This window comes from Citrobacter sp. L55, assembly GCF_002850715.1.
Taxonomy (GTDB): Bacteria; Pseudomonadota; Gammaproteobacteria; order Enterobacterales; family Enterobacteriaceae; genus Citrobacter; species Citrobacter braakii.
In genome coordinates, this window is the sequence record NZ_KZ559405.1 from 173,015 (window position 1) to 288,357 (window position 115,343).

At 52.8% G+C, this 115,343-nt stretch carries 108 protein-coding genes, 1 other RNA gene, 6 pseudogenes and 1 other annotated feature (2 of these 116 running past the window's edge); of the genes and pseudogenes, 57 read left to right on the forward strand and 58 right to left on the reverse strand.

Going from position 1 to position 115,343, the window contains the following annotated elements:
* The 3 genes in view from dxs to xseB are tightly spaced (at most 24 nt apart) and all read right to left on the reverse strand, a layout consistent with a single transcriptional unit that may run on beyond the window.
* Nucleotides 1–217 carry the start of a 1-deoxy-D-xylulose-5-phosphate synthase gene (dxs, locus tag B9P82_RS15915; protein WP_019076160.1) on the reverse strand. It extends 1,646 nt beyond the left edge of the window, so the window shows 217 of its 1,863 coding nt (coding positions 1–217); its start codon is at nt 215–217; the stop codon falls past the left edge of the window.
* A gap of 24 nt (nt 218–241) precedes the next feature.
* Complete coding sequence (gene ispA, locus B9P82_RS15920) at nt 242–1,141, reverse strand: (2E,6E)-farnesyl diphosphate synthase (RefSeq protein WP_016152039.1); 900 nt, start codon at nt 1,139–1,141, stop codon at nt 242–244.
* The gene (gene xseB / locus B9P82_RS15925; protein WP_016152040.1) at nt 1,142–1,384 is read right to left on the reverse strand and encodes an exodeoxyribonuclease VII small subunit; all 243 of its coding nucleotides are present in this window, start codon (nt 1,382–1,384) and stop codon (nt 1,142–1,144) included.
* 208 nt (nt 1,385–1,592) lie between these two features.
* Between xseB and thiI the strand changes: the two genes are divergently transcribed.
* Entirely contained in the window at nt 1,593–3,041 is a 1,449-nt protein-coding gene (thiI, locus tag B9P82_RS15930; protein WP_005125147.1) for a tRNA uracil 4-sulfurtransferase ThiI, read from the forward strand.
* Nucleotides 3,042–3,140: 99 nt separating this feature from the next.
* On the opposite strand, the gene B9P82_RS15935 is transcribed toward thiI, so the two are convergent.
* The 3 genes from B9P82_RS15935 to panE are packed head-to-tail and all read right to left on the reverse strand — an operon-like array spanning nt 3,141 to nt 5,716.
* Complete coding sequence (locus tag B9P82_RS15935; RefSeq protein WP_101700616.1) at nt 3,141–4,220, reverse strand: hypothetical protein; 1,080 nt, start codon at nt 4,218–4,220, stop codon at nt 3,141–3,143.
* A 31-nt stretch (nt 4,221–4,251) separates the two neighbouring features.
* Nucleotides 4,252–4,842, reverse strand: a complete 591-nt coding sequence (yajL, locus tag B9P82_RS15940) for a protein deglycase YajL (protein ID WP_016152043.1) — start codon at nt 4,840–4,842, stop codon at nt 4,252–4,254.
* Complete coding sequence (gene panE, locus B9P82_RS15945) at nt 4,805–5,716, reverse strand: 2-dehydropantoate 2-reductase (RefSeq protein WP_016155860.1); 912 nt, start codon at nt 5,714–5,716, stop codon at nt 4,805–4,807. The genes yajL and panE overlap by 38 nt, the downstream gene beginning before the upstream one ends.
* Nucleotides 5,717–5,890: 174 nt before the next feature.
* Here panE and B9P82_RS15950 point away from each other — a divergent pair, with 174 nt between their 5' ends.
* Complete coding sequence (locus B9P82_RS15950; protein WP_003831002.1) at nt 5,891–6,382, forward strand: YajQ family cyclic di-GMP-binding protein; 492 nt, start codon at nt 5,891–5,893, stop codon at nt 6,380–6,382.
* A gap of 94 nt (nt 6,383–6,476) precedes the next feature.
* Here B9P82_RS15950 and B9P82_RS15955 read toward each other — a convergent pair whose 3' ends face one another.
* Nucleotides 6,477–7,841, reverse strand: coding sequence for an MFS transporter (locus B9P82_RS15955; protein ID WP_016152045.1), 1,365 nt, complete (start codon nt 7,839–7,841; stop codon nt 6,477–6,479).
* A gap of 182 nt (nt 7,842–8,023) precedes the next feature.
* On the opposite strand from B9P82_RS15955, the gene B9P82_RS15960 reads away from it, so the two are divergent.
* Genes B9P82_RS15960 through B9P82_RS15970 form a run of 3 tightly spaced genes read left to right on the forward strand, consistent with a single transcriptional unit; the run spans nt 8,024 to nt 9,308 of the window.
* Complete coding sequence (locus B9P82_RS15960) at nt 8,024–8,506, forward strand: Hcp family type VI secretion system effector (protein ID WP_046276105.1); 483 nt, start codon at nt 8,024–8,026, stop codon at nt 8,504–8,506.
* Nucleotides 8,507–8,517: 11 nt separating this feature from the next.
* On the forward strand, nt 8,518–8,985 hold the full coding sequence (locus B9P82_RS15965) for an STM2901 family protein (protein WP_016152047.1): 468 nt from the start codon (nt 8,518–8,520) through the stop codon (nt 8,983–8,985).
* Complete coding sequence (locus B9P82_RS15970; RefSeq protein WP_016152048.1) at nt 8,985–9,308, forward strand: DUF1493 family protein; 324 nt, start codon at nt 8,985–8,987, stop codon at nt 9,306–9,308. Before B9P82_RS15965 ends, B9P82_RS15970 begins: the two co-directional genes overlap by 1 nt.
* 59 nt (nt 9,309–9,367) lie before the next feature.
* On the opposite strand, the gene cyoE is transcribed toward B9P82_RS15970, so the two are convergent.
* The 7 genes from cyoE to B9P82_RS16005 form a co-directional block, all read right to left on the reverse strand.
* Entirely contained in the window at nt 9,368–10,258 is an 891-nt protein-coding gene (gene cyoE / locus B9P82_RS15975) for a heme o synthase (RefSeq protein WP_003831005.1), read from the reverse strand.
* Nucleotides 10,259–10,269: 11 nt separating this feature from the next.
* Complete coding sequence (locus B9P82_RS15980; protein WP_003831006.1) at nt 10,270–10,599, reverse strand: cytochrome o ubiquinol oxidase subunit IV; 330 nt, start codon at nt 10,597–10,599, stop codon at nt 10,270–10,272.
* The gene (locus B9P82_RS15985) at nt 10,599–11,213 is read right to left on the reverse strand and encodes a cytochrome o ubiquinol oxidase subunit III (protein WP_003831007.1); all 615 of its coding nucleotides are present in this window, start codon (nt 11,211–11,213) and stop codon (nt 10,599–10,601) included. Before B9P82_RS15985 ends, B9P82_RS15980 begins: the two co-directional genes overlap by 1 nt.
* Complete coding sequence (gene cyoB, locus B9P82_RS15990; protein ID WP_003831008.1) at nt 11,203–13,194, reverse strand: cytochrome o ubiquinol oxidase subunit I; 1,992 nt, start codon at nt 13,192–13,194, stop codon at nt 11,203–11,205. Before cyoB ends, B9P82_RS15985 begins: the two co-directional genes overlap by 11 nt.
* 19 nt (nt 13,195–13,213) lie before the next feature.
* Nucleotides 13,214–14,161 carry a cytochrome o ubiquinol oxidase subunit II gene (gene cyoA, locus B9P82_RS15995; RefSeq protein WP_003847580.1) on the reverse strand — a complete coding sequence of 316 codons (948 nt, stop codon included), beginning with the start codon at nt 14,159–14,161 and terminating at the stop codon, nt 13,214–13,216.
* A 459-nt stretch (nt 14,162–14,620) separates the two neighbouring features.
* The gene (gene ampG, locus B9P82_RS16000; protein ID WP_047416883.1) at nt 14,621–16,096 is read right to left on the reverse strand and encodes a muropeptide MFS transporter AmpG; all 1,476 of its coding nucleotides are present in this window, start codon (nt 16,094–16,096) and stop codon (nt 14,621–14,623) included.
* A gap of 44 nt (nt 16,097–16,140) precedes the next feature.
* Nucleotides 16,141–16,719, reverse strand: coding sequence for a lipoprotein (locus B9P82_RS16005; RefSeq protein ID WP_016152050.1), 579 nt, complete (start codon nt 16,717–16,719; stop codon nt 16,141–16,143).
* 306 nt (nt 16,720–17,025) lie between these two features.
* Here B9P82_RS16005 and bolA point away from each other — a divergent pair, with 306 nt between their 5' ends.
* From bolA to fadM, 9 genes and pseudogenes are all read left to right on the forward strand, one after another.
* On the forward strand, nt 17,026–17,343 hold the full coding sequence (gene bolA / locus B9P82_RS16010; protein WP_016152051.1) for a transcriptional regulator BolA: 318 nt from the start codon (nt 17,026–17,028) through the stop codon (nt 17,341–17,343).
* Nucleotides 17,344–17,687: 344 nt separating this feature from the next.
* Nucleotides 17,688–18,986, forward strand: coding sequence for a trigger factor (gene tig, locus B9P82_RS16015; protein WP_003021622.1), 1,299 nt, complete (start codon nt 17,688–17,690; stop codon nt 18,984–18,986).
* Between the two features lie 247 nt (nt 18,987–19,233).
* Nucleotides 19,234–19,857 (forward strand): ATP-dependent Clp endopeptidase proteolytic subunit ClpP, encoded by a 624-nt coding sequence (gene clpP / locus B9P82_RS16020; RefSeq protein ID WP_003021624.1) that lies wholly within the window; start codon nt 19,234–19,236, stop codon nt 19,855–19,857.
* 126 nt (nt 19,858–19,983) lie between these two features.
* The gene (gene clpX, locus B9P82_RS16025) at nt 19,984–21,258 is read left to right on the forward strand and encodes an ATP-dependent protease ATP-binding subunit ClpX (protein WP_003831013.1); all 1,275 of its coding nucleotides are present in this window, start codon (nt 19,984–19,986) and stop codon (nt 21,256–21,258) included.
* 184 nt (nt 21,259–21,442) lie between these two features.
* Nucleotides 21,443–23,796: pseudogene (gene lon / locus B9P82_RS16030) on the forward strand (endopeptidase La).
* Nucleotides 23,797–23,986: 190 nt separating this feature from the next.
* Nucleotides 23,987–24,277 (forward strand): nucleoid-associated protein HU-beta, encoded by a 291-nt coding sequence (gene hupB / locus B9P82_RS16035; protein WP_219352570.1) that lies wholly within the window; start codon nt 23,987–23,989, stop codon nt 24,275–24,277.
* Nucleotides 24,278–24,544: 267 nt separating this feature from the next.
* Nucleotides 24,545–26,419 (forward strand): peptidylprolyl isomerase, encoded by a 1,875-nt coding sequence (gene ppiD, locus B9P82_RS16040; protein ID WP_016152053.1) that lies wholly within the window; start codon nt 24,545–24,547, stop codon nt 26,417–26,419.
* A 146-nt stretch (nt 26,420–26,565) separates the two neighbouring features.
* On the forward strand, nt 26,566–26,940 hold the full coding sequence (locus tag B9P82_RS16045; protein WP_016152054.1) for a helix-hairpin-helix domain-containing protein: 375 nt from the start codon (nt 26,566–26,568) through the stop codon (nt 26,938–26,940).
* 105 nt (nt 26,941–27,045) lie between these two features.
* The gene (fadM, locus tag B9P82_RS16050; RefSeq protein ID WP_016152055.1) at nt 27,046–27,444 is read left to right on the forward strand and encodes a long-chain acyl-CoA thioesterase FadM; all 399 of its coding nucleotides are present in this window, start codon (nt 27,046–27,048) and stop codon (nt 27,442–27,444) included.
* Between the two features lie 107 nt (nt 27,445–27,551).
* On the opposite strand, the gene queC is transcribed toward fadM, so the two are convergent.
* Together queC and B9P82_RS16060 are read right to left on the reverse strand one after the other, a co-directional pair.
* On the reverse strand, nt 27,552–28,247 hold the full coding sequence (queC, locus tag B9P82_RS16055; protein WP_046276088.1) for a 7-cyano-7-deazaguanine synthase QueC: 696 nt from the start codon (nt 28,245–28,247) through the stop codon (nt 27,552–27,554).
* A 64-nt stretch (nt 28,248–28,311) separates the two neighbouring features.
* Nucleotides 28,312–30,012, reverse strand: a complete 1,701-nt coding sequence (locus B9P82_RS16060; RefSeq protein ID WP_047416878.1) for an SgrR family transcriptional regulator — start codon at nt 30,010–30,012, stop codon at nt 28,312–28,314.
* 217 nt (nt 30,013–30,229) lie between these two features.
* On the opposite strand from B9P82_RS16060, the gene cof reads away from it, so the two are divergent.
* Nucleotides 30,230–31,048, forward strand: coding sequence for an HMP-PP phosphatase (gene cof / locus B9P82_RS16065; RefSeq protein WP_094760925.1), 819 nt, complete (start codon nt 30,230–30,232; stop codon nt 31,046–31,048).
* A 50-nt stretch (nt 31,049–31,098) separates the two neighbouring features.
* Here cof and B9P82_RS16070 read toward each other — a convergent pair whose 3' ends face one another.
* Nucleotides 31,099–32,154 carry a PLP-dependent cysteine synthase family protein gene (locus B9P82_RS16070; RefSeq protein WP_094168793.1) on the reverse strand — a complete coding sequence of 352 codons (1,056 nt, stop codon included), beginning with the start codon at nt 32,152–32,154 and terminating at the stop codon, nt 31,099–31,101.
* Nucleotides 32,155–32,270: 116 nt separating this feature from the next.
* On the opposite strand from B9P82_RS16070, the gene decR reads away from it, so the two are divergent.
* The 5 genes from decR (at nt 32,271) to amtB (ending at nt 38,230) form a co-directional block, all read left to right on the forward strand.
* Nucleotides 32,271–32,729: a DNA-binding transcriptional regulator DecR gene (gene decR / locus B9P82_RS16075; protein WP_016152059.1), complete on the forward strand. Its 459-nt coding sequence runs from the start codon at nt 32,271–32,273 to the stop codon at nt 32,727–32,729.
* Between the two features lie 44 nt (nt 32,730–32,773).
* Complete coding sequence (locus tag B9P82_RS16080; protein ID WP_053388982.1) at nt 32,774–34,546, forward strand: SmdA family multidrug ABC transporter permease/ATP-binding protein; 1,773 nt, start codon at nt 32,774–32,776, stop codon at nt 34,544–34,546.
* Nucleotides 34,539–36,317, forward strand: coding sequence for a SmdB family multidrug efflux ABC transporter permease/ATP-binding protein (locus B9P82_RS16085; protein WP_016152061.1), 1,779 nt, complete (start codon nt 34,539–34,541; stop codon nt 36,315–36,317). Before B9P82_RS16080 ends, B9P82_RS16085 begins: the two co-directional genes overlap by 8 nt.
* A gap of 256 nt (nt 36,318–36,573) precedes the next feature.
* Nucleotides 36,574–36,912 carry a P-II family nitrogen regulator gene (gene glnK, locus B9P82_RS16095; RefSeq protein ID WP_003021657.1) on the forward strand — a complete coding sequence of 113 codons (339 nt, stop codon included), beginning with the start codon at nt 36,574–36,576 and terminating at the stop codon, nt 36,910–36,912.
* 31 nt (nt 36,913–36,943) lie between these two features.
* Entirely contained in the window at nt 36,944–38,230 is a 1,287-nt protein-coding gene (gene amtB, locus B9P82_RS16100) for an ammonium transporter AmtB (protein WP_008783954.1), read from the forward strand.
* Between the two features lie 49 nt (nt 38,231–38,279).
* Here amtB and tesB read toward each other — a convergent pair whose 3' ends face one another.
* Entirely contained in the window at nt 38,280–39,140 is an 861-nt protein-coding gene (tesB, locus tag B9P82_RS16105) for an acyl-CoA thioesterase II (RefSeq protein ID WP_016152062.1), read from the reverse strand.
* A 212-nt stretch (nt 39,141–39,352) separates the two neighbouring features.
* On the opposite strand from tesB, the gene B9P82_RS16110 reads away from it, so the two are divergent.
* Entirely contained in the window at nt 39,353–39,922 is a 570-nt protein-coding gene (locus B9P82_RS16110; RefSeq protein WP_101700618.1) for a YbaY family lipoprotein, read from the forward strand.
* 31 nt (nt 39,923–39,953) lie between these two features.
* Here B9P82_RS16110 and B9P82_RS16115 read toward each other — a convergent pair.
* Nucleotides 39,954–40,343, reverse strand: a pseudogene (locus B9P82_RS16115) (MGMT family protein).
* A gap of 84 nt (nt 40,344–40,427) precedes the next feature.
* Here B9P82_RS16115 and ffs point away from each other — a divergent pair.
* The 3 genes and pseudogenes from ffs to B9P82_RS16130 all read left to right on the forward strand — a co-directional run.
* Nucleotides 40,428–40,524, forward strand: an RNA gene (gene ffs / locus B9P82_RS16120) — signal recognition particle sRNA small type.
* Between the two features lie 109 nt (nt 40,525–40,633).
* Nucleotides 40,634–41,209, forward strand: a complete 576-nt coding sequence (locus B9P82_RS16125; RefSeq protein ID WP_230852520.1) for a hypothetical protein — start codon at nt 40,634–40,636, stop codon at nt 41,207–41,209.
* A pseudogene (locus tag B9P82_RS16130) lies at nt 41,175–41,579 on the forward strand (transposase); the annotation flags it as partial. The gene B9P82_RS16125 and the pseudogene B9P82_RS16130, both read left to right, overlap by 35 nt.
* 222 nt (nt 41,580–41,801) lie before the next feature.
* On the opposite strand, the pseudogene B9P82_RS16135 reads toward B9P82_RS16130, so the two are convergent.
* Nucleotides 41,802–41,918, reverse strand: a pseudogene (locus B9P82_RS16135) (transposase); the annotation flags it as partial.
* A 242-nt stretch (nt 41,919–42,160) separates the two neighbouring features.
* On the opposite strand from B9P82_RS16135, the gene B9P82_RS16140 reads away from it, so the two are divergent.
* The 4 genes from B9P82_RS16140 (at nt 42,161) to B9P82_RS16155 (ending at nt 45,250) form a co-directional block, all read left to right on the forward strand.
* Nucleotides 42,161–43,879 carry an S-type pyocin domain-containing protein gene (locus B9P82_RS16140; protein ID WP_246842136.1) on the forward strand — a complete coding sequence of 573 codons (1,719 nt, stop codon included), beginning with the start codon at nt 42,161–42,163 and terminating at the stop codon, nt 43,877–43,879.
* Nucleotides 43,879–44,346 (forward strand): DUF6392 family protein, encoded by a 468-nt coding sequence (locus B9P82_RS16145; RefSeq protein ID WP_101700620.1) that lies wholly within the window; start codon nt 43,879–43,881, stop codon nt 44,344–44,346. Before B9P82_RS16140 ends, B9P82_RS16145 begins: the two co-directional genes overlap by 1 nt.
* Before the next feature lie 437 nt (nt 44,347–44,783).
* Nucleotides 44,784–45,035 (forward strand): hypothetical protein, encoded by a 252-nt coding sequence (locus tag B9P82_RS16150; protein ID WP_016152065.1) that lies wholly within the window; start codon nt 44,784–44,786, stop codon nt 45,033–45,035.
* Nucleotides 45,032–45,250, forward strand: coding sequence for a hypothetical protein (locus B9P82_RS16155; RefSeq protein WP_016152066.1), 219 nt, complete (start codon nt 45,032–45,034; stop codon nt 45,248–45,250). Before B9P82_RS16150 ends, B9P82_RS16155 begins: the two co-directional genes overlap by 4 nt.
* Before the next feature lie 59 nt (nt 45,251–45,309).
* On the opposite strand, the gene B9P82_RS16160 is transcribed toward B9P82_RS16155, so the two are convergent.
* Complete coding sequence (locus B9P82_RS16160) at nt 45,310–46,737, reverse strand: MocR-like transcription factor YczR (protein WP_101700621.1); 1,428 nt, start codon at nt 46,735–46,737, stop codon at nt 45,310–45,312.
* Between the two features lie 87 nt (nt 46,738–46,824).
* Between B9P82_RS16160 and B9P82_RS16165 the strand changes: the two genes are divergently transcribed.
* Nucleotides 46,825–47,454, forward strand: coding sequence for a membrane protein YczE (locus B9P82_RS16165; protein WP_016155872.1), 630 nt, complete (start codon nt 46,825–46,827; stop codon nt 47,452–47,454).
* Nucleotides 47,455–47,518: 64 nt separating this feature from the next.
* On the forward strand, nt 47,519–47,872 hold the full coding sequence (locus B9P82_RS16170; RefSeq protein ID WP_003831033.1) for a DUF1428 domain-containing protein: 354 nt from the start codon (nt 47,519–47,521) through the stop codon (nt 47,870–47,872).
* A 51-nt stretch (nt 47,873–47,923) separates the two neighbouring features.
* Here B9P82_RS16170 and B9P82_RS16175 read toward each other — a convergent pair whose 3' ends face one another.
* Nucleotides 47,924–49,477, reverse strand: a complete 1,554-nt coding sequence (locus tag B9P82_RS16175; protein ID WP_047416867.1) for an EAL domain-containing protein — start codon at nt 49,475–49,477, stop codon at nt 47,924–47,926.
* 188 nt (nt 49,478–49,665) lie between these two features.
* On the opposite strand from B9P82_RS16175, the gene B9P82_RS16180 reads away from it, so the two are divergent.
* Together B9P82_RS16180 and ykgO are read left to right on the forward strand one after the other, a co-directional pair.
* On the forward strand, nt 49,666–49,926 hold the full coding sequence (locus B9P82_RS16180) for a type B 50S ribosomal protein L31 (protein WP_016152070.1): 261 nt from the start codon (nt 49,666–49,668) through the stop codon (nt 49,924–49,926).
* Nucleotide 49,927: 1 nt separating this feature from the next.
* The gene (gene ykgO, locus B9P82_RS16185; RefSeq protein WP_005125190.1) at nt 49,928–50,068 is read left to right on the forward strand and encodes a type B 50S ribosomal protein L36; all 141 of its coding nucleotides are present in this window, start codon (nt 49,928–49,930) and stop codon (nt 50,066–50,068) included.
* A 78-nt stretch (nt 50,069–50,146) separates the two neighbouring features.
* Here ykgO and B9P82_RS16190 read toward each other — a convergent pair whose 3' ends face one another.
* From B9P82_RS16190 to acrA, 6 genes and pseudogenes are all read right to left on the reverse strand, one after another.
* Nucleotides 50,147–50,617 carry a YlaC family protein gene (locus B9P82_RS16190; RefSeq protein ID WP_047416865.1) on the reverse strand — a complete coding sequence of 157 codons (471 nt, stop codon included), beginning with the start codon at nt 50,615–50,617 and terminating at the stop codon, nt 50,147–50,149.
* Nucleotides 50,618–50,733: 116 nt separating this feature from the next.
* Nucleotides 50,734–51,285 carry a maltose O-acetyltransferase gene (gene maa, locus B9P82_RS16195; protein ID WP_101700622.1) on the reverse strand — a complete coding sequence of 184 codons (552 nt, stop codon included), beginning with the start codon at nt 51,283–51,285 and terminating at the stop codon, nt 50,734–50,736.
* 180 nt (nt 51,286–51,465) lie between these two features.
* Complete coding sequence (locus tag B9P82_RS16200; protein WP_002892050.1) at nt 51,466–51,684, reverse strand: HHA domain-containing protein; 219 nt, start codon at nt 51,682–51,684, stop codon at nt 51,466–51,468.
* Between the two features lie 27 nt (nt 51,685–51,711).
* Nucleotides 51,712–52,086, reverse strand: coding sequence for an Hha toxicity modulator TomB (tomB, locus tag B9P82_RS16205; RefSeq protein ID WP_003021733.1), 375 nt, complete (start codon nt 52,084–52,086; stop codon nt 51,712–51,714).
* Nucleotides 52,087–52,573: 487 nt separating this feature from the next.
* Nucleotides 52,574–55,723 (reverse strand): efflux RND transporter permease AcrB, encoded by a 3,150-nt coding sequence (gene acrB, locus B9P82_RS16210; RefSeq protein WP_016152073.1) that lies wholly within the window; start codon nt 55,721–55,723, stop codon nt 52,574–52,576.
* Nucleotides 55,724–55,745: 22 nt separating this feature from the next.
* Nucleotides 55,746–56,938, reverse strand: a pseudogene (gene acrA, locus B9P82_RS16215) (multidrug efflux RND transporter periplasmic adaptor subunit AcrA).
* 141 nt (nt 56,939–57,079) lie between these two features.
* Between acrA and acrR the strand changes: the two are divergent.
* Together acrR and mscK are read left to right on the forward strand one after the other, a co-directional pair.
* Nucleotides 57,080–57,730: a multidrug efflux transporter transcriptional repressor AcrR gene (gene acrR / locus B9P82_RS16220; protein WP_016152075.1), complete on the forward strand. Its 651-nt coding sequence runs from the start codon at nt 57,080–57,082 to the stop codon at nt 57,728–57,730.
* A gap of 127 nt (nt 57,731–57,857) precedes the next feature.
* Nucleotides 57,858–61,223 carry a mechanosensitive channel MscK gene (gene mscK, locus B9P82_RS16225; protein ID WP_016152076.1) on the forward strand — a complete coding sequence of 1,122 codons (3,366 nt, stop codon included), beginning with the start codon at nt 57,858–57,860 and terminating at the stop codon, nt 61,221–61,223.
* Nucleotides 61,224–61,297: 74 nt separating this feature from the next.
* Here mscK and rsmS read toward each other — a convergent pair whose 3' ends face one another.
* Both rsmS and priC read right to left on the reverse strand, forming a co-directional pair.
* A complete protein-coding gene (gene rsmS / locus B9P82_RS16230) occupies nt 61,298–61,459 on the reverse strand; it encodes a pleiotropic regulatory protein RsmS (protein WP_019076177.1) in 162 nt (53 codons plus the stop codon).
* A gap of 14 nt (nt 61,460–61,473) precedes the next feature.
* Nucleotides 61,474–62,001, reverse strand: coding sequence for a primosomal replication protein N'' (priC, locus tag B9P82_RS16235; RefSeq protein WP_029139438.1), 528 nt, complete (start codon nt 61,999–62,001; stop codon nt 61,474–61,476).
* Between the two features lie 69 nt (nt 62,002–62,070).
* On the opposite strand from priC, the gene B9P82_RS16240 reads away from it, so the two are divergent.
* From B9P82_RS16240 to hemH, 8 genes are all read left to right on the forward strand, one after another.
* Nucleotides 62,071–62,448 carry a DUF454 family protein gene (locus B9P82_RS16240; protein WP_101700639.1) on the forward strand — a complete coding sequence of 126 codons (378 nt, stop codon included), beginning with the start codon at nt 62,071–62,073 and terminating at the stop codon, nt 62,446–62,448.
* Nucleotides 62,449–62,641: 193 nt separating this feature from the next.
* The gene (gene apt, locus B9P82_RS16250; protein WP_006685676.1) at nt 62,642–63,193 is read left to right on the forward strand and encodes an adenine phosphoribosyltransferase; all 552 of its coding nucleotides are present in this window, start codon (nt 62,642–62,644) and stop codon (nt 63,191–63,193) included.
* 118 nt (nt 63,194–63,311) lie between these two features.
* Nucleotides 63,312–65,240 (forward strand): DNA polymerase III subunit gamma/tau, encoded by a 1,929-nt coding sequence (gene dnaX, locus B9P82_RS16255; RefSeq protein ID WP_019076181.1) that lies wholly within the window; start codon nt 63,312–63,314, stop codon nt 65,238–65,240.
* Nucleotides 64,573–64,637, forward strand: a sequence feature (DnaX frameshifting element). Its footprint overlaps the gene before it by 65 nt.
* Before the next feature lie 58 nt (nt 65,241–65,298).
* Nucleotides 65,299–65,628 (forward strand): YbaB/EbfC family nucleoid-associated protein, encoded by a 330-nt coding sequence (locus B9P82_RS16260; protein ID WP_003021764.1) that lies wholly within the window; start codon nt 65,299–65,301, stop codon nt 65,626–65,628.
* The gene (gene recR, locus B9P82_RS16265) at nt 65,628–66,233 is read left to right on the forward strand and encodes a recombination mediator RecR (protein WP_016152082.1); all 606 of its coding nucleotides are present in this window, start codon (nt 65,628–65,630) and stop codon (nt 66,231–66,233) included. Before B9P82_RS16260 ends, recR begins: the two co-directional genes overlap by 1 nt.
* Before the next feature lie 110 nt (nt 66,234–66,343).
* A complete protein-coding gene (htpG, locus tag B9P82_RS16270) occupies nt 66,344–68,218 on the forward strand; it encodes a molecular chaperone HtpG (RefSeq protein WP_016152083.1) in 1,875 nt (624 codons plus the stop codon).
* Nucleotides 68,219–68,450: 232 nt separating this feature from the next.
* Nucleotides 68,451–69,095: an adenylate kinase gene (adk, locus tag B9P82_RS16280; protein ID WP_003021773.1), complete on the forward strand. Its 645-nt coding sequence runs from the start codon at nt 68,451–68,453 to the stop codon at nt 69,093–69,095.
* 180 nt (nt 69,096–69,275) lie between these two features.
* Nucleotides 69,276–70,238, forward strand: coding sequence for a ferrochelatase (gene hemH, locus B9P82_RS16285; protein WP_016152084.1), 963 nt, complete (start codon nt 69,276–69,278; stop codon nt 70,236–70,238).
* Here hemH and aes read toward each other — a convergent pair.
* Nucleotides 70,235–71,194 (reverse strand): acetyl esterase, encoded by a 960-nt coding sequence (gene aes, locus B9P82_RS16290; RefSeq protein ID WP_101700623.1) that lies wholly within the window; start codon nt 71,192–71,194, stop codon nt 70,235–70,237. The genes hemH and aes overlap by 4 nt on opposite strands.
* A 152-nt stretch (nt 71,195–71,346) precedes the next feature.
* Here aes and gsk point away from each other — a divergent pair, with 152 nt between their 5' ends.
* The gene (gsk, locus tag B9P82_RS16295) at nt 71,347–72,651 is read left to right on the forward strand and encodes an inosine/guanosine kinase (protein WP_016152086.1); all 1,305 of its coding nucleotides are present in this window, start codon (nt 71,347–71,349) and stop codon (nt 72,649–72,651) included.
* 45 nt (nt 72,652–72,696) lie between these two features.
* On the opposite strand, the gene ybaL is transcribed toward gsk, so the two are convergent.
* Together ybaL and fsr are read right to left on the reverse strand one after the other, a co-directional pair.
* Complete coding sequence (gene ybaL / locus B9P82_RS16300; protein ID WP_016152087.1) at nt 72,697–74,376, reverse strand: YbaL family putative K(+) efflux transporter; 1,680 nt, start codon at nt 74,374–74,376, stop codon at nt 72,697–72,699.
* A 224-nt stretch (nt 74,377–74,600) separates the two neighbouring features.
* Nucleotides 74,601–75,821, reverse strand: coding sequence for a fosmidomycin MFS transporter (fsr, locus tag B9P82_RS16305; protein WP_016155879.1), 1,221 nt, complete (start codon nt 75,819–75,821; stop codon nt 74,601–74,603).
* Nucleotides 75,822–76,118: 297 nt separating this feature from the next.
* Between fsr and ushA the strand changes: the two genes are divergently transcribed.
* Nucleotides 76,119–77,771: a bifunctional UDP-sugar hydrolase/5'-nucleotidase UshA gene (gene ushA / locus B9P82_RS16310; protein WP_101700624.1), complete on the forward strand. Its 1,653-nt coding sequence runs from the start codon at nt 76,119–76,121 to the stop codon at nt 77,769–77,771.
* Between the two features lie 181 nt (nt 77,772–77,952).
* On the opposite strand, the gene ybaK is transcribed toward ushA, so the two are convergent.
* From ybaK to B9P82_RS16360, 10 genes and pseudogenes are all read right to left on the reverse strand, one after another.
* Nucleotides 77,953–78,432 (reverse strand): Cys-tRNA(Pro)/Cys-tRNA(Cys) deacylase YbaK, encoded by a 480-nt coding sequence (gene ybaK / locus B9P82_RS16315; protein WP_016152092.1) that lies wholly within the window; start codon nt 78,430–78,432, stop codon nt 77,953–77,955.
* A gap of 200 nt (nt 78,433–78,632) precedes the next feature.
* Nucleotides 78,633–79,427, reverse strand: coding sequence for a TraB/GumN family protein (locus B9P82_RS16320; RefSeq protein ID WP_047358021.1), 795 nt, complete (start codon nt 79,425–79,427; stop codon nt 78,633–78,635).
* Between the two features lie 202 nt (nt 79,428–79,629).
* Entirely contained in the window at nt 79,630–82,131 is a 2,502-nt protein-coding gene (gene copA / locus B9P82_RS16325; RefSeq protein ID WP_016155883.1) for a copper-exporting P-type ATPase CopA, read from the reverse strand.
* A gap of 146 nt (nt 82,132–82,277) precedes the next feature.
* Entirely contained in the window at nt 82,278–83,048 is a 771-nt protein-coding gene (locus tag B9P82_RS16330) for a heme ABC transporter ATP-binding protein (protein ID WP_101700625.1), read from the reverse strand.
* Nucleotides 83,045–84,037, reverse strand: a complete 993-nt coding sequence (locus B9P82_RS16335; protein ID WP_094760950.1) for a FecCD family ABC transporter permease — start codon at nt 84,035–84,037, stop codon at nt 83,045–83,047. Before B9P82_RS16335 ends, B9P82_RS16330 begins: the two co-directional genes overlap by 4 nt.
* 51 nt (nt 84,038–84,088) lie before the next feature.
* Entirely contained in the window at nt 84,089–84,712 is a 624-nt protein-coding gene (gene chuY, locus B9P82_RS16340; protein ID WP_101700626.1) for an anaerobilin reductase, read from the reverse strand.
* Nucleotides 84,712–85,206, reverse strand: a complete 495-nt coding sequence (hutX, locus tag B9P82_RS16345) for a heme utilization cystosolic carrier protein HutX (RefSeq protein ID WP_016155886.1) — start codon at nt 85,204–85,206, stop codon at nt 84,712–84,714. The genes chuY and hutX overlap by 1 nt, the downstream gene beginning before the upstream one ends.
* A gap of 3 nt (nt 85,207–85,209) precedes the next feature.
* On the reverse strand, nt 85,210–86,556 hold the full coding sequence (gene hutW, locus B9P82_RS16350; protein ID WP_019076190.1) for a heme anaerobic degradation radical SAM methyltransferase ChuW/HutW: 1,347 nt from the start codon (nt 86,554–86,556) through the stop codon (nt 85,210–85,212).
* A gap of 18 nt (nt 86,557–86,574) precedes the next feature.
* Nucleotides 86,575–87,399 (reverse strand): heme/hemin ABC transporter substrate-binding protein, encoded by an 825-nt coding sequence (locus tag B9P82_RS16355; RefSeq protein ID WP_101700627.1) that lies wholly within the window; start codon nt 87,397–87,399, stop codon nt 86,575–86,577.
* Nucleotides 87,400–87,401: 2 nt separating this feature from the next.
* Nucleotides 87,402–89,545: pseudogene (locus tag B9P82_RS16360) on the reverse strand (TonB-dependent receptor plug domain-containing protein).
* A gap of 290 nt (nt 89,546–89,835) precedes the next feature.
* Here B9P82_RS16360 and cueR point away from each other — a divergent pair.
* Nucleotides 89,836–90,246, forward strand: coding sequence for a Cu(I)-responsive transcriptional regulator (cueR, locus tag B9P82_RS16365; RefSeq protein WP_029139441.1), 411 nt, complete (start codon nt 89,836–89,838; stop codon nt 90,244–90,246).
* On the opposite strand, the gene B9P82_RS16370 is transcribed toward cueR, so the two are convergent.
* The 4 genes from B9P82_RS16370 to B9P82_RS16385 are packed head-to-tail and all read right to left on the reverse strand — an operon-like array spanning nt 90,243 to nt 94,465.
* Nucleotides 90,243–90,959 carry a DUF3142 domain-containing protein gene (locus tag B9P82_RS16370; protein ID WP_016155890.1) on the reverse strand — a complete coding sequence of 239 codons (717 nt, stop codon included), beginning with the start codon at nt 90,957–90,959 and terminating at the stop codon, nt 90,243–90,245. The genes cueR and B9P82_RS16370 overlap by 4 nt on opposite strands.
* Complete coding sequence (locus tag B9P82_RS16375; protein ID WP_053389380.1) at nt 90,929–93,073, reverse strand: PA5441 family protein; 2,145 nt, start codon at nt 93,071–93,073, stop codon at nt 90,929–90,931. The genes B9P82_RS16370 and B9P82_RS16375 overlap by 31 nt, the downstream gene beginning before the upstream one ends.
* Nucleotides 93,074–93,092: 19 nt before the next feature.
* A complete protein-coding gene (locus B9P82_RS16380) occupies nt 93,093–93,551 on the reverse strand; it encodes an NfeD family protein (RefSeq protein ID WP_016152105.1) in 459 nt (152 codons plus the stop codon).
* Complete coding sequence (locus B9P82_RS16385; RefSeq protein WP_003021835.1) at nt 93,548–94,465, reverse strand: SPFH domain-containing protein; 918 nt, start codon at nt 94,463–94,465, stop codon at nt 93,548–93,550. Before B9P82_RS16385 ends, B9P82_RS16380 begins: the two co-directional genes overlap by 4 nt.
* Nucleotides 94,466–94,599: 134 nt before the next feature.
* Between B9P82_RS16385 and fetA the strand changes: the two genes are divergently transcribed.
* Nucleotides 94,600–95,277 (forward strand): iron efflux ABC transporter ATP-binding subunit FetA, encoded by a 678-nt coding sequence (fetA, locus tag B9P82_RS16390; RefSeq protein WP_019076194.1) that lies wholly within the window; start codon nt 94,600–94,602, stop codon nt 95,275–95,277.
* Nucleotides 95,264–96,043, forward strand: coding sequence for an iron efflux ABC transporter permease subunit FetB (gene fetB / locus B9P82_RS16395; protein ID WP_047358028.1), 780 nt, complete (start codon nt 95,264–95,266; stop codon nt 96,041–96,043). The genes fetA and fetB overlap by 14 nt, the downstream gene beginning before the upstream one ends.
* Before the next feature lie 78 nt (nt 96,044–96,121).
* Here the strand turns inward: fetB and B9P82_RS16400 are convergent, their stop codons facing one another.
* Genes B9P82_RS16400 through tesA form a run of 3 tightly spaced genes read right to left on the reverse strand, consistent with a single transcriptional unit; the run spans nt 96,122 to nt 98,460 of the window.
* Nucleotides 96,122–96,976 (reverse strand): co-chaperone YbbN, encoded by an 855-nt coding sequence (locus tag B9P82_RS16400; protein WP_016152110.1) that lies wholly within the window; start codon nt 96,974–96,976, stop codon nt 96,122–96,124.
* 58 nt (nt 96,977–97,034) lie between these two features.
* On the reverse strand, nt 97,035–97,805 hold the full coding sequence (locus B9P82_RS16405; protein ID WP_094760906.1) for an SDR family oxidoreductase: 771 nt from the start codon (nt 97,803–97,805) through the stop codon (nt 97,035–97,037).
* 28 nt (nt 97,806–97,833) lie between these two features.
* Entirely contained in the window at nt 97,834–98,460 is a 627-nt protein-coding gene (gene tesA / locus B9P82_RS16410) for a multifunctional acyl-CoA thioesterase I/protease I/lysophospholipase L1 (RefSeq protein ID WP_101700628.1), read from the reverse strand.
* Here tesA and ybbA point away from each other — a divergent pair.
* From ybbA to B9P82_RS16440, 6 genes are all read left to right on the forward strand, one after another.
* A complete protein-coding gene (ybbA, locus tag B9P82_RS16415; RefSeq protein ID WP_016152113.1) occupies nt 98,428–99,114 on the forward strand; it encodes a putative ABC transporter ATP-binding protein YbbA in 687 nt (228 codons plus the stop codon). The genes tesA and ybbA overlap by 33 nt on opposite strands.
* Nucleotides 99,111–101,525 carry a putative ABC transporter permease subunit YbbP gene (gene ybbP / locus B9P82_RS16420; protein WP_101700629.1) on the forward strand — a complete coding sequence of 805 codons (2,415 nt, stop codon included), beginning with the start codon at nt 99,111–99,113 and terminating at the stop codon, nt 101,523–101,525. Before ybbA ends, ybbP begins: the two co-directional genes overlap by 4 nt.
* A 187-nt stretch (nt 101,526–101,712) precedes the next feature.
* Complete coding sequence (locus tag B9P82_RS16425; protein ID WP_016152115.1) at nt 101,713–102,846, forward strand: porin; 1,134 nt, start codon at nt 101,713–101,715, stop codon at nt 102,844–102,846.
* Between the two features lie 245 nt (nt 102,847–103,091).
* The gene (locus B9P82_RS16430; RefSeq protein ID WP_016152116.1) at nt 103,092–103,922 is read left to right on the forward strand and encodes a MetQ/NlpA family ABC transporter substrate-binding protein; all 831 of its coding nucleotides are present in this window, start codon (nt 103,092–103,094) and stop codon (nt 103,920–103,922) included.
* A gap of 62 nt (nt 103,923–103,984) precedes the next feature.
* Nucleotides 103,985–105,001, forward strand: coding sequence for a virulence-associated ABC transporter ATP-binding protein SfbB (gene sfbB, locus B9P82_RS16435; RefSeq protein WP_046276103.1), 1,017 nt, complete (start codon nt 103,985–103,987; stop codon nt 104,999–105,001).
* Nucleotides 104,994–105,653, forward strand: coding sequence for a methionine ABC transporter permease (locus B9P82_RS16440; protein WP_003831085.1), 660 nt, complete (start codon nt 104,994–104,996; stop codon nt 105,651–105,653). The genes sfbB and B9P82_RS16440 overlap by 8 nt, the downstream gene beginning before the upstream one ends.
* Here the strand turns inward: B9P82_RS16440 and mnmH are convergent, their stop codons facing one another.
* The 5 genes from mnmH to ppiB all read right to left on the reverse strand — a co-directional run bounded on the left by mnmH (nt 105,654) and on the right by ppiB (nt 109,803).
* Nucleotides 105,654–106,739: a tRNA 2-selenouridine(34) synthase MnmH gene (gene mnmH / locus B9P82_RS16445; RefSeq protein ID WP_016152118.1), complete on the reverse strand. Its 1,086-nt coding sequence runs from the start codon at nt 106,737–106,739 to the stop codon at nt 105,654–105,656.
* A gap of 97 nt (nt 106,740–106,836) precedes the next feature.
* Entirely contained in the window at nt 106,837–107,904 is a 1,068-nt protein-coding gene (gene purK, locus B9P82_RS16450) for a 5-(carboxyamino)imidazole ribonucleotide synthase (protein ID WP_101700630.1), read from the reverse strand.
* Nucleotides 107,901–108,410: a 5-(carboxyamino)imidazole ribonucleotide mutase gene (purE, locus tag B9P82_RS16455; protein WP_016152120.1), complete on the reverse strand. Its 510-nt coding sequence runs from the start codon at nt 108,408–108,410 to the stop codon at nt 107,901–107,903. The genes purK and purE overlap by 4 nt, the downstream gene beginning before the upstream one ends.
* 173 nt (nt 108,411–108,583) lie before the next feature.
* The gene (gene lpxH / locus B9P82_RS16465) at nt 108,584–109,306 is read right to left on the reverse strand and encodes a UDP-2,3-diacylglucosamine diphosphatase (RefSeq protein ID WP_101700631.1); all 723 of its coding nucleotides are present in this window, start codon (nt 109,304–109,306) and stop codon (nt 108,584–108,586) included.
* Between the two features lie 2 nt (nt 109,307–109,308).
* Nucleotides 109,309–109,803, reverse strand: a complete 495-nt coding sequence (gene ppiB / locus B9P82_RS16470) for a peptidylprolyl isomerase B (RefSeq protein WP_003021875.1) — start codon at nt 109,801–109,803, stop codon at nt 109,309–109,311.
* A 173-nt stretch (nt 109,804–109,976) separates the two neighbouring features.
* On the opposite strand from ppiB, the gene cysS reads away from it, so the two are divergent.
* On the forward strand, nt 109,977–111,362 hold the full coding sequence (gene cysS / locus B9P82_RS16475) for a cysteine--tRNA ligase (RefSeq protein WP_006685638.1): 1,386 nt from the start codon (nt 109,977–109,979) through the stop codon (nt 111,360–111,362).
* A 90-nt stretch (nt 111,363–111,452) separates the two neighbouring features.
* Here cysS and B9P82_RS16480 read toward each other — a convergent pair whose 3' ends face one another.
* The 3 genes from B9P82_RS16480 to folD form a co-directional block, all read right to left on the reverse strand.
* Complete coding sequence (locus B9P82_RS16480; RefSeq protein ID WP_019076201.1) at nt 111,453–111,977, reverse strand: metal-dependent hydrolase; 525 nt, start codon at nt 111,975–111,977, stop codon at nt 111,453–111,455.
* 123 nt (nt 111,978–112,100) lie between these two features.
* Entirely contained in the window at nt 112,101–112,313 is a 213-nt protein-coding gene (gene ybcJ / locus B9P82_RS16485; RefSeq protein WP_016152124.1) for a ribosome-associated protein YbcJ, read from the reverse strand.
* A 1-nt stretch (nt 112,314) separates the two neighbouring features.
* The gene (gene folD / locus B9P82_RS16490; protein ID WP_003021887.1) at nt 112,315–113,181 is read right to left on the reverse strand and encodes a bifunctional methylenetetrahydrofolate dehydrogenase/methenyltetrahydrofolate cyclohydrolase FolD; all 867 of its coding nucleotides are present in this window, start codon (nt 113,179–113,181) and stop codon (nt 112,315–112,317) included.
* Nucleotides 113,182–113,756: 575 nt separating this feature from the next.
* On the opposite strand from folD, the gene fimA reads away from it, so the two are divergent.
* From fimA to fimC, 3 genes are all read left to right on the forward strand, one after another.
* Nucleotides 113,757–114,311 carry a type 1 fimbrial major subunit FimA gene (gene fimA / locus B9P82_RS16495; protein WP_019076202.1) on the forward strand — a complete coding sequence of 185 codons (555 nt, stop codon included), beginning with the start codon at nt 113,757–113,759 and terminating at the stop codon, nt 114,309–114,311.
* Nucleotides 114,312–114,388: 77 nt separating this feature from the next.
* Complete coding sequence (gene fimI, locus B9P82_RS16500) at nt 114,389–114,922, forward strand: type 1 fimbrial protein subunit FimI (RefSeq protein ID WP_019076203.1); 534 nt, start codon at nt 114,389–114,391, stop codon at nt 114,920–114,922.
* A gap of 41 nt (nt 114,923–114,963) precedes the next feature.
* Nucleotides 114,964–115,343: the 5' portion of a type 1 fimbria chaperone FimC gene (gene fimC / locus B9P82_RS16505; protein ID WP_016152127.1), read on the forward strand. The gene runs 313 nt beyond the window's last position; only the first 380 of its 693 coding nucleotides appear in the window; it begins with the start codon at nt 114,964–114,966; its stop codon lies beyond the right edge, outside the window.

The following is a 115,343-nucleotide window of genomic DNA, read 5'->3' on the forward strand; positions in this document are numbered from 1 at the left end:
GGTCAAACGGGGTGTTGTAGACGTAGTGCAGCGCTACGGTGAGTTCCACCGTGCCCAGACCAGAGGCGAAGTGCCCGCTGGAACGGCTTACGCTGTCGAGCAAATAGCGGCGCAGTTCGTCGCAAAGCTTTGGCAGGCTCTCTTTTGGCAGCAGGCGTAACTCCTGAGTGGAGTCGACCAGCGCCAGGGTCGGGTATTTGGCTATATCAAAACTCATCGCAAGCTCATGGGATATGTTGGTTTATTTATCACGCTGGATTATGTAGTCCGCTAGCGCTTCCAGTGCCGAGGTATCGAGTGACTGTGCGGCCAGCAAACTTAGCGACTGGCGGGCATCCTCAATTAAATCCCGGGCTTTATTCTGGGCTTGCTCAAGACCCAGAAGTGCAGGATAGGTACTTTTGCCAAGCTGCTGGTCAGCACCCTGACGTTTACCCAATGTTGCAGTATCGCCTACCACATCCAGGATGTCATCCTGAACCTGGAAGGCCAGACCGATGCTTTCTGCGTACTTGTCGAGTATTGCCAGGCATTCTCGCCCTTTATCGCCTGCGCTTAACGCACCCAGACGCACGGCGGCGCGAATCAATGCCCCGGTTTTATGGCGGTGAATACGCTCCAGCGCATCCAATTCTACCTGATGGCCTTCAGCGTCCAGATCCAACGCCTGACCGCCGCACATACCGGCGATACCGCTGGCCTGGGCCAGTTCAGAGATCATCGCGATGCGGTCACGATCAGAAACTTCCGGCATCGGGGCGTCGCTGATAATGGAGAACGCCAGCGTCTGTAGCGCATCTCCGGCCAGGATCGCATTCGCCTCGCCAAATTTTACGTGGCAGGTCGGCAGACCGCGGCGCAGGTCATCGTCGTCCATCGCGGGTAAGTCATCGTGCATCAGCGAATAGGCATGGATACACTCGACGGCGGCAGCGGGAGCATCAAGCGTACTCAGGCTGACGCCAAACATCTGACCGGTCGCATACACCAGAAACGGGCGCAGACGTTTACCGCCTAATAATGCGCCATATTGCATGGTTTCGACCACGGGAGTGTTCTGAAAGGGCAATGGCGCGATAAAACGGCTCAGTGCCTGGTTGGCCTGCTCAACGCAAGCCTGTAGCTGCTGCGTAAAATCCATTTACTCATTATCCGGTGTGAAAGGCGTAAGGGCGGCGTCTTCAGTATCTGACAGCAGGATTTGTACGCGCTGTTCAGCCTGCTGCAACTTGACCTGTCCCTGACGTGCTAACTGTACGCCACGTTCAAATTCGTTCAGCGCTTCTTCCAGCGGCAGGTCGCCGCTTTCCAGACGGGTAACAATCTGTTCCAGGTCGCTCAGCGCTGTTTCAAAACTGGCTGGCGCTTCATTTTTCTTCGGCATAATGAATGTCTGACTCTCTGTATTGGCAGCACAAGGCTATGGTAACGGACTCGCACTGATAAGCAAATAACGCACAATGGTAAGGCGATGTGCACAGGATGACCATGATGGTGGTATACTTGCGCGCCTGGATGCAGCCGCAGGGTATGGGCTGCTGTATTTTTTTCCATTACAAGTCATTCAGACTTGCCAAAGAACCATTGCCGCCATGAAGTTTATCATTAAATTGTTCCCAGAAATCACCATCAAAAGCCAATCTGTGCGTTTGCGCTTTATAAAAATTCTGACAGGGAACATTCGTAACGTTTTAAAGCACTATGATGAAGACCTTGCCGTTGTCCGCCACTGGGATCACGTTGAGGTTCGCGCTAAAGATGAAAGCCAGCGCCTGGATATTCGCGACGCGCTGACCCGTATTCCGGGGATCCACCATATTCTCGAAGTTGAAGACGTGCCGTTTACCGATATGCACGATATTTTCGAGAAAGCGCTGGTGCAGTATCGCGATCAACTGGAAGGCAAAACCTTCTGCGTACGCGTTAAGCGTCGCGGTAAGCATGAGTTTAGCTCTATTGAGGTGGAACGCTATGTTGGCGGTGGACTGAACCAGCATATTGAATCCGCGCGCGTGAAGCTGACGAAGCCGGACGTGACGGTTAATCTTGAAATCGAAAACGACCGTCTGCTGCTGGTTAAAGGCCGCTATGAAGGTATTGGCGGTTTCCCGATCGGGACGCAGGAAGATGTACTGTCGCTGATTTCCGGTGGTTTCGACTCCGGCGTGTCCAGCTATATGCTGATGCGTCGCGGCTGCCGCGTGCACTACTGCTTCTTTAATCTCGGCGGCGCAGCGCATGAAATCGGCGTTCGTCAGGTGGCGCATTATCTGTGGAACCGCTTTGGTAGCTCGCATCGCGTGCGTTTTGTCGCGATCAACTTTGAGCCGGTGGTTGGCGAGATCCTGGAGAAAGTCGACGACGGTCAGATGGGCGTGGTCCTTAAACGTATGATGGTTCGTGCAGCGTCGAAAGTCGCTGAGCGCTACGGCGTACAGGCGCTGGTAACCGGTGAAGCGCTGGGCCAGGTGTCCAGCCAGACGCTGACCAACCTGCGCCTGATCGATAACGTTTCTGACACCCTGATCCTGCGCCCGCTTATCTCCCATGATAAGGAGCACATCATTAATCTGGCGCGTGAAATTGGTACTGAGGACTTTGCCCGTACCATGCCGGAATACTGCGGTGTGATTTCAAAAAGCCCGACGGTGAAAGCGATTAAAGCGAAGATTGAGGCCGAAGAAGAAAACTTCGATTTCTCTATCCTCGATAAAGTGGTTGAAGAAGCGAACAATATCGATATTCGTGATATCGCCCAGCAGACGCAGCAGACCGTGGTGGAAGTGGAAACCGTGAGCGGCTTCGGCCCGAACGATGTGATTCTGGATATCCGCTCTGTGGATGAACAGGATGACAAACCGCTGAAGGTTGACGGTGTGGACGTCGTTTCTCTGCCGTTCTACAAACTGAGCACCAAATTCGGCGATCTGGACCAGAGTAAAACCTGGCTGCTGTGGTGTGAACGCGGGGTGATGAGCCGTCTGCAGGCGCTGTATCTGCGCGAGCAGGGCTTTGAAAACGTGAAGGTATATCGCCCGTAGTGACTTTTGCCTGAGGGTGCTGCGCTTATCAGGCCTGCAATCGGTATGTTTTGTAGGCCTGATAAATTGTTTATGCTGCCATCCGGCAATATAACAATATTATTCAAAACGGATGGGGAGCTTTTTCCCGTTCGACACCCAGACACCCTGATAGACGCCGTCTTTTAACTCCAGCGTTATCTTCTCTTCCGATTGTTCAGCGGCAGAGGTCTTCAGTACATAATGTTGATTGTCGGCTGTGTCGCATTTACCGTTTAATTCAATCGGTGCGCCAAATTTCTGGTAAAAGTAAGCCCCTTCAAAAAAATCACCGTATTTGCAGTCGACCTTCAACACAATACGCATGCTTTTTCCCAACGTGCCGTACATCACCTTGCCGTCAATGCCGGGCGCTGGCGAAACCGGTGTTGTTCTCTTTGCGGTAGTCAGATACTGGCCGTAAGGCGTGAGCTGATTATGCAGTTCAACGGTCGGGATTTTCGTGGTGAAATCGCCCAGTTCGTCACCCGCGCGATTGGCGTGGTTGCTACAACGTCCATTCAGGAAAGCCAGATGGTCTTTTTGCAGGGAGAATTTGTCGATGTAGTACAGACCGTCGGTGTAGGTTGCACACGATGCGTAGAATTCGGCAAAGCCAGAATCTCCACCGTCTTCTTTTATTTGCTCTGGCTTTTGTGATTTCTGTGCGACAACAAAGGCATCAATTTGGCTGCGGATATCTTTTCTGATGCGGGTGTTCAACTCGTTCATCGTGGAGCGGGAAAAGAGGTCGTTAAGGGTAATTGTCGCGCCGTTGGCTAAATCGAAGCTGATCGGTACATTGTACGACTCGCAATACGCCCCGCAGCCTTCGACAAACATGTTGAGGGTCAACACTTTGGCGTCGCGATACTCAACCGTGTAGTCAAGGTTTGCGGTGGGATTCATCTCTGATTTCGCAAACTGATTCACGGTCGCTTGTGGATTATTTCCCGGTAGCTGATTGATAAAGCTTGTGAAAATATAATCGTTAATGCGTTTTGCAACCAGTGGGTTATCCGTTGAGGTAAACCACGGCACGCGATATTGCATCTCAGTGCTTGCGGGATAGCGATACTCAAGGCTCTCAATTTCAAGTTGAGTCGCACTGGCGTAGCCGGAAAGGAGCAGTAAAGCCGCTCCGCTCAGATATCCTTTCATCATAATTCCTTGAATGCGAGTGGCCTGAAGATTACTCGTAGTAGTTATAAATTCCCGCAGCCATCACCAGTTGTGATGCCACTTCGTAAGCTTTTTCGCGACTCACCAGGAGATCAATGATTTTTAAACCGAAATCGATTGAGGTTCCCGGTCCCTGGCTGGTTAACAGATTGACGCGCGGATCCCATACGACGCGCTTATCCTGCCACTGGTCAGTGGGAATATTGTCTTTCAGCGCCGGAAAACCAGTCATGTTACCAATGGGAAAAATATCGTGTGGGACGAGGACTGTGGCGGCAGCGGCGCAAATTGCCGCGACAATGCGCCCGGAGCGATGAAACTGTTTCACGGTTTCGACAAGCAGAGGGCTGTCGCGAAAACACTCGGCGCCTTTAATACCGCCGGGCAGCACGATAATGTCGAAATCCCCGTCAGCAACTTCCACTAATGGTGCATCCGCCAGTAGTTTTACGCCGCGTGAGCACACGATCGTCAGGCCGCCATCGCTGGCGACGCTGGCGGTCGTGACCTTAATTCCGCCGCGAACCAGCAGATCGATAGTGGTGACCGCTTCGGTCTCTTCACTACCAGGGGCGAGACATACCAGTGCTTGAGCGCTCATACTCACTTTCCTTTCTCTTAACCATTTCAAACAGGCGGGCATTTTCCGGGACGGCGATGCCGTGCGCGCGGGCGCGTTTTAGCAAATAACCGGTAATGTAGTCGATCTCAGTATGGCGCAGGGCATGTATGTCTTGCAGCATTGATGAGATATTTTCCGCCGTACTGTCAATCACTTGCTCAACATAATAGCGTAAATCATCTGCTGATGTGTGGTGGCCTTCGCGTTCAATGACCGCCGCCACCTCCTCGCAGATGAGTGCTATTTTTTCAGGATGATGGCGTAACTCTCCATTCGAGCAATCCCATAATGCGGTCAGCGGGTTAATGACGCAGTTGACGGCCAGCTTGCGCCACAACTCAGCGCGAATATTGTTGTGCCAGGCGACGTCCGGCAGCACCTCTTGCAGGACTTCAGCCAGATAACTGAAATCACCATCTTGTTCACGCGCCGGACCAATCCTTGTTGTTCCCTGAGCGACATGAATGATGACGTTGCCGTCACGGCGTGCCGCGTGGGTTGTGGTGCCCATCAATAGAGGTTGCTTAATGTTATGCAACTCTTCAATCGTCCCCATACCGTTGTGAATCAGCAGAATGGGAGTGGTGTCAGGCAGAATGGCGGCCAGGCCTTTGACCGCATCAGAAACCTGCCAGGCTTTCAGAGTGACAAGCAGCAGGTCGCTTTTCGCCAAAAAATCGGGGTCGTTTGCCGTCAGGGATTCATTGAATACTGACCCATCCGTGTCGATCAGGTTAACGCTGCAATAGGGTTGCGGTACGCGTAGCCACCCCTGAACCTCATGTCCATGTTTGCACAGCGTGGTTAGCCAAAGCTGTCCTAACGCTCCACATCCCAGTACGGTAATTTTCATTCTTCCTCCTCACCTGCAACATCACCAGGCGTTAATCCATATCGGCCGTACCCCATTATTGTTCGCAGGTATCAGTACCACGTACAATTAAAGGATACAGCCTAGTATAGCGCTGTCTGTTGTGTAACTTTGCAGGTATTATGCTTCGCATCAAAAATGAAGGGAGAGGAAAAGATGCCATCTTTCGATATTGTTTCTGAAGTTGATCTTCAGGAAGCCCGTAACGCGGTAGATAACGCCAGCCGCGAAGTGGAGTCACGCTTTGATTTTCGTGGCGTTGAAGCGACTTTTGAGCTGAACGAGTCGAATAAGACGATTAAGGTGCTAAGCGAGTCTGATTTCCAGGTCAATCAGTTGCTGGATATTTTACGTGCCAAGCTGCTGAAACGTGGTATTGAAGGCACTTCGTTGGACGTACCAGAAACCTTCGTGCACAGCGGTAAAACCTGGTTTGTTGAAGCTAAGCTGAAACAGGGTATTGAAAGCGCGGTGCAAAAGAAAATCGTTAAGCTGATCAAAGACAGCAAACTGAAGGTGCAGGCGCAGATTCAGGGCGAAGAAATCCGCGTGACCGGCAAGGCGCGTGACGATCTGCAATCCGTTATGGCGCTGGTTCGCGGCGGCGATCTCGGCCAGCCGTTCCAGTTTAAGAACTTCCGCGATTAAGTCGTAATGCCTGATGGCGCTACGCTTATCCGGCCTACAGGTTTCACACGCTATTTGTAGGCCGGGTCAAACGATAGTCGCCATCTGGCACTCTTCACGCCTGGCTGATGGCCTGTTCAACCTCAAATCGATTCGTCACTTTGCTGTCGATTTTCACGTAAGCCGAATGCTCTTTCGCTACAATTAACACTTCGCTTATCCCTTCTTTAGCCAGCAGACGCTGCTTAAGGGTGTCATCTGCGGCAATCTCAGGTGGGATTTCCACTCGCAGGCTACTGACATATGGCGGCTCTTTCATTGTGCTTGCCACCAACAACCAAACTGCCGCCAGAAGCGCGCCGGCCAGGAATACCGCCTGACCATCAAACATTTCGACCACCCAACCGCCGAGCGAACCGCCAATCGCCACGCCAAGAAACTGGCTGGTGGAGTAAACGCCCATCGCCGTGCCTTTATAGCCAGCCGGAGACTCTTTGCTGATAAGCGAGGGGAGGAGGGCCTCCATCAGGTTGAAGGCGAGGAAGAATATCTGAACGCCCGCAATCAGCCCCCAAAAACGCACGTTAGCGCTCCATAATACAATCTCTGCGATAAGGATCAGTAACACGCAGGCGAGGAATACGCGCTTCATCCGCCGCTTCACTTCTGCGTAGATGATGAACGGCACCACGGAAACAAAAGACAGCAGCATCGTCACCAGATAAATTTTCCAGTGCTCTGCGGCGGGGAAACCGGCTTTCGCCAGTTGGCCCGGTAAGGCGACGAAAGTGGACATCAACAAAATGTGCAAACACATGATGCCAAAGTTGAGCTTGAGCAGTTTGGGCTCCGCCAGCACTTTGCTGAAGCTGCCTTTTACCATGCCAGATTCGCGGTTCAGCACGTGGCTGGTGCTATTGGGAACGACCCAAATGGTTAGCACGATGCCGGTGGTTGCAAGAGCTGCAATCATCCAGAACAGCGCGTGTAGTCCCAGCGCATGGGTAACGATCGGTCCTAGCACCATCGCAATGGCGAAGGTGATACCAAAGCTGACGCCGATAAACGCCATCGCTTTGGTACGGTTTTGCTCACGGGTTAAGTCGGAAAGCAGCGCCATCACGGCGGCGGCAATCGCGCCAGAGCCTTGCAAAGCGCGACCGAGAATAATGCCCCAGATTGAATCGGAGAGGGCGGCAATCACGCTGCCGAGAACGAATACCGCCAGCCCGCCGACGATAAGCGGCTTACGACCGATGCGGTCTGAAAGCAGACCAAAGGGGATCTGGAAAACGGCTTGCGCCAGACCATAAATGCCAATAGCAAGGCCAATCAGCGCTTCACTGGCCCCCTGTAGCGCCATACCGTACGTGGTCAGAACCGGCAGAACCATAAACATGCCAAGCATGCGCAACGAGAATACGGTCCCTAAACCCCAGGTGGCGCGCAACTCACCGGGCGTCATTTTGTAATCGTTCATTCCCACCTCTGTATTAATTTCGCGCCTAGTGTAAAGCGGGGAAGGAGTGCGGTAAACCTCTACGATATGTGGAATTGTGTAGTGGGAAAATTGAAATAATTACAATTGCGACTAATTTACTTGCGATAATTACAGGTGTAGTCTTTTTGTGGTTATTTCTAATGGAAAGAGGGAAAAGGAAAATGGCGATTCCGGGCAATATGTGGATTTATGACGATGGTGGTGCGCTGATTAAGGGCGGGTGTGATGTAGAGGGAAGAGAATACAGTATTGAATTTAAAGGCTTTCATCACAATTTGTCTATTCCCACTGATAACGGTACAGGCAAGCCAACAGGCACACGCCAACATTCACCGATGATGATCATCAAAGAGTTTGACTACTCTAGCCCGTATTTATACAAAGCTGTCGCTTCTGGTCAGAATCTTAAGTCTGCAGAGATTCGTTGGTACAAAATCAATGATGCCGGTCAGGAAGTTGAATACTTCAATATGTTTCTGGAAGGGGTGCGGATTGTCTCCGTTTCTCCCTCGATGGCTGGTCCAGAGGACATGAATAATAACCATCTTGAAACCATAGAATTACGCTACGAAAAAATCACCTGGAAGCATTGCGACGGGAACATTATCTATACCGACGCATGGAATGACCGGCAGACGGCATAATGGGGGATTGAATGGACACAACTGAAGAGGCGAATGGAACCTATTGGTATCATGGTCACGCTAACGTAACGTCGGGTGAACTGTTTGATTTGATATTCATTGAGCAGTTGGCAGATTCATTAGGTATCACCACGGAAGCTGTTATGCTGGTTTTGATCGGTCAACCATTTATTCCTGTCAAAGGAAAACTATCAGCAGCCACGAACACTCCAGGCACTAGTATTGCATCAATTCTATGTAGAAAACTTCTGAAAGGGGCTCGGTTCCCGTTTGGTTTAAGACTACACGCTCCTATGGGGAAGTTTTCCAAATTGAAGATGGTTCCAACAAACCAAATAGCAACTTACATAGGCCGTTGGGTTCCTTTTGTCGGGCATGCTCAGTTAATCGTGCTTTTGTTCGCGGTGACAAAACATACCCGCGATAAATACAACCTCATCGCACGACCCAAAGATCGCATACAGTGGACATCTTTCTGATGAGAAATTATGAAGCTGAAGTTATTGAGTACATCATGAAGAATTACCCAATCAGGGAACGTTGGTTTAGGCCTGGTCTTAAGCAGGTCACGAAAGAATGGACCCTGGAGGATGATTTTCAGTTTATTCCGGAAGATGCATATGATTTTTTAGCTGATTTATTTGAGCATTTTGATATTGAATATTCGAACTTTGATGGAAGGAATTATATTGAACAAGAATACCCTTTCTGGAAAAAAGATCCTCCTGAAATTGAATTAAAGCCTTTGACAGTAGAGATGATTATAGAGTCAGCAAAGGCGGGGAAATGGCTTTATGACTGAATAACATCCCTGCCAATAAAAAAGGGTGCCGGAGGCACCCTTTTCGTATCAGCAGATCTTTACCAGACGTAAGTCAGCAGGTTCTGCGAATTTGGCACCATAAAGTCAACGGACATCATCACGGAAAGCGCGGTAATGGCGATGATGGAGAAACCGAACAGCTTGCGCGCCCAGACCCTGTCATCTTCCACTTTATAACCGCGCAGCGCCATGCCCAACCACCAGACACTCACCGCCGCAGCAACAATCAGGTATTTATAACCAGCATAGCCGCCCAGGGTTAGCATCAGCGTGGCGATAGCAAACGCCACGATGTACAGCGTGATATGGTTCTTCGCGACCGAAATACCTTTCACCACCGGCAGTACCGGGATGTTGGCTGCCTGATAATCCTTAAAGCGGAAAATCGCAATCGCGTAAGAGTGCGGCATCTGCCACAGACTGAAAATAGCCAGCAGAATCAGCGCACCGCTATCGAACTCACCGGTTACGGCGCAGTAGCCAATCACCGGCGGCGCAGCACCGGAGAGTGAGCCAATCAGCGTGCCATAAACGGAATGGCGCTTCATGTACAGGCTATAGACGCCCACATAGACCACGAAGCCCATTACCCCCAGCCAGCAGGCCAGAGGGTTCGCGCCAAACCACAGCAGCATAAAGCCAGCAATACCCAGCAGGGTGGCGTATACCAGCGAGACCGCAGGGGAAATCAGACCTTTAACCAGCACACGGTTTTTGGTCCTCTCCATCTTCCTGTCGATATCCCTGTCGATGTAGTTGTTAAATACACAACCCGACGCCACAACCAGTGACACCCCAACCAACGTGTAGATAAACAGGGGATAATCAATGCTGCCTTTCGAGGCCAGCAGGAATCCCCCAATCACCGAGATCAGGTTGCCAAAGATGATGCCTGGTTTTGTTACTTGCAGGTATTGCTTAAACATCATAATCGCCGCTCTTAGTGCATCATCATGTTGTAGTTAAGGTTCCACATAATCCAGATGGAGCCCACAACCAGGATGGCGATGATTAGCACAGTAAAGACAAAGGCTGTCATGTTCCAACCTTCATCAGATTTGCTATTCATGTGCAGGAAGCACACCAGGTGCACCAGAATCTGTACCACTGCCATTGCCAGAATAGTTCCCAGAATGACGGCAGGAGAGGCAGAACCTGTCATGACCATCCAGAACGGAATAACCGTCAGGATTATCGACAGGATAAAACCTGTCATGTAGGTTTTTACGCTGCCATGGGATGCGCCGCCGCTCTCGTTAGAATGACTCATTACATCGCCCCCATCAGATAAACAACAGTGAACACACAGATCCACACCACATCCAGGAAGTGCCAGAACAGGCTCAGGCACATGATGCGGGTACGGTTAGTACTGGTCAGGCCGCGACGAGCAACTTGCACCATCAGCACCGCCATCCAGATAAGACCGGAGGTGACGTGCAGACCGTGCGTGCCGACCAGCGCGAAGAACGCAGACAGGAAGCCGCTGCGATCCGGGCCCATACCGTTAACAATCAGGTGATGGAATTCATAGAGTTCCATCCCGATGAATCCGGCACCGAACAAGAAGGTCAACGCCAGCCAGGAGATAACCTGGCTCTTGTTGTTCTTGTACATGGCGATCGCCGCCATGCCGTAAGTAATAGAGCTGAATAACAGCAGGAATGTTTCAACCAGAACGAACGGCAGTTCAAAAATGTCCTTACCTGTTGGGCCACCTGCTGTGCCGTTCACCAGAACGGCATAGGTTGCAAACAGAATAGAGAACAGAATGCAGTCGCTCATCAGGTAGACCCAGAATCCGAAGATCTTGGTCTGGCCTGCATCGTGGTGCCCGTGTTCGTGCGCGTGGGCAGTCGCGTGCGTTAAAGTATCAGTTGCCATTTTTCAGCCCTGCCTTAGTAATCTCATCGAAATGCTGGTTTTCCAGTTTTTCGACTTCCGGGACCGGCACGTAGTAATCCACGTCTTCATCAAAGCTTTTCACAATCCAGCTGATGATCATGCCTGCGAAGCTTGCAATCGCCAGCCACCAGATATGCCAGATCATGGCGAAACCAAACAGTGTTGCGAAGGCGGTAATGACGATACCGGCACCGCTGTTTTTCGGCATATGAATTTCTTCATAGTGCGCAGGCTGCTTGTACGCTTCACCTTTTTCTTTCATTTCCCAGAAGGCATCACGCTCGTGAACGTGCGGCACAACGGCAAAGTTGTAGAACGGAGGCGGGGAAGAGGTTGCCCACTCCAGCGTACGACCACCCCATGGGTCACCGGTCAGGTCGCGGTTCTGCTCGCGGTCGCGAATAGAAACGAAGATCTGAATCAGCTGGCACAGGATACCCAATGCAATCAGCGCGGCACCGCAGGCGGCAACGACCAGCATCGGATGGAACTGCGGGTCAATCTGCTGGCTGAGGCGACGGGTCATCCCCATAAAGCCCAGCACATACAGCGGCATAAACGCCACGAAGAAGCCGATGATCCAGAACCAGAATGCGCGTTTACCCCAGGTTTCGTTCAGCGTGAAGCCAAACGCTTTTGGCCACCAGTAGGTCATACCTGCGAAGCATCCAAATACGACGCCGCCGATGATAACGTTATGGAAGTGCGCAATCAGGAACAGACTGTTGTGCAGCACGAAGTCCGCACCCGGAACCGCCAGCAGTACGCCGGTCATGCCACCGACTGAGAAGGTAACGATAAAGCCAATCGTCCACAGCATCGCTGAGTGGAATACGATACGACCCTGGTACATGGTGAACAGCCAGTTGAAGATCTTCACCCCGGTCGGGATGGCGATAATCATGGTGGTAATACCGAAGAAGGCGTTTACGTTAGCGCCTGCACCCATGGTGAAGAAGTGGTGCAGCCAAACAACGAACGACAGCACGGTGATACACACGGTTGCCCACACCAGTGAGGTGTAACCAAACAGACGTTTACGTGAGAAGGTTGCAGCGATTTCGGAGAATACACCGAAGACCGGCAGAACCAGAATGTACACTTCCGGATGGCCCCAGGCCCAAATCAGGTTGATGTACATCATCATGTTGCCGCCCATATCGTTGGTAAAGAAATGGGTGCCCAGATAGCGATCCAGGGTCAGCAACGCGACGGTAACCGTCAGGATTGGGAAAGACGCGATAATCAGGATGTTCGCACACAGCGATGCCCAGCTAAATACCGGCATCTTGAACATGGTCATTCCTGGCGCACGCATCTTAATGATGGTCACAAAGAAGTTGATCCCGGTTAGGGTTGTACCAATACCGGACAACTGGACTGCCCATATCCAATAATCGACCCCGACGCTTGGACTGTACTCTATTCCCGAGAGTGGCGGGTACGCCAGCCAACCGGTCTGTGCGAATTCACCCACGCCCAGAGACAGGTTAACCAGGATTACGCCGACAACGGTGAACCAGAAGCTCAGGTTGTTCAGGAACGGGAATGCAACGTCACGTGCGCCGATCTGCAGCGGAACCACCAGGTTCATCAGACCGATAACAAATGGCATTGCCACGAAGAAGATCATAATCACGCCGTGAGCCGTGAAGATCTGGTCGTAGTGGTGAGGTGGCAGGAAGCCCGCTTCACCTGCAGAAGCCAGCGCTTGCTGACTACGCATCATGATGGCGTCGGCAAAGCCACGAATCAACATGACGATTGCGACAATGACATACATGATGCCAAGGCGTTTGTGGTCAACCGAAGTTAGCCACTCTTTCCACAGGTAGGTCCACTTACCGAAGTAAGTGATTAGGCCCAGTAAGGCCGCACCACCGATGATAATGGCAGCGATCGTAACCATGACAATTGGTTCATGGAACGGCACTGCATCCAGCGTCAATTTTCCGAACATCGTATTCTTCCTCGGCCCCTTAGTGAGCGGATTCCGCGTGGCTCATGTCCATGCCTTCCATTCCTTCGTGTGCGCTGTGCTCACCTTCGGGTTGGGTCATGTCCATGCTCTTACCGTGAGCCATAAATTTGTTAATAACGTCTTTAAACAAATCAGGTTTCACGTTGGAGAAGTATTCCACCTGGTTGTATTCGCTTGGCACAGCCACTTTTTCGAACGCAGCCATGTCGCTCATGGTGTTCGTGGACTGTTTAGCTTTAGCAACCCATTGGTCGAATTCGGCGCGGTCCTTTGTTGCGATAGCCTTGAACTTCATACCGGAGAAGCCTGGTCCGCTATAGCTTGCGGAGATACCATCATAAGTACCGACTTCGTTGGCGATCAGATGCAGTCGAGTCTGCATACCGGCCATGGCATAAATCTGGCTACCCAGACGCGGGATAAAGAAGGAGTTCATCACGGAGTTGGACGTCACTTTGAACTCAACCGGAGTATTCGCCGGGAAGGCGATTTCATTCACGGTAGCGATACCTTGTTCCGGATAGATGAAGAACCATTTCCAGTCCATGGAAACCACTTCAATGGTAATGGGCTTCTCGTCATGCGCCAGCGGTTTGCTTGGCTCAAGAGCGTGAGTGGTTTTCCAGGTCAGTACGGCAAGGAAAATGATGATTAAGATCGGCACCGTCCAGACCACAGCTTCCACTTTATTGGAGTGTGACCAGTTCGGGCTGTACTTCGCATCTTTATTGCTTGCACGATACTTCCAGGCGAAACCAACAGCCATCAAGATGGCAGGAATAACGACAATCAACATCAGGCCAAATGCCGTCAGTATCAGTGAACGTTGTTCCAGTCCAATCTGTCCTTTAGGGTCAAGCAGCGCAGAATTACAGCCACTGAGTAATGCAGTGCCTGCAATTAATGACAACCATCCCAAACTTTTATTGTATTTCCTGAGTCTCATTTAACGACCTCAATTCCACGGGACCGGGTGGCGTTTAAAGTGTGAGGGCATTTTACGGGAAGGTTACATTACTGTAAACATCCTTGGATCTGTGTTACTGGGTTCTGCCGGGCATGTCACATATGTTGCAATATATGTCGTTTTGACTTTAAGAACCTGTTGCAACATCACGTTATAACGAAAGCGGGCAAGCGGGAGACGTGCTGAGGGCAATTGGTATAACCAATACGAAAATAAAACAATTGTTTAACAATTGATTATCAATAAAAAGACAATTGAAGAACAAAAAATAAATCTGTAGTGGCTGAATCGAGTAAGGGAAATAGTATATATAAAAGGCGTCAATAATTTCCAAATTCTTTGGCGCACAAAATAACAAATAATATTTTTAGTAATTGTTGTTTATTTAGCCGTTATAATTACGCAGGGTGATTACAACGGCGATATTAATGTGGATTTTTACGCCAGGCGGGTTTTGCGCAGTGCCAGATAATCCAGCAATCCACCAAAAACGACCCCGCAGACCGCGACCACCACCGAGATTTCCAGCAGTTCCGGCAGGAAGGAGAAGTTGGTGTAATCCAGCGCGTTCATGGTTAACAGCAGCAGCCAAACCACCAGCAGACAGCAGCCCGCAACCAACGTCATTAATGCCAGGCTGTACGCGCTACGAAATTCCGTGCGCGGAATGAAGCTCTCATTTTGCCAGCTATGTTCCAGAGTCTGGCGACAAACCAGCAGCAGTATGAGGCCGGGGATAGCGGCAAACACAGAGAACAAATAAAACGTTGGCCACCCGTGCGCTTCAACAAACCAACCTGCTACCGGGCCAACGTAAACGCGACCAACGGCTGAAAGCGCGGAGAGCAGAGCGAACTGGGTCGCTGAAAAGGACTTATTGCACAGCGTCATTAATAAGGCGACAAACGCTGCCGTACCCATACCACCACACAGGTTTTCAAAGAAGACGGCGGCGGCCATACTGAACATGTGTTTGTCAGTGATGGACAATAACCAGTAGCCCGCATTCGACGCCCCCTGCAGGATGCCGAAAATCAGCAATGCGCGAAACAGCGAAAGGCGTTGCATCAGGATCCCGCCGTACAGCGCGCCAACGATGGTTGCCAGCAGTCCAAGCGTTTTATTCACCACGCCAACTTCACCCGCATCAAATCCGACGCCGCGGATTAAAAAGGTTGTAGTCAGGCTCATGGCAAAGGCATCCCCGAGCTTATACAGAACGATAAGCAGCAGAATTAGCCAGGCGTTGTTACGACCAAAGAAATCGCGCAGCGGGGCCACAACCGCTTGCTCCAGCGTTTTGGGCACCGGAATGGCATCAGTCGGTTCGGGCGCTAGCAGGGTAGCGATGATGCAAGGTATCAGCAGCGCCGCCATCAGCCAGTACATTCCTTGCCAGCCCAGCCAGCGGTCGGCCATCCACAGAGCCAGCCCACCGGAAACCAGCATCCCTAAACGATAGCCCAGCACGCTGATAGCCGCGCCGGTGCCGCGTTCTTCGGCGGGTAGCACGTCGGTTTTCCATGCGTCAAAGACGATATCCTGCGATGCCGAGCAAAACGCGATCACCACCGCAAGCGCGGCCATCCAGCGTAGCTGCGTGCCAGGCTCCAGAAAGCCCATCGCGGCGATAGAAATCAGTAACAGCACCTGAGTTGCCAACAGCCAGCCACGGCGTCGACCTAAAAACGGCGGCGTGTAGCGGTCCATTAGCGGAGACCAGAGGAACTTAAACACGTAGGCCTGGCCGACCAGAGAAAAGAAACCGATAGTTTTAAGATCGATATTCTCGACTGTCATCCATGCCTGAAGCGTACCCGAGGTCAGTGCGAGTGGTAAACCGGAGGCGAATCCCAGTATGAGCAGGATAGCTGAACGTGGTTGCTGAAAAATACGTAAGTAATGACTGGACATGGGCTTCTATAGGCCCGACGAACGCCGGGCCATATGGGCAGAAATTAACGAGCGTTCTGCTTGATGAAATCGTGAACGCTGGTGTCCTGAGACATATCAGCGATGGTATCGGTCAGCACGCTGTTAACGGCGTCAGCGATATTTTTGTTAGAGGCCTGCAGTGCGCCTTCAACAGAATAGCTTGCGCGGTAGTTTTTGGTCATCTTGTTGCCGTTAGCAGCAGTCGCAATGATGGCGATGTCTGCCTTGGTGGCGATGTTATAGCGCACGCTACCCTGGGACACGTCTGCATACAGCTGGCTAACAATGATTTGCAGGTTAACAGCACCGTTTGGCCCAATCATATAACCGCGTGCGGTCATCTGTTTTTCCAGTACTTCTTGCAGCAGGAAGCGCAGATCGCGGGACGCGGTCAGGGTAACAAGCTGGTTGTCACGGGTAACTTTTGCCAGCGCCTGATCCTGACGCTGGTCGGCACCGTTGATGCTAACGGTCACACCCATCAGGCTCGGGTCCTGCTGTGGCAGGGTAATTTTCGGGGAAACTTCAATAGTGGTCGGCGGCGTTGCGCATCCAGCTAACATAAACAGCGCGACAAACGGGACGAGGATTTTTTTAAACATGCCAGGGCTCTCAGCGAATCTAAATTGTATGGTTGGAGAAAATTCCCGCCATCATAACATCGCCAACGATGAGGGGAAGTGGGTAACGCATGTAAATTCATTGTGTTGTCAGTTTTATGTCTTTGTGGAGACCATAAACGGACTTTTTGCAATAAATCGAAGTGAGGATTTAGTGAACTTCATCCATTTGGCTGAGAAAATCAGACAAACGCTAATTTTTTGTTGCTAAGGTGTAATGAAAGCGGTAAAAGCGGCTAGTATTTAAAGGGATGGGTGACATCTCAGCGTTGTCGGAGGAAAAACTTCATGATGATTCGTGAGCAAATAGAAGAAAAATTAAGGGCAGCGTTCCAACCCGTGTTCCTCGAAGTTGTGGATGAAAGCTATCGTCACAATGTCCCGGCAGGTTCTGAAAGCCACTTTAAGGTTGTGCTGGTTAGCGATCGCTTTACAGGTGAGCGTTTTCTGAATCGTCATCGGATGATTTACAGCACCTTAACGGTGGAGCTTTCCACAACCGTTCATGCACTTGCCCTGCATACCTACACCATTAAGGAGTGGGAAGCGTTGCAGGATACGATTTTTGCATCGCCTCCGTGTCGTGGGGCGGGAAGCATCGCGTAAAAACGGATTTGCAACAACCGACGCTTTTCCAGTATGTTGCTACAGATTATGTGAAAACGGCCTGCGGGCCGTTTTGTTTTGTCTGAATTCTGGGGCAGTCGTACAGTATTCAGACAAAAATTAGCCGGGAATTGTGAAAAAAGCCGCAGCAACGCGCGATAACCGTTCTCGACTCATAAAAGTGATGCCGCTATAATGCGCGTCTTATTTTTCGGAATGTCTTCGGGATGATTCTGACGACAGGGAATGTGATTGCTTATGAGAACATCCCAGTTCCGCGAAGCCAACAACCTGTGCTTGCGGAGAAGAGTTGACCGAGCACTGTGATTTTTTGAGGTAACAAGATGCAAGTTTCAGTTGAAACCACTCAAGGCCTTGGCCGCCGTGTAACGATTACTATCGCTGCTGACAGCATCGAGACCGCTGTGAAAAGCGAGCTGGTCAACGTAGCGAAGAAAGTGCGTATTGACGGTTTCCGCAAAGGAAAAGTACCGATGAATGTTGTTGCTCAGCGTTATGGCGCGTCTGTTCGCCAGGACGTTCTGGGCGACCTGATGAGCCGCAACTTCGTTGACGCGATCATCAAAGAAAAAATCAATCCGGCTGGCGCACCGAACTACGTTCCGGGCGAATACAAACTGGGTGAAGATTTTACTTACGCGGTAGAGTTCGAAGTTTACCCGGAAGTTGAGCTGACTGGCCTGGAAGCAATCGAAGTTGAAAAACCGGTTGTTGAAGTCACCGACGCTGACGTTGACGTGATGCTGGACACCCTGCGTAAGCAGCAGGCTACCTGGAAAGACAAAGACGGCGCTGCTGATGCAGAAGACCGTGTAACCATCGACTTCACCGGCTCTGTAGACGGCGAAGAGTTCGAAGGCGGCAAAGCGTCTGACTTCGTACTGGCGATGGGCCAGGGTCGTATGATCCCAGGCTTTGAAGAAGGCGTTAAAGGCCACAAAGCTGGCGAAGAGTTCACTATCGATGTGACCTTCCCGGAAGAGTACCACGCTGAAAACCTGAAAGGTAAAGCCGCTAAGTTCGTTATCAACCTGAAGAAAGTTGAAGAGCGCGAACTGCCGGAACTGACTGAAGAATTCATCAAACGTTTCGGCGTTGAAGATGGTTCCGTAGCGGGTCTGCGCGCTGAAGTACGTAAAAACATGGAACGTGAGCTGAAAGGTGCTGTGCGCAACCGCGTTAAGTCTCAGGCGATCGAAGGTCTGGTAAAAGCTAACGACATCGACGTTCCGGCTGCTCTGATCGACAGCGAAATCGACGTTCTGCGTCGTCAGGCTGCACAGCGTTTTGGCGGCAACGAAAAACAAGCTCTGGAACTGCCGCGTGAACTGTTCGAAGAACAGGCTAAGCGTCGCGTAGTTGTAGGTCTGCTGCTGGGCGAAGTGATTCGTACCAACGAGCTGAAAGCTGACGAAGATCGCGTTAAAGGCCTGATCGAAGAGATGGCTTCTGCTTACGAAGATCCGAAAGAAGTTGTTGAGTTCTACAGCAAAAATAAAGAGCTGATGGACAACATGCGTAACGTCGCTCTGGAAGAGCAGGCTGTTGAAGCCGTTCTGGCGAAAGCGAAAGTGACTGAAAAAGCCACTTCCTTCAACGAGCTGATGAACCAGCAGGCGTAATTCGTCGCTTATTTAGCACGAATTTCGTACGCAAGCCCGTCACCTTTTGGTGGCGGGTTTTTTTTTGTCACGGATTTTGCATGGGAAGAGTGCGAAAACAGCGTTTCAGTGTTAGCGTTACAACAAAAGATTGTTATGCTTGAATTATGGCGATGTCGTACCCATTACAGAGGGACTAGCTGATAATCCGTCCATAAGGTTACAATCAGCACAGCAGGTTTTTTCAAATTTTATCCAGGAGACGGAAATGTCATACAGCGGCGAACGAGATAACTTTGCACCCCATATGGCGCTGGTGCCGATGGTCATTGAACAGACCTCACGTGGAGAGCGCTCTTTTGATATCTATTCTCGTCTACTTAAGGAACGCGTCATTTTTCTGACCGGCCAGGTCGAAGACCATATGGCTAACCTGATCGTGGCGCAGATGCTGTTCCTGGAAGCAGAAAACCCAGAAAAAGATATCTACCTGTACATCAACTCCCCTGGTGGAGTGATCACTGCCGGGATGTCTATCTATGACACCATGCAGTTTATTAAGCCGGACGTCAGCACCATTTGTATGGGCCAGGCGGCCTCAATGGGCGCGTTCCTGCTGACTGCCGGGGCGAAAGGTAAACGTTTTTGCCTGCCTAACTCTCGCGTCATGATCCACCAGCCACTGGGCGGTTACCAGGGCCAGGCAACGGATATTGAAATTCATGCCCGTGAAATCCTGAAGGTAAAAGGGCGCATGAACGAACTTATGGCGCATCATACGGGTCAATCTCTTGAGCAGATTGAACGTGATACCGAGCGCGATCGCTTCCTCTCCGCTTCTGAAGCGGTAGAGTACGGTCTGGTCGACTCGATTTTGACCCATCGTAATTAATGCCCAGTGCGCAGGTGTACCGCTATAATTACCTGGAGCGGCACAACGCTGACTAGCGTCTTGCGCCTGAGAATGGCATTTGCGTCGTCGTGTGCGGCACAAAGAACAAAGAAGAGGTTTTGACCCATGACAGATAAACGCAAAGATGGCTCGGGCAAATTGTTGTACTGCTCTTTTTGCGGCAAAAGCCAGCATGAAGTGCGTAAGCTGATTGCCGGACCATCCGTGTATATCTGCGACGAATGTGTTGATTTATGTAACGACATCATTCGCGAAGAGATTAAGGAAGTAGCACCGCACCGTGAACGCAGTGCGCTGCCGACGCCACATGAAATTCGCAACCACCTGGACGATTACGTTATCGGTCAGGAGCAGGCGAAGAAAGTGCTGGCGGTCGCGGTATACAACCATTACAAACGTCTGCGCAACGGCGACACCAGCAATGGCGTCGAGTTGGGCAAAAGTAACATCCTGCTGATTGGCCCGACGGGTTCCGGTAAAACGCTGCTGGCTGAAACGCTGGCACGTCTGCTGGACGTTCCGTTCACTATGGCCGATGCCACCACGCTGACCGAAGCTGGTTATGTGGGTGAAGATGTTGAAAATATTATTCAGAAACTACTGCAGAAGTGCGATTACGACGTGCAGAAAGCACAGCGTGGGATCGTCTATATCGATGAAATCGACAAGATTTCTCGTAAGTCTGACAACCCGTCCATTACCCGTGACGTTTCCGGCGAAGGCGTACAGCAGGCGCTGTTGAAACTGATCGAAGGTACGGTTGCTGCCGTTCCACCGCAGGGAGGGCGTAAACATCCTCAGCAGGAATTCCTGCAGGTTGATACCTCCAAGATCCTGTTTATCTGCGGCGGTGCCTTTGCCGGTCTGGATAAAGTCATTGCTAACCGTGTTGAAACGGGCTCCGGCATTGGTTTTGGCGCAACGGTAAAAGCGCAGTCTGATAAAGCCAGCGAAGGTGAACTGCTGTCGCAGGTGGAGCCGGAAGATCTGATCAAATTTGGTCTGATCCCTGAGTTCATCGGGCGTCTGCCGGTTGTAGCGACGCTGAGCGAACTGAGTGAAGAAGCGCTGATCCAGATCCTGAAAGAGCCGAAAAACGCCCTGACCAAGCAGTACCAGGCGCTGTTCAATCTTGAAGGTGTTGATCTGGAATTCCGTGAGGAAGCGCTGGATGCGATCGCCAAAAAAGCGATGGCACGTAAAACCGGTGCTCGTGGTCTGCGTTCTATCGTCGAAGCCGCACTGCTTGACACCATGTACGATCTGCCTTCTATGGAAGACGTCGAAAAAGTGGTGATCGATGAGTCGGTGATTGGCGGCCAGAGCAAGCCATTGCTGATTTACGGTAAGCCGGAAGCGCAGCAGGCATCTGGCGAATAATTCATCAATTCATACAGACATTTAATTAATAAGGGGGGATTTTATCTCCCCTTTTATTTTTCCGTAAACATGGCGTTGAATGTGTGGGAAACATCCCCATATACTGACATACATGTTAAAGGTGGTGTGGAGCACAGTCGTACCACCTGATTACCTGGCGGAAACTAAACTAAGAGAGAGCTCTATGAATCCTGAGCGTTCTGAACGCATTGAAATCCCCGTATTGCCGTTGCGCGATGTGGTGGTTTATCCGCACATGGTCATACCCTTATTTGTAGGGCGGGAAAAATCTATCCGTTGTCTGGAAGCGGCTATGGACCATGATAAAAAAATCATGCTGGTTGCCCAGAAAGAAGCGTCAACGGATGAGCCGGGTGTAAACGATCTTTTCACCGTCGGGACCGTGGCCTCTATTTTGCAGATGCTGAAACTGCCTGACGGCACCGTAAAAGTGCTGGTCGAGGGGTTACAGCGCGCGCGTATTTCAGCGCTGTCTGACAACGGTGAGCACTTCTCTGCGAAAGCGGAGTACCTTGACTCGCCTGCTATTGATGAGCGCGAACAGGAAGTGCTGGTGCGTACCGCTATCAGCCAGTTCGAAGGCTATATCAAGCTGAACAAGAAAATCCCGCCCGAAGTGCTGACGTCGCTGAACAGCATTGACGATCCTGCACGTCTGGCGGACACCATCGCTGCGCACATGCCGCTGAAGCTTGCTGACAAGCAGTCCGTACTGGAGATGTCCGACGTTAACGAACGTCTGGAATATCTGATGGCGATGATGGAATCTGAAATCGATCTGCTGCAGGTTGAGAAACGCATTCGCAACCGCGTGAAAAAGCAGATGGAAAAATCCCAGCGTGAGTACTATCTGAACGAGCAGATGAAAGCCATTCAGAAAGAGCTCGGCGAGATGGACGATGCGCCGGACGAAAACGAAGCGTTGAAGCGTAAAATCGACGCGGCGAAAATGCCGAAAGAGGCAAAAGAGAAAGCGGAAGCAGAACTGCAGAAGCTGAAAATGATGTCTCCGATGTCAGCGGAAGCGACCGTAGTCCGTGGCTACATCGACTGGATGGTTCAGGTGCCGTGGAATGCGCGTAGCAAGGTCAAAAAAGATCTGCGTCAGGCTCAGGAAATCCTCGATACTGACCATTACGGTCTGGAACGCGTCAAAGACCGTATTCTTGAGTATCTCGCGGTTCAAAGCCGTGTGAATAAAATCAAGGGGCCGATCCTGTGTCTGGTTGGGCCGCCGGGGGTAGGTAAAACTTCTCTGGGACAGTCCATCGCTAAAGCAACCGGACGTAAATACATCCGTATGGCGCTGGGCGGCGTGCGTGATGAAGCTGAAATTCGCGGTCACCGCCGGACCTATATTGGTTCGATGCCGGGTAAACTGATCCAGAAAATGGCTAAAGTGGGCGTTAAAAACCCGCTGTTCCTGCTTGATGAGATCGACAAAATGTCTTCCGACATGCGTGGCGATCCGGCTTCCGCACTGCTTGAGGTGCTGGATCCAGAGCAGAACGTGGCGTTCAGCGATCATTACCTGGAAGTGGACTACGATCTCAGCGACGTGATGTTCGTTGCGACCTCTAACTCTATGAATATTCCCGCACCGTTGCTGGATCGTATGGAAGTGATCCGTCTGTCCGGGTATACCGAAGACGAGAAGCTGAACATTGCTAAACGTCATCTGTTGCCGAAACAGATTGAGCGTAACGCGCTGAAAAAAGGCGAGCTGACGGTCGACGATAGCGCCATTGTGGGCATTATTCGTTATTACACCCGTGAAGCTGGCGTGCGTAGTCTGGAGCGTGAAATTTCCAAACTGTGCCGTAAAGCGGTGAAACAGCTGCTGCTCGACAAGTCGCTGAAACATATTGAGATCAATGGCGACAACCTGCACGACTACCTGGGCGTACAGCGCTTTGACTATGGCCGCGCGGACAACGAAAACCGCGTAGGTCAGGTAACCGGTCTGGCATGGACGGAAGTGGGCGGCGATCTGCTGACCATCGAAACCGCTTGCGTACCGGGTAAAGGTAAGCTGACCTACACCGGTTCTCTGGGTGAAGTCATGCAGGAATCCATTCAGGCTGCGCTGACCGTGGTGCGCGCGCGCGCGGAAAAACTGGGCATTAATCCGGACTTTTACGAAAAACGCGACATCCACGTTCACGTACCTGAAGGGGCGACGCCGAAAGACGGTCCAAGTGCGGGTATTGCCATGTGTACCGCGCTGGTTTCTTGTCTGACCGGTAACCCGGTTCGCGCCGCGTGGCGATGACCGGCGAGATCACCCTGCGTGGCCAGGTTCTGCCTATCGGTGGTTTGAAAGAAAAACTGCTGGCAGCACACCGTGGTGGTATTAAAACAGTCTTAATTCCAGACGAAAACAAACGCGACCTGGAAGAGATTCCGGACAACGTAATTGCCGATCTGGACATCCATCCGGTGAAACGCATTGAGGAGGTTCTGACGCTCGCGTTGCAAAATGAGCCCTCCGGAATGCAGGTTGTGACCGCAAAATAGTGACCTCGCGCAAAGAGCACTAATAAAAACAGGGCTGGCAGGCCATTTCGGACTTGCCAGCCTTTTTTTGTATAGCTAATTTAGATGACGGATTGGGCTTGCCATCATTAACGGGTGTTGTAAGGGCATGGCAGGCCTGATATAACTGCTGCGCGTTCGCACTTTGAAGGATTCAGGTGCGATATAAATTATAAAGAGGAAGAGAAGAGTGAATAAATCTCAACTGATCGACAAAATTGCTGCAGGGGCTGATATCTCTAAAGCTGCGGCTGGACGTGCGTTAGATGCAATTATTGCTTCTGTTACTGAATCTCTGAAAGAAGGTGATGACGTAGCGCTGGTAGGTTTTGGTACTTTTGCCGTTAAAGAGCGTGCTGCCCGTACTGGTCGCAACCCGCAAACGGGTAAAGAGATCACCATCGCCGCGGCTAAAGTACCGGGCTTCCGTGCAGGTAAAGCACTGAAAGACGCGGTAAACTAAGTGATTTCCCCTTTGGGGATGTGACGAAGTACAAGGGCGCATCGACTGATGTGCCTTTTTTATTTGTAATTCCGGTACTTTCTACGCGTTGTGGGCTGACAATTGCCCCTGTTTCTTGTCACAATAGGCCTTTGTACGCAGCGTTCAGGAAACGCTATGCTGCGTGAAGCATATATACTCAAAATCCTTGCCGCCGCTGTTGTGACAACGCGCAGGCGGCTTGAGAGATAACGCGTATAGTCATCTACAGCGGAGTGTGGTTACACCATGATGGACAGCTTACGCACGGCTGCTAACAGTCTCGTGCTCAAGATTATTTTCGGTATCATTATCGTGTCGTTCATTTTGACCGGCGTGAGTGGTTACCTGATTGGCGGGGGCAATAACTTCGCCGCCAAAGTGAATGGCCAGGAGATTAGCCGCGGGCAGTTCGAGAATGCGTTCAACAGCGAACGTAACCGCATGCAGCAACAGCTGGGCGATCAATACTCCGAGCTGGCTGCGAACGAAGGCTACATGAAAACGCTGCGTCAGCAGGTGCTGAATCGTCTTATTGACGAAGCGCTGCTGGATCAGTACTCCCGCGAGCTTAATCTCAACATCAGCGACGATCAGGTTAAACAGGCTATTTTCGCCACGCCTGCGTTCCAGGTGGACGGTAAATTTGATAACAATCGCTACAACGCGATTGTTAATCAGATGGGAATGACCGCAGACCAGTACGCTCAGGCATTACGTAATCAGCTTACTACCCAGCAACTGATTAACGGTGTTGCCGGTACGGACTTCATGCTGAAAGGCGAAACGGACGAGCTGGCGGCGCTGGTCGCACAGCAGCGTATCGTTCGCGAGGCGACAATTGACGTTAACGCACTGGCCGCGAAGCAGTCTGTTACCGAGCAAGAAGTTGCCAGCTACTACGAGCAGAATAAAAACAACTTTATGACGCCGGAACAGTTCCGCGTGAGCTACATCAAGCTGGATGCTGCTGCTATGCAGGAGACGGCCAGCGATGCGGATATTCAGGCTTATTATGACCAGCATCAGGATCAGTTCACTCAGCCGCAGCGTAACCGCTACAGCATCATTCAGACCAAAACGGAAGATGAAGCCAAAGCGGTACTGGACGAGCTGAACAAAGGCGGTGATTTCGCTGCGCTGGCAAAAGAAAAATCTGCTGACATCATCTCTGCCCGTAAAGGCGGTGATATGGGATGGCTGGAAGATTCCACCACCCCGGATGAGCTGAAGAATGCCGGTCTGAAAGAGAAAGGCCAGCTGTCAGGTGTGATTAAGTCTTCCGTTGGTTTCCTCGTTGCGCGTCTTGACGACGTGCAGCCTGCGCAGGTTAAACCGCTGAGCGAAGCCCGCGACGACATTGCGGCGAAAGTGAAGCAGGAAAAAGCGCTGGATGCCTACTATGCGCTGCAGCAGAAAGTGAGCGATGCCGCCAGCAACGATAACGAATCCCTGGCGGGCGCGGAGCAGGCGGCGGGTATGAAAGCGGTTGAAACGGGCTGGTTTAGCCGTGACAGCCTGCCGGAAGAGCTGAACTTCAAACCGGTCGCTGACATCATTTTCAATGGTGGTTTGGTTGGTGAGAACGGTACGCCTGGCAGTAACTCCGACATCATCACCGTGGATGGCGATCGCGCGTTTGTACTGCGTATTGCAGAGCACAAAGCTGAAGCCGTTAAACCACTGGCTGAAGTGAAAGATCAGGTAACTGCGCTTGTTAAGCACAATAAAGCAGAGCAGCAGGCGAAGCTTGATGCCGATAAACTGCTGGCGGATCTGAAAGCTGGTAAAGGCGATGAAGCCATGAAAGCGGCGGGTCTGAGCTTTGGCGAGGCGAAAACGCTGAGCCGTACGGGTCAGGATCCGCTGAGTCAGGCGGCCTTTGGCCTGAGCCTGCCGGCGAAAGACAAACCGAGCTACGGCGTGGCGAACGACATGCAGGGTAACGTTGTACTGCTGGCGCTGGACGAGGTGAAAGCCGGTTCTATGCCTGAAGAGCAGAAGAAAGCGATGGTTCAGGGGATTACCCAGAACAATGCGCAGATTGTCTTTGAAGCGCTGATGAGCAACCTGCGTAAAGCCGCAAAAATTAAAGTCGGTGACGCGCTGGAACAGCAGCAATAACCGAGGCTACTCGCAAAAAATTGCAAAAAATTGTATCAACCAAAGGCCGCTTTCGCGGCCTTTTCCATTTCTGATATTTGCCGTTTGTCTGCCGTTCTGCACCTCGCTATCGTGATTCCACTGTTAACAAACAAGGAGAAAACAGTATGAAACATGGAATCAAAGCCCTGCTTATTACCCTTTCATTGACCTGCGCCGGTATGGCTCAAAGCGCACTGGCTGCAGAGCCAGTCGCCAAAAGCCAGGCGACTCAAGTCAAAGCGGATGCTACGGGGGTAGCACAAAGCAAAGCCACGCAACCGGCTAAAGCGAGCGATGATGAAGGCACCAGGGTAAGCATCAACAGCGCTTCTGCGGAGGATTTAGCGCGAGTCATGAATGGCGTAGGTCTGAAGAAAGCGCAGGCGATTGTCAGCTATCGTGAGGAGTACGGGCCGTTTAAAACGGTGGAGGACTTAAAGCAGGTACCGGGCATGGGGAGTTCGCTGGTAGAGCGCAATCTGGCAGTTTTAACACTTTAATAACTTGCAGAGTGCTGAAAGTTTGCCAGACTGTAGAGGTCATACCAGTTATGACCTCTTACCCTGAAGTGTGTTCCTATAAAAACAACGTAAGGCTCCTGCGCTATGCAAACACAAATCAAAGTTCGTGGTTTTCATCTTGATGTCTATCAGCACGTTAACAATGCTCGCTATCTTGAGTTTCTGGAAGAAGCCCGCTGGGATGGCCTGGAAAACAGTGACAGCTTTCAGTGGATGACCGCACACAACATCGCTTTTGTGGTCGTGAATATTAACATTAACTACCGCCGCCCTGCGGTGCTGAGCGACCTGCTGACCATTACCAGTCAGGTGCAACAGTTAAATGGCAAAAGCGGTGTGTTGAACCAGACTATCACCTTGGAGCCGGAAGGACAGGTGGTGGCAGACGCGTTGATTACCTTCGTCTGTATTGATTTGAAAACGCAAAAGGCGCTACCGCTGGAAGGGGAGTTGCGCGAAAAACTGGAGCAGATGGTGAAGTGATGGAAGGAAGCCTGACGGCGCTTCGCTTATCAGGCTTACGGGCGATATTGACCACGGTGAATGTCGAAAGCCGGATAAGGTGCGTGCACCGCCATCCGGCAAAACGATCACTTTAGTCCTGTTTTCTGCTTCATTGCCGCCATCACTGCCGGTTTATCTGCCTGATAATGGTTCAGGCCGTTGGCGCGCAGATTACAGGCCGCGCAGTGACCGCAACCGTCACCTTTGATGCCGTTATAGCAGGTCAGCGTTTCTTCGCGTACCAGGTCCAGCTTGCCCCAGTAATCGGCCAGTGCCCAGGTTTCGGCTTTATCGATCCACATCAGCGGGGTTTCAAAGCGGATATCTTTCGCCATTCCCAGGCTTACGGCATGGTTTAGGGCTTTGACGAACTCATCGCGGCAGTCCGGATATCCAGAGAAATCCGTTTCACAAACGCCGGTAATGACCGCCTCCGCCTGCACCTGATACGCGTAAATCGCCGCCAACGTTAAAAACAGAATATTGCGTCCTGGCACAAAGGTATTAGGAATGCCGTTCGCATCCGGTTCGTAATCGGGTACCGGAATGTTATCGCGGGTCAGGCTGCTGACGGCCAGTTCGCTGAGCAGCGTTACATCAAGTACCTTGTGCGCACGCGCGCCAAGTTTTAAGGCCAGGTCACGTGCGACATCAATCTCAGCGCGATGGCGCTGACCATAATCAAAGGTCACGCAGTGCACTTCATCATACTGATGCAGCGCTTGCGCCAGACAGGTTGTGGAGTCCTGACCCCCACTGAATACAACAACGGCACGTTTCATGGTTTTTCCTGACAAATAACGAAACCCTTATGGTAGCGCCTGGGCGTGTCGCCGACCAGCTTCTTCACGCCGACGGGGGCGGTAGCCAGGCTTCGGTAAATTCAAACCAGCCGCGAGGGTTCAGGCGTACGCCGTTCACGCCCGGCGGAGCGCTAATACGATAGTGATAATTGAACAGCGGTGTCAGGGTCGCGTCATGCATCAGCGAGGCGAAAACGTGTTGTAAAGCCGCATGACGATCGTCCTCATCGGCCTGGATTTGCAGGGCATCCAGGGTGGTTTGCAGATGAGTATATGCCGGCGAGCTCAATACATGTGACCAGAGCTGATCGCAGCGCAGCCACTGTTCGAGGGTATATTCAGGTGCTTCGCCAATCAGCCTGTCTCCCATCATCAGGTCGGCCTGGGCTAAAGGATGGTCGCCATCCCAGTTTTTAGCATTATGAAAAATAAGCGTTAATTCACAGCCGAGTAGCGCCAGCGCCTGGCGAAGCTGTTCAGCCATGGCGTGCAATTCTACCGGCAGGTGATAGGCCAGCGTAAGTTTTTCCGGTAGCGGCACGTCGTCCAGTTCATCCCATTGGGGGATCGTCCATCCCGGCAGCAGCGCATTGCTTGGCGTGATCAGGTTTTCATCCACGTCAAGCGTTTGTAGTAGGGAAGAGCGGTGGATAATATTGACCAGGCGACGGGCCTGCTGCGTATTCAGCCGCGCGCTTTTTCTGAGCGTGAGATAGCAGAAACCGAGGCTGATCCCGCTGCTTACCTGGCTTAGCATGGGAAGCTCTTCGGGTTTACCAATTGCAATTTGAACCGGATGGCGACAGCTGGTGCCCAAATCCTGGGAGAAAAGCTGCGGGGTTATCCAGTATTCAATGGCTTTTAGTAGCGGATGACTCAGGTGGTAGTGATCGTGACTCTCGATGCGCACCAGGTCAGGGGTAAACAGCGTCAACCGGAACGGACCGGTACCAACAAACGGGAGTTCGGGATGTGCCAGGTGACTGCTGTAGCTTGCCAGACGATGCGCCAGCCAGAAGTCGGGGCGATGCAAAATAAAGGTTAGGCACTGGGGATGCGTTACCTCAATGCGCTTTACGCTGATAAACAGCTTGTTTAACGCGGGTAGCTCTAACAGCTTCAGCAACTGTTGATGTAGCTGTGTGCTGCTGACCGCATCGCCGTTATGCCAGTACAGGGTGGAACGAATATAGAAATCCCAGCGCTGGCCGTCGGCGGAGATATTCCAGTGGTGGGCTAAATCTCCGCAGGGGCGTTGCGTAATACTGTCGAACCGGGTCAGGCCCGAGAATATTTGTCCGGCGAGGTGTTGTTCTGCGCGACCAGGGAGAAATCCAGGGTGCAAAGGGTCGAGCTGGCGGTAATAGGGGATGCGCAGGGTTGGCGTGTCGTTTTGCCACTGCCCGCCCATAAACGGCTGGAGCAGCGTTCTTAATTCTCCCGGCGCCAACTGAGCCAGCTCCAGTACGCTAAGTTGCTCCCCCTTTTGCAGCGCTTGTTCCATCATAATGCTGCGTAGCGAATCTGGCGTCACCAAAAAGCGCAGCTGCCCGCGTTTCCCACGCCCCGACTGGGCGTGCCACTCCAGCCAGCCAGCATCCTGCGCTTGCTTCAGCAGGGTACGCACGTGGCGCTCGCTGCAAAAACAGCGTTCTGCCAGCTCCCCGACGGTCACCGACTGCGGTTCTCCCGCCGACGGCTGCCACAGGCGTTGGTACTGATTCAGGCGATTCAACAATCTCATTTACACGTCATCCTTCAAGCTGCCTCTTTGTTGGCGGCGTTAATTCATCCCAGTCACTGCATGCTCCTGGACGTTCACTCACTTGCCGCCTGGATGCAACTTGAATGATTTTGTGTAATAAACCCGGAACAATTCATTTTATCTATTCACTATTACTTCCGTATATCTCAGGTGATACTGAATCACAAGTTAACCGCGTCACAGTGTGGAGAAAGAAATGGCTCGTCTGGCTGCATTTGATATGGATGGCACCCTTTTGATGCCGAATCACCATTTAGGTGACGAAACGCTTTCAACGCTGGCGCGCCTGCGTGAACGCGAGATCACCCTGACATTTGCCACCGGCCGCCATGTGCTGGAGATGCGCCATATTTTGGGTTCTATCTCACTGGACGCCTTTTTGATCACGGGTAACGGCACGCGCATTCACTCTGTTGAGGGCGATGTATTGCACCGTCAGGATCTGGATCCGATTGTGGCGGATATCGTGTTACATCAGAAGTGGGATACTACAGCCAGCATGCATGTCTTTAATGACAACGGTTGGTTCACCGGACAAGAGATCCCATCGCTGCTACAGGCACATGTGTATAGCGGATTTCGCTACCAGATCGTCGATGTGAAACGTATCCCGGCTCATCAGGTAACGAAAGTCTGTTTCTGTGGGGATCATGACTCCCTGATCCAATTACGCATTCAACTGAATGAGGCGCTGGGTGAGCAGGCAAATCTCTGTTTTTCCGCGGTTGATTGCCTTGAGGTGCTGCCGGTGGGCTGTAACAAAGGATCGGCGCTGGCGGTACTAAGCGACCACTTAGGTTATTCAATGGCCGAATGTATGGCGTTTGGCGATGCCATGAACGATCGCGAAATGTTAGGTAGCGTTGGGCGCGGCCTGATTATGGGTAACGCGATGCCACAACTGATTGCTGAACTGCCGCATTTGTCGGTGATTGGGCATTGCCGCAATCAGGCGGTGTCACACTTTTTGACGCATTGGCTGGACAATCCGCATCTACCTTATTCCCCCGAATGAGAGATCCCTTCCAGCAAGCCAGACTTCGCGTCTGGCTTTTTTTTATCCCATTAATGGGTGTTCAGAAGCCGGGTGAGTTCCGCTTTCCACGGCGTTAAATCACCGATGTGCGTGTCGATCCACTGCGGGTTGTAGTAGGTTTCAAGATAGCGTTCGCCGCTGTCGCACAGCAGCGTGACCAGTGAACCGCTTTCTCCGGCATCGCGCATACGGGCGGCAAGTTGCAGCGTTCCCCACATGTTGGTGCCGGTTGAAGCGCCGACTTTGCGGCCCAACTGCGTTTCCAGCCAGTGTGCGGTGGCCACGCTTGCGGCATCCGGCACGCGCAGCATTTCATCGACTACGTCAGGAATGAAGGAGGGTTCGACACGTGGGCGGCCGATGCCTTCGATTTTGCTTCCTACCGGGCTGCGTAACGTTGCATCGCGATCCTGCCAGAAGGGCAGAAAGACTGAGTTTTCCGGATCCACCACCATCAGGCGAGTATCGTAGCCCTGACAGCGAATATAGCGGCCAATGGTTGCAGAGGTGCCGCCGGTTCCGGCGCTCATTACAATATGGCGGGGGACAGGGTTGGGCTCGCACTGCATCTGACGGAAGATGCTGTCAGCAATATTGTTATTGCCACGCCAGTCGGTAGCGCGCTCAGCATAAGTGAACTGGTCCATGTAATGACCGTTCAGCTCACGCGCCAGCTGCTCAGAGGCCGCATAGATTTCGCAGGCGCTTTCCACGAAATGACAGCGACCACCGTAAAACTCAATCTGTTCAATTTTACGCTTCGCCGTACAGGAAGGCATGACGGCAATAAACGGCAGTCCTAACAGTCGAGCGAAATAAGCCTCGGAGACCGCCGTTGAACCGGACGATGATTCAATGATGGTGGTGCCTTCTTTAATCCAGCCATTGCACAATCCGTACAGAAACAGTGAACGCGCCAGACGATGCTTCAGGCTCCCGGTGGGATGCGTGCTCTCATCTTTTAAATAGATCTGAATGCCCGGGAACGCCGGTAGCGACAGACGAATGAGATGCGTATCCGCAGAACGCTGATAATCCGCGTTGATTTCATTGATGGCGTTTTTAACCCAGGAACTATTCATCATTAATAGATATCCATTTGTCATTTTGTGCCAAGAATAGCGAAAAGCACGGAAAAAATTGTTGCCATTTAGCCTTTAAAATAGAATGTAAGGAGAAAATTCTTCTCTGTGGAGTGGATATGTTAGACAAAATTGACCGTAAGCTGCTTAGCTTACTGCAACAGGACTGCACCCTTTCTTTGCAGGCGTTAGCAGATGCCGTTAATCTGACTACCACCCCCTGCTGGAAACGCCTCAAACGGCTTGAGGATGACGGTATCCTGCTGGGTAGAGTCGCCCTGTTGGATCCAGAAAAACTGGGTCTGGGGCTGACCGCGTTTGTGCTGATTAAGACTCAGCATCACAGCAGTGAATGGTATTGCCGCTTTGTCACCGAAGTCACCGGTATGCCGGAGGTTCTGGGGTTCTGGCGTATGGCAGGGGAATATGATTACCTGATGCGAGTGCAGGTCGCCGATATGAAAAGCTACGATGAATTTTATAAGCGCCTGGTGAACAGCGTACCGGGCCTGTCTGACGTCACCTCCAGCTTTGCGATGGAACAGATTAAATACACAACTGCGCTCCCTATTGAATAACTCTCCCGGCGCTTATTGCCGGAAATCTTGTCAGGATATAACGCGTGCGATTATTTGCTCAATTAAGCTGGTACTTCCGCCGGGAGTGGCGTCGCTACCTCGGGGCGGTGGCCCTGCTTATCATCATCGCTATCCTTCAGCTTATTCCGCCGAAAGTGGTCGGGATCATTGTGGATGGCGTGACGACTCAACGCTTCACCACCGAGCGACTGCTGATGTGGGTGGGAACAATTGCCCTGATTGCAGTGGTGGTTTATTTGCTGCGCTATGTCTGGCGCGTGCTGCTGTTTGGCGCATCCTACCAACTAGCGGTTGAGCTGCGGGAAGATTATTACCGTCAGTTGAGTCGCCAGCATCCAGAATTTTATCTGCGTCACCGCACGGGCGATCTGATGGCGCGTGCGACCAACGATGTCGATCGCGTCGTATTTGCCGCCGGAGAAGGCGTGCTGACGCTGGTAGATTCGCTGGTAATGGGATGTGCGGTGCTGATCGTGATGTCAACGCAGATAAGCTGGCAGTTGACGTTAATTGCGCTGCTGCCGATGCCGGTGATGGCGTTGATGATCAAACGTTACGGCGATCGACTGCATAACCGCTTTAAGCTGGCGCAGGCGGCGTTTTCCAGTCTCAACGACCGTACTCAGGAAAGCCTGACCAGTATTCGCATGATCAAGGCCTTCGGTCTGGAGGATCGGCAATCGGCATTATTTGCCGCCGATGCCGAAGATACCGGTAAGAAAAACCTGCGCGTGGCGCGCATTGACGCCCGCTTTGATCCCACGATTTATATCGCCATTGGCATGGCTAACCTACTGGCGATTGCTGGGGGAAGCTGGATGGTGGTGCACGGCTCGCTGACGCTCGGCCAGCTCACCAGCTTTATGATGTATCTCGGTTTGATGATTTGGCCGATGCTGGCGCTGGCATGGATGTTTAACATCGTCGAACGTGGCAGCGCGGCGTATAGCCGTATTCGCGCCATGCTGTCTGAAGCGCCGGTGGTGGATGACGGCACTGAACCGGTACCGGAAGGGCGTGGGGAGCTGGCGGTGGCGATTCGTGAATTTTGCTACCCGCAAACGGCACATCCGGCGCTGGAAAATGTGAACTTCCAGCTTAAACCTGGGCAGATGTTGGGCATTTGTGGGCCTACCGGCGCGGGGAAAAGTACGGTGCTGTCGCTGATTCAGCGTCATTTTGATATCACCCACGGCGATGTGCGCTTTCATGATATCCCCTTAACGCGATTACAACTGGATAGCTGGCGCAGCCGGCTGGCAGTTGTCAGCCAGACGCCATTCCTGTTTTCGGATACCGTTGGCAATAACATCGCGTTAGGACGCCCTCAGGCCACGCAGGAAGATATCGAGTATGTGGCACGCCTTGCCAGCGTTCATGAGGATATTTTACGTCTTCCGCAGGGCTACGACACCGAAGTGGGCGAACGTGGGGTGATGCTGTCTGGTGGGCAAAAACAGCGTATTTCTATCGCTCGAGCGCTACTCCTGAACGCTGAAATCCTGATTCTGGATGATGCGCTGTCGGCGGTAGATGGTCGTACCGAGCATCAGATCCTGCATAACCTGCGCCAGTGGGGCGAAGGCAGAACCGTCATTATTAGCGCCCACCGTTTATCAGCCCTGACGGAAGCCAGCGAGATTATCGTGATGCAGCATGGGCATATTGCCCAGCGCGGTGAGCATGATGCGTTAGTGCAGCAGCCTGGCTGGTATCGTGATATGTACCGCTATCAGCAACTGGAAGCGGCGCTGACTGATGCACCAGAGATAAACGAGGAGGCGGCTAATGCGTAGTTTTGGGCAATTATGGCCGACCCTGAAAAGATTGCTGGCGTATGGCTCTCCATGGCGAAAACAGCTGGCTATTGCGGTAGTCATGCTGTGGGTGGCGGCTGCGGCGGAAGTCAGCGGTCCGCTGCTGATTAGCTATTTTATCGATAACATGGTGGCGAAGAATAATCTGCCGCTGGCGATGGTCGCCGGGCTGGTTGCGGCATATATCGGTCTGCAACTGCTGGCGGCTGGCCTGCATTACGCGCAGTCATTGCTGTTTAACCAGGCGGCAGTTGGCGTAGTACAACAGTTGCGCACCGACGTAATGGACGCTGCGCTGCGCCAGCCGCTCAGCGCCTTTGATACTCAACCCGTCGGGCAGCTAATCTCCCGCGTGACCAACGACACCGAAGTTATTCGCGACCTGTACGTGACGGTGGTAGCAACGGTCCTGCGCAGCGCGGCATTAATTGGCGCCATGCTGGTAGCGATGTTCAGCCTTGAGTGGCGTATGGCGCTAGTGGCGATGGCCATTTTCCCGGCCGTGCTGGTGGTGATGGTGATTTATCAACGCTACAGCACCCCGATTGTGCGCCGGGTTCGCGCTTATCTGGCGGATATTAACGATGGCTTTAACGAAGTCATCAACGGCATGAGTGTTATCCAGCAGTTCCGCCAGCAGGCGCGATTTGGCGAGAGAATGGGCGAAGCAAGCCGCTCGCACTATATGGCGCGTATGCAGACCCTGCGACTGGATGGTTTTTTGTTGCGCCCGCTGCTTAGCCTTTTCTCGGCGCTGATCCTCTGCGGATTGCTGATGCTGTTCAGTTTTACCTCTGGCAGCTCGATCGAGGTTGGCGTGCTGTACGCGTTTATCAGCTACCTCGGCCGTTTGAACGAACCGCTGATCGAGTTGACCACTCAGCAATCAATGCTGCAGCAGGCGGTTGTCGCCGGTGAGCGAGTGTTCGAACTGATGGATGGGCCACGTCAGCGCTATGGTGAAGATGAGCGACCGCTAAAGAGCGGGGACATTGAGGTGGATAACGTTTCATTTGCCTATCGCGATGACAATCTGGTGCTGCAAAATATCAGTCTGTCCGTGCCTTCGCGCAGCTTTGTGGCTTTGGTCGGACACACCGGCAGTGGTAAAAGCACGCTCGCCAGCCTGTTGATGGGTTACTACCCGCTGACGCAGGGGGAAATCCGCCTTGATGGACGGCCGCTGTCTTCACTGAGCCACGGTGCGTTACGTCAGGGCATCGCCATGGTGCAGCAGGATCCGGTGGTGATGGCAGATACCTTCCTGGCGAACGTCACGCTGGGCCGCGATATCTCAGAAGAGCGGGTATGGCAGGCGCTGGAGACCGTGCAACTGGCAGAACTGGCGCGAGGTCTGAGCGAGGGGATTCATACCCGGCTGGGCGAGCAGGGCAATAATCTCTCTGTTGGTCAAAAACAGCTGCTGGCGTTGGCGCGGGTGTTGGTTGAAACGCCACAGGTGTTGATCCTCGACGAAGCCACGGCCAGTATTGACTCCGGTACTGAACAGGCCATTCAGCAAGCTCTGGCGGCGGTACGTGAACACACCACGCTGGTGGTGATTGCGCATCGGTTATCGACGATTGTCGATGCGGACACCATTCTGGTGCTGCATCGCGGTCAGGCGGTTGAGCGTGGTACGCACCAGCAATTACTGGCGGCGCAAGGCCGTTACTGGCAGATGTATCAGCTGCAGCTGGCGGGTGAAGAGTTAGCCGCCAGTACGCAAGACGATTCTGTTATCGCCTGATGGCGCGGCGCTTATCCGGTCTGGGGCCAGCACGGTCTCGTAGGCCGGTTAAGGCGTTTACGCTGCCATCCGGCAATCAACAATCTGGTGCAAAAATGTAACGCACTATGCACCGTTATAGTGCGTTTTTTCTTTTCCTCTCCCGGAAGTACCCTGAGAACCTGAATCATCCCGCCTTTTTCATTTCTGGCACATCCCTTGCAATATTCCTCTCGTGTATCTGCAGCCACTACTGAATTCTGACTGGAGGGGATCTATGAAGCTGGTTACCGTGGTAATCAAACCGTTCAAACTGGAAGACGTCCGTGAAGCATTGTCGTCTATTGGTATTCAGGGGCTGACCGTCACCGAAGTGAAGGGGTTTGGCCGACAGAAAGGTCATGCTGAGCTGTACCGTGGGGCTGAATATAGCGTCAATTTTCTGCCCAAGGTGAAGATTGATGTGGCGATTGCCGACGACCAACTGGATGGCGTGATTGATGTCATCAGTAAGGCGGCATACACCGGAAAAATTGGCGACGGCAAAATCTTCGTCGCCGAGCTGCAACGTGTGATTCGTATTCGTACCGGCGAAGCCGACGAAGCCGCACTGTAACGTCTGGCACACAGTGATAGGAAACCAAAAAATGAAGATAGCAACGATGAAAACAGGTATTGCTTCACTGGCGCTGCTGCCGGGACTGGCGATGGCGGCACCGGCGGTTGCGGATAAAGCGGATAACGCTTTTATGATGATCTGTACCGCGCTGGTGTTGTTTATGACCATCCCTGGCATTGCGCTGTTCTACGGCGGTTTGATTCGCGGTAAGAACGTGCTGTCGATGCTGACTCAGGTCACGGTGACATTCGCTCTGGTTTGTATTTTATGGGTGGTTTATGGCTACTCACTGGCCTTTGGCGAAGGAAATAATTTCTTCGGCAACTTCAACTGGGTATTGCTGAAGAATATTGCGCTGACGGCGGTAACGGGGAGCTTCTACCAGTACATTCACGTTGCTTTTCAGGGCTCGTTCGCCTGCATCACCGTTGGGCTAATCGTCGGTGCGCTGGCTGAACGTATTCGCTTCTCCGCGGTGCTGATTTTTGTGGTGGTATGGTTAACGCTGTCGTACATTCCCATTGCCCATATGGTCTGGGGCGGCGGCTTGCTGGCTTCCCACGGCGCGCTGGATTTTGCCGGCGGAACGGTTGTGCACATCAACGCGGCGATTGCCGGTCTGGTAGGCGCGTATCTGATTGGCAAACGTGTCGGTTTTGGCAAAGAAGCTTTTAAACCGCATAACCTGCCGATGGTCTTCACCGGTACCGCTATTCTCTACATTGGTTGGTTTGGCTTTAACGCTGGTTCAGCGGGTACGGCAAATGAAATCGCCGCACTGGCCTTCGTCAATACCGTGGTCGCCACCGCTGCAGCCATCCTCGGATGGATCTTCGGTGAATGGGCGCTGCGTGGTAAACCGTCTCTGCTGGGCGCCTGCTCTGGCGCCATTGCGGGTCTGGTGGGCGTAACACCTGCATGTGGCTATATCGGTGTCGGCGGCGCGCTGATTATCGGTGTCGTTGCGGGTCTGGCAGGCCTGTGGGGCGTGACCATGCTGAAGCGTTTTCTGCGTGTGGACGATCCGTGTGACGTGTTTGGCGTTCACGGCGTGTGCGGCATTGTCGGCTGTATCCTGACCGGAGTTTTCGCTGCCAGCTCTTTGGGAGGCGTGGGCTTTGCCGAGGGCGTGACCATGGGGCATCAGCTGCTGGTGCAACTGGAAAGCGTGGCGATCACCATCGTCTGGTCTGGCGTGGTGGCTTTCATTGGCTATAAGCTGGCGGATATGACGGTTGGTTTGCGCGTACCGGAAGAGCAGGAGCGCGAAGGTCTGGATGTAAACAGTCACGGCGAGAACGCTTACAACGCCTGATTCTCAATTTGCCGGATGGCAACGCTTTTGCGCCACCATCCGGTAATTCTCAATTGCGATTACGCATTACCCCTTCCTGTACGGTAGAAGCGACCAGCACGCCATCCTGGGTATAAAACTCTCCGCGTACAAAGCCCCGGGCACCGGATGCCGAAGTACTCTCGACGTTATACAGCAGCCATTCATTGATATTAAACGGACGGTGGAACCACATGGAATGGTCAATGGTGGCGATCTGAATCCCTTTTTCCAGGAAGCCAATCCCGTACGGTTGCAGCGCAACAGGCAGGAAGTTCAGGTCTGAGGCATAACCCAGCAGATACTGATGGACGCGCAGATCGTCCTGCAGCACGCCGTTAGCTCGGATCCATACCTGGCGCGTCGGAGGTGCGACGTGACCTTTTAGGGGGTTATGAAACTCTACAGGGCGTACTTCCAACGGACGATCGTTGATAAATTTTTCTTTCAACAGCGGCGGCAGCAAATGCGCCACTGAGCGGGCAATTTCCGTTTCTGATTTCAGCTCATCGGGACCCGGCGCATCCGGCATGGTTTTCTGATGTTCAAATCCGTCTTCCGGTGCCTGAAAAGAGGCAGTCATGTAAAAAATGGGTTTACCATTCTGGATCGCGGCAACGCGGCGCGCGCTGAAGCTGTTACCATCACGCAGGACTTCCACATCATAGATGATGGGCTTTTGGCTATCGCCGGGGCGTAAAAAGTAGCTGTGAAAAGAGTGTACCAGACGCTCTTCCGGTACGGTTTCTTTTGCGGCATATAGCGCCTGACCGACAACCTGTCCCCCAAAAACCTGACGTAACCCTAAGTCTTCACTTTGGCCCCGAAAGAGTCCTTCTTCAATTTTTTCCAGATTTAACAATGTCAGCAAATTTTTCAGTGCCAGACTCATACGTGCTCTCCAGGTGATATCGATGTCGCAGCGAGGTAGGCAGAGTATAACGCAATTTTAAAAGTGGTCCGATGGGTGCAATTGTCTGAATTACTGGCCTATTACAGGCAAAAATAGCTGTCTTGTGCCACACTTAGTCACGTTATGTTTTTGTTAACCACTCTTCTGGCGAGGAAAGTTCTCGCTGGTGCATAGATGATAAGGAGAATTTAATGAAACTCGTGCACATGGTAAGTGGTTTAGCGGTTGCAGTCGCTCTGGCGGCCTGTGCCGATAAAAGCGCTGATATTCAGACACCTGCGCCAAGCCCTAATACGTCAATTTCTGACACACAGTCTAAAATTCAGCAGCCAAATGTCTCCGGGACAGTATGGATCCGTCAGAAAGTGGCCTTGCCACCCGATGCGGTGCTAACCGTTACGCTGTCAGATGCTTCACTGGCCGATGCGCCGTCAAAAGTGCTGTCGCAAAAAGCGGTTCGTACTGAAGGTAAACAAGCGCCATTCAGCTTTGTATTACCGTTCAACCCGGCAGATATTCAACCTAACGCCCGTATTCTGTTGAGTGCGGCTATTACGGTAAATGATAAACTGGTCTTTATTACTGATACCGTTCAGACGGTCATCAATCAGGGTGGGACTAAAGCCGACCTGACGCTGGTCCCGGTACAGCAAACAGCAGTACCGGTTCAGGTGAGCGGTGGGGCTACTACCACGGTTCCGTCTACTTCACCAACCCAGGTGAATCCATCATCTGCGGTTCCGGCTCCCACGCAGTACTAAGGTCGTTGTAACCCTCTCCGCCTGGAGAGGGTTAGTACACCCAGCGATAGCGCTGTAAATCGATCTGTCCGTTTCCTGAAACCACTATTCCTTCTGCCAGCAACGCCTGACGTTGTCGTTGCAGGTCGGGACCCGTCAGCGAAATGGCCCCGTGGCGATTGACCACCCGATGCCAGGGCAGGGTACTACCTTCGGGGAGACGCTTAAGCACGCCGCCTACCTGACGCGCAGCGCGCGGCGATCCCGCAAGCCGGGCAACATCGCCATACGTGGTGACGAAACCTTCGGGGATTGAAGCGACGATTTGCCAGACGCGTTGGGGGAAAGTGTCTTGTATATCCATCATTTATTCCTGCGCTAATCCTCCAGCATAATGCCGAATGGCGAAGGAGTGAAGCCGCATTGCACAAGAAAACAGCATCCGATGCTGGATGGGTTGCAATTACAGGGTGCAGCAGTGATAATGCGCCTGCGCGTTGGTTAACAACGCTCTCAATGGGGGCTCTGTTGGTTCTCCCGCAACACTACTCTGTTTACCAGGTCAGGTCCGGAAGGAAGCAGCCAAGGCAGATGACGTGTGTGCCGGGATGTAGCTGGCAGGGCCCCCACCCATTTCAGGGTAAGTACTTGATAGCTATACGCTAACGTACTGAAATCTCGCCTCCATAGCCTTAGTGGTACAAAAACTGTGTATCACCAGCAGGCTACAAGATGTCTCTTATGCTCTCCCGTCATGGGATCTGGTATTACCGGAAAGTAAACGTTTTACCTTGTGGTAAACGCCGTGAGTTTCGTCGTTCGTTAGGTACTCGTTCAAAGACTGAAGCGACAAAGGGATCTTTACGCTTTTCAGATCGCCCTTGGCCGATTACTGAAACTTCCACAACTACAATCGATTTGATCCAATCCCCTCAATCAGACTTGTCGCTTAGCGAGCTAAAACTACATGCGGAGCAGTACGTTGAGTTTAAAAGCCGTGAAGTTTGTGAAAGGGAAGTTTCTTCTATCAAACGCTGTATTGGTAAGTACTTTAGCTTCACTGATCAGGTGTTTAAGCGTAGTAGGGCTGCTGAATTCATTAGCGGACTGGATGTCGCGGTTCCTACAAAGAACAAATATGTTAAGAAAATCAGTGGGTTTTTCCGATGGCTGAAACACCGTACTGACTATAATTTTCAAAATCCCTTTGAGGGATTGCTCCAAAAGGATCGCGAGCCAGTATCCCAAAAGCGAGAGGCATATACCTCTACTCAGATCAGAAGCCTGCCAGCGGATTGCCAAAGTTAAAGGTATTGGTCCTAAAACAGCCACGGCTGTTGTTGCCGCGATTGGCAAAGGAACTGAATTTAAAAATGGTTGTCGCTTTGCCGCATGGCCTGGTCTGGTTCCACGACAGCACTCGAGTGGCGACAAGCAGGTACTGATGAATATGACGAAAAAGGCGACAAGCAATTGCGGACACTTTTTTATTCATGGTGCCCGCGCTGTCGTCAGAGTTGCCACGAATAACAATGATGGCAGCCTGCATCAGTGGGTTAACCAGTTAAAGGAACGGCGCGGGTTTAATAAAACGACCGTGGCGGTCGCTAACAAGAACGCGAGAATAATCTGGTCGATGCTGAGAAACGATACCGAATATCAGGCAGTTGGAAGTTAGTACCCAGCCAGACGAGTTGCAGTGTACTGAAAAATGATAACAGGTTGCACCTGCAGAATCGGAACCTGACTATTATATTGGCCTCAGAGGCCGTCCAGTTGTTGAGGCGATTGTGTGCGGATTACCCATTTGGGCACAGGTTAGTTTTCCTGATGCCGGACAGATGTAAACAACAACCCAAAACCAGATTCTGTACTTGCAAAACGAAGGTAGTCCATAGATGTAGTCGGTGGCTTCAGAAATACCGGTCTCCCGGAAGACATCTTTAACGGTTCGTCCGGCTTCAACCGATTTAATTACGGTAATGATCTGATGCTCAGTAAAACGGGCTTTACGCATAGTGATCTACTTAGTTGGCAGATTGAGTATGCCGGAGGATCTCTAAATGTGAATGGCACGATTATGCGGGATACTTACACCTTTTTTGAAGCCGCTGGAATAGCCATTGTACTGTATGAAGACTATACATAACCTTTCTATTCATGTGACAATAGTTGTTCAAAAAATAGCGTAAGTACAGAGTGTTATAATGAAATGCTGTTATTTTGTACAGGTCTCTACAAGGACTGGAGAACTCGTAAATGGGTGCGATGGGATTTTATCTGCGGGTAGGGGATGCCACGACCTGCGGGGGGAAGATACTGACCGGGGATGAAACGCTAAGCTGGTATGGAGTGGCGGGAGCACGTGAAGGTGATGCAGTATCGTGCGGTAAGCATTCGGGAACGTATAAAATTTTGGGTGGCACATCTGACACCTGGGACGAGGGACGAAGATTGGCGGGAACGCTGGACAGCGTAAGCTCCTGTCCATGCTATGCCCGGTTTATACAGTCTATTCATGACTGCTATATCAAGGACGATACTCCAGAAGAACGGGCAAAGAAGGAGCGGTTACTGCCGGCGGCAGTTCCTGCCATAAAAGGTAACGAGCTGGCTACTAAAGAAAAACGCCTGACAGAAAAACAAAATCAAAAACGGGTTTTTGCCAAATCCTGCCTGCGTGGGGCTGGTAATACTGATGCTGGAACAACAGATGAGCCACAGGCCAACATAGGCGAAATGAGTTTTTATCAGTCCGGCCCATCGCAGCCAGCCCCTGAACCAGAACAGCATGCACAAGCTGCGAAGAAGAAAAAAACTTCACCACAGCCGCCAGAGCCACCGAAGAAAAAATCACTGTTTGATAAAGTAACAGGCTTCTTCTTTGGTGAAGCGGAAGCAATGCCACTTCCCCCGCCTCCGGTTGTAATGGGCGGTTCAGCAGAAGCAGGAATGGCAGCAGCGGCGGGAGGGGCAACAGCAAAAGCGAATCAGGACGCAGCCAAAGCCCTTACGCATACGATGAAACATCTTTCCGGCCCTGAAGTCTGGAGCGGTTCGCTTGCAATGAATTTGCCGTTTGTTGTTATGGGGGCGATTGTCCAGTCAAAACTCAAGGGTGACAAGAGCGATCTGCTTACGCCTGAAAAGTTACTGGAAGTCGCTCACAGCAGGGGAACCGTGCCAACCAGAGTACGCTATAACTGGATAACTGACGATGAAACCGGGCGGTTAAAAGCCGTTGGATATCATACCAGTACTGAAAGCGGGCGTGATCAGGTTCGTGTTCGTATGCTGGAAAAGCAAAGGGATGGTAGCTATGAATTTTGGGGCGACGAGCGAAGCGATAAACAGCTGATTACGTGGACACCAGCCAGTACGCCGGGATCGCAAGATAGCTGGAATACAGGCAATAACAGCCCACAGGCGGGTACTGTAACGATTCCAGGGCTTGAACATCCTGACATTCAGAGCGTGACTATTACCACTACGCCAGTACCGGAAGAGAAGGATTTTCGGGATTACATTCTGGTGTTTCCGGGGAACATACACCCGCCGATCTACATCTATCTCAGCAAACCTCCGGTAGAACTGCTGGAAGTTGCTTTGTACATAGAGCTCATGGGACGCTCGCGGCAGGGAAAATATGAAGCAGATCATATGCCTTCAAGAGCCGCAGTTGAACAATTCTTAATGGATGATTATCCTGGGCTTGATCAAAAACTGATCATAAAAATGGCAGATCGGGTAGCTGCGATTGTTGTGCCGAAAGAAGTTCACCAGAAAATCAGTCAAACTTACGGTGGACGTAATAAACCAGACCAAATTACAGGGGATGCGAAGAATTTGAGGAGTGCCCTGGATCGGAATTTTAATGCAATAAAACCTGCTCTTAAAGAGTATGGGGCCACCGAAGAACAACTTGAATCCGCCAGAGCTAAGATGCACAAGCTAAATACAGAGCAAGGATTGTACTAATGACAGTAAATGTTGAAGCATTGATCCGTAGTTTAGGTAAATCTTATAAAGATTTGGTTGATTCTGGGTTGATAACCTATAAAAGTGACCCCAAAGGTGCATCAGGTTCACCAACGGTTAGCCTTGATATGGCGAAAGAAGGTGTTTTTTTAGCTTTCCAACGCGAAGGCCGAGTACTGAAAGAAATTACATTAAGTATACAACATGATACTTTGGGAGACTGGACATTCCCTAATGAGTTACCAACGCCGCTTAAGAAAAGCATGTCTTGCCAGTGGGTGCATGAAAACTTTGGTGAGCCAGAAAATAGTATTCCGCCGAGGGTAATCATGAAGCAGGAAATCGGCAGGATTGAGAGATTTACTGTTGAAGATTTCCACATCCCAATCACAATGCAAATCCGCTATGACATGGCAGATATGGTTGTTGCAGTTACTTTCTTGCCTACATCAGAACTGCGTTGGTGAACAACCTCAAGAGGCCTCAGTCCAACTATAGGGCAGGATCGTCTACCGGGGCGGGGTCAGTCCATTCTGACACTATAAATTTCGATAAGTACAGGTCCAGTACCCAACCCTTATGACACGTTACCTTGCAAGATTTTGTGCTGAACGGTACTATCGAGAGTGGTACCGTGCTGTTGTAGTGCTAACATGATAACCAATTGATTAAACAACACAATTTGGTGCTAATGGCTGATGGCAGGGCCCCCACCCAATTCTGCCGTCCGGCAATTTCTCTTCTGTTTATCTTCTTTTCTTTGTCATCGTATCGTCATTTTATTGTCATCAAATACTGTCACTGTGTTTTGGGGATGTTATTTGAGCTTTTGCCGCCGCCATTGCGCTGTAATGACATGGTCTTACATCCGGTGTGTTGTGGCTGACCACAAGGATTTTCTACGATGTCGACCGCTGTATTGAATGTCAAAGTTGATGAGGCGCTAAAAGAAAAGCTTCGCCATTATGCTGAAGTGCATAATGAAAATTTGAGTATCGCCACGGAAAAACTGCTACTAATCGCGTTTTCCGCCATTGAAGAGGTGGGAGTCTCCGCTGAGGATATCGATAGCCAGCATACGGAAGAATCCGTAGTTGACGCACTGACTCCTAAAGAAATCAAAGCATTGCGAAGATTACTGAAGAAGAAAAAATGAAACAACAATCGCTCTCAACCGCCTGTAATTATGGCGAAGCCTGTGAAATGCTGCGCTCCGGTTATGTGAAACACGTTCGTCTGAGCTGGAATGTCGGCAGCGATGAGTTCTTCCGTATTGCCTCCGACTGGTGTGATGCCGGGGCAAAAATTAAGAAAGACGGTGAGAATTTCGTGATTTCCCTGAAGGGTTTTCCGGTTCCTCCTCAGCGGTAGTATTGCCAGGACCTCCTCGTCCATCACGGCATTCAAGAGCGGGTCCTTTAACTCGTCGTTTAGATTATTTTACGCATTTTCCCGCCGCTGGCCTGCAAACGCAGGCTATCCCAAATAGGTTGCAACACTCTGAAGGCGGCACATGCTGTGTCATCCGGCAACGTGAAGGGCATACGCAAAAAGCGGTCGAATGCGCCATCAAGGCCGAACCGCGTACCGGTTCCCAACTGAATGCCTGCACTTTCGGCGCGCGTGGCAAAGAGCGTCGCCAGCGTATCAGGCAGTTCAACCCAGAAAGAGAGTCCTCCTTGTGGCTGGGTAAATTGCCATTCCGGAAAATGTGAGTTCATCAGGCGCGAGCACAGGTCTCGCTGTGATGTGAGCCGGCGTCTTCTGTCAGGAAGAAAGTCCTCAGCGTTATCCAGCAGCCAACTGGTGGCGAGTTGTTCAAGCACCGGGGAGCCCAAATCGAAGGTGTCGCGGGTTTGGACCAGCGCGGCAATGGTACGCGCCGACGCCCGAATCCAGCCCAGACGTAATCCGCCCCAAAAGCTTTTCCCTGCTGAACCGAGCAGGATGATCGGGGCATCGCGATTGAATGCGGCAAGCGGCGGTGGCGGTGGGGCGTCATACCACAGGTTCACCATGGTCTCATCGACCACCAACGTCGTGCGGGTTCTTTCAGCAATATCCGCCACGACCTGGCGAGTAGCGGTGTCCATACAGCGCCCGGTCGGGTTGTGAAAATCCGGCATCAGATAGGCCATTCTCGGTGCAGTTTGCGCGATGGTGGCGACCAGACCCGCCGTATCCCAACCGTGCTCGGGCAGCGACACGCCGACGGGGCGACATGACGCCCCTTGTATTGCTGCAATGGCCAACGGATAAGTGGGGTGATCTACCACTACGCGATCGCCGGGGCCGGTGAGTAAACGCAGGATCAACGCCAGACCGCTGACCGCGCCGTTCACGACCATTATTTCGTCGGGCTGCGTCGGGAGTCCGCGTTCGCAATAATGCCGGGCGATGGATTCACGCAAAACCGACAGTCCCTGCGGTAGATACCCGGAGCTCAGCAGATGCTGCGGCATTGCGAACAGTGCCTGCTGGTAAGCCTGATGAATTTCAGGACCGGCACTCAGCGCTGCCGTGGACAAATCAAGCGCTGTTCCAGTGCTGGTCCGCGTTGGCACATGGCGAATGTGCTCCGGCAGGATCACCCGTGAACCGCTACCATGTCGGCTTTCCAGATATCCCTCCTCACGCAGTTGCGCCATGGCGCTGGCGACGGTGGTTCGGCTGACTTGCAGAACGGCAGCGAGCTCGCGTTCACCGGGCAAGCGGCTATTCAGCGCCAGTCGTCCATCGAGGATCAGCAAACGTAACGCTTCTGCCAGCTGTCGCCAGATGGGCGTTCGCGAGGGACTTTCCTGCCAGTGTCCGAGCAGGCGTTGCAAAGACTGGCTTCCGTAACGGCGAGATGACATAGCAGTCCACTTTTTGAAAACTGGACATTAATCATAGTGCCAATTGCGGTGAAGATGAAAGTTATCTGAGAGTAAGAGGGGAAGAACATGCTGCGTCGTTTACTTCAGCTGTTTATCGGGCTGACGCTGTACGGTGTGTCGACGGCGATGTTTGTCCGTGCCGATTTAGGGGCCGATCCGTGGAACGTGTTTCACCTGGGGGTGGCAAATTTACTGTCGATGAATATCGGCGTGGTGATTATTGCCGTGGGTGTGTTGGTGCTTCTGGCGTGGATACCGCTACGCCAGCGCCCAGGGTTTGGCACGTTAAGCAACGTGATTATGATTGGGCTGGCGGCAGATGTCGCGCTGCTGGTGATTCCGGGATTTGAATCCCTGCTGGCGCGCAGCGGGCTGCTGGTGTCAGCGGTGATACTGAATGCGTTAGCAACCGCTCTGTACATTGGTGCCGGTTTTGGCGCGGGCCCGCGTGACGGTCTGATGACTGGAATTCACGCGCGTACCGGCTGGCCAGTACGACGAATTCGAACCGCAATCGAAGTGTCCGTGTTGCTTATTGGTTGGCTGCTGGGGGGAACCGTTGGGTTTGGAACGGTGCTGTATGCACTGGCTATTGGGCCGCTGATTCAAATTTGCCTGCCATGGTTTTGCCATCAGCCGCAGGCGCGTATTCGTATCAGGAATGCGCCTGGGGCACGATCTCCTGCTGGCGACTAAACTTAACCTCGACTGACGCGGCCGGAATCGGCTTGCCGCGCAGTACACTTCGGAGGTTTTTCTCATGAAGTATGTTGATGGCTTTGTGGTTGCCGTACCCGCTGAAAACAAGGAGGCGTACATTGCGATGGCGGCAAAAGCAGCTCCGCTTTTCAAGGAGTTCGGTGCATTGCGCGTGGTGGAGTGCTGGGCAGATGATGTCCCCGACGGCAAACTGACCGATTTTCGCATGGCTGTGAAAGCGCAGGATCATGAAGAAGTGGTATTCAGCTGGATTGAATACCCTTCCAAAGAGGTCCGCGATGCGGCGAATCAGAAGATGATGTCCGATCCCCGTATGAAGGAATTCGGTGAATCTATGCCATTTGATGGCAAGCGAATGATCTACGGTGGATTTGCGCCCATTATGGAAGAGTGATGTGACTGGCTGTGCGGCGTGCCGCCAGCCATCTCAACATCAACAGCCATGCTAAAGCCGTTTTTCTGCCCACAGAATAAATTCCGCTTTCGGCAGCGCTTTACTGTAGAGCCAGCCCTGACCGTACTGCACGCCGTGCTGGCGTAGCCAGGCTTCCTGATTCTCGGTTTCAATACCTTCTGCCACCATCTCCAGCTTCAGCGTTTTCGCGATCTCGATGATATGCGGCGTGACGTTGTTGTACTCCAGCGCATCGACGAACGATTTGTCGATCTTCAAGATATCCACATCCAGATCCTGCAAATAGCTAAGACTTGAATAGCCGGTACCAAAGTCATCAATATAGATCGAATGGCCTGCCTGTCGGTATTTAGCAATAAACGGCGCGCTGTTTTTTGGGTCGGCAAATTCGCGTTCGGTCAGCTCCAGCGCGATTTGTGCAGGCTTAAGTTGCCAGTGGTTCACCTTCTGGCTTAACAGAGCAGGAAGTGTTTCGGAGGTCAGATCGGCTGACTCAAGGTTAATGGATATATGCTGGTGGGGATATTGACGCAGCCATTTTCCTAAATCGTCAAATACGCTTTCAATAATCAAACGGGTGAGCGGCTCTGAAAGCCCGGTCTCTTGCGCTAGTGCGACGAAAATCTCAGGCGACAGATAGCTCCCGTCGGCCTGTGGCCAGCGAGCCAGCGCCTCTGCCCCGACCACTTTCCCCGTTTTGAGCGAGATAATCGGTTGGTAGTAGACCTTGATATCCCGATGCTGGATAGCGTCCTGCAACTGGTGATGAGGGGACTGCAAACGGCGCAAAATACGCAGAATAAAGGCTGCGGTGAGTAAGCCGAGAAGGATCCCTGCCGGCAGCCAGATTAGCGCTTGTCGGTGCCAGCTCTTTTGCAAAGGTACAGTGGATGCCCAGGTTACAACCGTAATGCCCAGTTCGGGGAAGGGGCGGGCGTTATAAATACTGCCGTCTTTCTGCAGATGGGTAATCGAATGCTCTAGTTGCACATGTTGTAAAACATCCGGTGGCAGATCGGTGCTACTGGCTACCACCGTGTTACGCGCGGTACCAATGATAGCGACTTCAATCGGCCATGAGCCAAACGGGATGACATCAATAAAAGAACCGGGATCGATCATCACGACGTAATGCTTGCTACCTAATGCCGCCATAAAACGCTTGATGCCCAAATCGTTTTGCATGGTCAACCATGCGTGGTAGCCATCGGGCGTGATTTTCATTGCTGGAGGAAACGCGGCTGCCCGGCTTCTTTTTTCCAGGGATGAGCATTGTGGAACGTTATCTTTGAGGTACAGCACTTCCTGAATATAGCGATAGCTATATGACAAACGACGCATTTCAAGCAGATGCTCTTCACTACAAGGTTCACCCTGAAAAGCTTCAATATGGCGCAACGCTTTTTTGGCCTGTTCACCTACGCGTTCCGTACGTAATGCGACTCGGGTTGAGAACATATCGAGTTCATCGATAAATTTCGTTTCGACCTGACGATGCGCCAGCCACAGGCTTAAACCTACGGGCGCGAGGATGGAAAGAAACAGCACCCCAGTCACCAGGCTTATCAGATGTCGTGTTATCACAGTGATATCCTTATTAACACAGCTTAGGGAAAGTATATCCGAAAGCCGAAAAAGCTATTCGATTGGCATCATATATTTACGGCCACTTATCATCCCGTTTAACTCTTAATCGCGTAAACCGGGTTGTGATTTATACAAGAGTGGTGTATTTTTGTGGTTATGTTATAACGTAACAAATTGAGGTTGCCATGAAGCCGGATATTCATCCTTTTTACCGTACTGTGGTGTTTCACGATACCAGCGCCAATGAATTTTTTAAGGTCGGCTCGACCATTAAAACGGAACGTGAGATTGAGTTTGAGGGGAAAATGTATCCGTACGTGACCCTGGATATCTCTTCCAAATCGCATCCGTACTATACCGGGAAACAAAAAACCTTTGATAATGAAGGCAGTGCAGCACGTTTCCAGAAACGTTTTGGTCATTTTATTGGCACTAAGCGAGGTTAAGATGCAGGTACTCAATTCACTTCGTAGTGCAAAACAGCGTCATCCTGACTGCCAGATAGTGAAACGCAAAGGGCGTTTGTACGTAATCTGCAAAACGAATCCGCGCTTTAAAGCTGTTCAGGGGCGTAAAAAAAGACGTTAGTTTCTTTACCAACATTTCAGGGATTAAAGTGCGTTTCCTTCACCGGGACGCACTTTTTTTATCTGTGTTGAGATGTCGTTACTGGCTGGCCTGGGGACGGGTTAGCGTAAAGACATCGTAAAACGAGAGTTCACCCTTACGCGATATCATCTTTTGCAGCTGCGCTTTATGTTCGCTATCGACGGAAGGTGAGTGCAGGATGGTATCGATGAGTGAAGGGGGGACAAAGCGCGTGTTATACCATTCCCCGTTATAGCAAACTCTGAAATCCAGTACGTCGATATCTTCAAAGCGGTATCGCGGCGCAACGTCGAAAAAGAAAAACGCGTTGAGTATGACGAACAGAACCACCAGCAGCCATACTGAATCGACTAACGTTTCTGACTGCAGCATCACCGCCAGCGTGGCAAACCACGCAACATACATGCCGATGAACAAGCCGGGATGTTTGCGAATAAAGCTGATGCTAAAGCGCGGTTTGTTGTCGCGCTTTTCGCGAATATTTAAGTCGTCGATGGTTTCGGTAAGCAGGCGCTGTATTTCTGTCATCTCTTGCCTTTGTGGTGTCTGCGATATTCAGATGCGATCGCCCTATTTTAAAAGGGGATACCTTTTGAAGAAAGTAACAGATTAACCACAATTTAGCATAACAGTTACATTTAAGATCACAGCATTTTGATAATCCTGGCGGGATTGCCCCCAACCACGCAGTTTGCCGGAACGCTTTTCGTGACCACCGCGCCCGAGGCCACAACCACGTTATCACCCAACGTTACGCCAGGGTTTATCACTGCGCGTCCACCTATCCAGACGTTGTTGCCAATAGTCACGGGTTTGCCGAGCTCCAGGCCACTGTTTCGCTCGGTGGCATCCAGCGGGTGGGTGGCGGTATAAATATGGACTCCTGGGGCTAACATGCAGTTGTCGCCAATATGGATCGGGCAGACGTCGAGCATAACGCAGTCGAAGTTGGCGTAAAATTCTTTACCGAGATAAATGTTATAGCCGTAATCACAACGAAAAGAGGGTTCAATGTAAGCCCCTTCGCTCTGGCCCAACAGCTCATGCAGGATAGCTTGTCGCGCATTTTTTTCATCGGGAGCGGTGAGATTGTAGCGATGGGTCAACTGACGAGCGCGTAGTCGGTCGTGGCGCAATGTTTCATCCGCCGGGCGATAAAGTTCACCGGCGATCATTTTTTGCTTTTCATTACTCATTACGAATTTCCTGTGTACTGGAGGTCATTTCAACACAGTAAAACGCAATGCAAACAAGGGGAACGTTCCCACTTCTTCGCTGTGATCGTAGTCACGTGATTTGATTTAAATAACCATTGTAAATACGAAAATGGTCAGCCAGACAAATGTACCGCTATACCTGACTTAACCCGTGAGCAATTAGCGAATGAATTTCCAAACAGAAGTTGGAATCTTGTCGTAGAGCTTATTCATGGTCAATTCAGCAAGGCGGTGATCTGCTGCTGAGTAAAATACAGCCAGTTCGTTGTCGGACAATTCATATTTATTTTTTTCAATAACGCGCTCAAGTGTGTCAATTGTCTGACAACGTCGCAGGCGCATCAAATAATCAGTTTTAGTTAATGGTTTATCGGACATAAATCTTACCTATGATTGTAATAATTTTTAACAAGACAAACTAACAGGATTAGCCCTGGTGGCATTGACAAAACAGCGAAACAGTCGATTACCTGACTTCCGCCATTTCTGCAGATCCTGCGTATTAATACCATAACTGCTGAACAACATAAAAGTGTCATCCAGGTATTCATCTATCTGCGCGATCAGCTTATTGTCCTCATTGTACTTAATTTTATAATTAAGTGCGAAGGTTGCAATATGCTCTATCAGTTCATTGAGCTGCAAGCTGGTGGCAGAGGTAGGGTCATTAACCCAGCCATGGTTACTTTGTTCAAGGTTTGCAAGACAGTCATGATACAGGGTTTCGCAGAGAAATTTAAGCTGCGCGATATCATGTCTTTTGGGTGAGTATTCATCCATAACGCATCCCCTTCTTCGTGGCTTAAACTAACCGAACACCTTCGGGATGGATACAACAGACTACCTGGAACTTGCCCGCGACTCCTGATGATTTAACTATAATCTAGTCTAAAAAAGATTTCATCGTCATATCACGAAAAATTACAATTATGCAAACTTATGATGTCAGGTCATTTTTACATTTTAACAGATAAATGCGGTTATTCGGAATCGGACAATTTCTTTATTCTTCGGGCAATCATCGAGTTATCTTGATTAGGTTTAGCAACGAAAGGTAACAATCGACAATGTGAACCGCTTACCAGGAATAATCTTAATATTTATTAAAGTAAATAAGAACTCTCAATGATTTTTAAGAATAGCCTTTAAGGCTACAGGGATTATATCGCTTATTTACCCTGGAGAAAATAAACGAAATAGCAATAAGTGATTTTTATGATTTTTCCAGAAAAAAGGCCGCTTGCGCGGCCTTATCTTTAGAGATCTATCAATGATGGTCTACTGAGTGGCTATGCTCAAGATCTTCACTTTTGCGGCTAAAGCGGCGGCGTACCACCACAAAGAACACCGGAACAAAGAAGATAGCCAACACGGTTGCCGTCACCATCCCGCCCATTACGCCAGTACCAACGGCGTTCTGCGCGCCGGAGCCTGCGCCGGAGCTGATAACCAGCGGCATTACGCCCAGAATAAAGGCCAGCGATGTCATCAGGATCGGACGTAAACGCATGCGGACCGCATCCAGCGTCGCCTCTATCAGACCTTTACCCTCTTTATCCATCAAGTCTTTGGCGAATTCGACGATAAGTATCGCGTTCTTCGCCGACAACCCAATGGTTGTGAGCAGGCCTACCTGGAAGTAAACGTCGTTGGTCAGGCCGCGGAACGTTGCCGCCAGCAATGCACCGATAACACCTAACGGTACCACCAGCATGACGGAGAACGGAATTGACCAGCTCTCGTACAATGCCGCCAGACACAGGAATACGACAATCAGTGAAATGGCATACAGAGCAGGGGCCTGGTTGCCGGACAGTCGTTCCTGGTAGGACATACCGGTCCAGTCATAGCCGATACCGGATGGCAGTTTGCTGGCCAGTTCCTCCATCATTGCCATGGCTTCACCGGTACTTTTACCCGGTGCGGCCTGGCCTAAGATTTCCATGGAAGGCAGACCGTTATAGCGTTCCAGACGCGGTGAACCATATTCCCAACGTGAGGTAGAGAAGGCGGAGAACGGTACCATCTGTCCATCGCTACCGCGGACATACCAGTTTCCAATATCTTCCGGCAACATACGGTATTTCGCTTCAGACATGATGTAAACTTTCTTCACACGACCACGGTCGATGAAGTCATTTACGTAGCTTCCGCCCCATGCTGCACCCAGCGTTGTATTAATATCACTAATGGATACACCCAGAGCCTGCGCTTTTTCCTGATCGATATCGATCTTGAACTGCGGCGTATCTTCCAGACCGTTAGGACGTACGCCGACTAACAGATCAGGATGTTTCGCAACTTCACCAAACAGCTGGTTACGCGCCTGAGTTAGCTTCTCATGACCTAAACCTGCCTGGTCAATCAGCTGGAAGTCGAAACCGGTCGCGGTCCCTAACTCCACAATCGCTGGCAGGTTAAAAGCAAAGACCATCGCGTCTTTAATCTGCGAGAATGCGCCCATCGCACGTTGAGTAATTGCCTCAACCTTGTTCTCTTCGCCTGGACGTTCACTCCAGTCTTTCAGAGAGACGAACGCGATACCGGTGTTCTGACCACGTCCTGCAAAACCGAAGCCGTTAACGGCAAACACCGATTCAACGTTCGCTTTTTCTTTGGTCAGATAGTAATCCGTCATTTCGTCCAGCACCTTCTGGGTACGCTCTTGCGTTGCACCCGCTGGCAGCTGAGCCATTGACAGGAATACCCCCTGGTCTTCATCCGGCAGGAACGAGCTTGGCAGACGAACGAACAGATAGGCCATACCCACGACGATGATCAGATACAGCGCCAGATAACGACCGGTGCTGCGCAGAATTCCGCCCACGCTGTCGGTGTAATGGTGCGTGCTCTTATCGAACATGCGGTTAAACCAGCCGAAGAAACCTTTTTTGCCTTCTCCGTGATCGCCTTTAGCAACCGGTTTGAGCATGGTCGCACACAGGGCAGGGGTCAGAATCAATGCCACCAGGACTGATAACGCCATCGCCGAAACAATGGTGATGGAGAACTGACGGTAAATTGCACCGGTAGACCCCCCGAAGAAGGCCATCGGAATAAATACCGCTGACAGCACCATAGCGATACCAACCAGTGCGCCCTGAATCTGGCCCATCGATTTACGCGTTGCTTCCTTCGGCGGTAGCCCTTCCTCAGCCATTACACGTTCAACGTTCTCGACCACAACGATGGCGTCATCCACCAACAGGCCGATGGCGAGCACCATCCCGAACATCGTCAGCGTGTTTATCGAGAAGCCGAAAATCGCAAGGACGGCAAACGTACCCAATAGCACCACCGGCACGGCGATAGTCGGAATCAGCGTCGCGCGGAAGTTCTGCAGGAACAGATACATTACCAGGAACACGAGGATGATGGCTTCCGCCAGCGTTTTCACTACTTCGTGAATAGAGATTTTCACGAACGGCGTGGTGTCATACGGGTAAACGATCTTCAGACCTGACGGGAAGAACGGTTCCATCTTCTTCAGTTCATCGCGGATAGCGTTTGCGGTGTCCAGGGCGTTAGCGCCTGTCGCCAGCTTGATACCCAGACCGGATGCCGGTTTACCGTTGAACTTCGCAATGATGTCGTAGTTCTCGCCACCCAGTTCGACTTTCGCTACGTCACGCAGACGCACCTGGGAACCGTCCTGATTCACTTTCAGCAGAATTTTGCTGAACTCATCGGCAGAGGTCAGACGGGTTTGCGCGATGATCGAAGCGTTAAGCTGCTGGCCTTTCACCGGCGGCGTACCGCCTAACTGACCGGCTGCGACCTGGGCGTTCTGCGCTTTGATGGCGCTGATCACATCAACCGGCGTCAGCTGGAAGTTATTCAGTTTGTTCGGATCCATCCAGATGCGCATCGCGTACTGGGAACCGAACAGCTGAACATCACCCACACCTGAAGTACGGCTGATGGCGTCCTTCATGTTGGCGCCCACGTAGTCGGAAATATCCTCCTGTGTCATGGTGCCGTTGGTGTTGATAACGCCGACAACCATCAGGAAGCTACTGGATGATTTCTCAACGCTCACACCCTGTTGTTGTACTTCCTGCGGCAGAAGCGGCATTGCCAGCTGCAGTTTGTTCTGCACCTGTACCTGCGCGATGTCCGCATCAGTACCAGACTGAAAGGTAAGCGTGATCTGCACGGTACCCGTGGAGTCACTGTTTGAGGACATGTACATCAGGTTATCGATACCGTTCATATTCTGTTCGATAACCTGCGTAACAGTATCCTGTACTGTTTTGGCATCAGCGCCAGGGTAGGTCGCGGAGATCGTCACTGCTGGCGGTGCAATAGTCGGATATTGCGCTACCGGCAATTTGAGGATCGCGAGCCCCCCTGCCAACATGATGATAATGGCGATCACCCACGCAAATATTGGGCGATCGATAAAGAAATTAGGCATGTCTTAACGGCTCCTGTTTAAGTTAAGACTTGGACTGTTCAGGCTGGCTACCGCTTGCAGCTTGCTGGTTGTTATCAGCGGTGATTTCCTGCGCTTTTACCTGCGCGCCAGGACGTACTTTTTGCAGCCCAGTGACAATCACGCGGTCGCCCGGTTTAAGTCCATCAGTGACTAACCATTTGTCGCCAATCGCTTGTGCGGCGACAATTTGACGGGTTTCAACTTTGTTGTCTGCACCGATAACCAATGCACTGGCATCGCCACGCGGTGTGCGGGTAACGCCTTGCTGTGGAACCAGTAATGCAGTTGGGTTAGTCCCTTCTTCCAGACGAGCACGGACGAACATACCCGGCAGTAAGGTGTGATCCGGGTTAGGGAAGATTGCGCGTAACGTAATCGACCCGGTGGTTTGATCTACCGTGACATCAGAAAATTCCAGCGTACCGGACTGCGGGAATTTAATGCCGTCATTGGTCACCAGTTCGACTTTCGCTTTACCGTTTTCTTGCTTCAGCGTGCCGTTGGCCAACTCTTGTTTCAGGCGCAGGAAATCGTTGCTTGACTGCGTCACGTCCAATAGATGGGATCCAACTGCTGAACGGTTGCCAGTGCGGTTGCCTGACCGTTTTGCACCAGAGCGCCTTCAGTAACGGATGATTTACCAATGCGGCCGCTGATCGGCGACGTCACTTTGGTATAAGCCAGATTGATGCGTGCAGTTTCTACCGCGGCTTTCGCGGCGACAACGGAGGCGTTCGCCTGCTGTGCGTCTGCCAGTGCACTATCGTAATCCTGTTGACTGATGTACTTAGTACCCAACAGTTTCTGATAACGTTTGACCGTCAGTTGAGCGATATTTGCTGCGGCTTGTGCTTTTGCCAGATCGCCTTTTGCGCTTTCATAAGCGGCCTGGTAAGTAGCAGGATCAATCTGATAGAGAGATACACCCGCTTCGATGTCACCACCTTCCGTGAAATTACGCTTCAGGATAATACCGCTAACCTGAGGACGAACTTCTGCAATGCGATACGCACTGGTGCGACCCGGGAGTTCGGTTGTTATCTGTAGAGGTTCAGTTTTGAGCGTAACAACTCCAACCTCTGGCATCTGCTGGCCCCCTTGTTGGGCCTGTTTGTCGTCACATCCTGTTAGCGCTAAGCTGCCTGAGAGCATCAGAACGACTGCCAGAGGCGTTAACCCTCTGTTTTTGTTCATATGTAAACCTCGAGTGTCCGATTTCAAATTGATCAATGGCTGAAAGCCCATAAACCCATTGCTGCGTTTATATTATCGTCGTGCTATGGTACATACATTCACAAATGTATGTAAATCTAACGCCTGTAAATTCACTGACCTATGGCACGAAAAACCAAACAACAAGCACAGGAAACTCGACAGCACATTCTCGATGTCGCTCTGCGTTTGTTTTCGCAACAAGGGGTATCATCCACCTCGCTTGCGGAGATCGCAGCAGCCGCTGGTGTCACGCGCGGCGCGATCTATTGGCATTTCAAAAACAAATCGGATTTATTCAGTGAAATCTGGGAGCTAGCAAAACCTAACATTGATGAGTTAGAGACTGAGTATCAGGCAAAATTCCCCGACGATCCACTATCAGTATTAAGAGAAATTTTAATTTACGTTCTTGAAGCTACCGTGACAGAAGAACGCCGACGTTTATTGTTGGAAATTATATTCCACAAATGCGAATTTGTCGGGGAAATGGCCTCAGTTCAGCTAGCTCAACGCAGTCTGTGTATTGAAAATTACGACCGTATCGAACAAACATTGCGGCACTGCATGAACGCCAACATGCTGCCGGAAAATCTGAACACGCGTCGCGTGGCGGTGCTGCTGCGTAGTTATGTTACCGGAATTATCGAGAACTGGTTATTTGCCCCTGAATCTTTTGATCTGAAAAAAGAGGCTCGGGAATACGTCGCCGTGCTGCTTGAGATGTGTCTTCTCTGCCCAACCTTGCGGGTTAACGTAGCGGAAACCTGTTAACTCTCTGGGTCTGTACCAGGAATTCTCCTGGTCATTTTGCCTCCTGCTATTCTGCCGGTCACAGCCGTGATATTCTTGCCGCTTGACTATTTTCGGTCACTTTTCCGGTTCAGAAACCTTCATTCTCATGACTATGTTGCAGCTCTATAAACGTTCACAGCATCTTATTGCTATTACCATTCTTTTCTTCATTCTATTGCTATCCTGCCAGTCATCTGCATTTGCGCGGGCGCAACAGAGTGGTGAACTGCCGACGAAAGCGGATATTCAGAGCCAGTTAGACACGCTGAATAAACAAAAAGATCTCTCCGCACAGGATAAGCTGGTTCAACAGGATCTCATCGATACCATTGCCACGCTGGATAAAATCGATCGTGTGAAGGATGAAACCGTACAGCTTCGGCAAAAAGTTGCCCAGGCGCCGGAGAAAATGCGTCAGGCGACGGATGCGCTAAATTCGCTTAGCGATGTCGATAATGACGATGAAACGCGAAAAACGCTGAGTACGCTCTCCTTACGACAGCTTGAGTCGCGCGTGTCGCAGGTCCTGGATGACCTGCAAAGCTCGCAAAATGATCTGGCCGCTTACAACAGCCAACTGGTATCGCTGCAGACACAGCCAGAGCGCGTACAAAATGCGATGTACACCGCGTCGCAACAGATGCAGCAAATCCGCAATCGACTCGATGGCACCACTGTGGGAGAGGCGGCTTTACGCCCCAGCCAGCAGGTGCTGCTGCAGGCGCAGCAAGCGTTGCTGAACGCGCAGATCGACCAGCAGCGTAAGAGCCTCGAAGGGAATACCGTTTTGCAGGATACCCTGCAAAAACAACGCGATTATGTGACGGCGCACAGTAACCGCCTTGAACACCAGCTCCAGCTCCTGCAAGAGGCGGTGAACAGCAAACGACTGACGTTAACCGAAAAGACGGCACAGGAAGCGGTAACGCCGGACGAAGCCGAGCGTATTCAGTCCAATCCGTTAGTGAAGCAGGAACTTGATGTTAACCATCAGCTCAGCCAGCGCCTGATTGCCGCGACTGAAAACGGCAACAGCCTGATGCAGCAAAATATCAAGGTCAAAAACTGGCTTGACCGCGCGCTGCAATCCGAACGCAACATTAAAGAGCAGATCGCCGTTCTGAAAGGCAGTCTGCTGCTGTCGCGCATTTTATATCAGCAACAACAAACGCTGCCGTCGGCGGATGAGCTTGCCGATATGACCAACCGGATCGCCGATTTGCGTCTGGAGCAGTTCGAAGTCAACCAGCAGCGCGATACGTTGTTCCAGAATGATGCGTTTGTCGCCAAACTGGAAGAAGGGCACAGCAACGACGTTAACCCTGAAGTCCATGATGCCCTGCTGCAGGTTGTGGATATGCGTCGTGAACTGTTGGATCAGCTAAATAAGCAGCTGGGCAACCAGTTGATGATGGCGATTAATCTGCAAATCAACCAGCAGCAGTTAATGAGCGTGTCGAAAAACCTGAAAGAGATCCTCACGCAACAAATCTTCTGGGTTAACAGTAACCGTCCGATGGACTGGGACTGGATCAAAGCCTTCCCGCAAACCCTAAAAGACCAGTTTAAGTCGATGAAAATCACGGTGAACTGGGAAAAAGCCTGGCCCGCCGTGTTTATTGCGTTCCTGGCAGGGCTGCCGCTGCTGCTTATCGCCGGGTTAATCCGCTGGCGTTTGAAGTGGCTGAAGGATTATCAGGCAAAATTAGCCGCCGCGGTGGGGAACCTGCGCAATGACAGTCAGCTTAATACGCCAAAAGCGATTCTGATCGATCTCATCAGAGCCTTGCCGGCGTGTCTGATTATCCTCGCGGTGGGTCTGATTCTGCTGACTATGCAACTGAATATTAGCGACCTGCTGTGGGCGTTCAGTAAGAAGATGACCATCTTCTGGCTGGTGTTTGGTCTGTGCTGGAAGGTGCTGGAAAAAGATGGCGTGGCGATACGTCATTTTGGCATGCCAGCGAAGCAGACCAGCCACTGGCGTCGCCAGATTGTGCGTATTAGCCTTGCGCTGTTGCCGCTTAACTTCTGGTCGGTCATTGCTGAGCTGTCGCCGCTTAATTTGATGGACGATGTGCTTGGCCAGGTGGTCATTTTCCTCAACCTGCTGCTGATCGCCTTCCTGGTATGGCCAATGTGCCGCGAAAGCTGGCGTGACAAAGAGTCGCATGGTCTGCGTCTGGTCACTATTACCGTGCTGTCTATTATTCCGATTGCATTAATGGTGCTGACGGCGACAGGGTATTTCTACACCACGCTGCGCCTGGCGGGCCGCTGGATTGAAACGGTCTATCTGGTTATCCTCTGGAATCTGCTGTACCAGACGGTGCTGCGAGGGTTGAGCGTAGCGGCACGCCGTATCGCCTGGCGTCGTGCGTTAGCGCGTCGTCAGAACCTGGTGAAAGAAGGGGCCGAAGGCGCAGAGCCGCAGGAAGAACCGACTATTGCGCTGGAGCAGGTTAACCAGCAAACGCTGCGTATAACCATGCTGGTGATGGTTGCCCTGTTTGGTGTTCTGTTCTGGGCCATTTGGTCTGATTTGATCACCGTGTTCAGCTATCTCGACAGCATAACGCTCTGGCATTACAACGGCACCGAAGCGGGTGCGGCAGTGGTGAAAGACGTCACCATGGGCAGCCTGTTGTTTGCGATTATTGCGTCAATGGTCGCGTGGGCGCTGATCCGCAACTTACCCGGCCTGCTGGAAGTGCTGGTGCTCTCGCGACTGAAGATGCGCCAGGGGGCTTCTTATGCGATCACCACGATCCTGAATTACGCCATCATCGCCATCGGTGCGATGACGGTCTTCGGATCGCTCGGCGTTTCGTGGGATAAGCTACAGTGGCTGGCCGCTGCTCTCTCGGTTGGTCTTGGTTTCGGCTTGCAGGAAATTTTCGGTAACTTTGTTTCCGGTCTGATTATTCTGTTTGAACGCCCGGTACGCATCGGCGATACCGTGACCATCGGTACGTTCTCCGGAACGGTCAGCAAGATCCGTATCCGTGCCACCACCATTACTGACTTCGATCGTAAAGAGGTGATCATCCCGAACAAAGCATTCGTGACGGAGCGTTTGATCAACTGGTCGCTCTCCGATACCACCACGCGTCTGGTGATCCGCATTGGCGTGGCCTATGGTTCGGATCTGGACAAAGTGAAGAAGGTGCTGTTGCAGGCGGCGACAGAACACCCGAAAGTGATGCACGATCCGGAGCCTGCAGTGTTCTTTACCGCCTTCGGTGCCAGCACGCTGGATCATGAGCTGCGTTTATACGTGCGTGAATTGCGCGATCGTAGCCACACGGTTGATGAACTTAACCGGGCGGTCGATCGTTTGTGCCGTGAAAATGACATTGATATCGCCTTTAACCAGCTCGAAGTTCACCTGCATAACGCGAAAGGTGACACCGTGACCGAGGTAAAACGTGACATCATTAAAGGTGACGATCCGACGCCTTCGGTAGGTTAATAGAAAAAATCATCAGGCCTGCGAGCTTCGATTCATTCGTAGGCCTGATAAGTGCAACGCCATCAGGTTTTCAGTTACCGCTCTTTTTTAGATAAAGAGAGCAGTTTCTTCTCGTAATCCTGCTTCACAATCTCCAGTGCTTTCAGAACTGTTTCAGGCTCCATCTGATTCTCTTCAAGCAGGACAATCAAATCGACGGCCAGTTTGACTTCATCTGGGGCGTTCTCTAATGACATAAATTCTCCGGGGATTAGCGGGTTAAACGCGCCAGCACGTTATCTATTCTTGCCAGTGCATGACGACAGCGTGCCAGTCGTGCTTCGAATGCCTCTACTTCGCGATGCAGTTTTTGCTGTTCTTCAAAGCCCGTAACCTGTGCCAGGCGTTCTTTACGTTCACGCGTCATTTCAACCAGGCGGCGCTCAAACTCCTGGTGTTGAACTCGCTTACGCTGCCAGCGCGCCAGACCAGGAGAGGCGCAGTCCCACTCCCGGAGCGACCAACTGGCGGTTTCACGTGAAATCGCCTCTAACTGTGAGGCAAGGTGTTCCGTAAGCCAGGTAATTTGTGGTAGTTGTTGCTGTTCAACTGCGCGACGTAGAGCAGTGAGATTATCATCAGCTTCATCCAGACAGGCCTGTAGCAACGTGCTGCGGGTGTGAAACAGATGCCTGTCAAAGCGGGCGCTAAGCGTGGCATGGTGTGCCAGTGGGGCACAACGCTGCCGCAAGCGGTTAAGCTGGTTTTCGAGCGTCTGAAGCAGCATGACGGTTTTCACGACAACACTCCGATGAAAATGAGAACTGTTATGATAAAGTAGCGATTCTCTGTGTTAAGTATTCATATTATGCAACGCATTATTCTAATCATCATAGGCTGGATAGCGGTAGTGTTAGGAACGCTGGGCGTTGTATTGCCTCTGTTGCCGACAACGCCGTTTATCTTGCTGGCCGCCTGGTGTTTTGCTCGCTCGTCGCCGCGTTTTCACTACTGGTTGCTGTACCGTTCGTGGTTCGGCGGGTATCTGCGCCACTGGCAAAAACACCGTGCGATGCCGCCGGGAGCAAAGCCGCGCGCTATTTTGTTGATCCTGGTAACGTTTAGTATTTCACTGTGGCTGGTCAATATGATGTGGGTACGCGGCCTGCTGCTGGTTATTCTCGCCTGTTTACTGATTTTTATGTGGCGGATCCCGGTGATTGATGAAAAACAACAAAAGCAGTAAAGCGCAATAAACGCTGTTGCAATTGTCTCTCACAGCCAGTAAATTCGACCGTTTTCGAGCACAGGCGCAGGTGGTCAAAGGTTAAGCAAATATAACCTTGGCTCTTATACAGACACAAAATCATTCAAGATACGTCGAGGATGAAGTGTATTGTGCGCCGTGAAGTAATACTGTATTAATCAGGCACAAACTTATGACCGCGACTGCACAGCAGCTTGAGTTTCTCAAAAATAGCATCAAAAGCATCCACGATTACCCAAAACCGGGCATTCTTTTTCGTGATGTCACCAGTTTACTGGAAGACCCGAAAGCCTACGCCCTCAGTATTGAATTGCTGGTTGAACGCTACAAAAATGCGGGTATCACTAAAGTGGTTGGTACCGAAGCGCGTGGCTTCCTGTTTGGCGCGCCGGTAGCGTTGGGTCTGGGCGTTGGTTTTGTTCCGGTACGTAAACCCCGTAAGCTTCCGCGTGAAGTTATTGCTGAGAGCTATGAGCTGGAATACGGCACCGATCAACTGGAAATCCACGTAGATGCCATCAAACCTGGTGATAAAGTTCTGGTTGTGGACGACCTGCTGGCAACCGGCGGCACAATTGAAGCGACCGTGAAACTGATCCGCCGTCTGGGTGGCGAAGTGACCGATGCTGCATTTATCATTAACCTGTTTGATCTGGGTGGCGAGCAGCGTCTGGAAAAGCAGGGACTGACCTGTTATAGCCTGGTTCCATTCCCGGGCCACTAATTTCGGGCTATCTTATCTCGGCAGATTAATACCGAGACACACAACCTCGCCGTCGCTGCGAGGTTGTGTTAGCATTATCTCCCTGTGAATCCACCCTCCAGCCTTTCAGAGCCTGCCAATGAGTTATCAGGTCTTAGCCCGAAAATGGCGCCCACAAACCTTTGCTGACGTCGTCGGCCAGGAACATGTGCTGACGGCACTGGCGAACGGCTTGTCGTTAGGGCGTATTCATCATGCTTATTTGTTTTCCGGCACCCGTGGCGTCGGGAAAACGTCAATCGCCCGTTTGCTGGCGAAGGGATTAAACTGTGAAACCGGCATCACCGCTACGCCGTGCGGCGTGTGTGATAACTGCCGTGAAATCGAGCAGGGGCGCTTTGTCGATTTGATTGAAATCGACGCCGCCTCACGCACCAAAGTCGAAGACACCCGTGACCTGCTGGATAACGTCCAGTACGCGCCAGCGCGCGGTCGCTTTAAGGTCTATTTGATTGACGAAGTGCACATGCTGTCGCGCCACAGTTTTAACGCCTTGCTGAAAACGCTCGAAGAGCCGCCCGCACACGTTAAGTTCCTGCTGGCGACCACCGATCCGCAGAAGCTGCCGGTGACTATCCTGTCGCGCTGTCTGCAATTCCATCTTAAAGCGTTGGATGTCGAACAGATTCGCCATCAGCTTGAGCATATCCTCAAAGAAGAGCATATCGCCCATGAGCCACGTGCGTTGCAACTGCTGGCTCGCGCCGCGGACGGCAGCCTGCGCGATGCGCTGAGCCTGACCGATCAAGCGATCGCCAGCGGCGATGGTCAGGTCTCGACCGACGCGGTCAGCACCATGCTTGGTACGCTGGACGACGACCAGGCGCTTTCGCTGGTTGAAGCGGTTGTGGCTGCGGACGGCGAACGCGTTATGACGCTGGTGAACGATGCCGCCGCGCGCGGTATTGAATGGGAAGCGCTACTGGTTGAGATGTCGGCTCTGCTGCATCGTATTGCCATGGTTCAGCTTTCACCTGCCGCACTCGGCAGCGATATGGCCGCTATTGAACAGCGTATGCGCGAACTGGCGCGAATCGTCCCGCCAACCGATGTGCAGCTTTACTACCAGACCCTGTTAATCGGGCGCAAAGAACTGCCGTATGCGCCGGACAGGCGAATGGGCGTTGAAATGACGCTGCTACGTGCACTGGCTTTTCATCCGCGCATGCCGCTCCCGGAACCTGAAGCCCCGCGACAGTCTTTTGCCCCGGTCGCCCCCACTGCGGTGATGAACCCGACGCAGGTGCCGCAGCAGCCTGCGGCAGCGCAACAGCAACAGAATGTACCGCTCTCCGATGCTACCAGCCAGGTGCTGGCGGCACGCAGCCAGCTGCAACGCGCTCAGGGAGCAACCAAACCAAAAAAGAGTGAACCGGCAGCCGCTTCCCGCGCGCGGCCGGTGAATAATGCTGCGCTGGAAAGACTGGCTTCGGTGTCGGAACGTGTTCAGGCGCGTCCAGCGGTCTCTGCGCTGGAAAAAGCGCCAGCGAAGAAAGAAGCGTATCGCTGGAAAGCGACCAATCCTGTTGCAGAAGTCAAAGAGGTCGTCGCTACGCCGAAAGCGCTGAAAAAAGCGCTTGAGCATGAAAAAACGCCAGAACTGGCGGCAAAGCTGGCGGCTGAGGCCATCGAACGCGACCCGTGGGCTGCACAGGTAAGCCAGCTCTCGCTGCCTAAACTGGTGGAGCAGGTGGCGCTTAATGCCTGGAAAGAAGAGAATGGCAACGTGGTTTGCCTGCACCTGCGTTCCACGCAGCGACACCTTAACTCCAGCGGCGCGCAGCAAAAACTGGCCGAAGCATTGAGTTCCTTAACGGGGTCAACGGTTGAATTGACCATCGTTGAAGATGATAATCCAGCGGTGCGCACGCCGCTGGAGTGGCGTCAGGCCATTTATGAAGAGAAACTCGCGCAGGCGCGTGAGTCGATTATTGCGGATAATAACATTCAGACGCTGCGTCGTTTTTTCGATGCGGACCTGGACGAAGAGAGTATTCGCCCCATTTGATCGTCAGCCATTACGGTTTGACGGTCGTCATCCCTTAACGTGATTGAGAGAGAAGCCTATGTTTGGTAAAGGCGGTCTGGGTAACCTGATGAAACAGGCCCAGCAGATGCAAGAAAAAATGCAGCAGATGCAGGAAGAAGTCGCCAAGCTGGAAGTGACCGGCGAATCTGGCGCGGGTCTGGTAAAAGTAACCATCAACGGCGCGCATAACTGCCGTCGTGTGGAGATCGATCCAAGCCTGCTGGAAGACGACAAAGAGATGCTGGAAGACTTGGTTGCTGCGGCATTCAACGACGCCGCGCGCCGTATTGAAGAGACGCAGAAAGAGAAGATGGCCTCTGTTTCCTCCGGAATGCAGCTGCCGCCTGGCTTTAAGATGCCGTTCTGATGCAAACCAGCCCGCTGTTAACTCAGCTTATGGAAGCTCTGCGCTGTCTGCCGGGCGTTGGCCCGAAGTCTGCGCAGCGCATGGCGTTCACGCTGCTTCAGCGCGATCGCAGCGGCGGGATGCGTCTGGCGCAGGCGTTAACGAAGGCGATGTCGGAAATCGGCCACTGTGCCGATTGCCGCACATTCACAGAACAGGACGTCTGCAACATCTGCTCGAATCCGCGTCGCCAGGAAAATGGTCAGATTTGCGTGGTGGAGAGTCCGGCGGACATCTACGCCATTGAGCAAACCGGGCAATTTTCCGGACGTTACTTCGTGCTAATGGGACACCTGTCGCCGCTGGACGGTATTGGTCCTGATGATATCGGGCTGGATCGTCTTGAGCAGCGGCTGGCATCTGAGCAAATCAGCGAACTGATCCTGGCGACCAATCCCACGGTCGAAGGAGAGGCGACCGCCAACTATATTGCTGAGCTTTGCATGCAATATGACGTTGAAGCCAGCCGTATCGCCCATGGCGTTCCGGTTGGTGGCGAGCTGGAAATGGTCGATGGCACCACGCTGTCGCACTCTCTGGCAGGACGACACAAGATTAAATTCTGAACAAACGGAGGCCGCGACGGCGGCTTCCGCTTGAAATCCTTCCCGCTTGTCCCCATTTCACCCTCAACCTGTTTTTACCATTGAAAATGGCATTGTTGAGGTAGACCTACATGAAAGGACAAGAAACTCGTGGTTTTCAGTCAGAAGTAAAACAGCTTCTGCACCTGATGATCCATTCTCTGTATTCCAATAAAGAAATCTTCCTGCGTGAGCTTATCTCTAACGCCTCGGATGCGGCAGACAAGCTGCGTTTTCGCGCACTGTCTAACCCGGACCTGTATGAAGGTGACGGTGAGCTGCGTGTGCGTGTTTCCTTCGATAAAGATAAGCGTACGTTGACCATTGCCGATAACGGCGTGGGGATGAACCGTGATGACGTTATCGATCATCTGGGGACCATTGCGAAATCCGGTACTAAATCTTTCCTTGAATCCATGGGATCCGATCAGGCGAAAGACAGCCAGTTGATCGGCCAGTTCGGGGTTGGCTTCTACTCTGCGTTCATCGTGGCGGATAAAGTCACCGTGCGTACCCGCGCAGCGGGCGATAAACCGGAAAATGGTGTGTTCTGGGAATCTGCGGGTGAAGGTGAGTACACCGTTGCCGACATCACCAAAGACGATCGCGGCACCGAAATCACGCTGCATCTGCGCGAAGGCGAAGACGAGTTCCTTGATGACTGGCGCGTACGTTCCATCATCAGCAAATATTCCGACCATATCGCGCTGCCGGTAGAGATCGAAAAATCCGAAGAGAAAGACGGCGAGACCGTGGTTTCCTGGGAAAAGATCAACAAGGCGCAGGCGCTGTGGACCCGTAACAAGTCGGAAATCAAAGACGACGAGTACAACGAATTCTACAAACATATCGCGCACGACTTCACTGATCCGCTGACCTGGAGTCATAACCGTGTGGAAGGTAAGCAGGAGTACACCAGCCTGCTGTACATCCCATCTCAGGCTCCGTGGGATATGTGGAACCGCGATCACAAGCATGGTCTGAAACTGTACGTTCAGCGCGTGTTCATTATGGACGACGCCGAGCAGTTTATGCCGAATTACCTGCGCTTTGTGCGTGGCCTGATAGATTCTAACGATCTGCCGCTGAACGTTTCTCGTGAGATCCTGCAGGACAGCACCGTCACCCGTAACCTGCGTAGCGCGCTGACCAAACGCGTACTGCAGATGCTGGAAAAACTGGCGAAAGACGACGCGGAAAAATACCAGACCTTCTGGAAACAGTTCGGCCTGGTACTGAAAGAAGGTCCGGCGGAAGACAACGCTAACCAGGAAACGATCGCTAAGCTGATGCGCTTCGCGTCCACGCACACTGACTCCTCCGCACAAACCGTGTCGCTGGAAGACTATGTGTCGCGTATGAAAGAAGGGCAGGAGAAAATCTACTACATCACCGCAGACAGCTATGCGGCGGCGAAGAGCAGCCCGCACCTGGAACTGTTGCGTAAGAAAGGCATCGAAGTGCTGCTGCTTTCTGACCGTATCGATGAGTGGATGATGAACTACCTGACCGAGTTCGACGGTAAGGCATTCCAGTCCGTAGCCAAAGCTGACGAGTCCATCGACAAGCTGGCGGATGACGTTGACGAATCGGCAAAAGAAGCGGAAAAAGCGCTGACGCCGTTCGTTGAGCGCGTGAAAACCCTGCTGGGCGATCGCGTAAAAGAAGTGCGTCTGACTCACCGTCTGACCGACACGCCGGCCATCGTTACCACCGATGCGGACGAAATGAGCACCCAGATGGCGAAACTGTTCGCAGCTGCTGGCCAGGCCGTACCGGAAGTGAAATATATCTTTGAACTCAACCCGGACCACGTGCTGGTCAAACGCACGGCGGATACCCAGGACGAAGCACAGTTCAAAGAGTGGGTTGAACTGCTGCTGGATCAGGCGCTGTTTGCTGAACGCGGCACGCTGGAAGATCCGAACCAGTTCATTCGTCGTATGAACCAGTTGCTGGTGTCCTGATAGCCGTAAGGTAATGCCGGATGACGCTAACGCGTGTCCGGCTTACACCATCTCGTCGATCCCTGGCCGGATACGGTGTTTACACCGCGATCCGGCATTTTCTCTCCTCATTTTTAATTTTCCCACCGTTAACCGTTTCAGCGTCGGGCGTCTTCCTTGAGCCAATTGCGTGATGGTGGTATCGTTTAGCGCTTTTTAAAAAATATCGACAACCTTTAAGGGGATTTTCGTAATGCGTATCATTCTGCTTGGCGCTCCGGGCGCGGGTAAAGGAACTCAGGCTCAGTTCATCATGGAGAAGTATGGTATTCCGCAAATCTCCACCGGTGATATGCTGCGTGCTGCCGTGAAATCTGGCTCCGAGCTGGGCAAACAAGCGAAAGACATCATGGACGCCGGTAAGCTGGTGACTGATGAGCTGGTGATCGCGCTGGTAAAAGAGCGTATTGCTCAGGAAGACTGCCGTAATGGTTTCCTGCTTGATGGCTTCCCGCGTACTATTCCGCAGGCTGATGCCATGAAAGAAGCAGGCATCAACGTGGACTACGTTCTTGAATTCGACGTTCCGGATGAGCTGATCGTTGACCGTATCGTGGGTCGTCGCGTACACGCTGCTTCTGGCCGCGTTTACCACATCAAATTCAACCCGCCTAAGGTTGAAGGCAAAGACGACGTGACCGGCGAAGAGCTGACCACCCGTAAAGACGATCAGGAAGAGACCGTACGTAAGCGCCTGGTGGAATACCATCAGATGACCGCTCCGCTGATCGGCTACTACTCGAAAGAAGCGCAGGCGGGTAACACCAAATACGCGAAAGTTGATGGCACCCAGGCTGTGGCTGACGTTCGCGCAGCGCTGGAAAAAATCCTCGGTTAAGTTTTAGCGCAGTCAATGCCGGATGTCGGTGTAAACACCTTATCCGGCCTACGATTTTATGTAGGCCTGATAAGCGCAGCGCCATCAGGCAAATTCTCGTCTTACCTTTCACAGCAATTAGTTCTTCTTTATCGCTTTTCCGCTACAATTATCAACAATTTGAATCGATAAGAGGCGGTAATGCGTCAGACGAAAACCGGTATCCTGCTGGCAAACCTCGGCACTCCCGATGCCCCAACCCCCGAAGCCGTTAAGCGCTACCTGCGCCAGTTTTTAAGCGATCAACGCGTAGTCGATACGTCACCTGCGCTGTGGTGGCCGCTGCTGCGTGGTGTGATTTTGCCGCTGCGTGCGCCACGCGTGGCAAAGCTGTACCAGTCAATCTGGATGGAAGACGGTTCCCCGCTGATGGTCTACAGCAAGGCGCAACAGCAGGCGCTGGCACAACGTCTGCCAAATACGCCTGTCGCGCTGGGGATGAGCTACGGTTCACCGTCGCTTGAAAGCGCGGTCGATGAACTACTGGCAAGCGGAGTTGAACACATGGTGGTGTTACCGCTGTACCCGCAATATTCCTGTTCTACCGTGGCGGCGGTCTGGGACGAACTGGCGCGAATCTTAGCGCGTAAACGCAGTATTCCTGGCATCTCATTTATTCGTGATTACGCCGATGACAGCAGCTACATTGATGCGCTGGCCAAGAGCGCCCGTGATTCATTTGCTCAACATGGTGAACCCGATTTGCTGCTGCTTTCCTACCACGGCATTCCGCAGCGCTACGCCGATGAAGGCGATGACTACCCGCAGCGCTGTCGCGATACGACTCGTGAGCTGGTTTCTGCGCTTGGCTTGCCGCCGGAAAAAGTGATGATGACCTTCCAGTCTCGCTTTGGCCGTGAACCGTGGTTAACGCCATATACCGATGAAACGTTAAAAATGCTGGCGGAGAAAGGGACCCGACATATCCAGGTCATGTGTCCGGGCTTCGCGGCTGATTGTCTCGAAACGCTGGAAGAGATAGCGGTGCAAAACCGGGAGATTTTCCTTGAGGCAGGCGGTAAGCAATATGAGTATATTCCGGCGCTGAATGCCACACCGGAACATATCGAAATGATGGTTAAACTGACCGCAGCCTACCGTTAAAGCTGCGCTCTGAAGTAACGCGCGCCCTCCCGCAACGCATCGTCGGCGGTTTTCATCATCCGCGAATAGTGCAGGAAGGCGTGCAACGTACCGGGGTACATTTTGTACTGGCAGGGCTGCTGATGCGCCTGTAGCGTCTGGAATAATAAGCGGCTATCGTCAATCAGCGGATCAAACTCCGCACCGGCGATAAAACACGGCGGTACGTCGCGCGTCAGGTCGTTATTAAACAGGCAATAGTATGGTGATTCGCGATCGTCGGCGCTACGCAGGTACGCGTTTTCGTACATCAGCAGATCCTCGCGAGTTAAACCATCCCAGGCTCCGCCCATTAGCCGTCGGCTCAGTGAATCCTGCAGGCCGTAAAGTCCATACCACAACAGCACGCCAGCCACCTTGCCGCAGGCAATTTGTTTATCCCGCAACCACAACGCGCTGGCAAGCGCCAGCATGGCCCCGGCGGAATCGCCCGCAAAACCAATATGATTCACATTAAGGGAATAATCGTCAGCGTGCTGATAAAAGTACTGACAGACGGCGACTATCTCTTCGATGGCTTGCGGGTAGCGGGCCTCTGGCGCAAGCGAATAGTCGATGCCAATTATCGTGCACTGCGTATAGCGCGCCAGTAAACGCATAATGCGATCGTGGGTATCCAGATTACCGAGAATAAAACCGCCGCCGTGCAGATAATATAGCGTCGCCTGGCTATGGGGCTGCGGAGCGTAAATTCGTGTGGCAACGGGGCCGCATGCGGTGGAAATAACACATTCTCGGGTATTCATCTGTGGGGCATCGGCATTCCACAACTGCCGTTCATGAATGTAGTGTTTACGCTGGGCCACAAAGTCAGCAGCAGCGGGCCACGGCGGCAAATCTTCGCGATGAAAATTCACCACACTTTTCATTTCATCCGAAATGTTGTCGAGTACGGGGATCTTGTTTTCCGGCTTCATAAAGCGCTCCTTGTGAAGGTGAGTTATTGTAGAAATTCATCCCGGATAAACTGCGATCTCACCGTCCGATATTGAAACTCAGCGCCGCATCGCATGCGCAGCGGGGAATGTGCTACCATGCATCGCTCAGCTAACCACCCGTAAAATCGACCATGAAATTTCCCGGTAAACGTAAATCCAAACACTATTTCCCCGTCAGCGCGCGCGATCCGTTGCTGCAACAAATTCAGCCAGAAAATGAAACCAGCGCAGCCTGGGTGGTGGGTATTGACCAGACGCTGGTGGATATTGAAGCCAAAGTTGATGATAACTTTGTAAAACGTTATGGATTAAGCGCCGGGCACTCTCTGGTGATTGCAGATGATGTCGCTGAAGCGCTCTACCAGGAACTGGTGCGTGAAAATTTGATCACCCATCAGTTTGCGGGCGGTACTATCGGTAATACGATGCACAACTACTCCGTGCTGGCGGATGACCGCTCGGTGCTGCTGGGTGTGATGTGCAGCAATATCGAGATTGGCAGCTATGCGTACCGCTATTTATGCAATACCTCCAGTCGTACCGATCTGAACTACCTGCAGGGCGTAGATGGACCGATTGGTCGCTGCTTTACGCTGATTGGCGAGTCCGGTGAGCGTACCTTTGCAATCAGCCCAGGGCATATGAACAAGCTGCGGGCGGATAGCATCCCTGAATCGGTGATTGCCGGAGCGTCCGCGCTGGTGCTGACGTCTTATCTGGTGCGCTGCGAGCCGGGCGAGCCAATGCCGGAAGCGACCATGAAGGCGATCGAATTTGCTAAAAAACACAATGTACCGGTGGTACTGACGCTGGGCACCAAATTTGTCATTGCCGATAATCCGCAGTGGTGGCAGGCATTCCTGAAAGAGCATGTCTCAATTCTGGCGATGAATGAAGAAGAGGCCGAAGCGCTGACCGGCGAAAACGATCCGCTGCTGGCGTCCGACAAGGCGCTGGATTGGGTGGATCTGGTGCTGTGCACAGCGGGTCCGGCGGGTCTTTATATGGCGGGCTTTACGGAAGAAGAAGTCAAACGTAAAACCCAGCATCCGCTGCTGCCTGGAGCCATTGCCGAATTCAACCAGTACGAGTTTAGCCGCGCCATGCGCCATAAAGATTGTACTAATCCGCTGCGTGTGTATTCGCACATCGCACCGTATATGGGCGGTCCAGAGAAGATCATGAATACCAACGGCGCTGGCGACGGCGCGCTGGCGGCATTGCTGCATGATATTACCGCTAACAGCTATCACCGCAGCAACGTGCCTAACTCCAGCAAGCACAAGTTCACCTGGCTGACCTATTCGTCGTTAGCCCAGGTGTGTAAATATGCGAATCGCGTGAGTTATCAGGTGCTGAACCAGCATTCCCCGCGCCTGACGCGCGGTTTGCCGGAACGCGAAGATAGCCTCGAAGAGTCGTACTGGGATCGTTAAATCATGCACATGCCGGATAAGCGATAGCGTCATCCGGCAACGACATCAGCCTGTAACGACCACCTCACCTGCAGGCGGCGTTTCAATCAGCTCCAGCATGGTACGGGCGATTTCACGCTCACCCATGACGACCTGATTGGCGCCGCGTTCGGTAATGTATTCCACCTCGTCGTCATAATGCGCGCGGGCGATAATTTCAATCGACGGGCACTTCTCGCGTGCTGAAGCGACAATTTCACCCGCTTCATAGCCATTGGGAATGGTCAGCAGCAGCCAGCGTGCGCAATCCAGATGCGCCAGATTCATAATTTCTTCGTTGGCGGCATTTCCCAGCACCGCGCGGATCCCGCGCTCGCGCAGTTCATCCACTCGGGTGCGTGAGGTTTCGATAACTACCAGCGGGATCCCCGCAGCCATCAATTTCTCGCCCAGCAGGCTACCGACGCGCCCAAAGCCAACCAGCAGGGCGTGATTGCAGATATCCACCGGAATTTGCTTCTCTTCTTCAATAGCCTCTTCCAGCGTCTGTTCTTCCAGCGTTTCTGTTTTGGCGAGATATTTTTCTAACACCGCGAACAGCACCGGGTTAAGCATGATGGACAGGATCGCCCCCGCCAGCACCAGATTCTGTCCGGCCTGCGGCAGCAGGTTTAACGCCATGCCCAGACCCGCCAGGATAAAGGCAAATTCACCAATCTGCGCCAGGCTGGTGGCAATGGTGAGCGCTGTGCGTTGGGAGTGACCAAACAGGCGCACCAGGAAATAGGCGGCAAGGGATTTACCAAAGATGATAATCGCCAGCGTGCCCAGTACCGCCAGCGGCTGCTGAATCAGAATCATGGGATCAAAGAGCATCCCGACGGAAACGAAGAACAGTACAGCGAACGCATCGCGCAGCGGCAGGGTGTCATGCGCCGCACGGTGACTCAGTTCAGATTCGTTCAGCACCATGCCGGCGAAGAATGCCCCCAGTGCAAAGGAGACATCGAACAGCTCCACTGCGCCAAATGCGATACCTAATGCGAGGGCGAGGACTGACAGGGTAAACAGTTCGCGTGAGCCGGTTGCGGCGCTGCGGGCCATAATCCACGGTACCAGGCGACGACCGACCAGCATCATAATTGCGATAAACGCCACCACCTTACCGATGGTAATGCCCATATCTACGGCCAGCGAGGCAAAGCCGACATCTTCTTTTTCCAGCATTCCAGCGACGGCTGGTAGGAGAACCAGCGTCAGCACCATCATCAGGTCTTCGACAATCAGCCAGCCAATGGCGATTTGCCCGCGCTGACTGTCAATGAGCTGCCTTTCTTCAAGTGCACGCAATAGCACCACGGTACTGGCGGTTGAAAGACACAGACCAAACACGATCCCAACCATCAGCGACCAGCCCATCACCGCTGAAAGCGCCATGCCCAGCAGCGTTGCCACCGCTATCTGGGCAATCGCGCCGGGAATGGCGATAGACTTTACCGCCATCAAATCCTTCAGCGAAAAGTGCAGCCCCACGCCGAACATCAGCAGGATTACGCCAAGCTCGGCCAGTTCAGGCGCTAACTTGGTATCAGCAACAAAACCAGGTGTAAATGGACCGGCCAGAACGCCCGCTAACAGATATCCCACCAGAGGAGAAATACGTAGTTTATTGGCAATCATGCCTAATATAAAAGCGAGCACAAGGCCGCCGACAATGGTGGTGATAAGCGGGGTGGCGTGATGCATTCCGTCTCCTTTGGTTGCTGTGATAATCCTGAAAACTCAAACGACGAGTAATAGTTTATGACAATTTTGATGTTTTTGTTTGTGAATAATTATTGAATTTTGATGAAAATAGGATTTTAGACGTAAAAAAGCACGGATCGGAAAAGTACAGCGGTATGTGAGAGGCAAAGGCTGATGGCTACTGTAAGTCTGACGGCCAAAATTTACTTTTGGCCGTCAGGAAATCACGCTTTATGTCGGTTATCAGGTAAGAATATGGTCAGTATCCCCAGTAGTGGCAGGAAAGCACATATTTTGTAGACCAAATCGATGCTGGTATGGTCGGCAATCAGCCCTAACACCGCGGCTCCCAAGCCGCCCATGCCGAAGGCAAAACCGAAAAATAGCCCAGAAACCATGCCGATACGGCCAGGAAGCAGCTCCTGCGCGTAGACCAGAATGGCAGAAAACGCCGATGCGAGGATAAAACCAATGATCACGGTTAAAATCCCGGTCCATTCCAGCGTTGCGTAGGGTAAAAAGAGGGTAAAGGGTGCTACGCCGAGGATAGAGCCCCAAATAACATATTTTCTGCCAATTTTATCGCCCAATGGTCCACCAATCACCGTCCCGGCTGCGACGGCAAACAGGAAGGCAAACAAGTGAAACTGGGCATTTTGTACCGATAATCCGAATTTTTGCATCAGATAAAAGGTGTAATAGCTGCTGATGCTCGCCATATAGAAGTATTTGGAGAAAATCAGCACCAGCAGGATGCTTACCGCCAGCACCACTTTATTCCGTGGTAACGGATTCACGATGGCGACTTTCGGTTTTCCTTTACTCATCCGGTGCTGCGCGGCATACCAACGGCTGATTTGCGCCAGAACGACAATCGCTAATAACGCAGCCAGCACAAACCAGGCCACATTACCCTTACCATATGGCGCGATGATGACAGCCGCCAGTAACGGTCCCAGAGAGCTACCAAAGTTGCCGCCAACCTGGAAAATTGACTGGGCCAGACCGTGACGACCGCCGGAGGCCATTCGCGCCACGCGGGATGATTCCGGGTGAAATACCGAAGAGCCGGTACCAACCAGCGCCGCGGCGAGCAGGACCATATGGAAACTGCCGGCCATGGCCAGCAAAACAAGCCCACTCAGCGTGAAGCACATCCCAATGGGCAGCGACCACGGCATCGGGTATTTATCCGTCCAGTAACCCACAACCGGTTGCAGCAGTGAGGAAGCAAGCTGGAAGGTCAGGGTAATCATCCCTATCTGCATAAACGTCAGCGAGAACTCTGACTGCAATAGCGGATAAATCGCCAGGATCAGCGACTGGATCATATCGTTTAGCAGATGGGAGAGGCTGATTGCCCCTAAAATGCCAAATGAGGTGCGTGCTTTAGCAACCGACGCTGACGCGCCAGCCACTGGCTGGGTTGGTTCACTTATTGCCATAGAAAGTCACTTCTGTTTGGGTTGCGATTATGAGGGTAATCTAATTTGTTATTATTACCTGACTAACATACCTGCGGAAGGTGTTTGAAGGAAGTCTCATTTCTGAAAACATTTTCGGCTATTATTTTCAGTAGCTGTAATTTTATGCCCGAACTAATTCGACTTACAGGTAGGCGGCAAACGCGAGAGTCCCAGGAGCTTACTGCATAAGCGACAGGGGGAAGTGAGCGCAGCCAACGCACATGTAATTTGAAGGATAACGGGTATGGCGGTTGATATTGAGTCAGGGAGTGAAATATGAAGTTTTTAAAACGGGGCGTGGCGCTGGCGTTATTAGCCGCATTTGCGCTGGCAGGTCAACCTGCACAGGCGTACGAAAAAGATAAAACCTACAAAATTACCATTCTGCATACCAACGATCATCACGGTCACTTCTGGCGCAGCGAATACGGTGAATACGGGCTGGCGGCACAAAAAACGCTGGTGGACGGTATTCGTAAAGAGGTGGCTGAGGAAGGAGGCAGTGTACTGCTGCTTTCCGGTGGCGACATTAATACCGGCGTACCGGAGTCTGATCTGCAGGATGCGGAACCTGATTTTCGCGGAATGAACCTGATTGGCTATGATGCGATGGCGGTCGGAAACCACGAGTTTGATAATCCGCTTAGCGTATTGCGCCAGCAGGAAAAATGGTCCAAATTCCCGTTTCTCTCGGCCAATATCTATCAGAAAAGCACCGGCGAGCGTTTGTTTAAGCCGTGGGCCATCTTTAAGCGCCAGGATTTAAAAATTGCCGTACTCGGTTTAACCACTGACGATACGGCGAAAATTGGCAACCCAGAGTTCTTTACCGATATTGAGTTCCGTAAACCTGCTGATGAAGCCAAACTGGTTATCCAGGAACTGAACATGGGGGAAAAGCCGGACATCATTATTGCGACCACCCATATGGGACATTATGACAATGGCAATCACGGCTCGAACGCGCCTGGCGACGTAGAAATGGCGCGCAGCCTGCCGGCGGGATCGCTGGCAATGATTGTGGGTGGTCACTCGCAGGATCCGGTATGTATGGCCGCGGAAAACAAGAAGCAGGTTGATTACGTACCGGGTACGCCGTGTGCGCCAGACAAGCAAAACGGGATCTGGATTGTGCAGGCGCATGAGTGGGGGAAATACGTGGGGCGGGCGGACTTTGAGTTCCGCAATGGCGAAATGAAAATGGTTAATTACCAGCTCATCCCCGTCAACCTTAAGAAAAAAGTGACCTGGGACAACGGTAAAAGTGAGCGCGTACTCTACACCCCGGAAATTGCAGAAAATCAGCAAATGCTTTCTCTGCTGACGCCGTTCCAGAATAAAGGTAAAGCGCAGCTCGACGTGAAAATTGGTAGCGTCAATGCGCGCCTCGAAGGCGACCGTAGCAAAGTCCGTTTCGTGCAGACCAACATGGGGCATTTACTGCTGGCTGCGCAAATGGCGCGAACCAGCGCTGATTTTGGCGTGATGAGCGGCGGCGGTATCCGTGACTCCATCGAAGGCGGTGATATCACCTATAAGAGCGTGCTGAAAGTGCAGCCGTTCGGTAACATCGTGGTGTACGCCGACATGAGCGGGAAAGAGGTGATTGACTATCTGACCGCCGTGGCGCAAATGAAGCCGGATTCCGGGGCCTATCCGCAGTTTGCCAATGTCAGCTTCGTGGCGAAAGACGGCAAGCTTAACGATTTGAAAATTAAAGGCGAACCCGTTGATCCAGCCAAAACCTATCGCATGGCAACGCTGAGCTTCAATGCCACCGGCGGCGATGGCTATCCGCAAATTGATAACAAGCCTGGCTATGTAAATACCGGGTTTATTGATGCGGAAGTGCTGAAAGAGTACGTGCAGAAGAACTCACCGCTCGATGCTGGTGCGTATGAGCCGAAGGGCGAGGTAAGCTGGCAGTAACAGGGCAATTTGGGGCATCATTTTATCCGCTCCTCCGGGCCGCCCTTCATGGCGGCCCAATAATCCTACTTATTACCTCTATGCTCCGGTTCCTGCACGCTGGCCGAGTCCAAACTGTCTTCACCAATCACACCCTGTAATCGCAGTAGGCTCAATTGCCGTATCACCGGGCAAAAGACAATTAATCACGGCGTGCGATATCGGCGAATTTCGCATCCAGAATTTTCGCCAAATCGCCCGCTGCCAGTTCAATATCCAGCCCGCGTTTGCCGCCGGACACATAAATGGTGTCAAACGTCTGGGCGGGAGCGTCGATGAGCGTCGGCAATCTTTTTTTCTGCCCCAGCGGGCTGATGCCGCCTACCAGATACCCGGTGGTTCGCTGCGCGATCATCGGATCGGCCATATCGACCTTTTTGGCTCCCAACGCCCTGGCGACTTTTTTGAGATCCAGTTGACCGGCTACCGGCGTAACGGCAACCGCCAGGTGCTTCATATCGCCATTCACGGCAACCAGTAGCGTTTTGTAGACCTGGTCCGCATTCAGACCTAACTTGCGTACCACTTCGTCACCAAAGTTCGTCTCGGACGGATCGTGATCGTAGGTGTGGATCTGGAAAGAAATTTTGTTTTTTTCGAGTAATTTAACGGCGGGTGTCATAGCAATTTTCCTGGCCCAGACAAAATACGACACAAGCATACGCCTGATGTCTGTCTAAAAAATAGTACCATCTTGCGCAATAGTGTTGGCAGGATGATGACTTTGAGCGACAATCGAACTACACCGATGCTTTAAGCGTCGGGATCATAATAATGATGAAATTCCTCTTTGACGGGCCAATAGCAATATTGGCCATTTTTTTACCGTAACATCTCCGGCAAATTTCCTTCTCCATACAAATGCAGCGCGCCAACGGCTACAACATAGTGACCGGCGGGCATCGCCCTGAGTCGATCGCGCCAGGCCGCATTACGCTGATGCATCAAAACGTCATACAGCGACTGGCTAAAAGTATTGGGTAGAGTGAGTTCGCTATTGCGTGGCGGCGTTTTAAGCCACCAGCCCATCATCTGTTGTAGCAGTCTGGCATTGGTATGCCAGTGCGTCAGGGTATCGTCCAGCAGAGCCAGTCCGTTATCGGGTAACTGACATAACAGCTCGATTTGGCTGGATGCGCCTTCCAGCTCGATTATGGGTTTATGCACCTGTTTTGCCGCATTCAGGAGTTGGTAATCAATGCCGTATTCTGCCCGCAACCCCAACTGCTGCGCCTGCGTTGCCTGCAAGACCATGGCGATTTGCCACAGCGGCTGTGTAGACAGCAGGGAAGGGGAAATACCCAGCTCGTCGGTGACTTTGTGCAGATTATCTAGCAGCTCTGGGCTGATGCGCTCTTCCAGTGCGGCAAAGGTCGGAAGGTTGGCAAACGGCGCGTCGTCGCCGGAAACATCGGCTTCGACAATGAGCGCATCGGCACGCTGGAGCTTTTTGAGTAATTTGGCAGGCAGAGGCGCCATATCGCGGCTGCCCATGTGAATACTGCCAATCAGATGAAAATGGCGGTTTCCGGGCAAGGAGATGTCGATGGCAGGCCAGGTATAGTGGTTGCCGCGTAGCGCGGTGAAAAATGATTTTACCCGGTACAACAGATCCATACGGCCTCCCTAAGTAGACTTCCATGCTAGCGCGTGGTCCTGGAAGGTGCAAATACACTTCATCATTCGCTCCGCCTCTTTATTGGCAGCGTGCAAAAACCCCAGTCACATAATTGGCTATGCTCCTGGGGTTTTTATACTTGCCGCCTTGAGGCAACGCGAATGATTTGGGGCCCCGTTCAGAGCGACATCCGGTAAAGGCTTACTCTTTAGGTTTGAAGCGCAGCAGTCGATTAGCGTTGCTCACCACGGTAATGGAGGAGAGCGCCATCGCCGCTCCGGCAACGACCGGGTTGAGCAGTGTTCCGGTGAACGGCCACAAAATCCCGGCGGCAACGGGGATACCGATGCTGTTATAGATAAACGCGCCGAGCAGGTTCTGCTTCATATTGCGCAGCGTTGCCCGGGAGATAGACAGCGCATCTGCAACGCCCATCAGGCTATGGCGCATCAGCGTAATCGCGGCGGTTTCAATCGCCACATCGCTGCCGCCACCCATGGCAATCCCTACGTCAGCCTGAGCCAGCGCAGGCGCATCGTTGATACCGTCACCGACCATGGCAACCTGACGCCCCTGGCTCTGCAGACGTTTAATCGCCTCGGCTTTACCGTCCGGCAGAACGCCAGCAATCACCTCATCAATACCCGCCTCTTTGGCAATGGCGTTGGCGGTCGTTGGGTTGTCGCCGGTGAGCATCACCAGACGATACCCGGCGCGGTGCAGACGCTGGAGTGCTGCCACGCTGTCGCTACGCAGAGGATCACGTACCGCTAACAGCGCTGCTGCTTTACCGTCAATCGCTAACAGTACCGGGGTTGAGCCTTGGGAAGCCTGAGCGGTGATTTCAGCCTCCATTTCAGTGGTATCTACCTGCTGTTCATTGAGCAGTGCCTGGTTTCCCAGCAGCAGCGAATGACCTTCCGTTTCGCCACTGACGCCTAAACCGCGCAGCGTACGGAAACCGTTGACCTGCGGCAGCGTGACATCACCTGCTTTGTCCAGAATCGCCCTGGCTAACGGGTGGCTGGAACCCTGTTCAAGGGCCGCTGCCAGACGAATTGCCAGCGCTTCGTCGGTATTGCCAAACGTTTTGATGGCGACAACCTGTGGTTTGCCTTCAGTTAGCGTCCCGGTTTTATCAAACACGATGGTATCGAGCGTGCTGGCGCGCTGCAGCGCATCGGCATCACGTACCAGCACCCCAAATTCAGCGGCACGCCCGACGCCGGAAATAATCGACATCGGCGTTGCCAGACCCAGCGCACAAGGGCAGGCAATAATCAGGACGGTGGTGGCGATTACCAGCGTATAGACAATCTGCGGCGCCGGTCCAAAGAAATACCAGATAGCCGCACTGACCAGCGCAATGGCGACCACGACCGGAACGAACACCGACGAGATGCGGTCGGCCAGTTTGCCAATCTCCGGTTTGCTGCTTTGCGCCTGGCGCACCATACGAATAATGCGCGACAGCGTGGTGTGACTGCCAACAGCGCTGGCGCGGAACAGCACGCTACCGTCCTGTACGACCGTACCGGCGTGGACGCTATCGCCTGCACCTTTTTGCTGTGGAATCGGCTCACCGGTCAGCATGGCCTCATCCAGCCAGGCTTCACCCTGAGTGATTTCGCCATCAACCGGAACGCGGTCACCGGTGGTCAGGCGCAGCAACATTCCAGCCTGCACCTCTGCCAGCGGCACGTTCTTTTCACCTTCGTCAGTGACGACCCGCGCGGTCGGCGGTGTCAGATCGAGCAGTTTTTCTAGTGCTTTAGACGAGCGTTGGCGAGCCCGCGCTTCCAGCATGTGTCCGAGGTTAATCAGACCGATAATCATGGCACTGGCTTCATAATAGAGGTGTCGCGCTTCCATCGGGAACCATTGTGGCCAGAGGTTGACGCTCATGGAATAGAGCCATGCCACCCCCGTACCCAGCGCCACCAGCGTATCCATGGTCGCGGTGCCGTTCATCAGGCTTTTCCACGCATTGCGGTAAAAGTGACCGCCCGCGAAAACCATCACGGCAAGCGTTGCCAGACCAATCATCAGCCACAGGCTGCGGTTGTCGTCGCTCACCATCATGTTGTCGCCAATCATGCCCCATACCATGACCGGGATACCCAGGAGCAGCGCGACGGCTGCCTGCCAGCGAAAACGTTTCATGGTTGCCACGGCGGTTTCTTGCTGACGTTCGCGACGCTTAGCATCATCTTCAATCGCTTCTGCGCCGTAGCCCGCTTTTTCAACCGCCTGTACTAAATCTGCGGCGGAGGCACTGCCCATTACCAGCGCAGTGCGTTCCGCCAGGTTTACCCGTGCCTGCGTGACGCCCGGTACACTTTGCAATGCATTTTGTACGCGGGTCACACAACTGGCGCAGCTCATGCCGTTTAACAGCAACTGTTGGCTGTCATCATCAGCCGTAGCTGCCGGAAGCTCGGAAGGGACCGCTGCCAGTGCTTCCGACGGGATTGATGACTCCGTCAGCGGTTTAGCCTTTGGGTGGCTTAACTCCGCGCCGTAACCGGCTTGTTTAATGGTTTCAATCAGCGCTTCTGCGCTGGCGCTCCCGGTAACATGCGCTTCTGTCACGGTGACATCCGCTTGCTCAACGTCCGGACGTTGTTCCAGACTTTCTTTAACGCGTTTTACGCAGTGACCACAGGACAGGCCGTCCAGGGTTAGATCGATTGTTTGAGACATAACCAACTCCTTTTTTGCAGGATTAACTGACTGTGATAAAGGTTAAACCTTCCAGCAAGGGGAAGGTCAAGGGCGTTTTTAGAAAAGGTGAAAAAAGGGTGTAAAGGGAGAAAAACGGGAACGCCACGTCAGGGGTTCCCGGTCTGTTATTGATTGAGGACGATAATCGGCGTTCGATGCTCCGGTTCATTTATGACCGTGAGATCGGCACCGTACAGCGCGTTCAGCGACCGTTGCTTCAGGACATCCTGCGAATATCCGTTATCAACTATCCTGCCGCATTCCATCAATACCACACGGTCGGCATAGCGCGCCGCGAGGTTGAGATCGTGCAGGACGCAGCAGACGTTAAACTGCCGTTCACGCACCAGACGACGTAGCAGACGAAAAAGGTGCTGCTGGTGGTGAATATCCAGCGCGGAGGTGGGTTCATCAAGAAACAACCATTTCGGTCCAGGCTCGGGCTCCCAAAGCTGAACCAGCAGGCGCGCCAGTTGTACCCGCTGTTGTTCTCCTCCCGAGAGATGCCGGTAATCGCGTGCGGCCAGCGTCTGGCAATCACACAATGCCATGATGTACTCCGTTTCATCGCCCGTGTTGCGCGTACGATACGGATGTCTGCCCATGCGAATGACCTCCTGAACTCTAAACGGGAAGGCCATATGACTATTCTGGCGCATCACGGCACGGGTTTTTGCCAGCTCGGTGATTGACCACTTGTCCAGCGGCTTGCCAAACATGCTACAACGCCCACTGTGGGGCTGCAGATATCCCGTAAGCTGGCGTAGCAGCGTCGATTTCCCGGCTCCGTTCGGGCCAAGAATCGCGATGATCTCTCCATCAGGTAGCGTCAGGGAAACGTCGTCGGTCAGTCGTCTTCCCTGAATGTGGTAGACCAGATTTTCAGCGACGATCATGACACCCTCCGGCTACGCAGTATTAACCACAGGAAATACGGTCCCCCGATCAGGCTGGTTAACAGGCCAACGGGCATTTCGGCTGGCTGAACAAGTGTGCGGGCCAACGTGTCGGCAATCAGAAGTAAACAGGCACCGGCCAGCGTAGAGCAGGGAATCAACCAGCGATGATCGGCGCCGGTCGTCATTCTGATCAGATGTGGGATCACCAGGCCAATAAAGCCAATTACGCCGCTGACGGAAACCGCAGCGCCAACCAGGAGCGAACTGAGCAACAGTAACTGCTGACGCTTACGTTTGACGTTTACGCCGAGGTAATGCGCCTCTTCATCACCCAACTGCAGTAAATTAAGCGTTCCCGCCATGCAGATGGTTACAACAATGGCTGGAAGAATAAACGTGCTGGCAACCAACAGCGTTGGCCACTGGGCCTGGCCGAGATTTCCCATCATCCACAATGTAAGTTGACGTAGCTGCTGCTCGTCGCCCACATAGCTCAGTACGCCAATAGCCGAACCGCACAGGGCATTGATAGCGATACCGGCTAACAGCAGTTGCATCATTCCACCGTGGTTATGACGCTGGCTTATCAGGAAAATAATCGTGCAGACCACCATGCTGCCTGCGACGGCAAAAATCATCTGCTCATACAGCACCAGCACCACGGGGAACGAAAATGGGATAACTATCGCGATGCCGACCATCAGCGCGGAGCCGCTGCTGACGCCAAGCAGGCCAGGATCGGCCATCGGATTGCGAAAAAGTCCCTGCATGATGACCCCAGCCGTCGCCAGCGCAGCACCGACCAGAACGGCCAGCAGCACGCGAGGCAAGCGGATGTTTAACCAGATATCACGATATTCGTCGTTGAACAGAGCGCTGAAGCTAATGTTCAGCGCCCCCTGGCTGGCACCGAAGAGCATCAGAGCAACCAGCAAAAGAGAAAGACCCGTCAGGATGCTGACGGAAGAAAGCGAGTCCTTAAGCACGTAACGCTCCATAACGTCTTTGCGGCGCGGAGTTCCCGCGCCGTGAGGGGTTTACGCGGGTTTCAGTCCCGGCTCAACCAAACTGTAAATCTGGTTATTGAGTGCCGGCGCAGTGGCCAGTTCGTGAATATGCTTCGCAACATCTGCACGCATCACAAAGCCGTGACACTCCTGAGCCTGTATTCGTTGCGCCTGGCCGGTGGCTGCACCGTTCAGCAAACCGCCGGGGCGGAGAATGGCGTAGTCCAGTCGACTGGTTTGTAGCCAGCTTTCAGCCAACGATTTTTCCCGTACAGCCTGACCAAATGTGGCCTTTGCGCGTGAAGAAAGAAAAGGCCAACTGTCACCGCAGCCGAGTGAGGTCACCAGAATCATGCGCTTGATCTCCGCTTTTTCTGCTTTATCAATGACGGTTCTGTGCGCCAGATAATCTTGGGCGCCGCCCATGGAGGAGATCACCGTGGCATGTTGACCCGCTGCGCGACAGGCACAGGCGGTGACCTGACTATCGCAGGCGTCGCCGATGAAGACCTGCACACCTTTTTCCTGCAACCCTGCAGCGACCTGTGCGTTGCGAACGACGGCAATCACCGGACGTTGTTCCGCCAGTGCGAGTTCAAGCGTTTTCGCGCCGACGCCGCTACCACCCGCACCAAAAATGAGCCATGGAGCCATCAGGCATGTTCCTTTAAAGATGAAGACAACGCGTGAAAGGCGCTGACCTGTTCGGCCAGTAACTGTCGATGCTCATCCCGACCGAGGAAAATTTTGAACATTGCGCTACCCGCCTGGTTAAAGAAGAGAATGGACGCGGTGTCCATTCCCATAAATTTGCGTTCAATCAGGGCAATATGCGTACAGTTTTCTGCCTTGATATGACCGGTCATGCCTTTTTTGCCGCGCAGGTTGAAGTAGCCATGACGGTGGAATCCGGAAGGTAATTCACCGGTGAATTCCAGAATGACATCAGCAGTATGGACCAGGGTGGTGACTTTGCCCCATTCGCTGACGGTTTCCCAGACGGTATCAAATTGATCGCCGGAAACCAGCGTCGGGGAGGGGAGGTTTTTCACCACCTCCAGCAGCGTGGTGTTGTACTGGGCAGCGATAGCTTCCAGCGTACCGTCCGGTTCAGTTTTCAAAAAATCCTGTAAAGAGACATGGCTCATAATTCACTCCTGGTATGGTTGTTCTACCGCAATGCGCGGCGCGTTAAGTGCCTGAATAAGTTCATCAAGAGACTGCAAAATATTGCTCGCCCAAAAACGCCCTTCATTGGTCAGGCGCACACAGGTGCTGGCATCTCGCGTCAGTCCTGCGTGATGCCATTGGGTCAGTAGCGGAGTCAGTTTTTGTGCATGAGGCGTCAGTTCATCCAGCGGAACGCGGGCCGTTTCAATGCCCGCCTGGAGAGTGTGTCGCCACTGGAAACCACGCTCGGCGGTACGCATCATCATCATTAGCGGTTTTTTCCCGGCGGCGATAGATTCATGCCATGTTGTCAGATTGCGCTCGACCATCCAGGAATAGCCATTGACTGATCCCCCGGCGCCTGAGCCGAATGCCAGACAGTCCGCTCCCTGTTTAATCAGCAGGTTGTACAGATTGCGTTCACGCGTGGTACGCGCCCAGTGGCTGTTGCTGATGCAGCGCCAGCCTGCGCTGTCCATGAAATCGCAACCCTGAAGATAGAGATCGCGACGTTCGGCGGGAGAGGGAACGGTTGTGCGCCCGGTTTCAACTGCTTTGCCAAGCGGTGTATTGGGGATCAGGTTCAGCGCATAAAGATCTACGCCGTCGAGGCCGATGTCACGGGCAATCGCCAGATCGTCGCCCCACAGTTTTGCATCTTGTCCTGGCAGACCAAACAACAGATCGCATACCACGGCGGCACGATCCCGTTTTACCAGCCCCTGCATAAAGGCAATTGCGGTCGGGCCGTCTGAGGTGCGCGCCATTTTCTTGCGGATCCGGCTGTTAAAAGATTGAATACCGATCGAAAACCGATTGGCGCCAGCGTCAAGGCAGGCATCAATTCGCGCATCGTCAAAATTGAGCACTCGTCCCTCAATGGTAATTTCGCAGTCCGGTGCCAGCGGTAACTTTTCACGCAGCGCGGTGATGATTCTGCCCAGATCCCGTGCTGACAGCGCTGAAGGCGTACCGCCGCCAAAATAGACGGCGTGAATTGGGGCTGACTGATGTAATGCGCTATCGGCTTCCATCTCGATTTCGCGCAACAGCGCGTTGGTGTAGCGGGCGCAGTGATCTTCTTCGAACCGGTTTTGATAAAAACCACAGAAAGTACAATGCGTTGCACAAAAAGGGATATGCAAGTACACCAGCCGTTTACGCGGCGGGGTAGGCTGGCTGATAACATCCTGCCAGGTTTGTGACAATAGCTCTTTGGCAATCGGGATCGCCCCGCGCCATGGCATTGTGGCGCGGCGATCCTTAAAGGGCTGACTTCCCTCAAGCGCAAAATGCGCGGTGAGATCCAGCGAGTGTTCAGTTTTCATTCTTTTTTATAAATCCAGTTAGTGAGGCCAGAATTGCTGGTGCAGGGCTTCAACCGCATCGGCGACGCGAGGCCCCATTCCCAGAATCAGCGCCTGGTCTACCGCCACAATGCGCTGATTTTTCCAGGCCGCAGTGTGGGTAATACCGGCAATCGCGCTCAGACGAGCCAGATCGCCATCCACCATTTGCGACGTCACCACGATCACCTCCGGGTTGGCGGCGATCAGCGACTCTGCGCTGTAACTTTTATACTGCGCGTGGGTGGCGACATTTTGTGCGCCCGCAAGGGTCATAATGGCATCGGCAACGCTGCCCTTGCCGGCGACCTGCGGCGCGCTGCCGCCAGCGGAGAGAATGAACATGGCTTTGACCGGCGCATTTTTCGCCGCCACGCTGTGCTGAACATGATCCAGACGTTGATGCAGGCGATTGACCAGCGCTTCACCTTGTTCAGGAATGCGCAGCGTTTGAGCCAGCTCCCGAATGTTGGCGTACATCTGCTCGACGGTGGCCGGTACGCGCGGCAATGTAACGACGTTAACTTTCTGCGCCCGGAGCTGATCCAAAACGATTTGAGGGCCTGCATCCTGCCAGGTGATAAAGCTGTCTGGGTGCAGCGATAAAATGCCCTCGCTGCTTAACTGCTTCCAGTAGCCGATATGCGGGAGTGCGGCAGTTTCAGGTGGGTACGAGGTGGTTTCATCGACGCCAACCACCCGGTTGCCGACGCCCATGGCGTAAATCAGTTCGCTAAGCGAACCGCCCGCCACCACCAGGCGGTCAGCGGACTGGGCGCTGAAAACACAGGCGAGGCTCAGTAAGCCAATCATGAGTTTTTTCATCGTCAGAAATTCCACGCAAAGCCAACAGCGGCATTGAAACCAGCGTCTGGGATAGATTCATGCGCGGTTCTGTAACGCTTGTCGGTCAGGTTGTTGAGCGCGAGGTTGACCTGATACTGGTCCTGCGGACCAAACTCAGTGTTGAATGCGAGGTTTAGCGTGGCCCAGCCTGGGTAGTTTATTTCCGTGGTGCCGGTATTATCTTTAGCGCGGGACGCCGCGCGAATAAAGACATCTGACGTCACGTTAGCGACATTCATCAACCAGGTATGTTTCAGGCCAACGCGCCCGGTCAGCGTGGGTTCGCCGGTATCCCAGGTTTTTATGGTGTTGCCTTCGTATTGACGGCGAATGAGATTACCGCTCAGGTAGGGGGAAACCGCCCAGCCGTTGTATTCTGCAGTTAATTCCATGCCCCAGGTTTTGGCACGATCGATGTTGTCGTAGTAGTAATAGCCGCCGCGGGAAGAGGTGGTGTTGCCGTTGCAAACGGGTTGGCCTGAACAGGCCAGACTGGCGATATAGTCTTTGGCTTCAGAGTAATAAATGGCGCCGTCAATCAGCCACATATTCCCTTTATACCGCGCGCCCAACTCATAGTTATTCGAGTGTTCAGCCTTCAGGTTTGGGTTGCCGTAGGTAACGCTGCCGCCGGCGGATGTCTGCATGAACAACTGAGTAAGCGTGGGGAAGACATAGCCCTGGGCGTATGCAGCCCGGAGTTCAAGATCTTCAAAGCCGGAATAGCGCAGGCTGGTCGAGGTCACCAGTTCATCATCGTGAACGGAATTTCCCCCGGTGGATTGCCAGGTGGTGCCGCTGCTTTGGATAGTTTGCGTATCGTTGCGATTGAGTTTCGAAGACAGCCAGTACTGGCGTGCGCCCACGGTCCACGTCCAGTCATCGGCAAAGCGCCAGTCGTTTTGCGCGAACAGTGAGGTGTTGCTTTGTTCCGCTTCGTTATATGACAGGGTACGGGTTTGCGTATCGAAGAAGCCGGTAGCCGCGGTCTGGCGCGTACTGCCGTCCGTGTCCTGTTTTATTTTGTCATGCTGATACTGAGTGCCAATCACCAGCGTGTTGTTAGCCGGAAGGGAGATATTGCCCTGCAGCGTTACACCCTGGGTATATTGTTTGTCGTTGGTATTGGTTTGATTGCTTACCGTCAGCGCTTTAATCATCGGGCTGGGGATAATCTGGGTCGTTTTGACCCGGTTTTCAAATTTGCGCTCTATTGTCTGGGTGTATGCGTCAAAATGGATGTTCTTCAGGTAATCCCCGTCGGCCGCGTAGTCGTAGAAAAGACCGATTTTCTCGCGTTCCAGCTTAGGAATTTTGACGCTAAAGTCGTCGAACTGACCTTCGGGATCGTCAAACCAGGTTTGAGTGGATAGCTTATAACGGTCGAGTGAGAGTCCAATTTTGTGGCGATCGAGGTTGTAGCCAAGCCACACTCCCTGACCGTTATTACGGAAGTTGGTGTCGGGCAATCTTCCGTCAGGTGTATCGCGATCCCCTTGGTCGGAATAGCTGCCATTGATGCGGTAATCAAAGTTACCGATGCTTCCCCAGGCTGCCGCTGACTCTTCCCATCCTGCTGTTGCGGAGTTATAAACAGCCTTAACGCTACCCCCCAGAGGCTTATCGCCGCCTTTTTTGTAATAAAGTTCACGACGCCGCCAATTGCCTGCGAACCGTAGAGGACAGAATAAGGGCCTTTGACCACTTCAATGCGTTCCAGCGCGGATTCGTCAATCAGTAAACCGGCTCCGTAGTTTTGTCCGGCACGTTGGTAGCTGACGACCTGGCCGTCTATCAAAATCAGCACCCGTGAAGAAGCTTCGCCACGGATACGAATTTGTTTCCGACCTGCGAGAGCGTTATCGGTAACTTCGACGCCGGGGATATCTTGTAAATCATCAGCAACAGAAACGCTGGTGGAATTTTGTAGCGTCTGGCGATCGATAACCTGAATGGTTGCTGGGCTATCCCAGAGACTACTTTCTGTGCGGTTAGCCGTAACGATCACCGTATCTTCGTCGGACGTTGAACCGTGTGTTGGAGAGGTCGCTGCAAAAGTAGCGCCGGACATGCATAATGTCAGGGCTGAAAGAATAAATGGCCTTTGGTTAATCCGTGGCAACATAAGAGAACCTTTATTGAATGTAAATGATCATCATTATCATTCGCGTTTGTATATAAAATTGTTTCCCTTTGTTCAAGATGAAAGGTGCAGAACCGATGCATCTTTTGATTTGAGTCAATTTTGCGTGGTCAATAAATGCTGAAATGTGATCTGAATCGGATATAACAATGTGAATTAAAAGGATTTGTGCATCGCTGTGATGGTGGAAGATGCGCGGGGTTCTTGGGTAAAGGATTACGGCAATGTGGGCTATAATGTGGCTCAGTACCAACAAGATCAGCGGGGGAAATGTGAATATTAGCGATGTTGCGAAAAAAACCGGTTTAACCAGCAAAGCGATACGCTTTTACGAAGAAAAGGGGTTAGTGACGCCGCCGCTGCGTAGCGAAAATGGCTATCGCACATACAACCAACAGCATCTGAATGAGCTTACGCTGTTACGACAGGCACGACAGGTTGGTTTTAACCTGGAAGAGTGCGGCGAGTTGGTGAACCTGTTTAACGATCCGGCGCGTCACAGCGCAGATGTGAAAAAGCGTACGTTAGAAAAGGTGGCGGACATTGAGCGCCATATCAGCGAGCTGCAGGCTATGCGCTTGCATTTGTTGGCGCTGGCGGAGAGTTGCCCTGGCGATGACAGCGCTGAATGCCCGATTATTGATAATCTCTCCGGCTGCTGCCACCATAAAGCGAAGGCTTAACGGGGTGGCGGATTAAGCATAAACACCACCGTGCCGCGGTACCACGGTGATTTCTCAAGCTGCGCTTCAGCCTGCGGGTCCCGGCTACCGTTTTGTACCAGCCCCAGCTTAAATGGAATGCGCAGACGACTGAGGGCGGGCAGATACGCCTGATAATTCGGTACCGTGTGACGTCCCTGATAGCTCTGGACCACCAGTTCATCGACCGCCAGCGCGTTCAGCGTGGCGACGTCGCCCGTTTTTGCCCAATCCAGTAGTCCGGTTACGCCAAGTGCAAACTCGGTCGGTAGCCGTTGGCGTAACTGCTGCAGAAAGTAGGCGTAATCGGCAAGCTGATGGGTCGCCGCGTCAAAATCAACCTGCAGGCCGATGACGTGATTCCCGGCCGCCTGCCAGCGTTGCATCAAGCGTATGATGCGCGCCGGGATCTCCTCCGGTACGTCGAGTGTGGTAAAGCGCACGGTCAACCAGATAGAGGGGAAAGTCAGGCGATTAACCGGCAGTCCGAGACGCTGGAACACCACGTTACCTGAACGTACCAGGACTTCGCCCTGATGCAGATAGACTGTTTGTGCGTTTTTCAGCTCGTCACTGGCCTTCACTCCGGACCATAGCCAGAAGGCCGGATGTTCACGGGCGGCGACGATTTCCGCCGCCTGTGCCTGGCCGAGTAGCAGCGCAGTTACCAGTAGTATTTGAGTTTTTGCGCCCACGGACTTCCCGGATACTGCGTTTTCAGTTGGGTGAACCAGCCTTTACGCTGTAGTTTATCCACTTCCTCACCGCCGCACTCGTTAGAGCCTGACGGCGCATAGCACATGATGGCGCGATACAGCGCAAAGCTCTTATCTTCAACCTCTGCTTTTGGCGATGTGATCACCTGCTGGTAGTAGCTTTGCCTGTCGAACTGGCCGAACGGTTTCTTGCGCGAGATTGCTGATTCAAGCACATCGTTGCCGGAACTGTTTTTCCATAAATCAACGTGGGTTTGCGTAGTGCGGAAAAATTCGCCTAAGCAGTTCAGGGCGTGGGCATCATGCGCTTGTTTGCTCAGAACTGTTACCGTTTCATTGAGGCTGCGACAGGTATAACCGCTCTCGGCAGAGTCGCCGTTCCAGTCGAAAATACTCAGATTAACGTCATCAAACGCTTCGCCAATGACCGGCGGCGTAATGGCGCTGGCCAGTTTTCTGTCATTCAGCCAGTCGTCAAAGCGATGCTCAGTAAGATCCCGCACCAGCAGCGTATGCAGGGCGATGGTACGCTCTTCGTTATTAGGACCGTGGACGGCTTGCTGGCGCAGTAGTTCAGGCGTTGCCTGGGTTTTCAGCACCTGCGAGCGAAAGCGCAGGTTGGTTACTGCGCTTTCTGGGGCGAAAATTGCCGCCACGTCGCCGCTATAAACCAGCGTCGCGGCTAGCTTAGCCTGCACATACTGCTGCTGTTCGTTGTCCTGGCTGAGCTTCAGCAATGTCTGCCAGAAATCACGTGCCGTGGTCCATTTCTGCTGGCCCATCAGCGCTTCGCCGTACAGCACCTGTTCGCTGAAGGCCAGCGTATCGTGGGCCGGAAGTTTCTGCGCCGGGGTAACTGCCGAAATAATCGCCGCGTAGTTGCCCGTTGCCAGCCACAGATTCAGCTGCAGATCGCGCCATAGCGGCAGTTTTTGGCTCTGCTCAAACACCGGTTTGCTGGCGTCAAGCTGGGCCTGCGTCAGCGTTGGTTTATTGTTGTTATTCAGGCGCAACGCGCGCAGCAGTTCGATATAGCTGACAAGCGGCGCATCGGGGAAAGCCTCCACCACGGACTGTTCGTAGAACGCCATGCCGTAGACATTATCGTATTCGATGACGATCTCACGCAGTTGCTGTGCGTCAGCCGATTGCTGAAGCGTCTGCTCATACAACCCCGCCAATTGCGGCCACGCCTGTAAATACCAGTTGATACGACGCAGCATACCGTGCGAGGAAGCGGCGTACAGGCCTTGCGGGTAGTGTTGCAGATAGGCTTGCGCTAGCGTCTGAGCCTGAGAAGCGTCCTCGCGGTTAATTTTTGTGATATCAAAATCGCCGTACTCGCCCACGCTGTTCTGGCTGCTTTTGTTCAACGCCGCACGTATCAGCATGTATTGCGCGGTCTCAGCCAGCCACGGACGATCGCTTTTGGCTAGCTGAGCGAAATCCTGTTCGGCGCTGGCATAATCACCGGCATAAAAACTGGCGGCCGCTGCCAGATAGCTTTTGTAGGACTGAGCTGGAGAATCTGCCGGGAGAGTGGCAAGCGATGACTCAATCTGCTCGCGGGTTGCCCCGGATAACAGTCCTGTACGCGCCTGGGCCAGGGCCTGACGCTGATTTGCCGTTAACGTTGAGTCGGCCAGCAGTGCGGCAAAAAACGCGCTGACGCTCGCGGTATTATTCGAAACATGACGGTTCTCAAGCTCAGCGTCGTTGACGTTTATTTCGTCTGCGCTAATGTTCAGTTCGGCTATCTGTCGGGACAGGGGGCTGTCTTCAGCAGATACCTGCGCTGCGGCTGGCTGCGGGGCAATGTCATCCCACTGCGGATGATACGCAAAATAGAAATCGCGGGAGCGGGTGATGTCCGCCGGCATCGACTGCACCGGCAGAGCAAATGATTTCTCCTGGCTCAGCAGCCGCAGCAGGTTATCACGGCTGTCGTTTTCCGGATTGAAGGTGGGCGTGCCTTTCAGCAGGCAGCTGTCGTCGCTCCATTTGCAGTCTTCCATATCGAAAGAGGCGAATACCTGCGGGGCGGCGACCAATAATGAGCAAAGGGCAAAGGCAAGGGGTGTCTTCCTGACCATAGTCTTATTTCCTGTCTTTTCAGTGTGATACCGCTGTAATAATCAGGGTAATTCCCTCAACGGCAATGACTTCAACCTGCGTTCCGGCGCTCAAATCGTCGCGGGCGCTGACGGGCCATGAGCTGTCGCCGACGCGCATATGTCCGCGGCCATTGACCAGGGCAGTTTCCAGAATAAATCGACGGCCAACCAACTGCTGCCCGCGCTGGTTAAGATGGCTGTCGGCGGGTTTCTGATCTTGTACGCGCCTTGCCAGCCACTTCCACCACAGCCAGGCCGCCAGCAGGGTGAGTACGGCGAACATCGCCCCCTGCCACGCCCAGTCAAGCGGGATAAGCCACACCACCAGGCCGGTAATCACCGCCGCCACGCCGCTCCACAGCAGATAGCCGTTACCGCCCAGCATCTCGGCGGCGAGTAGCAGACCGCCGAGGCTGAGCCAGAAGATGTGCGGGTGCACCAGAATCATCGCTATCATGATTTTTTCCGTTCGCTGGCGCTGTCTTTCACCAGTTCGGCGATCCCGGCAATGGACCCCATCAGGCTGCTGGCATCCAGCGGCATCATCACCACTTTGCTGTTATTCGACGAACCGATGTGCTGCAGCGCTTCGGTGTATTTCTGCGCCACGAAGTAGTTCACGGCCTGAATATCCCCGGCTGCAATGGCCTCCGAAACCATCTGCGTCGCGCGGGCCTCGGCTTCTGCGGAACGTTCACGCGCTTCGGCCTGTAAAAATGCCGACTGGCGTTCACCTTCCGCTTTGAGGATTTTCGACTGCTTCTCACCTTCGGCCTTGACGATTTCTGCCTGACGGATCCCTTCCGCTTCAAGAATATAGGCACGCTTGGTACGTTCGGCTTTCATCTGCGCGTTCATGGCGTCGATAAGTTCTGCTGGGGGACGCACATCGCGGATTTCAATACGGGTGATTTTGATGCCCCAGGGATTCGTGGCCTCATCAACGATATGCAGCAGGCGCGTGTTGATGTTGTCGCGCTGGGAGAGCATTTCATCGAGTTCCATCGAGCCGAGAACGGTACGAATGTTGGTCATGGTCAGGTTGATGATCGCCAGTTCCAGGTTGCTGACCTCATAAGCCGCTTTTGGCGCGTCGATCACCTGAATAAAGCAGACGGCATCAATCGCGACGTTGGCGTTGTCTTTGGAGATGACTTCCTGAGAGGGGATATCAAGCACCTGTTCCATCATGTTGATCTTACGACCGATACGGTCCATGAACGGTACAACAAGGCTTAAACCCGGTTGCAGGGTTTTGGTGTAACGGCCAAAACGCTCGACCGTCCACTGATATCCCTGCGGGACGATTTTGACGCCAGCACCGACGATGACCAGCGCGACAAAAATGAGAATAGGAATAAAAATGAGCATTGATGAAACCTCCTGTTGTGTTGTCCTTTACTGCCTCATTAGTCAAATTATACCCGATTTATCAAGGTGGGCTCCCCTATAATAAATTACAGGGATAGACTGTCTGCACGAAAGAGGTAAAAAAGGGATTGGTAATGGAAGAAAGCAGCATTCTGCTTCAGTTAAAAAATGTCGCATGGCAGGCAGGGGCGACGCAGGTTCTCAATAACATCTGTTTTAATCTCCGGGCCGGAGAATTTAAGCTGATTACCGGCCAGTCTGGTTGCGGTAAAAGTACGTTACTCAAGATAGTGGCGTCATTAATTAGCCCGACTGCCGGTGAAATTCTCTTTGAGGGCAAGGAGATAAACACTCTTAAGCCTGAAACATATCGCCAGCAGGTCTCTTATTGTGCGCAAACGCCCGCGTTGTTTGGTGACACCGTTTACGACAACCTCATTTTCCCCTGGCAAATCCGCGATAAACGTCCGGATCCGGATGTGTTTCTTGCCGATCTGGCCCGTTTTGAGCTACCCGAAACGATCCTCAAAAAAAACATCAATGAGCTGTCTGGCGGCGAAAAGCAACGCGTCTCGTTAATTCGTAATTTACAGTTTCTGCCAAAAATCCTGCTGCTTGATGAAATTACCAGCGCGCTGGATGAAGCCAATAAACGGAATGTGAACGAATTAATTCACCACTATGTTCGCGATAAGAATATTGCTGTGCTGTGGGTGACGCACGACAAAGATGAAATTAATCATGCGGATAATGTCATAACCCTTCAACCGCACGCCGGGGAAATGCAGGAAGTCAGCAATGAACGAGCATAATATTACCAATGAATCACTGGCGTTAGCGATGATGCTGGTGGTGGTCGCGATACTGATCAGCAACAAAGAAAAACTGGCGCTGGAAAAAGATATTCTCTGGAGCGTTTGCCGGGCGGTGGTTCAGCTTATTATCGTTGGTTATGTGCTGAAATATATTTTCGGCGTTAACCACAGCATTCTGACCTTATTGATGGTGCTGTTTATCTGTTTCAACGCGGCCTATAACGCGCAAAAGCGCAGTAAATATATTGATAAAGCTTTTCTCTCGTCATTTATCGCCATCACGGCGGGGGCGGGGTTAACGCTGGCGGTGCTGGTTCTGTCAGGCTCTATCGAGTTTACCCCAATGCAGGTGATCCCAATTTCCGGCATGATTGCAGGCAATGCGATGGTTGCGGTAGGGCTGTGTTACAACAATCTGGGGCAGCGGTTTAACAGCGAACAGCAGCAAATTCAGGAAAAACTCAGCCTCGGTGCGACGCCGAAAGTGGCCTCCGCGCCGCTGATTCGCGACAGTATTCGCGCTTCGCTGATCCCGACGATCGATTCAGCGAAGACCGTGGGACTGGTGAGTTTACCGGGGATGATGTCCGGGTTGATCTTTGCAGGTATTGATCCGGTAAAAGCGATTAAGTATCAGATTATGGTGACGTTTATGCTGCTTTCGACCGCCAGTCTGTCAACCATTATCGCCTGCTACCTGACCTATCGGAAGTTCTATAATTCACGTCACCAGCTGGTGGTGACGCATTTGAAAAAAACCTAATGGAGTACCGGATGGCGCGGGCCTACGGGGAGATTGTAGGCCCGATTAGCACAAGCGCCATCAGGCAAATGCAGCGGATTAGTACAACAGCGCGTACAGCTGGCGGCGGTATTTCGAGGCCAGCGCATCGCCGGTGCCCAGTGCGGCAAGGATCTCCTGGAAGGTTTTACGCGCCTGACCGTCGGCTGCAGTGAGATCTTTCTTCAGGTGACTGAACAGCAATTCCAGCGATTCCTCGTTACGTCCAACCTGGTGTAACTGAATGGCCAGTTGAGTTGCCAGCGCCGCATCCTGTGGATTGCTGGCGACCTGCTGCTGCAACTGTTGGATTTCAGGCGTATCAGCCGCCTGCTTCAGCAGTTCGATCTGTGCCACCAGGCCCTGATAACGGGTGTCCTGATCCTGCAATGGGATAGTTTTCAGCACCGCTTCAGCTTCGTCTGAACGGTTCAGGGCGATTTGCGTTTCCGCCAACAGCAGGCCAATTTCGCTGCTCTGGTTGGAGATCTGCCAGGCTTCTTTCAGCAGCGGCAGCGCATCAGCGTGATTGCCGGCTTCGATGAACTCGATCGCCTGGCGCGCTTTCAGCTCTTCCTCGCTCGGTAACACTTTCTCCAGCAGCGCGCGAATAACTTCTTCCGGCTGCGGGCCCTGGAATCCATCTACCGGCTGACCGTTCTGGAACAGATAAACCGTGGGGATCGCGCGCAGACCAAACTGGGAGGCGATCATCTGCTCGGCGTCGCAATCTAACTTGGCGAGAATAAACTGACCGTTGTACTGAGCAACAAGGCTCTCCAGTACCGGCGTTAATTGCAGACAATGCTGGCTGCGCTCAGACCAAAAATAGAACAGGACCGGCGTGGTCATCGACTGTTCAAGGGTCTGCTGGAGGTTCGATTCGTTAATGTTAACAATATTCTGTGTGGACATGGAGTTACTCTCTTTTGTCGATTTCTTGTTACATGGGGGCTGACGCGCGTGCTTCAACTCAACCGTGTAAAATTTTGTCCATTATGCGGCCTGGCAACAGGCGCTTCAGTAGCATAACTGCCCAGGTCACCAGCGTAACCGGATAACGCAGCTTTGGTTTGTCGCTCTCAAACGCATGACGCACTTTGGCGACAACCGCTTGTGGCCCCAGCGTAAAACGCGCGGCAATTCCGGGGTTTTCCACGGGAGCATCGCTCTGGGTCTGGTTGACGTTTTCGGTAAAGCGGGTGCGAATAGGGCCTGGCTCAATCAGGCTGACCTTAATCCCGCTGTGGCGCAGCTCCATACGCAGCGCGTCGGACCAGGCTTCCAGCGCATATTTGCTGGCGGCATAGGCCCCGCGCCCCGGCGTTGAGATCAATCCCATTACCGACGAGGTCATCACAATTCGTCCTTCGCCGTGGGGTAGCATGGCGGGTAACAAGCGCATGGTAAGCTGATGTGCGCCGAAGAAGTTGGCGGAAAACTGCTGTTCCATCTGCTCGCGGCTGATGGTGGGCAGTGGGCCATAGACGCCGTATCCGGCGTTGTTAAAGATCCCATACAAACGATTATCGGTCAGGGCGATCACCGCATCAGCCGCGCGATCTACGCTCTCGGGTGAATCCAGATCCAGCAATATGCCGGTGAATCCCATGCTGTTCATACGCGCCACATCGTCAGGTTTGCGACAGCCTGCCAGAATTTGAAAACCCTGGCGCTTTAGCTCAAGCGCGCTTTCCAGACCGATTCCGCTGGAACATCCTGTTATTAAGACCGATTTTTGCATAACTTTACCTGTCAGGATCTCCGTTGTTTTACGAGTCGTGATTTACTAGAGGTGTGAGATGTTGCGCCATCCAGTCGGCAATAAACGGCTGGGCGTCACGGTTAGGATGAATACCATCATCCTGCATCCACTGGGGTTTCAGATAAACCTCTTCCATAAAAAAGGGCAGCAGAGGTATATCAAACTCTTTGGCGAGTTTTGGATAAATCGCGCTAAAGCTTTCATTATAACGGCGACCGTAGTTTGCCGGCAGACGAATTTGCATCAGCAGCGGTTCGGCATTTGCTGCTTTCACATCCTGCAGAATCGTGCGCAGGGTTTGTTCGGTTTGCGCAGGCGAAAATCCGCGCAGACCGTCGTTGCCGCCAAGTTCGACCAGCACCCAGCGCGGCTGGTGCTGCTTCAGTAATGCAGGCAGACGGGCCAGACCCTGCTGCGAGGTGTCGCCGCTAATACTGGCATTCACCACCGGCGTTTTGGTTTGCCATTTATCATTAAGTAGCGCAGGCCACGCGGCGCTGGCGGACATACGGTATCCGGCGCTCAGGCTGTCACCCAGAATTAATAACGTGTCCGCTGCGGCGGCGCGGAAAGTTAACAGGACCAGGAACAGGAAAGGCCAATGCCAGCGGAAAACATTGTTGAAGTTCATCATCTTAAGAAATCCGTCGGTCAGGGTGATCATGAGCTATCCATCCTTACCGGAGTTGAACTGGTTGTCAAACGCGCCGAGACCATTGCGCTGATTGGCGAGTCGGGTTCAGGAAAATCCACACTGCTGGCGATCCTCGCCGGGCTGGACGATGGCACCAGCGGTGAAGTCAGCCTGGTGGGGCAGGCGCTGCACACCATGGATGAAGAAGCCCGGGCACAGCTGCGGGCGCGACACGTGGGTTTTGTCTTCCAGTCATTCATGTTAATTCCGACCCTTAACGCGCTGGAAAACGTCGAGTTGCCCGCGTTGTTGCGCGGCGAAAACAGCGGAAAAAGTCGCGACGGGGCAAAAACGTTGCTGGAGCAACTGGGGCTGGGAAAACGTCTTGATCATCTTCCGGCCCAGCTTTCCGGTGGGGAGCAGCAGCGCGTGGCGCTGGCGCGGGCGTTTAACGGTCGTCCTGACGTGCTGTTTGCCGATGAACCGACGGGCAATCTGGACCGCCAGACCGGAGACAAAATCGCCGACCTGCTGTTTTCTCTGAACCGGGAACATGGCACCACCCTGATTCTGGTGACCCATGATTCTCAACTGGCGGCGCGTTGCGATCGGCGTTTACGCCTGGTGAACGGACAGTTGCAGGAGGAGGCATGATTGCACGCTGGTTCTGGCGCGAATGGCGCTCGCCTTCATTACTGATTGTCTGGCTGGCGCTGAGCCTGGCCGTGGCCTGCGTGCTGGCGCTGGGCAATATCAGCGATCGTATGGAAAAGGGGCTGAGCCAGCAAAGCCGTGAGTTTATGGCGGGAGATCGGTCGCTACAAAGTTCGCGTACCGTGCCGAAAGCGTGGATTGACGAGGCGCGACAGCGTGGCCTGAAAGTGGGCGAACAGCTGACCTTTGCCACTATGACCTTTGCCCAGGATACGCCGCAGTTGGCGAACGTCAAAGCGGTGGATGATGTGTATCCGATGTATGGCACGTTGCAAACCAATCCGCCGGGACTGAAACCTCAGCCAGGCTCGGTGTTGCTGGCTCCGCGTCTGATGGCGTTGCTGAACTTAAAAATCGGTGATTCCATCGATGTGGGTGATGCCACGCTGCGCATCGCCGGGGAAGTGGTGCAGGAGCCGGACGCCGGTTTTAATCCGTTCCAGATAGCGCCGCGCCTGATGATGAACATGGCGGATGTCGAAAAAACGGCGGCGGTCCAGCCGGGGAGCCGGGTGACCTGGCGCTATAAATTTGGCGGGACACCGCAGCAACTGGAAGCCTATGAAAAATGGCTGCTCCCGCAGTTAAAGCCTGAACAGCGCTGGTATGGGCTGGAGCAGGATGAAGGGGCGCTGGGGAAATCACTGGAGCGTTCGCAACAGTTCCTGCTGCTGTCGGCGCTGCTAACCCTGCTGCTGGCGGTCGCTGCGGTTGCCGTGGCGATGAGCCATTACTGCCGCAGTCGTTACGATCTGGTGGCTATTCTGAAAACCCTTGGCGCGGGCAGAGCACAGTTGCGCAGGCTAATTGTTGGTCAATGGCTGATGGTGCTGGTGCTGTCTGGCGTGACCGGAGGGTTATTCGGGCTGTTGTTTGAACGCGTGCTGGTGGTATTACTTAAGCCGGTACTGCCTGGCGAACTGCCGCCTGCCAGTCCCTGGCCGTGGCTATGGGCATTAGGCACCATGACGGTCATTTCTCTGCTGGTGGGGTTACGCCCTTACCGTTTGCTGCTGGCGACCCAGCCACTGCGGGTACTGCGCCGTGACGTGGTGGCAAACGTCTGGCCGCTGAAGTTTTATTTGCCGGTGGTATTGATAGTCGTGATTGCCCTGCTCGCCGGACTGATGGGCGGAAGTCCGCTGCTGTGGGCTGTGCTGGCCGGAGCGGTAGTGCTGGCGCTTTTGTGCGGGGTGCTCGGCTGGATGCTGCTCAACGTGCTGCGTGGCCTGACGCTCACCTCGCTGCCGCTGCGTTTAGCGGTCAGTCGGCTGTTGCGCCAGCCGTGGTCAACGCTCAGTCAGCTGTCGGCATTTTCGCTTTCCTTTATGTTGCTGGCGCTGCTGCTGGTATTGCGTGGCGACCTGCTCGACCGCTGGCAGCAGCAAATGCCGCCGGAAAGCCCGAACTATTTTCTCATCAACATTGCCACCGAACAGGTGGTTCCACTCAAGGCTTTCCTGGCTGAGCATCAGGTGATCCCGGAATCGTTCTATCCGATTGTGCGGGCGCGTCTGACGGCGATCAATGAGAAGCCGACCGAAGGCAATCACGATGAGGCGCTGAACCGTGAGCTTAATCTGACCTGGCAGGATACCCGACCGGATCATAACCCGATCGTTGCCGGAAGCTGGCCGCCAAAAGCGGGCGAAGTCTCGATGGAAGAGGGGCTGGCGAAACGGCTGAACGTCAAACTTGGCGATCGGGTGACCTTTATGGGCGATACCCAGGATTTCAGCGCCACGGTCAGCAGTCTGCGCAAAGTGGACTGGGAAAGCCTGCGCCCCAACTTCTTCTTTATCTTTCCCTCCGGCGCGCTGGACGCTCAGCCGCAAAGCTGGTTAACCAGCTTTCGCTGGGAGAACGGCAACGGCATGCTGACGCAGCTTAACCGCGAATTCCCGACTATCAGCCTGCTGGATATTGGTGCAATCCTCAAACAGGTGAGCCAGGTTCTGGAGCAGGTGAGCCGGGCACTGGAGGTGATGGTGGTGCTGGTTACCGCTTGCGGTATGTTGCTGCTATTGGCGCAGGTCCAGGTCGGAATGCGTCAGCGTCATCAGGAACTGGTGGTCTGGCGCACGCTGGGCGCGGGTAAGAAGCTGCTGCGTACCACGCTATGGTGCGAGTTCGCCATGCTCGGGATGGTCGCCGGACTGGTGGCTGCTATCGGCGCGGAAACCGCACTGGCGGTGCTGCAAACCCGAGTGTTTGATTTTCCGTGGGAGCCAGACTGGCGACTGTGGGTCGTGTTGCCGCTTTGTGGGGCATTGTTGCTCTCGTTATGCGGCGGATGGCTCGGTTCACGTCTGCTAAAAGGCAAAGCGCTGTTCCGTCAATTCAGTAGTTAATTTATATTCGTGATGATTACGCACCGGTTTTTTAAATCGGTGCGTTTTTTTATCTATGTAGCACAAATTGATAACTCATTGATATTTAACAGCACAGAACAATAAAAACCCGACAACACGAGTGTATTAATAAACGTTAATATTTGCATGCTGAATAATTGGCAGGCTATCTATCAAGGTACAAATAATGACTATAAAAAAAACGGCGCTGGCGGTATCGATCGGCGCAGCAGTGGCATTAACGACGTTCGCCTCCCAGGCGGAAATCACAGTCCTGAAACAAGATCCACAGGCGGGCAACCCGCTGAGCCGTCTTAACTTCACCGTCGGCGGGAGTATTCGTCCGCAGTTCCAGAATATGGCTGGTGACGATGGTAAGAATGGCTACAAACGTAATGGCTTCGACGGTGGGACGCGTTTCCGCTTCGCCGCTGATTACTATCTGTTTGATGACATCAGCTGGGTGAGTTATTACGAGCTGGGCGTTAACTTCCCGGCAATGTTCAACTGGGATAATCACTATGCTAACGGCGCCAACGATACCACGCGTCGTATGTTGTACACCGGTCTGAAGAGCGCGACCTGGGGTACGCTGACCTTCGGTCAACAGAACAGCATTTACTATGATGTGGTTGGTGCGAAAACGGATATCTGGGACTACGACATGATCGGTCAGGCACCAGGTAACGGTATCAATGGCGACTATGACGGTTCCTATCGTACGCGTAAATCACTGAAGTATAAGAAAACGGTTGGCGATGTTGATCTCTACGCGTCTTATCTGTTCAGCGATGATTACAACCCGAACAACGGTCTGCGCTACAAGCGTAAAGGCGGTGGCTCGCTGGGTGTGGATTATCACATCACCGATGACCTGACCTGGGGTACGGCGTGGAACTACACCCGCGCGGAAATGCGTGGCGACACCAGCAAAACCTACGATCAAAACATCGTCGGTACCGCGCTGAGCTGGAAACCGGACAACTGGACCTTCTCGATGGGCGGCGGTTGGTATCAAAACTTCATGACCACCAAAAAAGTCTCTGTTAACGATTACTTTGCCGGTGATGCCTGGGGTCTGGAATACTTCGCGGGTTACACCTTCCCGGTTGGTCAGTATGCGCTGAAATCCGTTCAACCCTACGTTATGGGCGACCGTATTGAATACGTGAATGGTCGTAACTACCTGCGTACCGACAATGGTGTGGGTATCAGCTTCCAGCTGGACTACGGTTTCCGTGTGGATTACGAACACGTCTTCACCTCCAGCACCGACAATCTGGGTGATATGAACCTGGTTCGTCTGCGTTACGATTTCTAAGTCAATTTCCCTGCCAAAACCGGATAACCAGAAGGTTATCCGGTTTTTTACTATCCTTTGCTGAAAAACACATTAGTACCTTCAACGTACATTCAACGACATATCCCGCAACATCATGAAATAATTTCAAGGACAGCAGGTTGTGATCTGTGTCATGTTAACAATCAGCCTGTTAACAGGCCAACAAGAACAACGCCGCAAGAACGGCGTGAGACATGACACCACAACGTTAAAATGGAGAAATTATGGGATTGCGTCAGAGTTTACGCGTCGCGACCGGAGCGCTGTTACTGGCCTGTGGATTACAACTTGCTCATGCGAACAGTGACCCGCATACCATCGTGTTTGGCGTCGCACCTGGTCCGTACGGCGATATGGTGAAACAGGCCATTGCCCCTACGCTGAAAGAGAAAGGCTATAAGGTAGTGGTGCGCGAATTCAGCGACTACGTGCAGCCGAACATGGCGCTTTCCAACGGCAGTATTGATGCCAACTTGTTCCAGCACTCGCTCTACTTTGACAAATTCACCGCTGATAAAGGACTGAAGCTGAGCAAGCTGATTGTGGTCCCGACGGCCGGGATGGGTTTTTACTCACATAAAATCAAAAGCCTGGATGAGTTAAAAAAAGGGGATGTGATCACGCTTTCCAATGATCCAACCAACCTGGCTCGCGGTCTGCGTTTCCTGCAGTCTATTGGCCTTATTACCATCAAAGACACTATCGATCCGACTAAAGCCTCTGAGCGCGATATCGCCAGCAACCCGAAAGGGCTGGTGTTTAAACCGCTGGAAGCGGCACAACTGCCGCGTACCCTGGACGGTGTGACCGGCGCGCTGGTCAACGGTAACTTTGCCGTGGCGGCGAAACTGGATCTCGCCAGCGCCATCAAGCAAGAGCATCTTGACGAAAATCTGAAAAATATCATAGCGGTACGCAGTGAAGATGCGGATAAACCGTTCGCGAAAGATATTGTGGCGGCGGTGAAATCTCCGGCGTATCGCGCGGTAATCGACGATCCGCAAAATATCTACAGCGCCTTCCAGAAACCGGAATGGATGTCGGCAGCCCAATAATCGCTGCGCACAAGGTTAACAGGGGCAGCGGCGACTGCCCTTTTCGCATTTCTGAGGTGGCTATGATTGAGATAGAAAAGGTTTGCGTGGATTTTAGCGCAGGCCGTGGACCATCAACCCGGGCGGTTGATGACGTCAGCTTGCGCATAGGCGCAGGTGAGATATTTGGCATTGTCGGGACCAGCGGCGCGGGGAAAAGTACGCTGCTGCGCACCCTGAACGCCTTAACGCGACCAAGCCTGGGAAGCGTAAAGGTTAACGGCGTAGAAATTTCCGCGCTGGAAGGGGCGCAACTACGTAAAGCCCGTCAGCGTATTGGGATGATTTTTCAGCATTTTAATCTGATGCATACCCGTACCGTGGCGCAAAACGTCGCTTTCAGCCTGAAGGCTGCCGGATGGGAGCGCAGTAAAATTGGCCCACGCGTCAGCGAAATCCTGACGCTGGTGGGGCTGTCTGACAAGGCGAACCGCTTTCCTGTGCAGCTCAGCGGCGGGCAAAAGCAGCGCGTTGGTATTGCCCGTGCGATTGCCAATCACCCGGATGTGCTGCTGTGTGATGAACCGACCTCTGCGCTGGATCTGGAAACGTCGGCCACTATTCTGGCATTGCTTAAGCAGATCAACCAACAGTTGGGGATCACGATCGTGCTGATCACTCACGAGATGAACGTGATCAAATCGATTTGCGATCGTGTGGCGGTGATGTCCGGCGGCAAGGTGGTGGAGTCCGGTGAGGTGTTTGACGTTTTTGCTCACCCGCAGCACGCTTTCACGCAGCAACTGGTGTCGCATACCCTCAATCTGACGCTACCCGAACGCTTGCGTCAACATTTGCCTGGCCAGTTGCTGAAAATTCTGTTCATCGGCGATTCGGCGGAACAGCCAGTGTTGTCAGAAGTCGCGGTTAAATTTGGTGTGGCGGTGAACATTCTGCACGGCAAAATTGAATATATCGGCGAGCGTGCGCTGGGGATTCTGGTGGTGCAACTTACCGCGCCGCATAACCCTTCTGCGGTGGATGTCGCCGTGGAGCATATTCGTCAACGCACGGCACAGGTGGAGGTGATTCGTGGATGATTTATTGCCTGATTTGACGCTGGCGTTTAATGAAACCTTTCAGATGCTGAGCATCTCTACGGTGCTGGCGATTATTGGCGGTCTGCCGCTCGGTTTTCTTATTTTCGTCACCGACCGGCATTTATTCTGGCAAAACCGTTTTGTGTATCTGCTCAGCTCCGTGCTGGTGAATATCATCCGTTCGGTGCCGTTTGTGATCCTGCTGGTGCTGCTGCTGCCGCTCACTCAGTTTTTACTCGGAAATACCATTGGGCCGATTGCGGCGTCGGTCCCGCTCTCGGTGGCGGCAATCGCTTTTTATGCCCGTCTGGTCGACAGCGCACTGCGCGAAGTCGATAAAGGCATTATTGAAGCGGCGGAAGCCTTTGGCGCCAGCCCGATGCGCATCATCTGCACCGTTCTGTTACCTGAAGCGAGCGCGGGTCTGCTGCGTGGGTTGACGATAACGCTGGTGAGTCTGATCGGTTACTCCGCGATGGCCGGAATCGTTGGTGGCGGTGGGGTAGGCGACCTGGCGATTCGCTTTGGTTATTACCGCTATGAAACCCAGGTCATGATCGTCACCGTGGTGGCGCTGATTATTCTGGTGCAGGTCGTTCAGGTGCTGGGCGACTGGCTGGCGAAACGCGCGGATAAGCGCGACAGACACTGATCACTGTGCGTTAAGCCAGTCGGCAACGTCCTGCCATGTGCCGCGAAAGACGACTTTCGCGGCTTTCTTTTCCAGTTGATAACGATACATCGGGTCGTAATACTCGTTGAGCAACGGTACCAGCCAGCCCATATGGGCGTCGGTACTGCCCGTCGCTTGCTGTTCGCGCAGAGCCACGTCGAGCAGGGCGGTCAGCTCGGCAAAACGTTGTAAACCCAGACGGCGGCGAATAGCAAACAGGCCGTGGTGCAGATACTCGCTATACTCCTGCCAGCCCTGACTCTCGCCATAAGCATGGGTAAAATCGTGGTGCATCCGCACGAAATACTCTTCGCGCAGTCGCTCCAGACGACGCTCAAAAGGATCGTCCACCACTGCAATAGATGCCTGGGTCATGCGTTCGCGCAGGCATTCGGGCAGATGATTAGCCCCGATCATGCGGCCTTCATCTTCCAGTACCCACAGACGCAGATCCTGACGGCTGTCGGTTCTGAGCATTTCGACCGCCAGCAGGTTTTCAAAACTCGCCTGACTCAGCTGCGGTTCAACGGTGCGACCAAACGAGGAACCGCGATGGTGCGCCAGACCTTCGAGATCCACGCCGTTCGGCTGCTGTTGCACCAGCTGCGTTTTACCGTTCCCGGTACAGCCGCCAATTAAGACGATCGGCTTTTGCACTAATTCTTCCGTCAGCTGAATCGCCGCCTGACGCAGGGCTTTGTAGCCGCCGTGTATCAGCGGGTAGTCAATCCCGGACTCGTGCAGCCACTGCTGCACAATGTGCGAACGCTGACCGCCGCGCGCGCAGCATAAATAACCCGCAGGATTTTGACGACAGGCATCCAGCCAGGCCTTCATACGTTGTTGGCGAGTCTCGCCGCAGACCAGTTGATGGCCGAGCGTGAGGGCTGCCTCGGGTCCCTGACGTTTATAACAGGTACCCACGGCGGCACGTTCGTCATCGTTCATCAGGGGAAGGTTGATTGCGCCCGGCATTGCGCCTTGCAGAAATTCGACGGGGGCGCGTACATCGATTATAGGCGTACCAGCGAGCAAAATTGCGCGATAGTCCGTTCCATCGTTCATGTGTGATCCTGAAAATACAAAAACAGCAATGGAGGGGATTTTACGCGCCAGAGGAGGGGCCGGGGAAGGATAAAATCAAATCCCCGGCATTAATGGCTTATTTCAGCGTTGACTGCGCCCAGATAATACCGCTGGCATATTCCGGCGGCAGCAGGGGGATAAGCGCTTCCAGCGTCGCGCTAAGACGCGCGGTATCGCTGTCGCTCAGGTTCAGGTGTCCCACCTTACGCCCTTCACGCACCTCTTTGTCATACCAGTGCAGATGCACCAGCGGCAGCTTCAGCCAGTCATAGTTCAGGTCGCTACCAATCAGATTTACCATCACCGAAGGAGTGTTCACTACCGGCGTGGGTAACGGCAGGTTGGTAATGGCTCGCAGGTGCAGCTCAAACTGGCTGATGCTGGCACCGTTTTGCGTCCAGTGCCCGCTGTTGTGCACGCGTGGAGCCAGTTCGTTAATCAGCAGACCTTCCGGGGTGATGAAACATTCCATCGCCATCACGCCGACATAGCCCAGCTCCTGCATGATGGCAGAGAGCATCGCTTCGGCCTGTTTCTGCTGTTTGCCGTTAGCCTGTGGGAAGACCACGCTGGTGCGCAGAATGCCGTCCTGGTGCAGGTTATGGGTCAGCGGATAGAAGACGGTGCTACCGTCGTGCGCACGAGCGCCAACCAATGAGACTTCACCAGAGAAGTTGATTCCCCGCTCAACGATGCACTCGCCGTAGCAGTCGTCCGGCAGTTGTTCGGTTTCATTTACGCGCAAACGCCACTGCCCACGACCGTCGTAGCCGCCGACGCGACGTTTCACGATCGCCAGCTCGCCGAGTTTGTCGAATACTGCAGGCCATTCGCTTTTATCCGCCAGCAGTTGCCACGGCGCAGTTGCCAGGCCGAGCTTGTCAAAAAGCTGCTTTTGCGTCAGACGGTCGGCAATAATCGGGAAAACGTCGCGGTTGACAAACGCCGGGTGGCGCGCGAGCTCGCGGGTGAGCGCCGTTTCCGGCCAGCGCTCAATCTCAGCGGTGATCACGCTTTGCTGAAAAGGGACCGCTGCTGGTTCGGCATCCAGCCCGACGGGCCAGACCGCAATGCCCAGCGGCTCACCGGCCTGGCGCAGCATGCGCCCTAGCTGACCGTTACCGAGTACGCAGACCTGCTTCATGCCGCACCTCGCGGGTCCGGATTCTCCAGCACCTCGTCGGTTTGTGCTTTGCGCCAGTCGTTCAGACGCTGGTGTAATGCTTTGTCGTGTGTTGCCAGAATTTGTGCTGCCAGCAGGGCCGCATTTGCCGCGCCCGCTTTGCCGATAGCCAGCGTTCCGACCGGAATACCGCGCGGCATCTGTACGATGGAGTAAAGGCTATCTACGCCGCTAAGCGCCGCGCTTTGCACCGGGACGCCTAAAACAGGCACCAGCGTTTTCGCCGCAATCATGCCTGGCAGATGTGCAGCGCCACCCGCACCGGCAATGATCACCTGATAGCCGTTCTCTTCTGCGCTTTCAGCGAAGCTAAACAGCTTGTCAGGGGTGCGGTGGGCGGAGACGACTTCAACATGATGCGGCACGTTCAGAATTTCGAAGATTTCGGCGGCGAACTGCATGGTAGCCCAGTCGCTTTTGGACCCCATCACGATGGCGACACGCGCCGGGTTATTGCGGGAAGACATGCGTCTGAAAACTCCTGTGATGCACTACACTCGACTTTTGAGGCCACAGAGAATAGCATAATTCGCCGTCAAGGAAAACGATTGCGCGCTTTGCACTTCACCCTTCAGGCAGCCTTTGTAGTTGGCTGCATCTCAACGAGTTTTGTGTAAATAGGAACTGGATATCTGCGGAATTAAAACGGAAATGCGATTAGTTCAACGTCATCTGGCGTGACTTTGATCATCGACCCTTCGGTGTGCCATGCGCCTAATACCACGCGGAAAGCGGGTTGCTCATTGGCCGTAAGTTCGTGGACTGCCGGGCGGTGGGTGTGGCCGTGAATTAACCACTGGACCTGATGCTTTTCCATCTCGGTGATGACGGCCTGCGGATTCACATCCATGATCTCCAGTGACTTGCTGCTGTTGGCCGCTTTGCTATTGGCGCGCATTTTCGCGGCGATATGTTGGCGAACGAACAGAGGTAGGGAGAGGAACAGCTTCTGTAGCCAGGGTTGATGTACTTTGGCGCGAAACGCCTGATAGCCTGCATCGTCGGTGCACAAAGTGTCGCCATGCATGATCAATACCTTGCGGCCATACAGGTTGAGTACTTTTTTCTCAGGCAGCAAGCTCATGCCGCTTTCACGGGCAAAACGTTTGCCGAGCAGAAAATCTCGATTGCCGTGAATAAAAAAACAGGGAACGCCGGAATCAACCAGTGATTTTATCGCCGCGGCTATTTCATGATGCAGTGGGGTTGGGTCGTCGTCGCCAATCCAGGCTTCAAACAGGTCGCCGAGAATGTACAGTGCATCAGCTTTTCGCGCATCACCGGCTAAAAAACGCAGAAAACCGGCGGTGATCGCCGGTTCTTCTGTGCAGAGGTGAAGATCTGCAATAAACAGTGTCGTCACGATTACTCGCTGACGGTCACGTTTTCGATGATGACGTCTTCTTTTGGCACATCCTGGTGCATACCGCTGCGACCAGTGGAAACGCCTTTGATTTTATCAACCACGTCCATGCCTTCAACAACTTCGGCAAACACGCAATAACCCCAACCCTGCATGCTTTCGCCGGAGAAGTTCAGGAAGTCGTTGTCTGCAACGTTGATGAAGAACTGTGCGGTTGCGGAGTGCGGAGCCTGAGTACGCGCCATCGCCAGCGTACCACGGGTGTTTTTCAGACCGTTGTTCGCTTCGTTTTTGATCGCTTCTTTCGTGGCTTTTTGCTTCATGCCCGGTTCGAAACCGCCGCCCTGGATCATGAAACCGTTAATAACACGGTGGAAAATGGTGTTGTTGTAAAAACCTTCGCGGCAGTAGTCCAGGAAGTTTTTAACTGTTTCAGGCGCTTTATCATCAAACGTTTTGATTACGATATCGCCGTGATTAGTGTGGAAAGTAACCATTTTTGCATCCTGTTCCGATAGATTGGTGCTTCGACCCCGTGAAGGGTCAGAGTTAGGGGTGTGTTATAGCATAACCGCAAGCTGCGATCACCTCGCAAAGTGTGCTGCTTCCGGTCTAAATTATGGGTATTATACAGACTTTACTATCCACACACGTCTACACGGAATCTTCGATGTTAAAAATCTTTAATACACTGACGCGCCAAAAAGAGGAATTCAAACCTATTCATGCCGGGGAAGTCGGCATGTACGTGTGTGGTATTACCGTTTACGATCTCTGTCATATTGGCCACGGACGTACCTTCGTTTCTTTCGACGTTGTCGCGCGCTATTTACGCTTCCTCGGCTATAAGCTGAAATATGTGCGCAACATTACCGATATTGATGACAAAATCATCAAGCGCGCGAATGAAAATGGTGAGAGCTTTGTGGCGTTGGTCGACAGAATGATCGCGGAAATGCATAGCGATTTCGACGCGCTGAATATTCTGCGTCCGGATCTGGAGCCGCGCGCTACGCACCATATCGCTGAGATCATTGAAATCACCGAACAGCTGATTGCCAAAGGTCACGCATATGTCGCTGATAACGGCGACGTGATGTTCGACGTGCCGACTGACCCGAACTATGGTCAGCTGTCACGCCAGGATCTGGATCAGCTGCAGGCGGGCGCACGCGTTGATGTGGTTGATGTGAAGCGCAACCCGATGGACTTCGTGCTGTGGAAAATGTCCAAAGAAGGCGAGCCGAGCTGGCCGTCTCCGTGGGGCGCGGGTCGTCCTGGCTGGCACATCGAATGTTCGGCGATGAACTGCAAACAGTTGGGCAACCATTTTGATATTCATGGCGGTGGTTCGGATCTGATGTTCCCGCACCATGAAAACGAAATCGCTCAGTCCACCTGTGCGCATGACGGTGAATACGTTAATTACTGGATGCACTCCGGGATGGTGATGGTTGACCGGGAGAAAATGTCCAAATCGTTGGGCAACTTCTTTACCGTGCGTGACGTGCTGAAATACTACGACGCCGAAACCATTCGCTACTTCCTGATGTCTGGTCATTACCGTAGCCAGTTAAACTACAGCGAAGAGAACCTGAAGCAGGCGCGCTCTGCGCTGGAGCGTCTGTATACCGCGCTGCGCGGCACCGATAAGTCCGTTGCCCCAGCCGGTGGCGAAGCCTTTGAAGCACGCTTCATTGAAGCGATGGACGATGACTTCAATACGCCGGAAGCCTACTCCGTGCTGTTTGATATGGCGCGTGAGGTTAACCGCCTTAAGGGTGAAGATATGGCGGCGGCTAACGGTATGGCTTCGCATCTGCGTAAGCTTTCCAGCGTGCTGGGCCTGCTGGAACAGGAGCCTGAAGCATTCCTGCAAAGCGGAGCGCAGGCGGATGACGGTGAAGTTGCTGAAATTGAAGCGTTAATCCAGCAGCGTCTGGATGCCCGTAAAGCCAAAGACTGGGCGGCAGCTGACGCCGCGCGTGACCGTCTCAATGAGATGGGTATCGTGCTGGAAGATGGCCCGCAGGGCACTACCTGGCGCCGTAAGTAATGATATTGATTGCCGGATGGCGGCTCGCGCCCTGTCCGGCAATCAATGTACGAATGTCGGTCGGATAAGACGCTTGTTGTATCCGGCAAATTAATATTTCCGATACCACCACAGCACACCCATCATCATAACTCCCGGTAGCCATACCCATATCAACTCCGAAATTATCACCTGGTGCCCGTATGGTGTGGCGTAGCGTGATAGCGCAAACGGGGCGACTTTAATCACCTGCCACGGTGCAAAGAAGCGTTCATCCGACCACGGCCACAGCCAGCCGACGCCTTTGCCGCCAGTGGTGACCGAATCCAACAGGCTGTGCGACAGCAGTGAAACCGTCAGGAATAGCCAGCAGCGAATTAAGCCTGCCTTAAACCATCGTCGACCCATCCATACGCCGAGCAGCGGCACCACGAAGGCGAACAGCAGCGAATGGGTAAAACCGCGGTGACCAAACACGTTGCCGTAGGCGACGCCAAGCTTAAACGACAGTACGTCGGCATCCGGCAACATAGCCAGAATGACGCCAGTAAACAGTAATTGTGGGGGGATGACTTTACGCCCGAGACCTAATCCTAAACAGAGAGGAACGGCAGCGTGGGTAACGATTGTTGGCATGATGATCGCTTCATGTGGAAAAACAACATGCTAACAGTTCACTGTGAAGTGGTGATGAAGTCATTATCTGAAAAGGAGAGAGGAAGTGGCCGGACAGGGGTTAACCTCATCCGGCACCTGGGATCACGCCACGACGTTAATGCTGTGGCCTTCAAAGCTGACGGTCTGTCCGGCAACGATTTTGCAGCGTTTACGCGTTTCTACAGCACCATCGACCTTCACTAACCCTTCGCCAATAGCAATTTTTGCCTGGGCGCCGCTTTCGCTCCAGCCTTCCAGCTTCAGTAAATCGCAGAGTTCAACGTGTGGGTGTTTACCCAGTGAAAATGTCGCCATCTTAAACGTCCTTTACATCATGATATTCAACACACGCCTGCAGCGTGTTTTCGATAAGTGTGGCGACCGTCATTGGGCCTACGCCGCCGGGTACCGGCGTGATGTATGACGCGCGTGCGGCAGCATCTTCAAAGACCACATCGCCAACAACCTTACCATTCTCCAGACGGTTGATGCCGACATCAATCACAATCGCACCTTCTTTGATCCACTCGCCGGGAATAAAGCCAGGTTTGCCGACGGCAACAATCAGCAGGTCTGCATGCTCTACATGGCGACGCAGATCTTTGGTGAACCGGTGGGTGACGGTGGTGGTGCAGCCAGCCAGCAGCAGCTCCATGCTCATCGGGCGGCCAACAATATTCGACGCGCCAATAACGACCGCATTCAGACCGTAGGTGTCGATATTGTAACGCTCAAGCAGAGTCACAATACCGCGCGGAGTACATGGGCGCAGGCGCGGCGCACGCTGGCACAGGCGACCAACGTTATACGGGTGGAAACCGTCAACGTCTTTATCCGGCGCAATACGCTCGAGAACTTTAACGTTGTCGATACCCGCAGGTAACGGCAGCTGGACCAGAATACCGTCGATGGTGGTATCTGCATTGAGCGTATCGATCAGCTCGAGCAGCTCCGCCTCGCTGGTGGTTTCAGGCAGGTCATAGGAGCGGGAGACAAACCCCACCTCGTCACAGGCTTTGCGTTTACTCGCGACATAAATCTGCGAAGCCGGGTTGCTACCTACCAGCACAACAGCCAGGCCTGGGGCGCGTAATCCAGCCGCTAAACGCGCCTGAACTTTTTGAGCAACCTCAGAGCGCACCTGCTGCGCAATCGTTTTACCGTCAATAATCTTTGCTGCCATCAGAGAGAGGATTCCGTCTGTTACGTTAAATCGAAGGGGATGCCGCTATTTTGTCAGAAGCGGGACGTGCTGTCAGTTTTCGTTTGCATTTTTACGTGCGCCAGGGGGCGTCACGATCTGCGAATGGGATCAGGACAAAGGCATAAGCCTTGCGGATAATTAATGAGCATGCTAATCAAAATTAACGTGAATGAAACAACTCATCACCCTGGTATTTTCAGGGGTAATGCGCCACAAACCAGTCTGTTACGGTTAATTATGAGGGATTTTACCTCATTCTCACCCAGATTTTTCCTGGGTCCCATTAAGAATTAGCCAGGGTCATTAAAAGGATTTGCAGGTATTTTTCATTAATTGAAATGTTTAATTTATCGCTGTGACGAATAGTCATATTCGCGAGGAATAATTAGTGAATCAAATACTCAGGAGAGTTGGGGTAAAAGGTTAGCTAATTCTCATGCGATATATATCTTTACAGGATGCAGAGATAATTAGCCTGACATTTAATGTCGATAATGATTCAAACGGATCCCGCAGGATGCTGGAGCCGGATGTGTGTAATTCAAGGGAAATCCATGAAACGTAAATTAATGACCTCTTCTGTTATTGCCAGCCTGATGTTAGTCGCCGGTGCAGCGGTTGCAGCCGATCCGGTAAGCGTTAGCGGCGGTACTGTGCATTTTGAAGGTGAACTGGTCAATGCAGCCTGTGCAGTCAGTACTCAGTCATCCGATCAGGTTGTGACGTTAGGCCAGTATCGTACTGCCAGTTTTGCCGCAGTGGGTGACACTACAGCACAAATTCCGTTCTCTATCGTGCTGAACGACTGTGACCCGAACGTTGCCGCAACTGCAGCCGTTGCTTTCTCTGGCCAGTCCGATAATACCAATAACAACCTGCTGGCTGTCACTTCTGCAGACAACGGTACCACTGCAGGCGGTGTTGGGATTGAAATTCTGGACAATACGTCCACCGCGCTGAAGCCGGATGGCGCAACCTTCTCTACCGCTCAGGCGCTGGTAGAAGGGACCAACACCCTGCGTTTCTCTGCGCGTTACAAAGCCACTGCCGCAAGCGCAACGCCGGGTCAGGCAAATGCCGACGCGACATTCATCATGAAGTACGAATAAGCCGTTTTGATTTGCGCAAGGATGACGTTCGCCTCAATGGATGAGGCAATATCCGGGGATGATGAAGGATGCGGCAGATGATAGGGAAAGGCGTGGCGCTGGCGGGAATGCTGTGCGTAATGCCTGTGCTTTCACATACGGTAATACTGGAAAGTGGCCGCGTCCACTTACGGGGGCAGCTCGTCAACGGCGCCTGTACGGTCGCCACTGACAGTCAGGATATGCGGGTGCAAATGGGGCAGTATCGCACCAATGCTTTCTCTGGGACGGGAAGCTTCGCCTCTACCAGCGTACCGTTTTCACTGCGCTTAACGTCGTGCAGCTCCGATGTTTATGACCATGTTGGGATTGCGTTTGCGGGCGTGACGCCAGCGGAAGATCCGCAGGTTTTTCTTGCCAGCGGCGATGCGTCTGCGGCTTCGGGGATTGGCCTGGCGTTATTTGACGAGCGCCAACGGCAAATTATACCGAATGCCCTGCCGCTTCATTATGTGCCGATTATAACGCAAGAGATGACGTTTCATTTCACTGCCCGCTATCGGGCTGTCTCGGAAAATATAACGCCGGGAACGCTTCGCTCAGACGTGTGGTTTACGTTGGTTTATCCCTGATTTATTTCCCAACGATAATCGCATCAAAGGTATTTTTAGCTATGTTTAATTATCTAAAATCAGGTTTTATCCTTTTACTGGCCTTATTTTCTGCTGCCAGTGTTCAGGCTGCCGGAGGCATTGCATTAGGCGCCACTCGCGTTATTTATCCGGCCGATGCCAAACAAACGTCCCTGTCTATTAGCAATAGCGATACCAAAGAACGTTACCTGGTAAATTCATGGATTGAGAATAGCGCAGGCGCTAAAGAAAAATCGTTTGTGGTTACGCCTCCGCTGTTTGTTAGTGAACCCAAAAGCGAAAACACGCTGCGTATCATCTATGCCGGTGAACCGCTGCCCAAAGACCGTGAGTCGCTGTTCTGGATGAACGTCAAAGCCATTCCGTCAGTCAATAAAAACAGCCTTGAGGGCAAAAACGT

Coding starts and splice junctions, on each gene's coding strand:
- B9P82_RS15960 (WP_046276105.1), top strand. CDS start 8,024: ATGGCGATTCCGGGCAATATGTGGATTTATGACGATGGTGGTGCGCTG.
- B9P82_RS16260 (WP_003021764.1), top strand. CDS start 65,299: ATGTTTGGTAAAGGCGGTCTGGGTAACCTGATGAAACAGGCCCAGCAG.
- chuY (WP_101700626.1), bottom strand. CDS start 84,712: ATGGCTCCATGGCTCATTTTTGGTGCGGGTGGTAGCGGCGTCGGCGCG.
- B9P82_RS15965 (WP_016152047.1), top strand. CDS start 8,518: ATGGACACAACTGAAGAGGCGAATGGAACCTATTGGTATCATGGTCAC.
- purE (WP_016152120.1), bottom strand. CDS start 108,410: ATGTCTTCCCGCAATAACCCGGCGCGTGTCGCCATCGTGATGGGGTCC.
- fimI (WP_019076203.1), top strand. CDS start 114,389: ATGATAGGGAAAGGCGTGGCGCTGGCGGGAATGCTGTGCGTAATGCCT.
- fetB (WP_047358028.1), top strand. CDS start 95,264: ATGAACGAGCATAATATTACCAATGAATCACTGGCGTTAGCGATGATG.
- thiI (WP_005125147.1), top strand. CDS start 1,593: ATGAAGTTTATCATTAAATTGTTCCCAGAAATCACCATCAAAAGCCAA.
- ppiB (WP_003021875.1), bottom strand. CDS start 109,803: ATGGTTACTTTCCACACTAATCACGGCGATATCGTAATCAAAACGTTT.
- B9P82_RS16330 (WP_101700625.1), bottom strand. CDS start 83,048: ATGATCGTCGCTGAAAATCTGGTCTACCACATTCAGGGAAGACGACTG.
- B9P82_RS16180 (WP_016152070.1), top strand. CDS start 49,666: ATGAAGCCGGATATTCATCCTTTTTACCGTACTGTGGTGTTTCACGAT.
- mnmH (WP_016152118.1), bottom strand. CDS start 106,739: ATGAACGATGGAACGGACTATCGCGCAATTTTGCTCGCTGGTACGCCT.
- fsr (WP_016155879.1), bottom strand. CDS start 75,821: ATGGCAATAAGTGAACCAACCCAGCCAGTGGCTGGCGCGTCAGCGTCG.
- B9P82_RS16140 (WP_246842136.1), top strand. CDS start 42,161: ATGGGTGCGATGGGATTTTATCTGCGGGTAGGGGATGCCACGACCTGC.
- maa (WP_101700622.1), bottom strand. CDS start 51,285: ATGAGTAATGAAAAGCAAAAAATGATCGCCGGTGAACTTTATCGCCCG.
- B9P82_RS16155 (WP_016152066.1), top strand. CDS start 45,032: ATGAAACAACAATCGCTCTCAACCGCCTGTAATTATGGCGAAGCCTGT.
- htpG (WP_016152083.1), top strand. CDS start 66,344: ATGAAAGGACAAGAAACTCGTGGTTTTCAGTCAGAAGTAAAACAGCTT.
- hutX (WP_016155886.1), bottom strand. CDS start 85,206: ATGAGCCATGTCTCTTTACAGGATTTTTTGAAAACTGAACCGGACGGT.
- yajL (WP_016152043.1), bottom strand. CDS start 4,842: ATGAGCGCTCAAGCACTGGTATGTCTCGCCCCTGGTAGTGAAGAGACC.
- B9P82_RS15955 (WP_016152045.1), bottom strand. CDS start 7,841: ATGAACGATTACAAAATGACGCCCGGTGAGTTGCGCGCCACCTGGGGT.
- cyoB (WP_003831008.1), bottom strand. CDS start 13,194: ATGTTCGGAAAATTGACGCTGGATGCAGTGCCGTTCCATGAACCAATT.
- B9P82_RS16320 (WP_047358021.1), bottom strand. CDS start 79,427: ATGGATCTGTTGTACCGGGTAAAATCATTTTTCACCGCGCTACGCGGC.
- B9P82_RS15985 (WP_003831007.1), bottom strand. CDS start 11,213: ATGGCAACTGATACTTTAACGCACGCGACTGCCCACGCGCACGAACAC.
- rsmS (WP_019076177.1), bottom strand. CDS start 61,459: ATGTCATTAGAGAACGCCCCAGATGAAGTCAAACTGGCCGTCGATTTG.
- ispA (WP_016152039.1), bottom strand. CDS start 1,141: ATGGATTTTACGCAGCAGCTACAGGCTTGCGTTGAGCAGGCCAACCAG.
- B9P82_RS16110 (WP_101700618.1), top strand. CDS start 39,353: ATGAAACTCGTGCACATGGTAAGTGGTTTAGCGGTTGCAGTCGCTCTG.
- bolA (WP_016152051.1), top strand. CDS start 17,026: ATGATGATTCGTGAGCAAATAGAAGAAAAATTAAGGGCAGCGTTCCAA.
- B9P82_RS16430 (WP_016152116.1), top strand. CDS start 103,092: ATGGGATTGCGTCAGAGTTTACGCGTCGCGACCGGAGCGCTGTTACTG.
- B9P82_RS15935 (WP_101700616.1), bottom strand. CDS start 4,220: ATGAAAGGATATCTGAGCGGAGCGGCTTTACTGCTCCTTTCCGGCTAC.
- B9P82_RS15950 (WP_003831002.1), top strand. CDS start 5,891: ATGCCATCTTTCGATATTGTTTCTGAAGTTGATCTTCAGGAAGCCCGT.
- clpP (WP_003021624.1), top strand. CDS start 19,234: ATGTCATACAGCGGCGAACGAGATAACTTTGCACCCCATATGGCGCTG.
- B9P82_RS16145 (WP_101700620.1), top strand. CDS start 43,879: ATGACAGTAAATGTTGAAGCATTGATCCGTAGTTTAGGTAAATCTTAT.
- B9P82_RS16405 (WP_094760906.1), bottom strand. CDS start 97,805: ATGCAAAAATCGGTCTTAATAACAGGATGTTCCAGCGGAATCGGTCTG.
- ybaL (WP_016152087.1), bottom strand. CDS start 74,376: ATGCATCACGCCACCCCGCTTATCACCACCATTGTCGGCGGCCTTGTG.
- ybcJ (WP_016152124.1), bottom strand. CDS start 112,313: ATGGCGACATTTTCACTGGGTAAACACCCACACGTTGAACTCTGCGAT.
- B9P82_RS16060 (WP_047416878.1), bottom strand. CDS start 30,012: ATGAGATTGTTGAATCGCCTGAATCAGTACCAACGCCTGTGGCAGCCG.
- cyoE (WP_003831005.1), bottom strand. CDS start 10,258: ATGATGTTTAAGCAATACCTGCAAGTAACAAAACCAGGCATCATCTTT.
- copA (WP_016155883.1), bottom strand. CDS start 82,131: ATGTCTCAAACAATCGATCTAACCCTGGACGGCCTGTCCTGTGGTCAC.
- panE (WP_016155860.1), bottom strand. CDS start 5,716: ATGAAAATTACCGTACTGGGATGTGGAGCGTTAGGACAGCTTTGGCTA.
- B9P82_RS16045 (WP_016152054.1), top strand. CDS start 26,566: ATGAAACATGGAATCAAAGCCCTGCTTATTACCCTTTCATTGACCTGC.
- B9P82_RS16085 (WP_016152061.1), top strand. CDS start 34,539: ATGCGTAGTTTTGGGCAATTATGGCCGACCCTGAAAAGATTGCTGGCG.
- glnK (WP_003021657.1), top strand. CDS start 36,574: ATGAAGCTGGTTACCGTGGTAATCAAACCGTTCAAACTGGAAGACGTC.
- ushA (WP_101700624.1), top strand. CDS start 76,119: ATGAAGTTTTTAAAACGGGGCGTGGCGCTGGCGTTATTAGCCGCATTT.
- B9P82_RS16240 (WP_101700639.1), top strand. CDS start 62,071: ATGCAACGCATTATTCTAATCATCATAGGCTGGATAGCGGTAGTGTTA.
- B9P82_RS16200 (WP_002892050.1), bottom strand. CDS start 51,684: ATGTCCGATAAACCATTAACTAAAACTGATTATTTGATGCGCCTGCGA.
- ppiD (WP_016152053.1), top strand. CDS start 24,545: ATGATGGACAGCTTACGCACGGCTGCTAACAGTCTCGTGCTCAAGATT.
- B9P82_RS16425 (WP_016152115.1), top strand. CDS start 101,713: ATGACTATAAAAAAAACGGCGCTGGCGGTATCGATCGGCGCAGCAGTG.
- cyoA (WP_003847580.1), bottom strand. CDS start 14,161: ATGAGACTCAGGAAATACAATAAAAGTTTGGGATGGTTGTCATTAATT.
- tig (WP_003021622.1), top strand. CDS start 17,688: ATGCAAGTTTCAGTTGAAACCACTCAAGGCCTTGGCCGCCGTGTAACG.
- cof (WP_094760925.1), top strand. CDS start 30,230: ATGGCTCGTCTGGCTGCATTTGATATGGATGGCACCCTTTTGATGCCG.
- tomB (WP_003021733.1), bottom strand. CDS start 52,086: ATGGATGAATACTCACCCAAAAGACATGATATCGCGCAGCTTAAATTT.
- tesA (WP_101700628.1), bottom strand. CDS start 98,460: ATGATGAACTTCAACAATGTTTTCCGCTGGCATTGGCCTTTCCTGTTC.
- fetA (WP_019076194.1), top strand. CDS start 94,600: ATGGAAGAAAGCAGCATTCTGCTTCAGTTAAAAAATGTCGCATGGCAG.
- fimA (WP_019076202.1), top strand. CDS start 113,757: ATGAAACGTAAATTAATGACCTCTTCTGTTATTGCCAGCCTGATGTTA.
- recR (WP_016152082.1), top strand. CDS start 65,628: ATGCAAACCAGCCCGCTGTTAACTCAGCTTATGGAAGCTCTGCGCTGT.
- B9P82_RS16170 (WP_003831033.1), top strand. CDS start 47,519: ATGAAGTATGTTGATGGCTTTGTGGTTGCCGTACCCGCTGAAAACAAG.
- B9P82_RS16070 (WP_094168793.1), bottom strand. CDS start 32,154: ATGATGAATAGTTCCTGGGTTAAAAACGCCATCAATGAAATCAACGCG.
- B9P82_RS16385 (WP_003021835.1), bottom strand. CDS start 94,465: ATGCTCATTTTTATTCCTATTCTCATTTTTGTCGCGCTGGTCATCGTC.
- B9P82_RS16165 (WP_016155872.1), top strand. CDS start 46,825: ATGCTGCGTCGTTTACTTCAGCTGTTTATCGGGCTGACGCTGTACGGT.
- B9P82_RS16400 (WP_016152110.1), bottom strand. CDS start 96,976: ATGTCCACACAGAATATTGTTAACATTAACGAATCGAACCTCCAGCAG.
- adk (WP_003021773.1), top strand. CDS start 68,451: ATGCGTATCATTCTGCTTGGCGCTCCGGGCGCGGGTAAAGGAACTCAG.
- purK (WP_101700630.1), bottom strand. CDS start 107,904: ATGAAGCAGGTCTGCGTACTCGGTAACGGTCAGCTAGGGCGCATGCTG.
- B9P82_RS16480 (WP_019076201.1), bottom strand. CDS start 111,977: ATGCCAACAATCGTTACCCACGCTGCCGTTCCTCTCTGTTTAGGATTA.
- ybbP (WP_101700629.1), top strand. CDS start 99,111: ATGATTGCACGCTGGTTCTGGCGCGAATGGCGCTCGCCTTCATTACTG.
- sfbB (WP_046276103.1), top strand. CDS start 103,985: ATGATTGAGATAGAAAAGGTTTGCGTGGATTTTAGCGCAGGCCGTGGA.
- B9P82_RS16355 (WP_101700627.1), bottom strand. CDS start 87,399: ATGAAAAAACTCATGATTGGCTTACTGAGCCTCGCCTGTGTTTTCAGC.
- folD (WP_003021887.1), bottom strand. CDS start 113,181: ATGGCAGCAAAGATTATTGACGGTAAAACGATTGCGCAGCAGGTGCGC.
- B9P82_RS16380 (WP_016152105.1), bottom strand. CDS start 93,551: ATGATAGCGATGATTCTGGTGCACCCGCACATCTTCTGGCTCAGCCTC.
- queC (WP_046276088.1), bottom strand. CDS start 28,247: ATGAAACGTGCCGTTGTTGTATTCAGTGGGGGTCAGGACTCCACAACC.
- hemH (WP_016152084.1), top strand. CDS start 69,276: ATGCGTCAGACGAAAACCGGTATCCTGCTGGCAAACCTCGGCACTCCC.
- acrB (WP_016152073.1), bottom strand. CDS start 55,723: ATGCCTAATTTCTTTATCGATCGCCCAATATTTGCGTGGGTGATCGCC.
- decR (WP_016152059.1), top strand. CDS start 32,271: ATGTTAGACAAAATTGACCGTAAGCTGCTTAGCTTACTGCAACAGGAC.
- B9P82_RS16190 (WP_047416865.1), bottom strand. CDS start 50,617: ATGACAGAAATACAGCGCCTGCTTACCGAAACCATCGACGACTTAAAT.
- apt (WP_006685676.1), top strand. CDS start 62,642: ATGACCGCGACTGCACAGCAGCTTGAGTTTCTCAAAAATAGCATCAAA.
- B9P82_RS16375 (WP_053389380.1), bottom strand. CDS start 93,073: ATGGTCAGGAAGACACCCCTTGCCTTTGCCCTTTGCTCATTATTGGTC.
- xseB (WP_016152040.1), bottom strand. CDS start 1,384: ATGCCGAAGAAAAATGAAGCGCCAGCCAGTTTTGAAACAGCGCTGAGC.
- mscK (WP_016152076.1), top strand. CDS start 57,858: ATGACTATGTTGCAGCTCTATAAACGTTCACAGCATCTTATTGCTATT.
- B9P82_RS16150 (WP_016152065.1), top strand. CDS start 44,784: ATGTCGACCGCTGTATTGAATGTCAAAGTTGATGAGGCGCTAAAAGAA.
- ybbA (WP_016152113.1), top strand. CDS start 98,428: ATGCCAGCGGAAAACATTGTTGAAGTTCATCATCTTAAGAAATCCGTC.
- aes (WP_101700623.1), bottom strand. CDS start 71,194: ATGAAGCCGGAAAACAAGATCCCCGTACTCGACAACATTTCGGATGAA.
- B9P82_RS16005 (WP_016152050.1), bottom strand. CDS start 16,719: ATGTTTAAAAAAATCCTCGTCCCGTTTGTCGCGCTGTTTATGTTAGCT.
- ybaK (WP_016152092.1), bottom strand. CDS start 78,432: ATGACACCCGCCGTTAAATTACTCGAAAAAAACAAAATTTCTTTCCAG.
- B9P82_RS16125 (WP_230852520.1), top strand. CDS start 40,634: ATGTCTCTTATGCTCTCCCGTCATGGGATCTGGTATTACCGGAAAGTA.
- amtB (WP_008783954.1), top strand. CDS start 36,944: ATGAAGATAGCAACGATGAAAACAGGTATTGCTTCACTGGCGCTGCTG.
- B9P82_RS16160 (WP_101700621.1), bottom strand. CDS start 46,737: ATGTCATCTCGCCGTTACGGAAGCCAGTCTTTGCAACGCCTGCTCGGA.
- acrR (WP_016152075.1), top strand. CDS start 57,080: ATGGCACGAAAAACCAAACAACAAGCACAGGAAACTCGACAGCACATT.
- cysS (WP_006685638.1), top strand. CDS start 109,977: ATGTTAAAAATCTTTAATACACTGACGCGCCAAAAAGAGGAATTCAAA.
- dnaX (WP_019076181.1), top strand. CDS start 63,312: ATGAGTTATCAGGTCTTAGCCCGAAAATGGCGCCCACAAACCTTTGCT.
- ykgO (WP_005125190.1), top strand. CDS start 49,928: ATGCAGGTACTCAATTCACTTCGTAGTGCAAAACAGCGTCATCCTGAC.
- clpX (WP_003831013.1), top strand. CDS start 19,984: ATGACAGATAAACGCAAAGATGGCTCGGGCAAATTGTTGTACTGCTCT.
- ampG (WP_047416883.1), bottom strand. CDS start 16,096: ATGTCCAGTCATTACTTACGTATTTTTCAGCAACCACGTTCAGCTATC.
- tesB (WP_016152062.1), bottom strand. CDS start 39,140: ATGAGTCTGGCACTGAAAAATTTGCTGACATTGTTAAATCTGGAAAAA.
- hutW (WP_019076190.1), bottom strand. CDS start 86,556: ATGAAAACTGAACACTCGCTGGATCTCACCGCGCATTTTGCGCTTGAG.
- gsk (WP_016152086.1), top strand. CDS start 71,347: ATGAAATTTCCCGGTAAACGTAAATCCAAACACTATTTCCCCGTCAGC.
- fadM (WP_016152055.1), top strand. CDS start 27,046: ATGCAAACACAAATCAAAGTTCGTGGTTTTCATCTTGATGTCTATCAG.
- B9P82_RS15980 (WP_003831006.1), bottom strand. CDS start 10,599: ATGAGTCATTCTAACGAGAGCGGCGGCGCATCCCATGGCAGCGTAAAA.
- B9P82_RS15970 (WP_016152048.1), top strand. CDS start 8,985: ATGAGAAATTATGAAGCTGAAGTTATTGAGTACATCATGAAGAATTAC.